Source organism: Enterobacter sp. Taxon_8 (genome assembly GCF_058354585.1).
Window position 1 is genome coordinate 2,177,940 of the sequence record NZ_CM177989.1, and the last position, 113,631, is coordinate 2,291,570.

The window sequence follows — 113,631 nt, forward strand, 5'->3', positions numbered from 1 at the left end:
AGTTTTGAAACCCTGATACTGGATCCACGCGCGCTCTGCCTGTTCTTCAATGGTTTCAACCACTTCCGGCAGTAAACCCAGCAGGTTAAAGCTGCTGCGCTCTTCCATACTGAAGGCGCTGCCTTTGTTGAGCAGGGGGAATTCGAGTAAAACCGGTCCTGCGTATGGGATGTATAAGGAACGATGTTTTTTCAGTTTGTTGTCCATGTCACTCACTCTTTTTATGAAGATCCGTCCCTGACACTGCTGTTTGTCATCTTTCTGGCCTGTGCGATGGGATGCGGTCCGACGGTATTATAAAGGAGCTAAATATTAATTACCGCAACACATAAACAAAAACACCACCGGGATTACCGATGGTGTTCTGGATCTCAGTCTGAAACTTACTTGCCGGCGTGGCGTTTTCTGCCGGTGGCGTGCGTGACCTGCGTTTCGTGGTCGCCTTCAATCACCACTTTACGCTGATTCGAAAGCTTGTAGTTCAGTCCCAGAATATGGCGTGCCTGACGGTTTGATTTCATGTTAACTCCTCAATCCTGTTGATAGTTTTAAGGACCAGTTTGCTTACGCAAACGAAATGTAACCCCTTAGGTTGCAGATCCAGCTTAGCAGGTTTTTACAAGGGTGCGTTTTGCCCACTGACGACGTAGTTAATGGTCTGCTGGTAGATGTCACTGAGGATGTCATTATCTGTGGATTCCACCCACCTGGTCAGTTCCATCAAAATGTCATCTTCAGTCACAGCACCGTGCTCGGCGTGAAGACCCTGCGCAATCGCGTTAACGAGTTCAGGTTGTGCTGCTGCGGTATTAGCCGGGTAATAAGTAAACATGCTGCCTCCGTGTCGTTTTCTGTTTAATGGTACGGCTCGCAAAAAATTTAATTCATAAACAGAATGGCAAATATTTTCCCGGTTGTGGTTCAGATTCATCTTAGAAATAAAAATGACATAAGTGCATGCTTTTATGCGCTTTTGAAATGTGGGGGTTAATCGAAGTGCTGTTGAGAGGATATTATAACGGTGCTCCTGCTATCACGAAAATATAGCAGGAGCAGAATTTAAATTACCACTTCATTTCGCCAGTATTCACCTTAGCGCTTAATTCCAGCGAGCTCTCTTCGACCAGGTTTGGATATTGTTTTTTCAGGGTGCTGATGACGCCCGCAGAATCTTTATGTGCCGATAACGCCTGTTCAAAATGCTGCAGATAGTCGCGGGTAAAATCAATCGCCCCTGTCCCGGCTGGCGGGGTACCCAGATAGTGACCCGGAATCACGCGCTCGGGTTTGTGCGCCGCCATGTTCACCAGCGTTTCCTGCCACTGCTTGCGGCTTTCCGCCGTCTGGGTGTCTGCCGTCCAGACGTGAATACCCCAGGCTACCCCGGTGCCGCCGAGGATCGTTTTCGCTGACGGGATCCACACATAGGCCGCGTAGCTGTCAGGCTGTTCTATGTCGATCTTCTCACCGTCAACCATAAACGTGGTGGAGGCGAGCACCTGCGGGACGACCAGCTCGGTCGGTGCGCCGTCTTTCATCTGTGGACCCCAGAAGGCGAGCTTGGCGTCTTTGGTGGCCTTGATGTGGTCAACCACGTGCTGCGTGGCCACCACTTTGGCGTTCGGGAAGGCTTTGACCAGCGGCTGCAGGCCAAAATAGAAGTCCGGATCGCCGGAGGTGATCACAATCTTATTCAGGGTTTTACCGCTGCGGCGAATTTTCTCTACCAGCGCTTCGCCATCCTTCACGCTGAACTGCGCGTCAAACAGTACGGCTTCTTTCGGGCCGGAAACCAGCGTGGAGGAGACAGCGAAAATGCCTTTCTCCTGCGGATTATAGGTGTCAATGGTCAACGGCGCGGCAAAAACAGCGGGTGTGAAAAGGGTGGAAAGCAGGGCAAGGTGAGTGAATTTCATGCTGTTGTCTCTGTTGTTCAGGAATGTCTTTATTGTACGGATATTTGCATTTGCCAGAATTCCTGAAACAAGACATGCTTAGTTTCATAAATCGAGCAAATGGAGCTTATATGGATCGCGTTATTGCCGCTCAGGTTTACAACCGGATATGCGAGCTGGGGAGTTTGAGCGCTGCAGCCCGCGCGCTGGGTATTTCCCGCCCGATGGTCAGCCGATACCTTGAACAGATGGAGAAATGGGCGGGCACGCGGCTGGTAAACCGCTCCACGCGCAAGCTGACGCTGACCGCGGCTGGCGAAAAGGTGTTGCAAAAAACGCGGACGCTCTCGCAGATCTCACAGGAAATTGAAGGCCAGTCGGAAAAAGATCTGCCGTCCGGCACCCTGCGGGTGGCCTGCGCGCACTTTACCGCAATGCATCTGATTGCGCCGGTGCTGCCCGGTCTGCTCTCGCGCTACCCGCAGCTGCGCATTGAGCTGGACGTGAACAACCACCCGATAAGCCTGGTGGGAGAGCGCATTGATGTCGCCGTACGTATTACCGATAACCCTGAACCCGGCATGATTGCCCGCCGGCTGGGGGAGTGCCGCTCGGTGCTCTGCGCCTCGCCGGCGTATCTGGCACAGCACGGTACCCCCGTCAGCCCTGAAGAATTAGCGCAGCACAACTGTCTGCACTACAGCTTTTTTGCCGGGCAGTCCTGGCACTTCCTGACGCCAGAAGGGGAAAGCCTGAGCGTGGCCGTCAGCGGCAACCTGAGCGCCAGCATCTCTTCACTGTTGATGGACGCGGCGATCAAGCACTGCGGTATTGCCATGCTGCCGGAGCGCGAGGCGCGTGCCGCGCTGGATCAGGGATTGCTGGTACCGATACTGGAGGCGCTGGAGCCGAAACCGCTTGCCATCCATGGCATTTATCAGTCACGGGAATATCAGCCTGCCGCGCTGCGCGTGTTTCTCGACGAACTGGCCCGCTACCTGGCTTAAGAGTAGGGTTTACGGGTGATTATTTTGCCTTTAGCCAGGGAGAGGACGTGCTCCAGAAAATAATATCCGCCCCGAGATAATTTTCCGCGAACCGATCAAATTCTGCTTTGGTGAAGGGCTTGCCGGTCTCAGGATTTTTATAGGTCAGGGTCGGTTCCTGAACCGCCATGGCGATGAGCGGCAGCGTCTGTTTATTTTTATGGAAGAAGGGATAGGCATTCTTCATGTGTGCCTTGCGGTTGGGAACAATGTCCGGCCCACCCAGACCGACATTGTTGGCGCTGGCATACGTAAACAGACGGCCCATGTAGTTGTGGTCATTATCCCACTCGCACGGCCAGAAGTTCACGTATTGCACCACGTGTGATTTCTTAAAAGCCTTTCGCGCAAAGGCCAGATTTTCCATTTCTCCAGCGAAATAGCTGTCGCAGGTAAACCCGGCGGGCGGATTTTTTTCGTCGAGATCGATGGCGGTTTCGGGCAGGTTTACGCCATACACCTCGCCATCAAAGCGTTTCGCGATGGCGGCCAGCAAAGCCTGGTAGCGCTGGCGCACGGCGGGATCCCACTGACGCGCCACCCATCCGGAACCGACAGGCTTGCCTTCTCCGGGGTTATCGAACTGCGGCGCAATCCCCCCACCGTATTGCTTATCGTGCATCAGATAGTCCGGCACGTAGCGGGCGTCCGCCTCAAAGAAACGATCCTGGATTTGAATAAAGAGTTTTTTTCCGGCGGCTTTAACGCGTGCCAGATCCTGTTCTATCCGCGAGAAGTCATAGTTGTCTTTGCCGGGCTCCAGCAAGCGCCAGTTGTAAACGATCTGCACCCCGCCGACATCGCTTCGCGCAACGAGCGGAAACACCGCGTCGAGCTCGCCGGAGCTGGTATAGATAAAATTCTCCGGCGTTTTCGCCAGTGAAGACAGCGATACCGCCAGTGTGGTCAGGGCAACGGCCATGCTGATTTTTAGCGCCATATCATTATCCTTTTTGTCGGTTCAGCAGGTGAAAGTCCTGGAATTGTCTGTGTTCCAGAGTGGGTCAGATGCGTAGTCTATACTTAACCCTTTGTAAGCCAAAAGGAGAGCAAGAATGACTATTCATAAGCACGGTTCGGCACACTGGTCTGGCGACATTAAGCGCGGTAAAGGGACGGTTTCCACCGAGAGCGGCGTTCTCAATCAACAGCCTTACGGTTTCAATACCCGCTTTGAGGGCGAAAAGGGGACCAACCCCGAAGAGCTGATTGGCGCGGCACATGCGGCCTGTTTTTCGATGGCGCTGTCGCTGATGCTCGGTGAAGCGGGCTATACCGCTGACTCTATTGATACCACGGCGGACGTCTCTCTGGATAAAACCGACGGCGGCTTTGCCATCACAAAGGTTGCCCTGAAAAGCAAGGTCACCGTTCCAGGCATCGCCCCCCAGCAGTTCGATGGCATTATTCAGAAAGCAAAAGCGGGCTGTCCGGTATCGCAGCTCCTGAAGGCTGAGATTACGCTGGACTATAAGCTTAATTAAACCGCAGCCGGGTTTGCGCCCGGCTATCCCTTCAGCGCGGCGGGAAACACCTCCGCCAGCCACGCAATAAACACCTTAAGACGGTGCGTCAGATGCCGGTTCTGAGGGTAAACCACATGAAACGGATAGGCGGCAGGGCGCCAGTCGCTCAGAATCGCCGTCAGCGTTCCCGCCCGTAAATACGCGTTTGCCGAATACTCAAAGGTCTGAACGATCCCCAGCCCCGCCGCGGCAGCCGCCAGATGGGCATTACTTTCATTTACGCCGAGATAATGCGGAACGTTGATTTCCAGCGTCTCGCCGTTCTCTCTGAAGCGAAACGGAAATGCCCGCCCGGTGACGGGCGAGAGGTAGCTAATGAGCTTGTGGCCGTTGCACAGCTCCTGCGGATAGGCCGGAACGCCATGGTTTTTCAGGTAACCCGGCGTCGCGCAGGTGACCATTTCGGCGTTGCCAATATGGCGGGCGATGAGGGTAGAGTCGTTCAGCGGCCCGCCGCGGATGACGCAGTCTACGTTACCGCTGATGAGATCCACCGGACGATCGGCTACCCCAAGGTCGATGCGGATCTCCGGGTAGCGCCGCATAAAATCCGGCAGCAGGGGGATAAGCACGTCGCGGGCGGTGGATCCGCCTATATCAACCCGCAGATGCCCTTTTGGCGTCGCGCGGGAAATGCGAAACGCGGTGTCGATGTCTTCGATATCTATCAAGACCCTGAGCGCTTTTTCATAGTATTCCATCCCTTCAGGCGTCGCGACCACCCGTCGAGTGGTGCGGTGCAGAAGGCGTATATCCAGGTGCGCCTCAAGCGATTTGACCAGCTTGCTCAGGGTGGCGATCGGCATATTCAGCGAGTCCGCCGCGCGGGTAAAGCTTCCGGATTCCACGACCCGCGTAAAGGCGCGCATCGCCATGAGCTGGTCCATGATGACCTCTTATTATTTCTGTATGTGAATAGTCATTTTCATTTTTGCCGGTTTTTCACTAATCCTGCAAGGGCTAAAGTTTGTCCAACGCAAACCCAACAAAAGGTAAATGACATGAACACGACTCTCTCAGGAAAAATCGCACTGGTCACCGGCGGCAGCACCGGCATTGGTCTTGCCACGGCGCAGGAGCTGGCGGCGCAGGGCGCGAAGGTGTATATCACCGGACGCCGTCAGGCCGAGCTTGAAGCGGCGGTCGCAGAAATTGCTTCAACGGCAGTGGGCATTCGCGCGGACGTGTCAAAACTGGCGGATCTGGACGAGGTCTATGCCCGGATAGCCAAAGAAGAAGGCCGCCTCGATATTCTGTTCGCCAATGCGGGTGGCGGGGATATGCTGCCGCTGGGCGCGATCACCGAAGAGCAGTTTGACCGGATTTTTGGCACCAACGTCCGCGGGGTGCTGTTTACGGTGCAGAAGGCGTTGCCTCTGCTCTCCGCCGGATCGTCGATTATTCTGACCGGCTCGACGGTCTCCATTAAGGGGACGGCAAACTTTAGCGTCTACAGCGCCAGTAAGGCCGCCGTGCGCAACTTTGCCCGCTCCTGGGCGCTGGATTTGCAGGGCCGTGGGATCCGCGTCAACGTGGTCAGCCCGGGCCCGATCAAAACCCCTGGCCTCGGCGATCTGGTGCCGGAAGAGCACCGCCAGGGGCTGTACGACGCGCTGGCCGCGCAGGTACCGCTGGGGCGTTTAGGCGCGCCCGGTGAGGTGGGGAAAGCGGTGGCGTTTCTGGCCTCCGACGCGGCCAGCTTTATTAACGCCACCGAGCTGTTCGTGGACGGCGGGATGGCGCAAATTTAACCCAGACTTCGCCAGCAGCGGACGTCACGGCCCTCGCGAGAGGGCTGTAACGGCTGAGGACGCTCGCACCCCTGCGCGGCCATCGGGCATCGGTCGCGGAAAAAACAGCCTTCGGGCAGATGACGGTTGCCGGGAAGCTCCGTTTTGCGTAAGGCCAGCGTCTCATCCAGCGGTTCACCGGTGCGGGGAACCGAATCGAGTAGCAGACGGGTGTAAGGATGGCGCGGCTCCCCAAGCACCTGTGCGGCGCTGCCCAGCTCCACAATCTGCCCAAGGTACATCACCGCCACGCGGTCGCTCATGTGCCTGACCACCGAGACGTTATGCGAGATCAACACGTAGGTCAGATTACGCTGCTGCTGCAGGGCCACCAACAGGTTGAGGATCTGCGCCTGCACGGAGATGTCCAGGGCGCTGGTGGGTTCATCAAGCACGATGATATCCGGATCGGACGAGAGCGCCCGTGCGATGGCGATGCGCTGGCGCTGCCCGCCGGAGAAGGCGTGCGGAAGCCGGTCGAGATACTCCGGGCGAATGCCCACCTGCAGCGCCAGGTTTTCAGCCAGCTGGCGGCGGTCGCGCTCGCTGCTGCGCTTTTGTACCCAAACCGGCTCGGTGATGATGCGCCAGACCGGCAGGCGCGGGTCGAGCGAGGAGAGCGGATCCTGAAACACCATCTGCATGCCGCCCGCATGGTGCGCCCGCTGGCAGGCGCCGGTGCTGGGCTTAAGCATGCCCATCAGCAGCTGGGCCAGCGTGCTTTTCCCGCAGCCGGATTCCCCGACGATACCCAGCGTTTCTCCCCGACGGATCTCAAGGTCGAGCCCGTTAAGCGCATGGACCTTTTCCGTCACGCGGCCCAGCCAGTTTTTACGCGCTGCAAAATTGACGTGCACGCTATCCAGTTCCAGCAGTACATCAGACATGGGCTTTCTCCCGTTGTGGATACCAGCAGGCGGCCTGTTGGCCCTCTGCGCCATGGGGCTGCAGGCGCGGCGTTTCGCTGCATTTCGCCCCGGCGGCAAAGCAGCGCTCGCGGAACGCGCAACCCTGCGGAAGCTGGATGAGGTTGGGGACCGTGCCGGGGATGGCGGGAAGCGGGGCGCGCGGCTGGCCGTTTTCCGGCGCGCACTGCAGCAGTCCAATGGAATAGGGATGCACAGGCTGGTGGATCAGCGTTTGCGTGGCACCGCTCTCGATCACGCTGCCCGCATACATCACGTACATTCTGTCGCAGAGCTGGGACACCACGGCCATATCGTGGCTGATAAACAGCACCGAGGTGCCGCTGGCCCGTGCCTTGTGCTTCAGCAGGCGCAGCACCTGCAGCTGGACGGTGACGTCCAGCGCGGTGGTCGGTTCGTCGGCAATAATCAGCTCCGGCTCGCAGGAGAAGGCAAGGGCGATCATCACCCGCTGGCGCATCCCGCCGGACAGCTCAAACGGATAGCGCGCCATGACCGCTTTCGCATCCGGGATTTGCATCTCTTCCAGCAGGGTAATCGCCTTCTGCTGCGCCTCATGCCGGGAAAGCGGCTGATGCTGGCGGATCACCTCGACCATCTGTTTGCCAATTCGCCGCGTCGGGTTGAGGGCGGTCATGGGCTCCTGAAAAATCATCGCCACCTTTGCGCCGCGCCACTGGCGAAGCTGTTTCTCGGATGCCGTCAGGACATTTTCGCCGAGTAATTTCACCTGACCATGATGAATGCGGTAGCTGCCTTCCGGCAGCAGACGCATGGCGAGCATGGCGGTCACCGATTTACCCGAACCGGATTCGCCCACCACGCCGACAATTTCACCCCTGCCGATCTCCAGCGAGACGTGGTTCAGCGCGTGAACCTCGCCGCGAAAAATCGGGAAGCTCAGATGCAGGTCTTCAATCTTGAGTACCGGATCGGTCATCACTGTTTTCCTCCCGATTTCGGATCCAGCAGATCGCGGATACCGTCGCCAAACAGGTTAAAGCCCACGGCGGTTATCAAAATCGCCGCACCGGGAAACGCGCAGTACCACCACTGGTCCAGAACGTAGTTACGGCCGACGGCCACCATCGCGCCCCATTCGGCGGTCGGCTGCTGCGCCCCCAGGCCAATAAACCCCAGCGTGGCGGCCATCAGGATGGCGCTGCCGATGTCCAGCGACGCCTGCACGATCAGCGGCGGCAGGGCGTTACGCAGGATATGCCAGCGGATCAAATGCCAGCGGGAGGCGCCAAAGGTGCGGGCGGCCTGCACGTAGGTAAACTGGCGCACCACCAGGGTTTGGCCGCGCGCCAGGCGGACGTAGAACGGAATGCGGACTATCGCAATTGCCAGCATGGCGTTAAACAGGCTCGGCCCCAGCGCGGCGGCCAGCGCCATGGTCAACACCAGGGAAGGAATGGAGAGCATAATGTCCATCACCCGCATGATGACGGCGTCGCCGCGCCCGCCCAGCACGCCGGACAGACAGCCCAGCAGCGAGCCGATGCCGCCCGCAATCATCACCACCGCCAGCCCGGCGGTAATGGACTGCTGGCTGCCCGCCAACACGCGGCTGAACAGATCGCGGCCCACCTCGTCGGTGCCAAACCAGTGCTGTGCAGAAGGCGCCTGCAGGCGGGCGGTCAGATCCAGCGCGTTCGGGTCGTGCGGCACTATCCACGGCGCGGCCACCATAATGAAAAGCATCACCAGCATAATGACGCCGCCAACGATCGTGAGCGGGCTTTGACGCAGCATCCAGAACAGCTTTGCCCAGCTGATGCGTTGTCTGGCGGTTTTAACCGGGACGGGCGTTTCCTGCGTTAACATCATTCGGCACCTCCGCGCCCGATTCGCGGGTCAATCCACAGGTAAAGCAGATCGACCACCAGATTAACCAGCACGTAGGCCAGCGAAACCACGACGGCAAAGCCCATCACGGCAGGGAAATCGAGCGCCTGAATGGACGTCACCACCCAGGCGCCCATGCCCGGCCAGGCAAAGACGGTTTCGGTCAGCACGGCGCCGTACAGCAGATCCCCCAGCGCCAGCCCGAGCACGGTAATCGACGGGATCATCGCATTCGGCAGGGCGTAGCGCAGGACGATATACCAGCCGGGCAGGCCGCTGGCGCGGGCCGTACGAATGTAGTCCTCGCTAAGCTGCTCCAGCATCGCCGAACGGACCTGGCGTGCGACGATGCCCAGGTGGACAAATGCCAGCGTCAGCGAGGGTAAAATCAGGTGCTGCAGCGCATTGAAAAAGACCTCGCCGTTGCCCTCAAGGAGCGCGTCCAGCAGATAAAAGCCGGTGACGTGCGTCGGCGGGTCGAGCCAGTCGTCCAGCCTCCCGCCGCCCGGCAGGATTTGCAGGTGCCCGTAGAACAGCACGATGACGCCCAGCCCAAGCCAGAAGGCCGGGGTGGAGATGCCAGTCATCGCCATTAAACGCACCAGGTGATCCAGCCAGCGGTTGCGGTAGACCGCCGACAAAATCCCCAGCGGCACGCCGATGACCAGCGCCAGCAGCAGAGAACAAAAGGCCAGCTCCAGCGTGGCGGGGAAAAAGGCCTTCAGGTCTTCCGCAACCGGACGACCGGTACGGATGGAGGTGCCTAAATCACCGTGGGCCAGGGCGTCCACGTAGAGGCCAAACTGAACGTACAGGGGCTGGTCCAGCCCTAACTGCTGGCGGATGTTCTGCACGATTTCGTCGCTGGCGCGATCGCCGGCCAGCAGACGGGCAGGATCGCCGGGGATCAGGTGCGAAATAATAAAGGTGATAATACAGACACCGGCCACCACCAGGATTAGCCCCCAGCAGCGCTGGCGCACTATGCTCCAGAACGTCATACGCTTTCCCCCGGCGAAACGGTTACTTGCTCATGGTGGCGATGTTGAACACCTGCTCGAGCATCGGATTAAAGGTGAAGCCTTTGACCTCTTTGTTCATCGCCAGCTGGTAGTTCTTCTGGAACAGATAAACGTACGCCGCTTCGTCGATGACCACCTTTTGCGCCTGCTGATAATCTTTGGTGCGTTCCGCCTGGTCGGTGGTTTTCAGCGCGGCCTGCAGCAGGGAATCGACCTCTTTGTTCTCATAGAACGAGCGGTTGCCCGGCAGCCCTTTTTTATCCGATTCGAACCAGTAGTTCATGAACATATACGGGTCGGCAAAGTCCGGGCTCCAGTTGCCGATGGCGATGTCGTAATCGCCTTTGCCGACGCGGTCGCGCATGGTGGCGTTGGCCAGTTTCTCCAGCTTGACGTTAATGCCGATCTTGCCAAGGCTGGCCTGGGTTGAGAGGGCGATAGGCTCCCAGTTTGGATCGTTGTCCGAGTAGAGGAAGGTCAGGCTGGCGGGCTTGTCTTTGACCTTCTCCAGGGCTGCTTTAGCTTTGGCCTCGTCGAGGCTGTACTGCATAGCCGCGGCGTCAAAACCCCACATGCCTTCCGGGATCGGGCCGCGCATTTGCTTGCCGTTGCCGCTCAGAATGCCTTTCACCATCCCCTGATAGTCCGTCGCCCAGGAGACCGCGCGGCGTAAATCCACCTGATTGAGCGGCGCTTTGCTGTTGTTGAGGTAGAGGTAGGTCACGCGCAGGGACGGGTATTCGGCGACGGCGACTTTGCCTTCCTGCTTCAGGGCCGCCAGCTGATCGACCGGCAGGGAGTCGGCAATGTCCAGATCGCCGCGGGAAAGCTGCAGACGGCGCGACGCGCTCTCACCGATAATTTTTACCGAGACGCGCTTAAAGTGCGGCTTTTCACCCTGCCAGTGGGGGTTAGGGACCAGGATCAGCTGCTGGCCTTTCTGCCAGCTTTTCAGCATAAACGGCCCGGAACCGGCGGTGTTTTGCGCCAGAAAACCGCGCGCATCGTCTGCGGCATTGGCCTTCAGCACCGCCGGGTTAATGATGGACGCCCCGTCGTTTGCCAGGGTGTAGAGGAAAGGCGCGAACGGCTGGCTGAGGGTGAACTTCACCGTATGGTCATCAACGGCATCAATTTTCAGATCTTTCGGGAAGGCTTCAGACGGCCCCTGGCTGAGCTTCAGCAGGCGCTCAAAGGAGAGTTTGACCGCCTCGGCGGTAACCGGCGTGCCGTCGGAGAATTTGGCGTTATCCGCCAGGGTGAAGGTCCACTCTTTCTGGTCGTCGGAAGCTTTCCAGCCCGTCGACAGATCGCCTTCTACCTCGGTAGAGCCTGGCTTGTACTTGACCAGACGCTGGTAGGACGGATAGGTGACGGTCCAGTCGTTGTTATCAATGGTGATGGCCGGATCGAGCGTTTGCGGGTCGGCGGCTTTACCGATGACCAGCATGTCTTTCGGGACGGCAGCCAGCGCCAGCGGTGCGCTCAGGGCCAGCGTGGCGGCAATGATGGTCGTGAGAAGCGATGTTTTCATGGCAGTGCTCCAGGTTCAAAGAGAGGTGTGCGTCAGGGGAAAACAGGCAAAACGGTCGTCAAGCAGCGGGTAGCTGGCGGCGTTCGGCAGTTCGAAGTGCCACCATTCGCTGCTGATACCCACAAAACCGCCGCCAAACATGATGGCGTTCAGCAGCAGACGGTTACGCTGGGCGTGCGGCGGCACGGAGGGGTGATACGGATGCGAGCGGTCGTGCATTTCGTCAAAACCGGCGCCCATATCCAGCACGGCGTTATGTTCGTCCATCAGGGTGACGTCGATGGCCGTGCCGCGGCTGTGGTTGGAGCCAATCGCTACGTCGACCACGTATTCCGGGTTCGGGCAGGCCTCCCACAGCTGAGCCTGCGCCTGCTGCGGCCGATAGGCGTCGTAGACCACCAGCTTCAGCCCGGCCAGCGTGGCAATGCTGATGGCTTTTGCCAGCGCGGTAGCGGCATCGGTATGCAGCAGGCACAGCGCCTCCTGATAGATAGGGCGGCCGGTGATGTTGTCGGCGGTGGCGTACTTCAGATCGACATGCAGCGTGGGGAACGTCTTCGCCACATCAATCAGTTCACTCTCTACGGGCATAGCTCCGCTCCTTTAGCGTTCGAATTGACCAAACTCTTGTTGTAATTGTCGGTTTACTGCCAGGCGCGCCGGGAGCGCTTCACCCAGCGCTTCCACCACGCCCGACAGCAGCAGGTTGAACAGGCAGCTCACGGGGGCAAGTGAATCCCAGAAATGACCGGTATCGGTTTTCACCTGCAGCAAATCCATCGGGTAATCCCGCGCCCACGGGCACCAGATGTCGGTGATTAAGGCCAGCGGAATGCCTTTCTCGCTGGCGACGCGGCAGTACTGACGGGCCATCGCAGAGTAGGTGCGCGTGTCAGTCAGCACGACGTACGGATGCGAAAACCCCGAGTTGAGGGATTCCACCCAGCTGCCGGAAGCGCCCTCCGAATAGCTCACCCGCGGGCGGAGGTACTCGAGGTGGCTGAAGAAGGCGTTGGCAATCCCGCGCGTGGACTGGATCCCCAGCACAAAGACCGCGTCCGCGTGGGCCAGATGGTGCACCACCTGACGAAAAGCGTCCGTTTGCGCCAGCTGGTACACCTGCGTGATGGCATCCACTTCCAGCGACAGGGCGTGCTGAAGGCGGCTGGAAAGAGGGCGCTGCTGCTGCCAGGAGTCGAGCCGCTCGTTCATGCCCCAGGGCTGATACGGATCGCGCAGGCTTTTTTTGGCATCTTCCAGGTTGCGGTACCCCAGCTTGCGCAGGAAGCGTCCGACGGTAATTCCGCTGGTCCCGCTCGCCTGACCCACACTTTCCGCCGTTTCAAACGGGATTTGCGCGGCGTGCGCCAGCAGCCAGCTTCCGACCCGCTTTTCGCTGGGCGTGAGCTGGCTGAACGTCGCTTCGATACGGCTCAGCATCTCAGGTTTCGTCGTCATACCGCCTCGCTGTTAACAGGCTGTCAATGGTCGAATTTGTGTTACCCGGTTAACAATGCATGACGCGTGCCATATTCACAGGCGGGCGAAAAACCGCTGAGCAGTAAACTTCATGCAATATTTAGTTAACCAATGATCAACATTTGTGCAGCGTAGTTCACTTTTGGTGCACTGGCTGAGCGGGCAGGTATGAATTTGGTGAATACGTCAGTCCGTTCACATTTTTGATAAGATAGATGTACTGTGAATATAAAAGGGATCCCGGCATGGCAAATCTGCCCTGGCGAGTCAGCGTGCGCCTGATCGCGCTTGCAAAGAAAACAGGAATGGTCGTGGGGATCGTACTGGTCGTCCTGCTGGCGGTGCGGGTCTATCTCTCGCAGCAGGGACCGGAACTGCACCTGTGGCACACCTGGCGGGCCAATGAGATGTCCGCGCGCGAGATGGACAACACCGACTTAGCCGGGTATCAGGCCCGGGAAAAGGCGATTTTCACCGATCTGGATAACGCGGTGACGGCGAAAACAGCGGGCGAGGAACAAACCCCGTTAAACCGCTACTACCGCCAGAGCCTGGTGTGGCCCGGTCAGTTTGCCCCCGATGCCAACCGCTCCTTTGTGCTGATGCCGGCCGGAAAGCCACGCGGCGCGGTGGTGTTGCTGCATGGACTGACGGATTCTCCTTACAGCGTCAGGCGTCTTGCCGTGAACTATCAGCAGCACGGCTTTGTGGCCGTCGTCCCGCGTCTACCCGGACACGGCACCGCGCCCGGTGCGCTGACGGACGTTGACTGGGAAATGTGGCTGGCGGCGACGCGTCTTGCGGTGCGGGAAGCCACGCGCCTGGCGGGTGAAGCTGTGCCTTTGCATCTGGTGGGCTACTCAAACGGCGGGGCGCTGGCGATGAAATATACCCTTGATGCGCTTGACACCTCTGCGCTGCGTAAACCCCAGCAGGTGATCCTGCTCTCACCGATGATCGGCGTGACGGCCTTTGCGCGCTTTGCCGGTTTCGCCGGGTTACCGGCGCTGCTGCCGGCGTTTGCTAAAGCAGCCTGGCTGAATATTGCGCCGGAATATAATCCGTATAAATACAATTCTTTCCCGGTTAACGCCGCTCGCCAGTCTTGGCTGCTGACGAAGGCCCTGCAGGAGCAGATTGGCCGTGAGGCGCGGGAAAACAGGCTGGCGAATTTGCCGCCGGTGCTGGCGTTCCAGTCGGTCATGGATTCTACGGTCAGCACCCGCGCGGTGGTGACCGGCCTGTTTGACCAGCTTCCGGCAAACGGCAGCGAACTGGTGGTGTTTGACATCAATCAGGCAGCCAGCTTCCGTCCGCTGTTCAAACCGTCGTCGTGGACGGCATCCTTGGCGCTGCTGCCGGTTGCGCAAAGGCGTTACAGTGTCACTGTTATCACCAATGCCGGCGAGCACAGTTTCTCGACGGTGGCGAAAATCACTCCAGCAGGCAGCACGCAGGAGAAGGTCGTGCCGCTTGCGCAGTCCTGGCCGCAGGATGTCTATTCCCTGTCGCACGTTGCGGTGCCGTTCCCGCCGGATGACGATCTTTATGGTCGTGAACCTGCAGTGAAAAACCGCTACGGCATCAGCCTCGGGACGATTGCGCTCTGGGGAGAAACGTCCGTGTTGAGCGTCGGAAAAGAGGCGCTGATGCGGGTCACCTCGAACCCGTTCTACGACTATATGCAGGAGAGGATCGACAGCCGAATTGGCAACGGGGAAAAGTAACGTTCCCCTGTGGTGTGAATATGTTAGGTCGCATTGATTAAGTATGTTAAATAGTAGCTTCAAGGCACCTCACTTTCTCATCGGAACCCATTTTTGTGCTGACGACTCTGATTTACCGAAGCCAGTTGAATTTATCCCGCCCCTCCACCGAGCTGCGGGAACTGGTGGAGCGCGCCCGGATCCGCAATGCCAGTCTGAATATCACCGGGGTTCTGCTCGCAAAAGGCAGCGACGTGCTGCAAATACTCGAAGGGTCGGAAGAGAGCGTGCTCAAGCTGTTCCATAAAATCCGTGACGACAAGCGGCACAGTGGAGTGGTTGAGCTGATGCGGGACTATGGCCCGCGCAGGCGCTTCGAAAACGTCGGTATGCTGCTGTTCGATCTGCAGACGCAGTCACCGAAAGAGGTGCTGCAGTCGGTTCTGAATTACAGCAAGCTGGAAAGCTATCTCACATCCGATGACCGGGTGTTCAAATTTATTCAGACGTTTATCACAGGCAAACGTCCGGCCCTGTCGGGTGCACGCTACGTACCTGAAAAATGGACGCTTTCACCCGAGGCGTTGCCCTTTGGCGAACACCTGGGGCTGATGGCCAACCAAACCTGTCAGTTTGCGCTCCAGCCCATCGTTGAGCCCTCGGAAGGGAAGATCAGTTCGCTTGAAGCCCTCATTCGCGGCAACGAAGGCGGCAGCCCGGAGCATTTCTTCAGCGCCCTTGACCCGGACAAAATCTACGAAGTCGATCTCCAGACGAAAGCGTATGCCTTTGCTCTCGCGGAAAAGCTGGGCATTGGCAGCCATAAGATTGCGGTAAACCTGCTGCCGATGTCGCTGGTGAATGTCCCCAACGCCGTGGAATTTTTGGTCAGCGAGATAAAAAAACATGGCCTTCAGCCGGAGCAGGTGGTCATTGAAGTGACGGAAAACGAGATGATCTCCGGCTTCAACCAGTTTAATAGCGCCATCAAGCAGCTTCGCGGCGAGGGGATTGGCCTGGCGATCGATGATTTTGGTTCGGGCTATGCCGGGCTTTCGCTGCTGACCCGCTTCCAGCCGGACAAGATTAAAATCGACCGCGAAATTGTCAGCAACATCCACCTGAGCGGCCCGAAGCAGGCGATCGTGCGCTCCATCATCAGCTGTTGCTCCGATCTGGAAATCACCCTGGTGGCTGAAGGTATTGAGAAAATAGAAGAGTGGTGCTGGCTTGAATCCGCCGGTATCCGTCGTTTCCAGGGCTTCCTGTTTGCCCGGCCGCAGCTAAATGGCGTTGGTGATATTCACTGGCCTCATCTGGTGCGTTAAGCCAATTTTCCCTCCCGTTGTTTCCCCTTTGCCCGGCCTGTGCTTAAATAGCTAAAACGGTTTAACATAGTTTAGCTAAGAGGATCACATGAAGAAAATCTGGGTACTTGGCGATGCGGTAGTGGATTTACTGCCAGATGGAGAAGGCAGATTGCTGCAGTGTCCCGGCGGCGCACCGGCAAACGTTGCGGTCGGTATTGCCCGGCTCGGCGGCCAGAGCGCCTTTATCGGCAGGGTTGGCGACGATCCTTTCGGGCGCTTTATGGCGAAAACGCTCGCTGACGAGCGGGTTGACGTGACGTGGATGCGCCTTGACCCGGCGCACCGCACCTCAACGGTAGTGGTCGATCTCGACGACCACGGCGAGCGCTCGTTTACGTTCATGGTGCGCCCGAGCGCCGATCTGTTTCTGGAACCCGCCGATCTGCCACCGTTTAGCGCCGGAGAGTGGCTGCACGTCTGCTCCATCGCGCTAAGCTCCGAGCCGAGCCGTACTGCGACATTTGAGGCAATGGCCGCCATCCGTGAAGCGGGCGGTTACGTCAGCTTCGACCCCAATATTCGCCCGGACCTCTGGCCGGATGAGAACGCACTGCATGGCTGCCTGGAGCAGGCCCTGCAAAGCGCCGACGTGGTGAAACTTTCGGTAGAAGAGCTGGCCTTTTTCACCGGCAGCGCGGAGGTCAACGTCGGTCTGGAAGTGCTGATGCAGCGCTGCCCGGCGCGTCTGGTGCTGGTCACTCAGGGTAAAGAGGGCGTCATCGCCTGGCATGACGGCTCCGTGGAGCACTATCCGGCAACGCCTGTGGAGTGTGTCGATACCACCGGCGCGGGCGATGCCTTCGTGGCGGGACTGCTCTACGGGCTGGCTGCCGGGCAGGACCTGACGCCGGTCATCGCCTTAGCCCAGCGCTGCGGCGCATTAGCCACCACGGCCAAAGGGGCGATGACCGCCTTGCCGTGGCAGCACGAACTGTAATTCCTCCCTTCACAGGCCGCCATCCGGCGGCCTGAATTGTCGCCTCGATCACACTTACTAAAACGGTTTAGCAAAAAAGATTGCCGATCCAAAATTCACAGGTTTAGTATCAGCAACCTAAACCGGTTTAGCAATTTAGCACGTTTAATGACTTCTTTTAGGGATGCGACAAAATGTATAAAAAACGCAGACTTGCCGTGATGATAGGCATGCTGGCCGGAAGTACCTCTGTTTTTGCCCAAACGGATATGACAAGTATCGAAGCGCGTCTTGCCGCGATGGAGCAGCGCCTCCAGGCGGCGGAAACGCGTGCGCAGGTGGCTGAAAAACGCGCCGCCGATGCGGAACAAAAAACGCAGCAGCTGGTTGCCGCTCAGCAGCAGACGCAAACGACAACTCAGGCGGTGGCGCAGCGCACCACCGCGCTGGAGAAGAAGGCGGATCAGACCGGCGGGTTTGAGTTCCACGGCTACGCCCGCTCGGGCCTGCTGATGAATGATGCCGCCTCCAGCAGCAAAAGCGGCCCTTATCTGACCCCAGCCGGAGAAACCGGCGGCGCGGTGGGGCGTCTGGGTAACGAAGCCGACACCTACGTCGAGCTGAACCTGGAGCACAAGCAAACCCTGGATAACGGGGCGACCACGCGCTTCAAGGCGATGCTGGCCGACGGTCAGAGAACCTATAACGACTGGTCAGCCGATACCAGCGATCTCAATATTCGTCAGGCCTTCGCGGAGCTGGGCAACCTGCCTGATTTTACCGGCGCGCTGAAGGGGAGTACCTTCTGGGCGGGTAAACGCTTCGACCGGGACAACTTTGACATTCACTGGCTGGACTCCGACGTGGTGTTCCTGGCCGGTACCGGCGGCGGCGTCTACGACGTGAAATGGAACGATTCGCTGCGCAGTAACTTCTCCATTTACGGCCGCAACTTCGGCAGCGTGGAGCAGACCGACAACAACGTTCAAAACTATATTCTCAGCATGAACCACTTCGCCGGCCCGTTCCAGCTGATGGTGAGCGGCCTGCGGGCGAAGGATAACGACGACCGTAAAGACACTAACGGCGATCTGATTAAAACGGATGCCGCCAATCACGGCGTTCATGCCCTGGTAGGCTTGCATAATGATAGCTTCTACGGCCTGCGCGAAGGGACTGCCAAAACGGCGCTTCTGTACGGTCACGGTCTGGGGGCGGAAGTCAAAAGCATCGGCTCCGACGGCGCGTTGCTGTCTGAGGCGGATACCTGGCGCTTCGCAAGTTACGGTGTCACGCCTGTGGGCGGCGGCTGGAGCATTGCGCCCGCCGTTCTGGCGCAGAGCAGTAAAGATCGCTACGTCAAGGGCGATAGCTATGAGTGGGTAACGCTCAACACCCGCCTGATTAAAGAGGTCACCCAGAATTTCGCGCTGGCGTTTGAGGGAAGCTATCAGTACATGGATTTAAATCCGGAAGGCTATAAGGACCGCAACGCCGTCAACGGCAGTTTCTACAAGCTGACCTTTGCGCCAACCTTAAAAGCGAGCAAAATCGGCGATTTCTTCAGCCGTCCTGAGCTGCGCCTGTTTGCCACCTGGATGGACTGGAGCAGCAAACTGGATCATTACGCCAGCGATGATGCGTTTGGCAGCAGCGGCTTCAACGCCGGCGGGGAATGGAACTTTGGGGTCCAGATGGAAACCTGGTTTTAACCCATCACGCTCCCGCCTGGCGGGAGCGTCTCGTACATCATAAAAAGAAGTCAGGCAGAGGTATCTATGGATTTTAATCAAATCGCCCGCGAGCTTATTCCGCTGCTCGGTGGCAAGGAAAATATCGCCAGCGCGGCGCACTGCGCAACGCGTCTTCGTCTGGTGCTGGTCGATGACGCGCTGGCGGATCAGCAGGCCATCGGCAAGGTCGATGGCGTAAAAGGCTGCTTCCGTAACGCCGGGCAGATGCAGGTGATTTTTGGCACGGGCGTGGTCAACAAGGTTTACGCCGCGTTTATTCAGGCGGCCGGGATAAGTGAGTCCAGCAAGTCGGAAGCCGCGGATCTGGCGGCGCGCAAGCTGAACCCGTTCCAGCGCATTGCCCGTCTGCTCTCCAACATCTTTGTGCCAATCATCCCCGCGATTGTGGCGTCCGGCCTGCTGATGGGCCTGCTCGGCATGGTGAAAACCTACGGCTGGGTCAACGCGGATAATGCCATCTACATCATGCTGGACATGTGCAGCTCCGCGGCGTTCATCATCCTGCCTATTCTGATTGGCTTCACCGCCGCGCGCGAATTTGGCGGTAACCCGTACCTCGGCGCGACGCTGGGCGGCATTCTGACCCACCCGGCGCTGACCAACGCCTGGGGCGTGGCGTCGGGCTTCCACACCATGAACTTCTTCGGCCTTGAGATTGCGATGATTGGCTATCAGGGCACGGTATTCCCGGTGCTGCTGGCCGTCTGGTTTATGAGCATCGTCGAGAAAAACCTGCGCCGCGCGATCCCGGATGCGTTAGACCTGATCCTGACCCCGTTCCTCACCGTCGTCATCTCCGGCTTTATCGCCTTGCTGATTATCGGCCCGGCGGGGCGCGCTCTGGGGGACGGTATCTCCTTTATTCTGAGCACGCTGATCGCCCACGCGGGCTGGCTCGCCGGACTGCTGTTCGGCGGGCTTTACTCGGTAATTGTGATCACCGGTATTCACCACAGCTTCCACGCGATCGAAGCAGGGCTGCTGGGTAATCCGTCGATTGGCGTTAACTTCCTGCTGCCGATCTGGGCCATGGCGAACGTGGCGCAGGGCGGCGCCTGTCTGGCGGTGTGGTTCAAAACCAAAGATGCCAAAATCAAAGCCATTACCTTACCGTCGGCGTTCTCTGCGATGCTGGGCATCACCGAAGCGGCCATTTTTGGTATTAACCTGCGCTTCGTTAAGCCGTTTATCGCCGCGCTGATCGGCGGCGCGGTGGGCGGTGCCTGGGTGGTCTCCGTACATGTATACATGACTGCCGTCGGGCTGACCGCCATCCCGGGCATGGCCATCGTGCAGGCCAGCTCGCTGCTGAACTATATTATCGGCATGGTGATTGCCTTCGGCGTGGCGTTTACCGTCTCGCTGCTGCTGAAATATAAAACGGATTCTGAATAATGACGTTACCTTCCCGCTGGCCTGCGATCCTGCAGGCCGTTATGAAAGGTCAGCCGCGGGCGCTGGCGGATAGCCACTATCCGCAGTGGCATCCCGCGCCGGTGACGGGGCTGATGAACGACCCGAACGGGTTTATCTGGTTTGCCGGCCGCTACCACCTGTTCTATCAGTGGAACCCGCTGGACTGCGAGCATCGCTTCAAGTGCTGGGGGCACTGGAGCTCTGCGGACCTCGTGCACTGGCGGCATGAGCCGCTGGCGCTGATGCCCGACGAAGAGTATGACCGCAACGGCTGCTACTCCGGCAGCGCCGTGGACAACCAGGGCGTTTTGACACTGTGCTACACCGGCAACGTCAAGTTCGATGACGGCAGCCGCACCGCCTGGCAGTGCCTGGCCGTGGAGCAGCCGGACGGAACGTTTACGAAGCTGGGGCCGGTGCTGGCGCTGCCGGAAGGCTACACCGGACACGTGCGCGACCCGAAGGTGTGGCAGCACGAAGGGGAGTGGTACATGGTGCTCGGCGCGCAGGATGTGCAAAAGCGCGGCAAGGTGCTGCTCTTTAAGTCAGCCGATTTGCACGCCTGGACTTCCTGCGGGGAGATCGCCGGTCACGGGGTTAACGGCCTGACGGACGCGGGCTATATGTGGGAGTGTCCGGACCTGTTTGACCTCGACGGAACGCATGTTCTGATCTGCTGCCCGCAGGGGCTTGCGCGCGAGCCGCATCGCTACCTCAATACCTATCCGGCTACCTGGATGAGCGGGGCGTTTGATTACGCCAGCGCCACATTCGATCACGGCGAGCTTCACGAGCTGGACGCGGGCTTTGAGTTTTACGCCCCGCAAACCACGCTGGCGGAAGACGGTCGCCGCATTCTGATCGGCTGGATGGGCGTACCGGACGGGGAAGAGATGCTTCAGCCAACCCGGGCGCACGGCTGGATGCACCAGATGACCTGCCCGCGCGAATTACGGTACCGCGACGGCAGGCTCTGGCAGATCCCGGCGCGCGAGCTGGCGGCGCTGCGTGAAGATGAGCAGCGCTGGCAGGGGCGCGCCAGCGACGCGCCCGAACTGGACGCGACGCGTCTGGAGTTTGAGCTGGGCGCCGCGCACGTGAGCGTCGATTTTGCCGGCGCGCTGCGTCTTATGGTCGATGAGCAGGGCGTGCGTCTGGAACGCGCGAGCCTGAAAACCGGTGAAACGCTGACCCGCTACTGGCAGGGCGACGTCACTCATTTACGCGTTCTCTGCGACCGCTCCAGCGTCGAAATCTTCATTAACCACGGCGAAGGGGTGATGAGCAGCCGCTATTTTCCTGCCCATCCGGCCCGGGTGCGATTCGAAGGTGCGTCCGATATCACATTACGCTACTGGTCGCTGCGCGCCTGCATGATAGAATGAGGGTTTTGGCAGCCGGATCTAAGTCGTTGTGAGAAAAACAAAACGCGTCACCATTAAAGACATCGCGGAGCTGGCGGGCGTGTCAAAAGCCACCGCCAGCCTGGTCCTGAACGGGCGCAGCAAAGAGCTTCGCGTGGCGGAAGAGACGCGCGAGCGCGTGCTGGCGATTGCAAAAGAGCACCACTATCAGCCCAGCATTCACGCCCGGTCACTGCGCGATAACCGCAGCCACACCGTTGGTCTGGTGGTCCCGGAGATCACCAACTACGGTTTTGCCGTCTTTTCTCACGAGCTGGAAACGCTGTGCCGCGAGGCGGGCGTTCAGCTGCTGATCTCCTGCAGCGATGAAAATCCGGGGCAGGAGACGGTAGTGGTGAACAACATGGTGGCGCGTCAGGTGGACGGGCTGATTGTGGCCTCCAGCATGCTCAACGACGCGGACTACCATAAGCTCAGCGAGCAGCTGCCGGTGGTACTGTTTGACCGCCACATCAACGACAGCGCGCTGCCGCTGGTGATCACCGATTCCATTACCCCGACGACCGAACTGGTGGCCGACATTGCGCGCCAGCATCCTGATGAGTTCTACTTTCTCGGCGGCCAGCCCCGCTTATCCCCGACGCGCGACCGTCTGGAAGGGTTTAAGCAAGGGCTGCGTGAGGCCGGCGTGGAGCTGCGCCCCGAGTGGATCATTCACGGCAACTATCACCCGAGCTCGGGATACGAGATGTTTGCTGAACTCTGCGCCCGCCTGGGGCGTCCGCCAAAAGCGCTCTTCGCCGCCGCCTGCGGGCTGCTGGAAGGGGTGCTGCGCTATATGGGCCAGCATAACCTGCTGCAAAGCGATATCAGGTTAGCCAGTTTTGACGATCACTATCTCTACGATTCGCTGACGATCCCGGTGGATACCATCCGCCAGGATAACCGACAGCTGGCGTGGCACTGCTTTGATTTGATTAGCAAACTGATCGAGGGGGAGACCCCGGAACCGTTGCAACGCAAGCTATCTGCCACCCTGCAGCGGCGCTATAAGTCATCGAAATAGCCCGACTGGATACTTCAATAACTTTAATTAATTTAAGTTTTGGAAGCGCCGATAACCATAAGGAATAATTCTCCTTGAGGTATTGGTTTATGTCGTTGAAAAAGTCGTCCCTGATTGTCCTGTTCTCGCTGCTTTTCTTCTTTGTTGTCAGCACCGTCACCAGCGTTGGCCTCATCATTAAAAGTAATAATTCGCTGGATAACGTCAACAAAGAGATCCAGGTTGTGTTGTCCATTATTGACCCCATCAACCACAGCCGTACGCTACGCGTGAGGGTGATGGAGTATGTGAAGATGGTGGAAGCGGGTAATACTGCCGACGAGGCTGCCAAGCTTACCGCCGTGAAAGAGGCGCTGACCAAAGCGGACCACGCCTTTGCGGCATTTATGGCGTCGCCGCGTCTGCCGGATGAAGCGCCGCTGGTGACTGCCTATCAGGACGGCTGGCAAAACTACCGCAACCAGGGGCTGGCGCCGCTGATCGATGCCGCCGAGGCGCACGATGTCGCCAAATTTAACGCGCTGATCCCGGAAGTCTCCCGCCTTGACCGCCAGTACGAGATCGTTCTCGACCAGGTGCTTTCCGTCCACCAGAAATACGCCAAAAGCCTGAACGAAGATGCGAGAAGTAACTTCGTCTCTGGCCTGGCGATTGTTGCCGCTATCGCCAGCCTGTTTGTGGTGGTGATTATCGCCGTCAGCCTGCTGATGAAGCGCTTTGTCTTTGCGCCGATCAACCTGGCGCGCGAACACTGCAGCCAGATTGCGGCAGGCAAGCTGGACATTCCGGTGCCGGTGAAGGGGAGCGCACATAACGAAATCGATCATCTTATGAGCTCGATGGAGCAGATGCGTCAGGCGCTGCTGGCGACAATCGCCCAGGTGCGCGATGCGAGCCATACCGTAACGCACGCAGCGCAGGAGATTGCCTCCGGGAATATCGACCTGGCGTCACGTACCGAACAGCAGGCTTCCGCGTTGACCCAGACGGCAGCGAGCATGGAAGAGCTGAGCGCGACGGTGGCGAACAATACCGACAACGTCTATCAGGCCGGTAAACTGGTGCAGGACGCGGTGAAAAATGCCCATACCGGTGAAGCGGTGACCCGTGAAGTGATCGACACGATGAACACCATCGCGGCGAACTCGAAGCGCATCGAAGACATTACCAGCGTGATTAACAGCATCGCTTTCCAGACCAATATTCTGGCGCTGAACGCGGCGGTTGAAGCGGCGCGCGCCGGTACCCAGGGACGCGGCTTTGCGGTCGTGGCCAGCGAAGTGCGCACCCTCGCGCAGAAAAGCGCGGTGGCGGCCAAGGATATCGAAAGCCTGATCGCGCAATCGGTATCCAGCGTGAAAAACGGTGCGGAGCTGGTGAGCCGCTCGGGCGAGGTGATTGACTCGATCATTACGTCGGTGAATAAAGTGAATACGCTGATGGAGCAGATCTCCGTCGCCTCCGAAGAGCAGAGCCGCGGGATCGGCCAGGTCGGGCAGGCGGTGACCGAGATGGATGGCGTGACCCAGCAGAACGCCGCGCTGGTGCAGCAGTCCGCCGCCGCAGCGGCCTCGCTGGAAGAGCAGGCGCAGCAGCTTTCACGGAGTATTTCGAGTTTTAGGTTGCCGGTGCAGGCTTGATTGAATGAGGGGAGGCTCCTGAGGGGGCCTTTTATCAACTTAGTGTGTGAAACTTTCTAAGTTGCTTCCCCATGAGGTCAGCTTGTAGACCTAATAGAACTGTTTTAATACCACTTATTGTATTTCACATAAATAAAAGAAATAGCAAGCACCCAAACGAAGCTGAGTAAAGCAGCATGCCCTGGTACAAACCGTACAAATAGATATATCCCAATCACAATAAGCAATGCAGGGACCAGATAAAAAAACGACTTCAAAAGCCATAAGATTGCTTGCTTCATTTCCGGAGTATCTCGTACAAAGCGTCACCAATAACTTGCTCGTTATTATCCCCAGAGTTTACCTGGTAGATAATTTCAGACATTTGCGGTTCGATTAAGAAATATAACATCTCAATATTTTCTTTATAAAGCGCCTGGTAGTACTGAGGATCCTGAAATTTGAGTCGATTAGCTGCAGATGCAGCTACCTGAGCCTTTGAGTAAAGCGTGGCACCATTAACAAACCATGTCGAGAATGAGTTAACAAGCCTGATGTGATTTTGCTTGAAATCCCTGCTGTTGATAATCAGATTCGCAAGTGTAAAGGAGAGGGCTAACTTGCTGGCTTTAGCCGATGCATGTTCGGCGGCTTTTCCCAATAAGTTATGGATATTTGCAATCAGGTCCTTGCTTTTTTGTTCGCCCAGTCTATTGAGAGTTTTCCTAAAATAGATTTCAACCATGTCTAAAGTGACATCTTTTCGGTTGTAAATTTCACCTAAGGCAAGGACCAAGCGTTTGTCTTCACGCCAGGTATCACGGCAAGCGTTACGATAATATTCGTCTGGCATCAGGCATGCACCGTAGCTAACCAGCCGCTGTGTGCCCTGTTTCACCTTTTCCAGGGTTGCCATATGGTCTTCATGCATGTCTCGAAGTGAGTTTGTTAGTGCAATAGCTAACTGTTTATTCGACTGCATTTTCAGTTGCAAATAGTTTTGTGCCATTTTATATAACCTTGCAGTATCATTATCTTATTATCATTGATCATGATTGAGAAAGGAGCAACAACGGAAATGGGAAAGCGCAAGAGTGCTTTGGTTTATGTCCTGACCGTCATTATATTTTTGCTTATTATTCCTGAGATCATTCTGCGTGTATGCACGTCCGAGCAACTTGGTCGTATCAGCGACTTCACCAGTTTAGGTGGCTTGTTAAATCCACTATTGTCCTTGCTCATCTTCCTCGCTCTGGTGTCGATCATACTGGCCGCCATCGCTATCGCATTCGTTAAGCGAATTATTCGCAAAAAATGATGGTCTGAAGGTGACTCATAGCGAGCGCCAGCCCTAACCGCTATGAGTCCAGTTTCCGCAGCACAAAAAATTTTATATTCACCCCAGCAATATTTCTCTTCCTCATCCGTCTACCTCATCACAAGCCATAATCAGTTACTGTAAACGAGGTAAACACCATGAGAGATTTTGAACTGCACGGCAGGGGTCACGGGCGCGGATTCGGTCGCCACCGTATGGGTAAGGGCTTAATCATCGGCGCGGTGATTTTCATCGTGCTCGGCCTGCTGGTGATGTCCCTGTGGAACGCCTTACTCCCGGCCATCCTCGGCGTGAAGGCCATCGGATTCTGGCAGGCGCTGGGCATTCTGGTGCTGAGCCGCATTCTGTTTGGCGGGTTAGGTTTCCGCCCCGGAATGTTTGGCGCGCACCGCCGGATGCACGAGCGCTGGATGAACATGACTCCCGAACAGCGCGAGGCGTTTATTCAGCAGCGTCGTGAAGGGTTTGGTCGTCACGGTCGCGGGCACTGCGGCTGGCACGGCCATCGTGACGATAAGCGCGATGACGCCACGCCGAAAGCGCCGGACGCAGAGTGAGCGAGATGAAAGCCGGGGAGGCGGGCGGATCCATGCTGATGTCGGCGCTCAATGCCTGCCGCGCCCGGCTGACAGCCTTCATTCGCGGACGGACCTCCGTGCGCGATGATGCCGACGACATTTTGCAGGAAGTGACGTATCAGCTGATGAAAGTGGAGCAGCCGGTCGAAAACGTCGCCGCCTGGCTGTTCCGCGCGGCGCGTAACGAGATGACCGACCGGGCGCGTAAAAAGCGTGAGGTATCGCTCTCCGGCTATTTTACGGGCGATGACGACGACGGTTTTCCGGAAGACGAGCTGGCCGAAACCCTGTTCGGCGTACCGCACACGCCGGAAGAGGAGTTCCTCAAGACGCTGCTGTGGCAAGAGCTGGGGCAGGCGCTGTCTGAACTTCCTCCGCCGCAGCGCGAGGCGTTTGAAAAGACCGAGCTCCACGGTTACAGCATTAAAATGCTGGCAGAGGAGACCGGCGCCAGCGAACAGGCGCTGTTATCCCGCAAGCACAAGGCGGTGCTGTTTCTGCGCACGCGGCTGCGGGACGTCTATGACGCGCTGACGGGCGAATAGCGGCGACAGACAAAACCTTACACTTCCGGCACTTGTAGATTCATCACTATCGTTTATGATCGGGGCGTCTCGTCACTCTGGAATGTTATGCGCAACCGTCAGCTCCTCGGAAAATGGCTTTTGATTATCACCTGTCTCGCGATGGCGCTTTGCCTCGTGCAGCGCGCGGTGATGCTCAACCATTTTTTACAGGGACTGGATCCGCAGATTTCACTGAGTGCAGATGCCCCAACGCAAACCAGCACCGAGCAGTCCGGGCCATCGCCCTGTCAGCTAGGCGCGCACTCGCTTCTCTGCGCCCAGCCGCTGTTTTTCGACGGCGCGCTGCCGGCCATTATTATCTTCTTCGCGCTGCTGCAGCTGTTTACGCAAGGGCGGGCAATGGCTCCTGCGCAACAGCCCGTTCAGGCTCCGCCTCCCCGAATACACCTGAAAAACTGCGTTTTCCGTGAATGAAAAACATCGTCACCACACGATAATTTTTCACTGTTCACGGAGTACAACATGGTTAACCTCTTCAGGGGATTCGTCTTCCTGTGGCTGTCCTGCATCGGCATTGCCCATGCGGCAGACACCGGCTGGCTGGTCTCCCCACAAAACGATCACGCCCGCATCCGCTTTCAGGCGGAGAGGGAACAAACGCATGTTAAAGGCCTGCTCACCGTTGAGCTAAAGCCCGGCTGGAAAACCTACTGGCGATCGCCGGGCGAGGGCGGCGTGGCGCCGAAAATTAGCTGGCCGGAAGGCGTAACGGACAGCTGGTCCTGGCCGGTGCCGTCGCGCTTCGATATCTCCGGCATGACCACGCAGGGCTATCACGATAAGGTGACGATCCCGATTACGCTCGACGGAGCGAAGGGCGACACGCTCGACGGGACGCTAACGCTCTCTACGTGCAGCAACGTCTGCCTGCTGACGGACTACCTGCTGCACCTCGATTTTACCCAGCCGGTGGATGAGGGCTTCCGCAGCGCCTTCGAGCAAGCGATGCGCGCCGTGCCGGGCACGTCTGGCGTATCCACGGATCTCTCCGCCTGGCTCTCTGGCGACAAGCTGGTGATTACCGGCACCACGGACGGGAAGTGGGACAATCCGGGGATCTACTTTGATCCGCTGGAGGGCGATATTCTGCCCGGCGAGCCGGTTATTAAACATGACGGCACTGCGCTTCGGGTGACGGTACCCGTGACCGACGAATGGGGAGACAAACCCGCCTCGCTGGCAGGCAAAAGGCTGTCGTTTGTGCTGACCAACGGCGATCGGGCGCAGCAAACCACCATGACCGTTGGGACAACGCCCGAAGAGACCTCCGCGCCGGGCGGGACGGGAAAAATGGTGCTCTTTGCGCTGCTGGGCGGGCTGATCCTGAACCTGATGCCCTGCGTGCTGCCGGTGATGGGCATGAAGCTTAACAGCATCCTTCAGGCGGGATCGGACAGGCGTACCATCCGGCTACGCTTCTTCGCCACCAGCGCCGGGATCCTCACCTCCTTTATGCTGCTGGCCGGGATGGTCACCGCGCTGAAGCTGGCCGGAGCGTCGCTGGGGTGGGGCATTCAGTTCCAGAACCCGTGGTTTATCGGCCTGATGGTTGCCGTGACCTTCCTGTTTGCGCTGAACCTGTTTGGGACGTTTGAGATGCTTCTCCCTTCTTCTGCCGCCGGACGACTGGCGACGGCAGGAGGATCGGGGATCGGCGGCAGCTTCTGCGAAGGAATGTTCGCCACGCTGCTGGCGACGCCGTGCTCCGCGCCGTTCCTCGGTACGGCGGTTGCCTTTGCCCTTGGCGCGCCGCTGCACGCCCTGTGGCTGATCTTCCTGATGCTCGGCGTGGGCATGAGTCTGCCGTGGCTGTTCGTTGCCCTGGTGCCGAAAACGGCCATGCTGCTGCCAAAACCCGGCCGCTGGATGAACACGCTCAAAACGATCCTGGGCCTGATGATGCTGGCCTCCAGCCTCTGGCTGGCGACGCTGTTGAGCGTGCATCTGGGCGAGGCGGTCAGCCAGATCGTGATGCTGGGGCTGACTGCCGTCGCGCTGGTGCTGTTTGCGCTAAAGGGGCAAAAATCTTCGCCGCTGTTCTGGCTGGTGGTCATCGCGCTGTCGGCGTTCGGCGGGTATCAGGTGCGCGGTCTGCTTAACGCGGCGCCTGACGCTCCGGCACAAAACGTTGCGCAGACTATCCCGTGGCAGCCGCTCAGTGAAAAGGCTATCGAGAACGCGCTGGCGCAGGGGAAACGGGTGTTTGTGGATATTTCCGCGGACTGGTGCGTGACCTGCAAAGTTAACGAGCATCGGGTGCTCAGCCAGCCGGACGTGATTGCCGCGCTGCGCCAGCCGGACGTGGTGGCCCTGCGCGGAGACTGGAGCCAGCCGTCCGCGTTTATCGCGGATTTTCTGGCGAAGCGAAACCGCTACGCCATTCCGTTTAACGCGGTGTATGGCCCCGGCCAGCCTGATGGCGAGATCCTCTCGCCGCTGCTGGACAAGCGCACCCTGGCCACCACCCTGAACAACGCAAAAGGCTAACTGTGTCATGAAAAAACTCTTTATTACGCTGCTGCTCCTGCTGGCCCCGCTTCAGGTATTCGCCGCGCAGCCGCTGACGCCGGACCAGGAGCAGCGTGCGCAAAAGATGATCGCTGATTTCCTGTTTAACGATCCGAACTCCCCGCGCATCGGTGCGAAAAACCCAAAGCTCACCCTGGTGGTGTTTACCGACTACAACTGCCCGTACTGTAAAAAATTCGATCCGTACCTGGAGAAGATTGTCGAAAAACATCCGGACGTGGCGGTGGTCTTTAAGTTTTTACCTTTCCGCTCGGAAAGTTCGCTGACCGCCGCACGAGACGCGTTAACCGTCTGGCGTGCGCATCCTGAGCAGTTTATGAAGCTGAACCACACCCTGATGGCGAAAAAGGGGTACCACGATGACGCCAGCATTCAGGAGGCGCAAAAGCGGGCGGGCGTGAGCGTGACGACGCCGGATGAGGAGAGTTTTCTGACGATCAGGCGAAGCCTCATTGTGGCGGAAAAAATGGGGATCCAGGGCACGCCCGCCACGCTTATCGGCGAGGGGCTGCTTCCCGGCTGGGTGCCGTTCGAACAGTTCGACGAAATGGTCAGTGAAGCACTGAAAAACCGCTAACCTGAAGGGGGCGAAATGCCCCCGATAAACCGGAGAGGGAAATGAAAAAATTACTGTTACTTTCGGCGCTGGCGACGTCAGGGCTGGTACAGGCGGCTGAAGCCATACCGGACGTGGTGAAGCAGTTCAGCGAGAAGCAGCAGATCAAAATCATCAAGAAGCTGGATGCGCCGGGCGGAGCGCCAGCCTGGCTCGGGCAGTATCAGGATATGGGCGTGACGCTCTTTCTCACGCCGGACGGCAAGCACGTGATCTCAGGTTATCTTTATGATGACAAAGGGAAGAACCTCAGCGAGGGCTACTTCCAGAAAGAGATCTACGCCCCAATGGGACGCGAGATGTGGAAGAACCTCAGCGCGGCGCATCCCCTGAAGGAAGGGGCGGATAGTGCCCCGCGTAAGGTCTTTGTCTTTGCCGATCCGTTCTGTCCGTACTGCAAGCAGTTCTGGTCCGAAGCGCAGCCGTGGGTGAAGGCCGGCAAGGTTCAGCTTAACACGCTGCTGGTGGCGTTTCTCAACCCCAACAGCGGACGTAACGCCTCAGCGATTCTGAATGCGAAAGATCCGGTTTCGGCCTGGCGCGAATACGAGCTTTCCGGTGGGAAAAAATTGCCAAAACCTGAAGGGGACGCTTCCCGCGAAACGGTAGCGATCCTGCAAAAACATCAGGCGCTGATGGACAGCCTGGGCGCAAACGCCACGCCGGCCATTTACTATCTGAATGCGGAAAACGAGCTGCAGCAGGTGGTGGGTATGCCGGATGCCCAGCAGCTTGAGGCGATGTTCGGGCCGAAGCCGTAAAAGACCAGGCAGAAACGGGGCGTTTCTGCCTGGTGGCATTTAGCTACCCCAGCGTCCGCGGAGGTAGTTTACCGCCTGCTGCGTCTGCGGCTGGTTCAGGTAATCTTCCCGGAACAGGATGGTGCCGTTGACGTTGGGCAGCGAATCGTTGAGATCGAGCTGCTTTTTCAGCTCCGGCACGCCGCCCTGAACCGTCCAGTCCGGCTCTTTTCTCGACGGCTCGCCCACCTTGTAGAACGCAATGCCGATATACAGGCGAGTGTGGGTCGGCTTCACCACGTCGGCCCACCATCTGGTCAGCACGTCATAGCGCGCGGCATCACGGGAGAAGGGCCAGTAAATCTGCGGTGCGATGTAGTCCAGCAGGCCCTGCTGCACCCACTGACGCGTATCGGCGTAGGATTCATCATAGGCCGCGGCGCCGCGGGTGTCGGAGCCTGCCGGGTCAAAGGAGCGGTTACGCCACACGCCCGCCGGGCTGACGCCAAACTCCACGTTGGGCTTTGTCTGCTTGATCGCGCGGGAGACCTGGACAATCAGCTGCTGCGTATTGTGTCTACGCCAGTCGGCTTTTGAGGCAAACCCCTGGCCGTACTGCCGCCAGCTCTGCGCGTCATTGAGCGCGGATCCCGGCGATTCGGCATAGAAGTAATCATCAAACTGCACGCCGTCTACCGGGTAGTTCGCCACCACTTCGGTCACCACTTTGGTTATCCAGTCGCGCACCTCCGGAATGCCCGGGTCGAGCACAAAGCGGTCACCCGAGATGCGGACCCATTCCGGGTGCTGGACATAAACGCTGGACGGCGTCTGGTATGACGTCCGGTTCAGGGCGGCGATGGTGGACGGTTTGGTGTTGGTCGATACGCGATAGGGGTTAAACCAGGCATGGACCTTCATGCCGCGCCTGTGCGCTTCATCAAGCATAAACTGCAGCGGATCGTATCCCGGATACTCACCGATGTTGCCGGTCAGCATATCTGACCACGGTAAAATTTTAGATGACCAGAGCGCCGTGCTGTCCGGCTTCACCTGGAAAAATACCGTGTTGATGCCGAGCTGCTTAAGGTTGTCGAGCTTTGCGATCAGCGCCTGCTTTTGCATCGCGATGCGCTGGTCCGCGCTGCGGCCATTCACCGAGGCCACCGGCGGCCAGTCGAGACGCGAGACGGTCGCCAGCCAGATCCCGCGCATCGGCTCGTTTGCCTGCGGCGTCGGTTTGTTGACGGTGGGAAGAGGGGTAACCAGTGATTTGGGTGGTTTTGAGGAGCAGCTCACAAGTAAAAGCGCGCAGGCAGCCAGCGCACCGATCCGTTTTACGTGTCGCGTCATTTGCGTATTAGCTCTTGATAATCCGACTGTTGGCCCAGGGATTAAAGGCGGGCGCCGCCTGCTCTGTATTTCCCTCATCATCGAGAGAGTCCAGATACAGGGCTTCCACTTCCGCGCGCGCCCATGGGGTACGGCGCAGAAATTTCAGGCTCGATTTAACGCTGGGGTCTTTTCTGAAACAGTTAATTTTGATGCGGTCGCCCAACTCGCTCCAGCCATATTTCGCCACCAGGGCGTTGACCATCATCTCCAGCGTTACGCCATGCAAAGGATCTTTGGAAATATGTGCAGTCATAGGCGTCCGGATGTCTCGATTTTTAGGGGATTGGGGTAAACGCTGAAAGGGTACAAGAAAGCAGGGGAAGCGGCAATTTTCCTTTTCCCCTCGCTCACTTTATGACGGACTCCGTGCGCTGATTTTCACCGATAATTTTTCCCGAGCTGTTTTCAATCGTAAACCGAATCGACACGTCGTCCTGGCCCACGGGCGTGGCCGTAAGCGTTTTAACCATCGTTCCCGAATCTGCTGCGATCGTCATCGCCGTCGTGCCTTTTGCCAGCACCTTGTCGCGCTGGGTGATGCGCCAGGTCAGACGGCATTCGCGGCACGGTTTCCAGGTGTCGTTGATGGCCCACAGACGCAAGGTCGCCGCCGCCCCGGATTGCCACTGCGCCGTGACGGGTTCAATGGACGGCAAAACAGGCTGGTAGGCGCGTTTTAAGGCGTAAAACCCGGCTTTAGGCTTACGCAGGTAGTCCACCACGCCCCAGTTGATGGAGGGCCAGGTTTCTACAAACATGAAGTGGAACAGGGCCGTCACCGGCTGGTAGCGCTGACGACGGTAGCTCTCTGCCGCCGTGGCCACCAGCTGCGACTGGTACGCCTGAGTATTGCGGATCATCGCCTGAATGTTGTCCCCACGCGAAATACCGGCAAACTTAAAGGTCTGGAAGGGCTGAAAATTATGGTATTTCCAGACGGTCCAGCCGGGATCGTCAGCGGCGGTCGTTTTTGGCCAGAGCGACGCCGCCGGGATGATGGTTTTTAGCGTCGATAAGCGGGGAAGCGCCTGCGCGCCGAACTCGGTGATGATCCCCGTTTTGGCCGGAGCAAGCAGGTCGCGTACGGTACCAAAGTACCAGCCCGCCCAGTAATGCTCCTCAACGGCGGAAAAGCGATGCACGATGCGCGAAGTATCTTCGGCAAGCGTATCCGCTACCTTTTGCGTGAGTTCGCGGTTGAGGTTTTTATTCCAGTCCGGGAAGCGTTTTTCCATCCAGGGCGAGTTCCACGGCGGTTCGTTATGCCCGCCCCAGACGATAATGGCGGGGGAGTTACCGAACTGTTCGATCATCTCCCGCGTCTGTCGAACCGCATTTTCCGTGAAAGCCGCACTGTTGTTGTAGCCCCACTGCAGCGGAACATCCTGCCAGATCATCATCCCCATCTCATCGGCCACGTCATACAGCGCGCGTCCGGCAACATGTCCGTGCACGCGTATGGCATTGGCGTTCATGGCTTCCACCAGACGAAGATCGCGACGGTATTTTTCTCGCGTCATGGTGCTGAGCCAGGGGGAGCCGATGTAATTGCTGCCCTTAATGAAAAGGCGTTTGTCGTTAATGAGCCAGCCCTTATTGTCGGGCTGCTCGACGATCTTGCGCAGCCCGGTGCGGGTGACCGCCGTATCCATCAGGCCGTTTTCATCGCGCAATGCCACGCGAATGGTATACAGGTGCGGTTTCCCCGTACCGACGGGCCACCACAGTTTTGCCTTCGGCATGGGCAGCGTCAGCTGCACGGAATGGGCGCCGCTTTCGAGGGTAACCGGAAAGTCAGCCTGGAAGCGCTTGCCGCTGAAATTGGCGGGCGTGGCGGTGAGACGCACAGTCGCCGGGCCCTGACCGAGCGCGCGATAGCGAATATCTGCTTTCAGCGCGGGGTGCGTCAGCCCCTGTGACCAGTCTGGCCGCAGGATGGTCTCATCCAGGGTAGCGCCCCGGCTAAGATGCAGCCTCACCGGTGCCCAGATGCCGCCCGAGTTGGCGTCCTGTCCTTGCGGCGACCAGGCCCCGCCGGGACGCGTGTCATGCTGGTTAAGGATCCCCTTCATAACCGTTTTATGCAGCGGCCAGACCTTATTGGGATCTTCGTAAGGGCTGTCCACCCTGACCACCAGTCGGTTGTGACGTTGTAACGCCTGGCTGGCATCCAGCGAAAAGCGCTGAAAATAGCCCTCATGCTGGCCGAGCGGCTGGCCGTTCAGGGTGACCTCGGCCAGGTAATCGACGCCGTCAAAAACCAGGGTGCTCATTACGTCGGGCGGCTGCACGGGCAGGGAAAAGGCGTGCTTGTACCACAGCGCGCCCTGATGATCGTACCCGGCGCTGTACCAGTTGGCGGGGACCTGAAGCGGGCGCCAGCCTGATGCGGCAGGATGCGCGCTATCATTGGCGTCCTGAACCTGCCATTCTCCGGCCAGAGACCAGCTGACCGGCGCACAGTTCGCCACCGTATGGGTGGTCAACAGGGCAACGAGCAGCGCGCAGTTGCGAGCAATCATGCGTTTACCCCGCGCGCGTTGAGCCACGCCATCAGGCGCAGCGATTCCTTCTGAAGCTGCTGGTTTAGCGTCGTAAGCTGTTGCCCCTCCAGCGTGTGCGCCTCGCTCTCCAGCGCCTGCAGCTGACGGGCGAGTCGCCCGAAATCCAGAGTGACGGCTTCTCCCCGTAGCTTGTGGGCCGCGCGGCGCAGCGCTTCACGATCGTCGCTGTCGATAGCCAGGGTGATGGCCTTCATGGCCTCCTCCAGCCCTTCGCCAAACAGGGCCAGCAGCTCCTGAACCAGAGCAGGGTCGTCAGCACACTGCTTCAGCAGGCGTGCTTCATCCGGGAAGTTGGAAGGGGCATCGTGGCGCGGAAGCACGCGAGCAATCTCTTCTGCGAGACGCTCCTGGCTGATGGGTTTGGCAATGTAGCCGTCGAAACCCATCTGAAGACAGCGCTCTTTATCCCCCTGCATGGCGTGTGCCGTCATGGCGACGGTGGGCTGAGCCGGTCCGGGCCGGGCGCGTTCTTCTTCACGCAGCAGGCGAATGGCGGTCTCACCGTCCATCTCTGGCATCTGAAGATCGATCAGCAAAACGTCCCACACGCCCGCGCGCCAGCGTTCCAGCAGCGCGACGCCATTATCGACGATCTGACAGATGTGGCCGAGCCGCTCGAGCAGGCGCGCGGCGACCTTCTGGTTGACCAGATTATCTTCCGCAAGCAGGACCCTGAGCCCCGCAGTGTCCGGCGCGACGGTGGGCGCGGGCGCGCTTTCACTCACCGTCTTCGGCGCACGTTCAAACGCCGCGGCAATCGCCTGATGCAATTCATTCTGGGCGATAGGTTTATGCAGGTAGTTCTGGATACCGATCCGCTTCAGCATATTGATATCAAAATGTCGGCTCATGGAGCTCAGCATGATGATGTGGCTCTCAGCAACCTGCGGTAGCACCGAAAGTTCGAGGGCTAGCGACACGCCGTCCATATCCGGCATCTGCGCGTCCAGCAGGATCAGCGGCCATGCCGTTCCCGCTTTAACCCGGTTGATGGCCTCGCTGGCGTTGTTGACGCAGGTGGGTTTCAGCCCCATCTGGCTAAGCATGGCGGCCAATAGCCGCAGGTTGGTCGCGTTATCATCAACCACCAGCACGGGCTCCCCGTTAAAGCTATGGCTATGCCGGCGTTCCTCCGGGCCAGGCGCCTGGGTTGCAAGCGGCAGCGCGAAGGAAAATTCGCTGCCTTTCCCCGGCTCGCTGGACACCGTTAATTCGCCGCCCATCGCCGCGACCAGTCGCGCAGAGATGGTTAGCCCGAGCCCCGTACCGCCATAGCGTCGGGTGGTTGAGTTATCCGCCTGGCTGAAGGCTTCAAAAATGGCTTTCTGCTTATCTGAAGGTATGCCAATGCCGCTGTCGCGCACGCGAAAACGCCAGTGTTCCGCGCTATCGCCGGGTTCAACAATGAGGATCACTTCTCCCTTATGGGTAAATTTCAGCGCGTTGCCCAGCAGATTGGTCAGGACCTGGCGCAGTCGCGCGCCGTCGACCAGCAGCACGTCGGGGACGTCGGGCGCAATATCGACCAGCAGCTCGATGCCTTTTTCGCTGGCCCCCGGCATGTGCGGGCGAATAAGCGACTGAATAAAGGGGCGGACCGGGACGGGCTCCGCCTCCAGCTCCACTTTGCCAGCTTCGATTCGGGAAAAGTCGAGAATATCGTTGATGATGTGCAGCAAAGACTGGGCAGAACTCATCACCAGCGTCAGGTAATCGCGCTGATCGGCGCTGAGCGCCGTATCCAGGCACAGTTGGGTCATGCCAATAATGCCGTTCATTGGCGTGCGAATTTCATGGCTCATATTCGCCAGGAACGCGCTTTTTGCCTCGTTGGCTTTTTGTGCCTCAATGGCCGATGCGAACGCCTGAATTTCAGCCTCCTTGCGGCGCGTAATATCCTGCAGCGTGCCAATCACGCGCTCGGCGTTTCCCTCAATAGAGAGCGTGACCACCTGGCCGGAGAGCAGCATCCAGCGCAGTCCTTCGGTAGGGTGATGCACGCGAATTTCACATTCAAAGACCGGGCGATGATCCTGCTTCGAAGCCTGTAGAGCCTTGCGCAGCGCTGCGCGATCGTCCTCGTGAACCTGGTTAAGTAAAAAACGCACCGGATATCGCCACTGGGTGCGCGACTGGCCCAGCATGGCAAGCAGGGTATCGTTGACCTGGAGCGTGTCGCCGGAAACCTGCCAGTCCCAGATCCCGATATGGATGGATTCCGCCGTCAGCAGAAAATCGTCATGCAGCTGGTGCCGCGCCCGCTGCGCTTCATCCAGCTCGGTAATATCGCTGTGCAGGCTGACAATGCCGCCGTCCGCAAGCCGCTGATGCTGGACGAAGATGCGCCGCTGGCCCGCCTGCCGCACTTCGCAATGTTTATCCTGCCGACAGTTGCGCACGATCGACTCGCGCAGCGTCTGGCGCAGGCCAGGGTCGACGTTGTAAACGGCGTCGATAAAGCGTTCCGCCAGCGACTCCAGCGTTGTGCCCGCCTTCAGCCACGGGGTGATGACCGGATAAAAGAGGGCCACGTTGTGATTCCAGGCCTGCAGGCGTTCCTCGCGGTCATAAATCATGACGGCCGCCGGCAGCGCGTTAAGATCGTACGTGAATGCGCTCATCGTGATCCTCCTACGCGCGGTAGTGCAGTTCTGCCTGCCGGCGCAGGTATTCCAGCCCGGGCGCGATCGCCATGGCCCAGGCCGTCAGGATCTCATCGTCGCACTGCGGATCGCGCAGGCTCACGGTGTTCAACATCGCTTCGCGCCACAGGGCGAAAAAACGCGGGGGGAGGTGGAGACCGTCGTCGCTTTGCTCCCGCGCCAGGCGCTCGAGAAAATCAGGCACGATTAACGCGCCGTCTACCGCAAGCATGGCGAAGAAACTCTTAAACAGAGTCTGCTGACCCTCGCTATCCGGCAGGCGAGAAAAATGCTGCTCCGTCTCGGGCGACATATGAACGAAGGCGTCATAGAACGTCTGGAAAAACGCCGTTTTATCATTATCCGGAAAGACGCGGTTCAGGCTGGATTCAAACAGATCGCGGTAAAATTTCACGGCGTCCTCCTTACGGCGTTTTCGCCAGGTAGACAGTGCCCGACGGGCGTATATTCATCTGCCACACGGCGCGTAAAGTAGCTCTCTTTTTTGGCCCGGCGGGCGTCAAACAGGGGGCCCGCGTTGTGCTTAAAGAACAGGGCTTCCAGCACCGTGGCATTGGTGGAAAGGGTGAGCGCAGCGTTGGTATCGCCCGTGGCTTCCTGGCGGCCTTCGTACCAGCCTTTTTGCGGATCGTTAAGATGCTTTGTCACCGCCATCAGCACGTCGGTGTAAGGGGTGTCCCACAGGGCCCACAGGGCAAAGACCGCTTTGGTCGATACCTGCGCGAAACGGGTGTAGTCCCGACCATCGTCACCGACAGAGTTCCAGGCATAGCCATTTCCCCAGACCGTATCCTGGATATGCCAGGGCGCCTGCGGAAGCGAGAAATCTGCCCTGGCCGTCAGGATCTTATCGGTCTCCCAGCGGCTCTTCTGGCTCAGCCAGACGTTTTCGGCCTGCTTGCGCATGTGCTTTTGCCGATCGGCCGCAACGCCTTCGGGCTCCCAGCCAAACTCCAGGCCCGGCAGCATATAGGGAAGGGTGGTAATCAGAGAGGGCTGCCACGTGGTGCGCGGATCCCGGGCATCGACGGCCAGACGCCGCTGGGCGATGATGACGTGGTTCGCCGGGGGCGTAAACGCTTTCTCCGGGGAAAATCCCCACAGCTGAAACGCCGTTGCGGCATATTCGCTCTCGCCCAGGCGCAGCTCCTCGCGCACGACCGGCTGACCGTTTTGCAGGGAAGAGGACCACAGTTCGCCTTCACGATCGATGACCGGACAGAAATTCCACCGCAGAATGATTTTATCCAGGTATTCGCTGTACTGCGGTTCCCGCTCTGCGGTGAGGCGCAGGGCGAGCATCAGACGCGCCATATCGCGTGCGGACCAGCCATTTTTAACGGGCTTGCCGCTAAAGTCGATCGGCGTCGCCGTCTGGCTGGAATAGAGTCGACCCGGCGTCCGGGCCTCGGTCAGCATCAGGCGGTTAAGGGTGCCCATCAGCCGCGTCAGGCGAGCGTCATATTCGGCGTCGTCAATCAGCCCCAGCTCTTTGGCCGCCAGCAGGGCGATAAGCGTATCGCCCATTTGCCAGAGCGTGACGCGGGGCTGTTTGTCGCTCCCGTTGACCAACCCCGTTTGCGGCTGGGTATTATTGACGAAATAGCGCCAGGCGATCGCCGCCCACGTCCGCTCTTCCGGCGTCAGGGCGGCAATACGCGCGCTCGAGTGCCAGCCGCCACTGATGAGCCAGCGCCAGCCTGCTCCCTGATGTCCAAACAGCGCAAAGACGATCGCGCCTGCAAGGAGTAATCCCGCAAGCCCTCTGGCTAAGGTTTTAAGCATTGCGCAGTCACCGGAGGCAGTTTAACGGGCTCGTCCGCGCTGCATGACGCGCACTGGCAGGCCTGGCAGGCGGGTTTGGTGCGCTGCGTGACGCCGGTCCGGTCGCACCAGCTTTTTACGGCCGGTGTGCTGGTAAGGAACGGGCGGCTGCGCAGCGCGTTGTTCTCTTCAAACTGATCGAGCAGCTTTTGATCCCACAGAGACGGGGCAAAATCCTTGCTCTTCGGATTGTCGGTGTTGAAGGCCAGCAGTTTTCCCTCTTTTTTGAACAACAGGGCCTCCAGCATGATGCCGTTGTTGTTCGCGGTGAACTCTTTGATCGGGCCGTCGCCGTTTTCATACAGCCCTTCGTAGTAGCCTTTTCCCTCTTCGTTGGCATTCTCAATGGTATTCAGCAGGCGGTCGGTATAAGGGGAGTTCCACAGCACCCACATGCCCAGCGCCGCCTTCAGCGAAATCGCGGCAGCGTTAGGGACGAACTGTCCCTTATCGGTAATGGTGTTCCAGTTGTATCCGTCGCTGAAGACGGTGTCATAGACGAAGTAAGGGGCCTTATCGAGCTGGTGCTCGGAGCGCGCGGTGAGGACGCCGGTAATGGTATAGCGGTTCTCCTGAGCCTGATAAACGCGGTCGGCAAAGTTTTTCATCCACGTCAGGGAGTAGTCGCGCGGGGCGTTATCCCGGTCGGTCGGTTTGTCAAAGCCGAACTCCAGCCCGTAAAGCAGGTAAGATTCTGTCACCACGTAGTTATGCTGCGACGTGTTGCGTGGATCGCGCGTATCGTACGGGACCAGCACGCAGTAGATCTCGGCAAGCTCGTAAGGCTGCGGACGGCTGGCTTTACAGGTATTAAACCCCCACAGCTGGAACCCAGCCGCGCCGTACTCTTCATAGCCCAGCCGCCCTTCCTGAACGTACTTCGGCTGGCCGTTCTCCAGATAGGCCCCGTACAGCGTGCCGCAGGGGTCGATCGCGTGGCTAAAATCCCAGCCCAGCACCACGTTATCAATGCTGTTGCCGTATTCCGGATAACGCTCTTTGATGATTTTCAGCCAGACCAGCATTCGCCCGATATCCAGCGCCGAGAAGCCAATTTCGCCGGGCTTGTTGGTGTAGTCCACTTTCTGGCCGCTGATGGTGTTATAGGCCTTGTTGGGGAGCTCGTTGCGGAACAGTACCAGGGTGTTTAACGTGGCGAGGAATTTCAGCATCCGGCGGTCAAATTCCGCTTTATCAACGATCCCGAGCTCGCGCGCCGCCGTCAGGGCGGCCAGATAGGAGGCGCTGTCCCACATGGTGGTGGAGGGATATTTGTTGACCGCATTCACCAGGCCCGTCGTGGGCTGATAGTTGGTGACGAAATACTGCCAGGCGTTTTTCGCGATGGTCATCTCCCGGGCGGTCAGCTCGCCGCTGCGCGGGGAGTAACCTGATGCAGGGAGCTCGGTGTCCGCACGCACGGTCGATAAGGCCAGCCAGTAGATCGTTATTCCCGTGAGCAGGTGGAAAAGGATCGGGGATCGTGGCTTCATGGCGTTGCTCCTGCTGAGGGGGAAGTGTAGAGGCAGGCCAGACAGAGCATCTGGCCATGCGCGATGTAAGACAGACTTTCCAGCACAATGGCATTGGTATCGGCGTCTACGACGGCATTGACGCTGTTGTTGAGATTTAACCCGCGCTGCCAGCCTTTACCCGGCACCTGAAGGGCCAGAACCTGCTGGCGCAGCGCTTCGCTCCAGCTGTTGCGGAAAAGGGCATACCAGGCAAACGCGGTGCGGGTGGAGGTAATCGCCACTTTCTCCGGCACCTCGTCGCGCAGGTTACGCGCCTGTACCGGCTGCCTGTCCGGCAGATCGTTAACGTAATCCGGCGCGGGTTCGGCATAATCCGTGCTGATCGGCGGTTTTGGCGCGCGCAGGCCGTGGCGCCGCTGCTGGATCTGCATAATTCGCCACGCAATTTCAGCGCTCTGCGCATCAAAGCCCAGCTCAAGACCGGTTAACAGGTAGGGGAGACTAATCAGCGAAGTTTGCTTGCCCCAAGGCGTACGTAGCCCTTCATCGGGCACCATTACGCCATCCAGATCGATCATCTTTTGCCCTTCAGGCGGGTTGGTCACCGCGAGTCCTGCCGCGCTGTCAATCAGGCGCAGCGTATGGCTGGCATAGAGACGGTAGCCAAAGCTGTCTCGCTGTTCATCATCGGTCAGCGTCCAGTGATGGAGCGGCACGGCTGCCTGACTTTGAGCGCTATTTTCAATCAGAGCGCCGGTGTTCCAGAGGCTAAACAGATCGTGGATAGCCGCCGCGTGCTGGGGATAGCGCCACAGCAGGGTCTGTAATGCCGTCAGCAGCCGGCTCAGACCGATTGCGGAGGCGTCAGGCTTGCCCAGGATCTTGAGCGTGTCCGCATGGTAATAGGCGGCGGGGAGACCTTTGTCATTGAGCGGCAGTTGCCCCAGCGTGAACACGGCGGTGCTGACTCTCTCGTCAAACTCATCGGCGGAAATAATATTGAGCTGCTCTGCGGCAGCGGTCGCAAACAGGTAGCTTCCCACGCTCCAGAGGCTCAGCCAGGGTTCACCGTCGCTGGCGTTCGCCAGCCCGTTTGGCTGGGTATTATTCACGTAGTATTGCCAGGCGACCCGCGCCCAGATGGCTTCGTCATAGGTCAGCGCCCGTTTTGTGGGCAGCGGCGGAAAGTCTTTACTGAGCGCGATGCCGCCGCTGCTTTCCACGCGCGTGGGCATCTGTTTCTCCACCCAGACCACAATGGCAAAGCCGATCAGGAAGCCGAGCAAAATGGTGAGGTAGCTGCGCGCGGGCAGCAGGGCATCACGTATCCTCATTGGGTGACCTCGTCCTCTTCAGCGGGCGTCCACATGGCTGCGAAAATCAGCGGCAGCATGGCGGCGATGTTCACCCCTCCCCAGAAAATATTGATGACATAGCCGGAGGGGTCATCCACCTGTCCACGCGCCACCTGGATACCGCCCCAGATAAGCCCTGCGAGGGTCAGCACCACGATGGCAATTTGCGGCTTCACCAGGTAGAGAAAACGGCCCGTCTGCCGCTCTTTTGGCGTGACGTGAAATTTGATCTGTTCGCCCCGCAGCACCGTATTGAGCGCGCGCAGGTTCATGGAAAAAAAGGAGAGGTATGAGGCCCTGCCGTCCCAGGCCGAGATCCCCCAGGTGCCGAACATAAAGGCCAGCTCGGAGAAAATAAAAAACGGGAGAAAATGCAGATAGAACGGCGTCGACCAGGCGGACACCGGCGGAATGCCGGTGAACAGATAGATAATGGGTGAAATCAAAAACACCGTGTTCCATACGCAGGCCATGTATGACCAGAAGGTGGTGGCATACATCAGCGTCTGGGGCAGAGAGAGCCTGAAGCGGCGACGGCTGAAGATGTTGTCATGAAACAAAATATCCAGCGAGCCGGCGGCGTACTTAAAGCGCTGGATCATCCAGGTGAGCATATCCTGCGGAGAGAGCATCTTCGACTCAACCCGCGGATGCATAACCGAGCGCCAGCGTCGTGCGGCGTCACCGTGCAGCAGCACCGAGGTGTAAATATCTTCCGAGACGTGGAATTTGTAGGGGGTTAGCTCGGTGTCAAACGCCACGTGCGGACGCATTGCATTCTGCAGCGCGTCCCGGGTCTCCTCATCGCGAATGTCGCGCGTATGACGATGGATCTCCTCTTCGACGGACCAGACGTAGCTTCTCAGCGCGGCCTGCATGACCGCCTCGCGACGGTGAATGGACGCCGCGCCACAGCAGAAAGCCGCGTTCGCCCAGTTGCGCCGCCGCAGGATCACGTCATAGAACATGCGCGGATCGTTAAAAAACGGGTCGCGGCCTATCGTGACCGGGCCAACACACTTTTGAATCAGCCAGCCCAGACCGTAGCCCACTTTTCCGGCTTTTCGCTGGCCCCAGCGCGACAGGTTTTCTCCTTCCGGAAGATCGAAGAACCACTGCGGCGTCTGTACCCAGGCCACGTCCGGATCGCGAAAATAACCCAGCGTATGGCTGAGCAGGGTGGGAAATACCCGGGTATCGGCGTCGCAGATAACAATGAAATCGCCGTCGGTTTGCTCAAGGCCGTTGCGCAGGTTGCCGGCCTTAAAGCCGATGTTGGTCTGGCGAGTGATATAGTTAACGCCTTCCTCTTCACAGACGGCTTTCATCTCCGGGCGGCGGCCGTCATCAAGCACGTGGATGCGGTAGTCAATCGGGAACGGGTACGCCATCTTCAGGGCATCGCGAATGGACAGCCTGACCAGCTCGGTGTCTTCCGAGTAGGTGGCAATGAACAAATCCACTTTTACAGGACGGGGTTCAACGGCCTCCTCAGGCGACAGACATTCGTTAATTTCGCCGGGCGGCGGACTCTGAGGAGGATCCTGTTCTTTCCACAAATTGATGGTAAACAGCACGGTCCCTATCCAGGCCAGGGTTTCGGCGAGAACCAGCGGAATGGCATACCATAATGCGTCAGTATTCAGGGAGGCGGTCCAGCGCCAGTAAATATAATTTGCACCAAGAATAAGCGCCGCGACCGCTAATACCTGCCAGGTCATCATTACCCAGCGCGGTGTTGTTAACGGTTCCGGAGGACGACGATGTTCAAAACGGGAAAAATAAAAATCCATAGTTCCGGCGTTCCTGATTCCGTGAAAATGCAGACCCATTCTGCTGCGCAGACAGTTGCCCAAAAGCGAAAGAAAATAGCGATTAAACAAGATTTAAGATAAGTGTAGAACGCCGAATAAAAGTGTCCAGCCACGTTTTTATTAATATTTAGCGGTGGTTAATTCAGCTTAAATTCTGCTTAATATCTTTCATCTGCTGACGATAAATTGCGGTTACTATTCCTTTAGGCTATCTACTTTATTTAGACCTTAATTTTCGTTTTCAGGCAAAGGACACCCTATGAGCCATGTTGCGCCGTCGGTAGCGCAAGAAGATGACGCTAAATCAACAGCATGGCAGTATGTCGTTGCAGGTACCAGGGACCTGAGAATCGACTTTATGCGCGGCATTGCCCTCGTCATGATGGTCGTGGCGCATACGGAGGTGATGTCGGTATTTAATATATTCTCCTGGGAGCGTTTTGGGTTAACAACCGGTGCAGAAGGTTTTGTTATTCTCTCGGGGTTTATGCTGGGCATGCTGAACCGCGCGCGTTTGCAAAAAGTGGTTTTGCTCACGGTTTCCTGGGGGCTTTATCTCAGGGCGTGGAAAATATATCGTGTAAATATCATTATCATAGTGTCCTTTATTCTCCTGGCCTATATCCCGCATATTAACGTTTTCGAGGTCACCCATTTTACCGACCGTTTTTCGGGTGAAAGCTGGTCGCTTTATCCGGTTACGCCGCAAATTAAAGAGACCTGGTTCAACATTATCCTCTATTTGCAGATCGGCCCCCATCAGACGCAAATTCTGGGGCTGTATATCTTTTTGCTGCTACTCAGCCCGCTATTTTTAGGGATGCTGCAAAAAGGAAAAGTGTGGTGGCTGCTGGGGCTGTCGCTGCTGGTGTACGGCCTGTGGCAGCGGTGGCCGCTTCGGCTGACGCCGTCGGAATTCGAATTTGCCTTCCCGCTGCTCGCCTGGCAGTTCATCTTTGTGCTGGGCATGGCCAGCGGCTGGTATAAAGCCGAACTGCTCTCTTTCGCCCGGACGCCGCCGGGGAAAGGGGTGGTAGTGGCGCTGGTCATGGTGTCGCTGGTGCTGGGATTTGTAGCCCAGAACCATACCAACCCGTTTATGCCGCCCGCGCTGCTGATGCACGTCATCCCGCCTGACAGCTTCAATTCGTTTTATCACACCTGGGCGGCGAAGAACGGGCTGGGCCCGGTGAGAGTGTTAAACGATATCGCCCTGATGGTCACCGTCTACCTGGTGCTGACGTATTGCTGGACGCCGCTCAATCGCCTGCTGGGATGGTTCCTGATCCCGCTCGGCCAGCACTCGCTTTATACCTTTATTTTGCATGTGTACGTGGTGCTGCTGGTGAGCCAGTTCATCACCTTCGACTTATGGCGTCACGCCTGGATAGAGAACACGTTAGTGCATGCGGCGGCACTGGGTATTTTGTGGCTGATGGCAAAATACGACGTCGGCGCACGCTGGATACCTAACTAAGGATGGCGGTTATGCGCGAAAAATGGCTTCTGGCGGGCGTGCTGCTCGCCGCGATACCCGCCGCGGAGGCGGCGCAAAGCAGTGAAAATGAATCCCTGCGCGATAAGAACGGTGAACCCGTTCAGGCAGGCGTCTTTACCAGCCGCTGGGGGCGCCTGTTCTCGGGTAACGACAAGAAATTCTCAGGTGCGCTGAGCTTTAGCTCGGGACTGAAAGAGCAGTGGATGAGCATTCCGAACAGTTCAGACACCGCCACGGAAAAGAAAAAGTTTAACCAGACGCTAAATCTGAGCCTTCAGTATTCCCCCTACAGCTTCTGGTTTGCCAACATTACGTCCCGACTGCCGGTCAGAGACACCAGCCGCTACACCGCCGATTTTCGCTACAGCTTCGGCTACGATGACTGGCACGCCAACACGGTGAGCCTGGTTTACAGCAACTACGGCGATAACCACTTCTGGACGTCGGGCAGCCGGAGACACACCTATTTCGAACAGGGCGCCTTCACGCTGGCCTATAAGTTTTCGCTACCGAAACCGGTTGAAAACACGCTCCTGATTAATAAAGGGGACTCCATCATTTGCCAGGTCGGGTACAGCTGGGTTCCGCGATACTACGATCTCAGCAGCGATGACATTCGCAAAAATAAAAACGTCATGCTCGGCGGCTGCGGCTACACCTTCAAACAACATTTCTTCGTTCGCGCGACGGCATTCTGGTTCCCGGACAGCAGCCAGCAGCAGCCCTGGAACGGCGATTACAGCTACAGCTTCGGTTATGCCGGCTATACGCCGGGTTCGTTCTCCATCCAGTACGCGAACTATGCGGGGACGCGCTATCCGGGGCACGGAAACGGGAATGCAAAATTCAGAGAAGGGACCGTGAGCCTCATCTGGTTCTTACCGCTATAGGAGGGATACATGTCGGCGCTGCACGTGTTAATCGTTGAAGATTCGCTGATTTATCGTCGGTTACTCTCCAGAATGCTCACCCTGTGGGGGTATATCGTGAGCGAGGCGGAAAATGGCGTCGCCGCGCTGGAAATACTGTCCAGCCAGCCGATCAGCATGGTGATAAGCGACTGGGACATGCCGGAAATGGACGGTCTCACGCTGTGTCAGACCATCCGCAACCGTCAGTTTGGCCACTATGTGTATATCATTCTTTTGACGGCCCGCGAGAATGCAGGGGATTTAACGCAGGGCTTTGATGCCGGGGCGGACGACTTTTTAAGCAAGCCGGTCGAGCAGGATGAACTGCGGGCGCGGCTCCACGCCGGGGTCCGTATTTTGACCCTGGAGGCGACCCTCGCGGCGCACAACAAGCGCCTGAGTGAAGCGTTGCATCAGATTGAACAGGATCTTGAACTCGCGGCGCGCGTTCAGCACTCGGTGCTGCCATCGCACCGCTTACGCTTTGGGAACTACTTTTCCGACTGGCTTTTCTTGCCGTCTGCGTGGGTCTCGGGGGATGTGTTCAATATTTTTCCGCTGGATTCTCACGTTGGGTTCTATTGCGTGGATGTGTCCGGTCACGGCGTGGGGGCCGCGATGATGTCCCTCGCGGTGGCGCGCCAGTTCTTACATGGTCGGGTGGTAGACCGTTTTTTGTTTACCGATCGGGGCGGCATTCAGTCGCCTGCGGAGGTGATCAGGATCCTGAACAGCCGCTTTTGCAGTGAAGAGAGCGACATCACCAGCTATTTCACCATTATCTACGGGGTAATCGACCCCGAGAGCGGACGAGGGGTGTTGTGTCAGGCCGGGCATCCTACTCCCGTCATTGTGAACGCAGACAGCGCCGTCACGTCCGTGGGCAACGGCGGCCCGCCGGTCGGGCTGATGCCTGACCTCAGCTGGGAAGACGTCGCGTTTACCCTCAATCCGGGGGATCGCTTATGCTTATTCAGTGACGGTATTACGGAGTGTGAGAACGTCAGCGGCGAGCAGTTTGGCCCGCAGCGTCTCGAACGCTGGCTTCATGACCATGCCCGACTTCCGGTTGACCAGCTCCTGCCGCGGTTCGGTGACCACCTGACCGGCTGGCGCAACGCAAATCGTGATGAACCGACCGCCTTAACCGATGACGTTTCACTGCTCGTGATCGAGCGTCAGGGAGAACAGAATGATTATTAACACCGAACGACTACCGCACGCCAATATTCTCACGCCCGCGGTCCGGCGGCTGGATGCCTCCGTTGCCGCGAGCTTTAAAGCGTCCGTGACGGAGGAAATTGGCGACGATCGCAAGGCCTTGATTGTTGACTTCAGCAAAGTGGATTTCATCGACAGCAGCGGGCTGGGAATGCTGGTGTCCTTGTTTAAGCTGATGAACGGGAAAGGCGACATGGCGCTGTGCTCCCTGAACCCCGGGATAATGAATATGTTCACCCTGACCCGCATGGATCGCATATTCCGTATCTATCCGGACAAAAGCAGCGCGCTTGCGCAGCTGGGGCAGTAGATGCAGACGCCGGTGCAGGCAGAATTTCCGGCGGTGCTCGGTTCCCTGACGCCGCTGGCCGGCTGGCTGGAAGAGCGGCTGAGGGCGCTTCCCGTAGATGACGAGTGGCGTTTCGCGCTCGATCTTGCCGTCTGTGAGGTGGCGACGAATATCATCCGCCACGCGCTGCATGAGGATGCCTCGCGCGCATTCAGCGTACGGTTCGACATCCGCGACAGCGATGTCTGCATTGTTTTTACCGACGCGGGTGACGCGTTCCCGCTGGAGCGGCTTGAGGCCGCCAGGCGAGACCGTTTTTGTGAAATCTCGCCGCTGCTGGAGAGCGGCAGGGGGCTGATGCTCATTTTGCTGAGCGTCGATCGTTTCACTGTGGAACGCGTGACGGGTGAAAACATCGCCACGCTTGAAAAGAAAATCAGCGTATGACCCGCGGGCCATACGCGCGGTGTTTTTATTTCGCGTTGCCAGCAAACAGCTCCGGCGCCCACGGACGCGGATCCACCTCCATAAACGGCGCGCGCTCGAAGCGATCCTTCAGCGCCCACGGCACCGTGCAGTCGAAGATGGTCTTGCAGGAGATGCCGTTGCCGCGAATCGAGGTGCTGTAATCCGGCGACTGGGACGGATCCAGCTGGTGGCCGCGGATCCCCGGAATATTGGTGATGCTGACATCGCCCTGCATGCGGGTGGTCATCGCCCACAGGATGTCGTCACTGTCGAAAATATCCACGTCTTCGTCGACCAGAATAATGTTTTTCAGCTCCGAATAGGTGGCTAAGGCAATCAGCGCCGCCTGGCCCTGACGTCCTTCGTCTGACGGCTGGCGTTTTTTCACCTGCAGTATCCCGAGGAACTTGCCGCCGCCCGCGGTATGGGCATAGACGTTTTGCAGGAAACCCGGAATCGCCTCCTCAACGGCATTGCGGATGCTGGCCTCCGTCGGCAATCCGGCCAGCGTGGTATGTTCTTCCCCCGGTCCCACCAGCGTTTGCAGGATCGCGTGGTTTCGCATGGTCACGGCTTTCACTTTAATCACCGGCAGGGAGGGGTTCGCCTCGCCGCAGTAGCCCGGGAACTCCGGCATCGCGTGGCCGGTGTTGGTGTGCTGATCCTCTCTCACGCGCACGCCCGGCAGCAGTTCACCTTCGATGATGATTTCCGCCCGCGCGATGGCTTTCTCTTTGACCGCCACGCCCTGTACCAGCTCGACCGGCTGCTGGCGCAGCGCCCCGGCGACGCCCAGCTCGTTGTAGCCAAACGGCGTGGTAGGGGCCTCAAAGCACGCGCCGATATAGATGGCGGGGTCGAGACCCATGTTGATCGTCACCGGCAGTGGTTTTCCGGCATCTTCCGCCTTTTTGCGGAACACTTCGATGTGGCGCCCGGCGGCAAGGAACATGGAAAGCTCGTCGCGCTCCTGCACGCAGAGGCGGTGAATGGTGACATCCGTCAGCGAGCTGTCTTCCGGATCGCTTGCCAGCACCAGTCCCAGACAGAAGAACGGACCCGCATCAATCGGCGTGTTGGTCGGGGCCGGAAGCAGCTTGCGCAGATCGAAGTCAGGATCGTCAGCATAGAAGACCTGCTCCTGACAGGGAGCCTGCGCGGCCGGAACGACAACCGGCGCAACCGGCTTTTTCACCGCCTGGCCGACGTGCTTTGCCAGTTCAGAAGGCTCGCAGCCTAACAGCAGCGCCGCGCGCTCGCGGCTGGCATGCATGCCCACCAGGATGCGGGAGTGCGGAAAGCCCTTAATGCTGTTGAACATCATCGCCGGGCCCGTGCGGGTTGGGCGTTTGACCGTGCCGCCTGCGCCGATATGGCGATAGACGCCCGCCAGTTCGGCGTTGGGGTCGACCGGACGATCGGTTTCAATATACTGCCCGTCGTGGCGCTGCAGTAAGGCGATGGCGCTGCGGAGATCGTTAACCTTGTGTTCCATATTTTCCTCCCTCGGTTGAATCCCTCCATTTTTATGGCAATGACCAATAGCATCAATTGCATCATTACTGTTAAATTGATAAGTAAATCTATATCAATACAGGGAGACGTCTCGTGCAGTTTCGTCAGATGCGCCACTTCATCGTCGTGGCCGAAGAGCTCCACATGCACCGGGCCGCCGAGCGTCTGAACATGGCGCAGCCGGCGCTGAGCCAGCAGATAAAGGCGCTGGAAGAACGTTTAGGCGTCACGCTTTTCAGCCGGGCGAACCGCCGCTTAACCCTGACGCCCGCGGGCGAAGCGTTTCTGGTAAAGGCCAGGCTCGCCATCTCGCTGACCGAACAGGCGGTGCTGGACGCCAGACAAACGGCACGGGGCGAGCAGGGCGTGTTAAATCTCGGGTGCGTGTCGAGCGCGATGTTTGACGGCAGGCTGCCCGCCGCGCTTCGCCAGATGCACAGCCGCTGGCCGGCCATTACCATGTCCCTGATGACGGGAAACGTGCAGACGCTCTACGCCGCCGTGCAGAGCAACCAGCTGGATGTGGCCATCATCCGCGCGCCGCTGCCGTCGCTGCCGGACGATCTGCAAAGCCGCCCGTTTGCCTCGGAGAAAACGGTGCTGGCGCTGTATCGTCAGCATCCGCTGGCCGGATCCGCCGCGCTGACGCTTTCGTCGGTGAAAGACGAAAAATGGATCTCCCTGCGCGATCCGGAGGGAATGGGGCTGGAGCAGTACTTCTATGACGCCTGCAGCGGAGCGGGCTTTCAGCCGGACGTCGTGCAGAATGCGACCGACGTGCCCACGGTGATAAGCCTGGTTTCGGCGGGGTTTGGGCTGGCGCTGCTCCCCTCGTCGGCAAAGGTGGTGAGCGTCGAAAATGTCGTCTACGTGGACATACTCGACCGGCTGCGGGAGAGTGAACTCACCCTGGTTTGCCACCGGATTATTCGCTCAGAGGTGCTTAAAAAGTTTCTGGTTACGCTCGATCACACCTGACGTCCGGCGGCCCGCAGCAGCTGTTCGCGCAGCCAGGCATTCGCCGGATCCTGGCTGTTTTTCGGATGCCAGTACATGTTGATGGTAATCGGCTGGAGCGGCAGAGGTGGTGCAAAGAGATCCAGCGTGCTGGCAAACTGATTCAGCATCCGTTCCGGCAGGGTGCACACCAGGTCCGTACCGGCAATAAGTGCTGGCGCCACGGCATAGCTCTGGGTGGACATGGCGACGTGTCGCTGGTAGCCCAGCCCGGCGAGGGTTTGGTCAACAAAGCCGCTAAACGGATCCCCCGCCGACGACACCACCAGATGGGAAAGCGCGCAGTAGCTATCCAGATCTAACGGACCCGTTCCGCGCGGATGGCCTTTACGCTGGGCGGTGGCAAACGCGTCGTCGAGGAGTTTGCGCCTCACCCATCCGTCATGGGCTCCTGCGCTCACGCCAATGTAGATATCCACATCCCCGTTTTCCAGCTGCTGCGGCAGGTCAGCTATCTCCGGCAGGGCGAAGCGCAGGCGGATACCGGGGGCATCGGTTCTAATCTGGTTAAGTAGCCCGGTGCCGAGCATCAGCGCCGGATTCTCATGCAGCGCGATAACAAAGGTCCGGCTGCTGGTTTGCGCATCAAACGCGGTGGGCGCAAACATCGCGCTGATGCCGCGCAGCACGCTTGCCACCTGCGGCCTGAGCGCTTCCGCTCGCGGCGTGGGCAATACCCCGCGTCCATGCGGGGAGGGAATAAACAGCGGTTCGCCAAACAGCGTGCGCAGACGCGCCAGACGGGCGGACAGCGCGGGCTGGCTGATGCCCAGCCGCGCGGCCGCATGGGTGATATTCCTGTCCTGAAGCAGGGCGTCCAGGGTCAGGATCAGGTCTATGTCCATATCAGAGATGGGCGTCATCTTATTTCGCGCTGCTGGCGTCACGGTTGGTATAGGTCACAGGGACCCAGGCATAGCCCCCTTTCTCGCCTTTCGTCACATAGCCGATGCCCGGGAAAGGCAGGTGCGGGGCGGCAACCAGGTCCTTGTTTTTCACAAAGTCAGCGAACGCATGCTCGCGAACGGTTGCCGCTTTGTTCTGATCTTCATCGTAGGTGATGGTCACCGCAGGCTGCGGGAACTGAACCGCCGCGGCATGAATGATGTCGCCGACAAAGGTGATCTTCTCGCCTTTGCTCGTCAGCGTGTAGAAGGCTGAGCCCGGCGTGTGGCCGGGATGAACCGTGCCGGTCAGCCCCGGTAGAATCTCCGATGTGCCGCTAAACGGCACCACTTTTCCCGCATCCAGATAGGGTTTTAAGGTCTTCTGCGCGACGTCAAAGTAGTTCTTGCCGTAGCCGGTTTTCTTCTGATTGTCGTCGTTAAAGAAAAAGTCGATATCTGGTTTGCCAACGAAAACGCGCGCGTTGTTGAACACCACCTTGCCATCCTTCACCAGACCACCGGCATGATCGGAGTGGGCGTGGGTCAGCAGGACTTCAGTGATGTCCTCGGGTTTTATCCCCTGCGTGGCGAGGCTTTCAACCAGACGTCCGCCGGTATCAGGGCCAAAGAGCTGGCCCGAGCCTGTATCCACCAGGATTTTATGTCCGGGTATCGCAATCAGAAAAGCGTTGATGGAGACCTCAGCCGGGTTGGTCTGAAAGTTTTTCGCGAGCAGCGCATCAATGTTTTGCGGCGTTGTCCGGCGCAGCAGCTTGTGCAGATCCTGCGCGACGGTCCCGTCGGTAAACGAGGTGACCAGAACGTCGCCGACCTGCACGCTGTAACCGCCCGCCGGTTGTTTAACGACGTGCTGGGGCGTCTCCGCCGAGGCCTGGAGCGCAGGGTAAAAAAGCAGTGAACTGGAAATCAGCGTGGAAAGAGCAAGTTTTTTCACGGTAAGCATACGAGTCTCCTTTGAAAGTGCTCATCTTACTGCTCCGTAAAATTATAAGAACCTGCCCAGAAATGATAGGACCTATAAACGGGATGGATAGGAAACCGAAGGGCCGGGAAGGCGCGCGATAGCTTTCCCGGCCCGTAGACATTATTTTTTCAGCGGTACGTTCCAGCTGTCCGGCGTGGCTTTGGACCATGAGCCATAAGCGGCATTAGGCAGCACAATCCAGTCGTTGCCGAAGCGTTCGGCGCTGGCTTCAACCAACTCACGCTGCTGCTCGCTCGGCTTTTTGTTTTTAAACTGCACGGCGAAGTCCGGCAGGCTGTCGCCGAACAGCATCACGATCTGCTGCTTTTTGAGGATGCTCTGGCGGCGCTCTTCCTTGCTGACCGTGTCCAGAAGCACGCTTTCATCGGACACCTGCGGAAGTCCCAGGGCTTTTAACGTCCTGAGCGTATCGGCTTTATTTTCCTGCATACGGTCCGAGACATAATAGATACGGACCTTGCTTTGATTCACGTGGTCAAGAAACGCTTTCGCGCCGGGAATTAAGCCGGGTTTTCCCTGTTTTTCCCAGTCGCTCCAGGTGTCCCATTTCGTATAGTCGTGACACTGCTCCGCGTCGCGCACCAGCAGAGGGGTGTTATCCAGCACCGTTTCGTCGAGGTCCATCACCACGGCGTAGTTTTCGGGCGTTTTCAGATCCTTTAACTTTTCGTTAAAACGCTCGGTGGCAAACCGATAGGTTTGCAGCTGAAGGGCCATAATCTCTGCCGATTTCTGCTGATAGCGCAGCGCCATTTCGTACGCTTTCGGTTCGCACAGGTCGCGCCCGGCAGCCGTCGCGGTTGCCGCTGCACTCATAACAGGTAATGCCAGCAGTAATGCCTTAGCCATTGAATTCACGCTTTTTTCCTCAACACCCTGGTTAAAATCCCGAAAGCGTAATGAAATTCAGTGACAGAAATATGACCGCGATGTGGCAATGTGTTTCCGCTAGACCAGCATGTAATACCAGAAGAGGGCAACCTCGTCTTTTTCCGGTAAAGCGTTGTAGAGATAACGGTCGTATCCGCCCAGGGTAAATCCGTAGTTACGGTAAAACAGACAGGCAGAGACGTTCACATTTTGTGTTTCAAGCCGTAATCCCGGCGCGTTTACGCTGCGGGCCCACACGTGCGCGGCGGCCATTAATTTTTGCGCGGCGCCGGTTCTGCGTCTGGTACGCTCAACAGCAATATAATCCACTGAAATAAATTTATTCCAGCCGACTGACGCGGTAATAAATCCGGCTAATTCACCATCATCCGTTTCCGCCACAAGAAATATGGCGTCCGGATTAACGCAATGGTTTTCAAGCGTTTGAATGTCAAGTTCGTAGGTTTTTATCCACGGCTCGGCGACGGCTTCGATATGCAAATCACAATGGATAAACGGCTCCCGGGCAATGTGGCTAATGGTGAAAGAAAAGTCACAGCATTCAAGGCGCGCGAAGTCGGTATTGAGTCCTTTTCGAATCTGCATAGTATTCCCGTTAGTGAGTTATTTCATAAAGAATAGACGAAGCGGTTAAATCCGCTGAGCTCACGCACTTTTAATCCTGAACTAAGCTTGTACTTCGTTCCGCGTAAAATGTGGGTCATTCGAGGACAATGAATGGAATTCAGGACATTTCAAAAGCAGTGGGGTGCTGAGTTTATTTCCGATGACGTTGTACGTTTTCGCGTCTGGGCAGAAGGACAGAAAGAACTTACGCTACGTCTTGCCGCCACCGACGTGCCGATGACGGCAACCGGCGACGGCTGGTTTCAGGCTGACGTCCCCGGCGTCAGGCACGGTGCAGAATATCAGTTTGTTCTTCAGGACGGCATGGCGGTGCCCGATCCCGCCTCGCGGGCGCAAAAGGGCGACGTTATCGGTCCCTCGGTGGTGATCGATCCCCGACTTTACCAGCCGGTCAACCGCTACTGGGCAGGGCGGCCGTGGGAAGAGACGGTCATTTACGAACTGCACATCGGCACCTTTACCCCGGAGGGCACCTTCCGGGCGGCCATCGATAAGCTGCCGTATCTGGCAGAACTCGGGATTACCCAGCTTGAAGTGATGCCCGTCTCCCAGTTTGGCGGTTCCCGCGGCTGGGGATATGACGGCGTGCTGCTGTATGCCCCGCACTCAGCGTACGGCACGCCGGAGGATTTCCACGCGTTTATCGACGCCGCGCACGGGCTGGGGCTTTCCGTGGTGCTGGATATCGTGCTCAACCACTTTGGGCCCGAAGGAAACTATCTGCCTCTGCTGTCGCCCGCGTTTTTTGATGCACAGCGGATGACGCCGTGGGGTAACGGCATCGCCTACGAGCGCGAGCCGGTGAGGCAGTACATCACCGATGCGCCGCTTTACTGGCTGACGGAGTATCGTCTGGACGGCCTACGCTTTGATGCCATCGACCAGATTAAGGACGGCTCGGACACCCATGTTCTCGAGGAGATTGCCACCCGGATCCGCGAGACCATTCCGCACCGTCACGTTCACCTGACCACGGAAGACAGCCGCAACGTGATTTTCCTGCATCCGCGCGATGAACAGGGCAACGCGCCGCTGTTTACCGGCGAGTGGAACGATGATTTTCACAACGCTGCCCACGTGTTTGCCACCGGCGAGACCCACGCGTATTACCAGGATTTTGCCTTTGAGCCGGAGAAAAAGTTCGCCCGGGCGCTGGCGGAAGGATTTGTCTACCAGGGCGAGGTGTCTCTGCAAACCGGAGAATCTCGCGGTGTGGAGTGCCGCACGCAGCCGCCGCAGTTCTTCGTCGATTTTATTCAAAACCACGATCAGACAGGCAATCGCGCCCAGGGCGAGCGGCTTATCTACCTCGCGGGTGCCGACAAGACGCGGGTGCTGCTTGCCGCGCTGCTGCTCTCCCCGCATATCCCGCTGCTGTTTATGGGCGAGGAGTTCGGTGAAACGCATCCGTTTCTGTTCTTCACCGACTTTCACGGCGATCTGGCTAAGGCGGTACGGGAAGGGCGCGCGAAAGAGTTTACCGGTCACGCCGGACACGATGAAGCCGTTCCGGACCCGAATGACGTGAACACCTTTGTTCGCTCAAAGCTCGACTGGCATAAGATTGCCACCGACGAGGGCAAAACGTGGCTGCGCTACACGCGCAATCTGTTGACGCTGCGCCATCGCCATATCGTTCCGCTTCTGCATCCGCGCGGTGCCGTTGAGGGCCATGTGCTCAAGACCGCGCCCGGCATGGTGGCGGTGTGCTGGCGCTTCCCGTCGGGGACGCTCTCGCTGGCGCTTAATATCGGCATTAAGCCCGTCGCGCTGCCCGATCTCGCGGGTGAGACGCGCTTTGCCTGGCCGGAAGTCACTGACGTTTTACCGCCGAACGGTATTGTCGTTCGCTTTGCTGATGGAGAAGCATCGTTATGATCCCTTCCGCCACGTACCGAATTCAGTTCCGTAACGGCATGACCTTCGACCGCGTTGTGGCGCTGGTGCCGTATATGAAGGACCTCGGCATCAGCCACCTTTACGCGTCGCCCGTATTCACTGCCACGACGGGGTCTACCCACGGCTATGACGTGACCAACCCGAATGAAATCGACCCCGCGATTGGCGGACGAGAAGGCTTTGACCGCATGGCCGCGGCGCTTAAGCAGGCCGGCATGGGGCTGATTCTGGACATTGTCCCGAACCATATGTCCACCTCGCTGGAAAACCTCTGGTGGCGGGACGTGATTGAATACGGCCAGCAGAGCCGCTATTTCCGCTATTTTGATATCGACGGGTCACGACCGCTTACGCTGCCGTTTCTTGGCGACACCTTTGAGGCGGAGCTGGAGAAGGGAGCTATCACCCTAAAACGTGACCCTGTCACGAAAAAGGCCGCGCTGGTGTACTACGACGCCGAGTATCCGCTCAACCCGGGTACGTACAGCGAAGAGAAGAGCATTGCCGAACTGCACAACGCGCAAAGCTGGCGGCTTATGTCCTGGCGGGAGGCGCCGAAGCAGCTCTCATGGCGGCGCTTCTTTGAGATAACCGGGCTGGTCGGCGTTCGGGTTGAGGATGATGCGGTCTTCGACGACACGCACCGGCTGATCCTTGAGCTGGTCCACGAGGGCGTGGTGGACGGCCTGCGCATTGACCATGTCGACGGTCTGGCGGATCCGCTGGGCTATCTGCAGCGCCTGCGTCAGGCCGCCGGGCCCGACTGTTACATCACGGTCGAAAAAATTCTCGCAAAAGGTGAGCAGCTCCCCGCAGACTGGCCGGTATCCGGCACCACCGGCTACGAGTTTATTGCCTCGCTGGCGGAAGTGCTGGTCGACGACGATAACCTCTCGCGCCTGGAGACAATCCACGACGAGACGCTGGGCGTGACGGTCGATCGCCACGCGGAGCTGCGCGATGCCAAAGGCCTGATGACCGATCGCAATTTCGAGGGTGAATTCACCACGCTGCTAAACCTTGCTGAGGATCTGGCCCGCCGCAATGAGGTTGCGCTGCCGCGCGAGGATATCCGCCACGCGCTGCGCGAGTTGCTTATTGCGTTTCCGGTCTACCGCACCTACGGCACTCGCGAGGGGTTAACCCCGCCGGACGTGGCGCTGCTTAATCGCGTGGTCGCCAGCGTGGAGACGTCTGAAGCCGCGCTCAGCCTGATCGTGCGCATTCTTACCGGCGATCTGCCGGAAGATTGCCGCGAGAGCGCCGCGCTGTTCAGGACCCGCTTCCAGCAGCTGACCGGGCCGCTGATGGCGAAGTCCGTTGAAGACACGCTCTTCTTTCGCCACAACCTCGAGCTTGCGCTCAACGAAGTGGGCGCCGACCCGACGCCGCGCGCGTTTTCATTATCCCGCTTCCACCAGGAGATGCGCATTCGTCTGGCCCGTCAGCCCGATGCGCTGCTGGGCACCTCCACGCACGATACCAAGCGCGGGGAGGATGCCCGCGCGCGCCTTTACACCCTGACGGAAGCCCCGGAACGCTGGGGGGAAAATCTGGCCCGCTGGCGGCAGATGAACCAGACCCAGGTGCGTTTTCTCAATGACGGTACCGCGCCGAACGCCGCCGATACGTGGATGATCTACCAGGCGCTGGCGGGCGTCTGGCCCGCCATGCTGTCACCGGACGACGCCGACGGGCTGAAATTACTGGAAGAACGCTTCCTTGGCTTCCTCGAGAAAGCGCTGCGCGAGGCGAAACAGCGCACCGACTGGATCGACAGTAACGAGAGCTATGAGAGCGTGGTGCTGAGCTACGCGCGGCACCTGCTTTCGCCGGACAACGCCCCGTTCCTGCATGATTTCAGCGAGGCGATGCAGCCCTTTATCCGCGCCGGGTTAATGAACAGCCTCAGCCAGACGGTGATTAAGCTGACGGCGCCCGGCGTGCCGGATATCTATCAGGGCAGCGAGGCGCTTAACTTTAGCCTCGTCGACCCGGATAACCGACGCGAGCCGGACTTTCCGGCCCTGGTGCAGAGCCTCAGCGCGGCGGATGCCGGGGTGTTTGACAACCCGGCATGCTGGCGGGACGGCAGGGTGAAGCAGTTTGTTACCGCCACGCTGCTGCGGCTTCGACCGCACTACGACGCGCTTTTCCGCTACGGCGACTGGCTGCCGCTTAAGGTCAGCGGCGAGCGCGAAGATAACCTGATTGTCTACGCGCGCGTTAAGGACGACGAGGCGCTGATTGTTGCCGTGCCGCGTCTGGTTTTTGATGTCACCGATAATCATCAGCTGTGGGTCAATACCACGGTGGCGATACCCGAGGAGCTGACGGGGAAACGCTATCGGGATCTGTTCAGCGGTGAGAGCCGCATTCTGCAAGAGACGCTGGATTTAACGTCAGAAAAGGGATGTGTACTGGTTCTGCTTACCTGCGAATAATCGTGGAGAACGAAAATGGCAAAGGATACAACGTTTGAAATTCGGGCCGGTCATGGCCAGCAGTTGGGTGCGAATTATGACGGGAAAGGGGTCAACTTCGCGCTGTTCTCCGCTCACGCTGAACGGGTGGAGCTCTGTCTGTTTGACCCGTCCGGGAAAACGGAAATCGCCCGGCTGGAGCTGCCGGAGTATACCCATGAGGTCTGGCACGGCTATGTGCCCGATCTGAAGCCGGGTGCGCTGTACGGCTATCGCGTCTACGGCCCCTACGACCCGGAAAATGGTCATCGCTTTAACCCGCATAAGCTGCTTATCGACCCTTACGCTCGCGAACTGATGGGTGACATCGACTGGAACGACGCCCATTTCGGCTATGAGCTGGGGCATGACGAGCTGGATTTGAGCTTTGATACCCGCGACAGCGCGCCGTTTACGCCGAAATGCAGGGTCATCGACCCGAATGCCTTTGACTGGCAGGACAACAGCCGGCCGAACGTGCCCTGGCCGCATACCGTTGTCTATGAGAGCCACGTGAAAGGGTTTACCCAGATGAACCCGGCCATTCCGCCCGAGCTGCGGGGCACGTTTGAGGGGATGGGGCACAAAGCCTCGGTCGACTATATCAAAAGCCTCGGCATTACCTCGGTGGAGCTGCTGCCGGTTCACTGGTTTCCGGACGATCAGCACCTGCTCGACCGCGGCCTGAAGAACTTCTGGGGCTATAACACGCTGGGCTTTTTTGCCCCTGCGTCACGCTACTACGGCCCGGCGGGGATCCAGGGCTTTCGCGATATGGTGCGCGCATATCATGACGCGGGCATCGAGGTCATTCTGGACGTGGTGTACAACCACACGGCGGAAGGGAACGAGCTTGGACCGACGCTCTCGTTTAAGGGGATTGATAACTACAGCTATTACCGCACGCTCCCGGACCAGCACCGGTACTACATCAACGACACCGGGACGGGAAACACGGTCAACACCTCGCACCCGCGCGTGCTGCAGATGGTGATGGATTCCCTGCGCTACTGGGCGGAATCGATGCACATCGACGGTTTTCGCTTCGACCTCGGGACGATCCTGGGCCGCGAGCCCGAAGGGTTTGACCCGCGCGGCGGTTTCTTCGACGCCGTGACTCAGGATCCGGTGTTATCCCGACTGAAGCTGATTGGTGAACCCTGGGATATCGGCCCCGGCGGGTATCAGGTCGGCGGTTTCCCGCCGGGCTGGGGTGAGTGGAACGACAAATACCGCGACACCGTTCGCGAGTACTGGAAGGGGGACAACGTCTCCACGGACTTTGCCGCGCGCCTGCTCGGTTCCGGCGATCTGTACGATCTGCGCGGACGTCGTCCGTGGGCCAGCGTCAATTTTATCACCGCCCACGACGGCTTTACGCTGAATGACCTGGTGTCGTACAACGAGAAGCACAACGCCGACAACGGCGAGGACAATAACGACGGGCATAACGATAACCGCTCGTACAACTACGGCGAGGAAGGGCCAACCGAGAACCCGGATATTATTGCTACCCGCGAACGGCAGAAACGTAATTTCCTGACCACGCTGCTGTTCTCCCACGGCACGCCGATGCTGCTGGCGGGGGACGAGTTTGGCCGCACGCAGAAGGGCAACAACAATGGGTACTGCCAGGACAGTGAGATCTCATGGATCGACTGGAAGGGGCTCTCCGAAAACGACGCTGCGCTGCGCGAGTTTACCCGTCGTCTCATTACCTTGCGCGCGCAACAGCCACTGCTGCGCCGTGAAAGCTGGCGCGACGGGCTGGAGATCCGCTGGTTCAATGCCGGGGGCGGCCCACAGCAGGCCGAGCAGTGGGATGAAGGCTCAACCCTCGGGGTCTCCATCAGCAGGCCGGATCTCAGGCAGGAGGACGGTATCTGGCACGACGTGCTGATGCTGTTCAATCCTTTTGAAGGCACCGTGCCGTTCCAGATCCCGCAGTTTGGCGAAGGGGGATGGGTGCTGGAGCTGTCTACGGCGGATGATGCTGCCACCGGGACAGCGATCACCGAAACCGTAGAGTATGCGCTGGCCGGACGGAGCATTACGCTGTTCCGACGTCCTTAATTACAGTGACGCCGCCGCCCGTGCGGCGGTGTCATACAGGGAGGAGATCGTGCGTAACAGCTGCGCGGTCTCGCCAATCGACTTCCCGGCAATGCCGCTCTCCGCGTGGATCGCAATCAGGCACGCTTCCCGCACGTCCCGGTATTTCATGCACAGCGCTTTCCCTTCCTCGGTGGTAGAGAAAAAGAGCTCTTTACCCGCTTTCTGGCTCGTCACGTAGCCTGCTTTGACCAGTTTTTTCAGGGCATAGGTCACCACGTGGGTATCTTCCACGTTGAGGACGAAGCAGATATCGGCCAGCTTTTTCTTGCGGTCGCGGTGGTTCACGTGATGCAGCAGCGAAACGTCAAAGGCGCCCATATCGGGCTCGCCGGCAGCCGTCATGCAGCGCACCATCCATTTGTTAAACGCGTTGCTGGTCATGATCAGCGCATATTCCAGCTCTGATAACTCCGCGCAGCGCTCGGATACCAGATGGCGGGAAGAGACGATCCGGCCATCGTTGATATCGTCGCGATCGGGTGAAGCACTCTTTTCTGAGGTCATAACGTTCCTTAGCCAGAAATGTAAACTCATCGATAAAATAAGAACATTTTATTGATAATTTGTTTACATGTTTTTGAGGTTCAGATATAGCTTTTTAGCGCAGGTTTTGCGAAGCCTGCCAACAAAACACAACATCGCTCGCCGCAAATTAAAAAAATAGCCGTCGGCGCGCAACGCTCACTTTCGATAGGGTAAACGTTATGGACGGTACTACGCTGCTTCCGCTGATCGGGATACCGATCGTGGTTATTGGTTTTGCACTGCGCTTCAACCCGCTGCTGGTAGTCGTGGTGGCGGGGCTGGCGACGGGTCTGCTGGTCGGCATGGATTTCGGGATGCTGCTGGAGACCTTTGGCGAGAAGTTCGTCAATAGCCGATCGCTGGCCACCTTCATCCTGATCCTGCCCGTGATTGGTCTGCTGGAATATTACGGGCTTAAGGAGCGCGCCCAGGCCTGGGTGGCGAAGATCGCCAGCGCCACCTCGGCGCGTATTCTGATGCTTTACTTTGTCGCCCGTGAAGGCACCGCCGCGCTGGGACTGATGTCGCTGGGCGGACATGCGCAGACGGTGCGCCCGCTGCTGGCGCCGATGGCCGAAGGGGCGGCGCTGAACGAATACGGCGAACTGCCGCAGCACATCCGCGACAAAATCAAAGCCCACGCCGCCGCGTGCGACAACATCGCGGTCTTCTTTGGGGAAGATATCTTTATTGCCTTCGGGGCGGTGCTGCTGATCGACGCGTTCCTGAAAGAGAACGGTATTCCGGGCATTGAACCGCTGCATATCGGCCTGTGGGCTATTCCTACCGCCATTGCGGCATTGGTTATTCATATGACGCGCCTGCTGCGCCTCGATGCAAGCATCCGTCGCGACGTGATGGCCTGGCGTGCAGAGCAGGGTACGCAGGAGGCTGCGCAATGATGACGCTTATCACCATTAACCGCGTGTACTACCTGATTGGCTTTGTCGTGATGCTGCTGGTTGTGATGACCCTGCGCGATCGCGCTAATCCGAAGCGTTTTACCACCGCGCTGTTCTGGTTCTTGTTTGGCGGGATCTTTCTGTTTGGCGATCTGATGGTTCAGGAGCTGGGGAAATCGCTGGCGTACCGGATAATCGGCGGCGGCGTTATCGTTATCGCGCTGCTGGCGGGTTTTGGCCTCGTCGGGAAAGGGCACTATAAAATGTCGACCGAGGAGGAGCGCGTCGCGTCGTCAAACCGGCTTAAAAACTGGCTGTTCCTGCCCGCGCTGATGATCCCGGTGGTGACGGTGCTGGGCACGTTATTCCTGAAGGGCGTTTCGATCGGCGGCGTGTTTCTGCTCGATCAGAAACAGCTCACCCTGGCGGCGCTGTGCGTGGCCTGCGTCGCGGCGATCCTCACCGGCTGGTGGCTGACCAAAGGCACGCCGCTGCATGCCGTTCGTCAGTCTCGTCGTCTTGTCGATACCATCGGCTGGGCGGTGATCCTGCCGCAGATGCTGGCCATGCTCGGCGGCGTGTTCGTGGTGGCCAACACGGGCGACTCGGTACAGAAGGTGGTGAGCCTGTTTGTAAACCCGGATAGCCGCTTCATGCTGGTGGTCATTTACTGCGTGGGTATGGCGCTGTTTACCATGATCATGGGTAATGCCTTTGCGGCCTTCCCGGTGTTAAGTGCCGGTATCGCCTTGCCGTTTCTCATCAACGTGCATCACGGCAACCCGGCGCCGCTGCTGGCGATTGGCATGTACGCGGGCTATTGCGGCACGCTGATGACGCCGATGGCCGCGAACTTCAATATCGTTCCCGCCGCGCTGCTGGAGCTGAAGGACAAATATCAGGTGATCAAGATCCAGATCCCGACCGCGTTAACCCTGCTGGTGGTGAACGTGTTGTTAATGTATTTCCTCGTGTTTCGCTAAGGAGCTGTCATGGAATTAACGCAACATCAGGCCGACGCGTTTGCCCGCATGCCTTTGACCTATTTGCGCCAGGAATACCCGAACCACATCATGCACCTGCTGAATGATGATGGTGACGTTCTGCCGCCGCGCGAGCTGCATCCCATTTTCTACGGTTGTTTTGACTGGCACTCGGCGGTGCACGGCTACTGGCTGCTGCTGCGCTGCGTGCGGCTCTATCCAGAATTACCTTGCCGGGACGCGATCGTCGCGCTTTTTGACGAGCACATAACCGAAGAGAACATGGCGAAGGAGCTGGCCTATTTCACCGCGCCGTTCCGCGCCTCGTTTGAGCGGCCGTATGGCTACGGCTGGCTGCTTGCGCTGGCCCAGGAGCTGAAACAGTCGTCGCTGCCGCAGGCCGCGGGCTGGTATCAGATGCTGGAGCCGTTAACTCAGGACATTCGCAACCGGCTGGTGGATTACCTCGGCAAGCTCACCTATCCGATCCGCGTCGGGACGCACTACAACACCGCGTTTGCCCTCGCGCTGGCGCTCGATTACGGTCGCGCAGTGGGAGACAAGGCGCTTGAACAGGCGATTGTGGCAGCGGCGGAGCGGTTTTATCTCGCCGACACGCGCTATCCGGCTCATTATGAGCCCGGCGGAGACGAGTATATTTCCGGCGCGCTGACGGAGGCGCTGCTGATGAGCAAAGTGTCTGAAGACTTCCCGGCCTGGTTTGACGCGTTTCTCCCGGAGGTGGGTGCCGTTACGGCGCTGATGAACCCTGCGGAAGTGAGCGATCGCACCGACCCGAAAATTGCCCATCTCGACGGATTAAACCTCAGCCGCGCCTGGTGCATGAAGCATATTGCTAAAGCGCTTCCCGCAAACCATCCGGCGCAGCAGGCGCTGCGCGAGGCGGTGACGAAACATCTGGCCGCAAGCGTTGAGCATGTGGTCGGCAGCCACTACAGCGGCGGGCACTGGCTGGCGAGCTTTGCGCTGCTGGCGCTGGAGTAAATAAACGCGCTGCGCCGTGAGGCGCAGCCTGTTAAGCCGATGCCCGAACCGCAGGGCGCAGCCTGCTCAGGCTAAATAAGACCGATCCCGTTGAGGCAATCACCGCAATCCACAGCGCCAGATGCACGGCCCGTTCATCAAGCGTTTGATGATCTGACCCTGTCGTCACAGCCATCAGCACCCCCACCGCGGCAGCGCCGAGACACTGGCCGAATGTCCTGACGATAGAAAGCACGCCAGAGGCATAGCTGGCATATTCCCGCGCCACGTTAGAGAGCATTTCCCGGTTATTGGGACTCTGGAAGCAGCCAAACCCAATCCCACAAACCAGGCTGCGCAGGCAGATATTCCATACGGAAGGATTTGCCGGCAACGTCGCCAGCAGGACCAGTCCACCAACAAACACGATCAGCCCGAGGGTCGAGATCAGCGGCGCGGAAATGGTATCCGCCCAGCGACCCGCGTGCGGCGCGATCAGCACGATGCCAATCGGCCACGGGGTGAACAGCAGCGCGGAAACTACAGGGCTGTAGCCATATACGCTCTGAAACAGGAACGGCAGCGCGACAAACGTGATCCCCTGGCTCACAAACGAGGCCAGCGAGGTCAGCGCGGCGAGGGTGAAGCGCCCGTTTCTGAACATCACCGGCGGCAGTAACGGATGTTGCGCACGCCGGATCCGCCAGGTAAAGGCGAAGGCGCTTACCAGCGCGAGAACGCCCCAGAAGATGGCCTGCGCGCTAATCTGTTGCGCCACGTGCTGAAGGCTGTCGGCCAGCATGATCGCGGAACCTAGCAGGACGGCGGAGAGAACAGCGCCCGGCGCGTCAAATGGAGTTCGGTCCACGGCCGATTCCCGCGGCAAGGCCCGCCATGCCAGCAGCAGGGCGATGCTGCCCGGAATGAGGTTAATGGCGAACAGCCATTGCCAGCTCAGGGCGTCCAGTATTGTTCCTCCGAGCACAGGAGCAATCGCCGTGCTGGAGGCGATAAGCAGGGCGTGCAGCCCCAGAATGCGGCCAAGCAGTTGGCGAGGAAAAACCGAACGCAGGATCGCCGGGGCGATACTCAGGGTCGCCGCCCCGCCGATGCCCTGCAGGATCCGCATCCCGGTTAACATTTCCGGCGTTGTTGCCAGCGCGCAGCCGAGCGAGGTGAGCGTAAAGGCGGCAAGCCCGGTCAGAAAGATCGGGCGATAGCCCACGCGCGCCGCCAGCGCCGCGAAGATGGCCAACGTCATCGCCGCTGACAGCAGATAGCCGTTGGCGAACCAGACCGCAACGTTCGCGGGGACCTGCATCGCCCTTGCCATAGAGGGGAGCGCGATGTTGATCATGGTGCCGTCAAAGACGCCCATCAGCGTGGTGGTCATAACGGCGGCCAGGACCCGGGCGCGTTCATGCCCGGGTAAACCTTCATCGCCGGGCTGGTTTGAAAAGAGCGTCATCGTCGTTACTCCGAAAAAGAATCGTGATGACGAAACTATAATCATGCGGTATATAGGGCGGAAGACGCAGCATTTGCACTTAATCATTGCGCGTAACGCCATATCTGAGGAGCAATCGTGTCCGATCCTGATTTTAACCTTCTGGTTGCGCTCGACGTTTTGCTGGCAGAAGCCAGCGTGGCGGGCGCGGCGCGACGTTTGAACCTGAGCACCTCCGCCATGAGCCGTACCCTCAGCAGGCTCCGGGAGGTGACCGGCGATCCTATTCTTGTACGGGCCGGTCGTCATATGGTGCTGACGACCTGGGCCGAAGCTACCCGGGACCGCGCCAGAAGCGCCGTCTACGAGGCAAGGGCGGTTCTGCAGCCCTCCACCGACACGCTGAAGGTGGAAAATCTCGAACGGTTGTTCACCATCCGGGCCAACGACGGTTTTGTGGTGGCATTTGGGCCACTACTTATTGCGGCGGTGGCGGAGGTGGCGCCCGACGTCTGTATTCGTTTTTCGCCGAAACCTGAAAAAACGTCGCGCTATTTGCGCGAGGGGCTTGTCGATCTGGAGATTGGCGTGCAGAACAATATGGGGCCTGAAATACGGCTGCAAAGGCTCTTTCAGGATCGGTTTGTTGGCGCGGTGCGCAAGGGGCATCCGCTGTCATTACGGCATGATGTCAGCCTTGACGATTATATCGCCTGGGGCCATGTGGTGGCCTCTCCGAACGGATCGTTGCATGGGTCTGTCGATGACGCGCTGGCAGAACGGGGGATGAAACGCAAGATCGCCAGCGTGGTGCCCGGCTTTCCGACGGCGTTATCCGTGGCGCTGGCCTCCGATCTGATTGCCATGGTGCCTGCGTTGTACCTGCTCAATCAGGCGATGACCGAGCGCGTACACGTCTTTGAACTGCCCTTTAAGACCAGGACCATTACGGTGTCACAGATGTGGCACCCGCGCATGGAGCAGGACCCGGCGCACCGGTGGCTCAGAGAGAAAGTGCTGGAGGTGTGCCGTTCCGTGCGCTGAGCGCTCAGGCAACCTTTCCCGGCACGGTGAGGATGAAGCGCGTCGACACCGCATCCGATTCCACGCGGACTTTTCCGTTGTGCGCCGTGACGATGGACTTCACGATGGCAAGCCCAATTCCGCTGCCTTCGCCTTTACGCTGCCTGGACGGATCGACGCGATAAAAACGGTCAAACAGCTTCGACAGATGCGCCTGCGGGATCGGCGTACCGGGGTTTTCTGTTACCAGCTCAACGTTGTTATCCTGTGTTCTGATGGAGACCGTTACCGTTTTCCCTTCCGGCGTATAGCGCAGGGCGTTGGAGAGCAGATTATTGATTGCTCTTCTGAACATCTGCGGATCGCCTTCTATCAGGCAGGGCATCCCGTTAAATTTCAGAGCGATGTGGCGTTCTTCCGCCCAGGCTTCGAAGAAATCAAACACCTTCATGACCTCGGCGCTTAAATCAAACATCACTCGATCCGGGATGAGCTGATTATTATCGGCCTGTGCCAGGAACAGCATGTCGCTGACCATGCGGGTCATCCGGTTGTACTCTTCAAGGCTGGAGTACAACACATCCTCCAGCTCCTTTTGAGAACGGTTCTGGCTCAGCGCGATTTCCGTTTGCGTCACCAGGTTGGTGATGGGGGTTCTGATTTCGTGAGCGATGTCGGCGGAAAAGTTAGCCTGACGGGTAAAAACATCTTCAATCTTTTCGATCATCTGGTTGAAGGAGATGACCAGCTGCTCCAGCTCAACGGGGACGCGGGACGGCTCCAGCCGCGCGTCAAGATTTTCGGAGGTGATGTTTTTAATGGCGTTACTGACGTTACGCAGGGGCAAATGTCCCTGGCGCACGGCGATGCGGATGACAAGAATAATCAGCAGGCTGATAACGGCGGCAATCGCCAGAAGGTTTTTTTTCAGCGCCTCAAGGTAGTGCAGATGAAAATTAATGGAGAGCCCGATCAGCATTACGTAGCCCTGCGTTTTGCCCTGCAGCGTCGCCGTGCCTGAGGAGGCGATAATCCGGTACGTTTCCATTTTCATGTCGGACCCGCCGTGCATGGGGGCGGCCGGGCCTTCAACCGTCCAGAGAAACACATCCTGCGCGCGGCGGTGTTCGCTAAAGTTCGCCGTGTTCATCGCCGGGCGCAGTGCCGCTCCTTGCGCCGAGCTGAACAGGGTATTGCCCTGCGGATCCAGAAGCAGGACGGCCACGTTGCGGTAGCTGGCGATCGACTCTTTGATCTTGCTGATTTTCTTTTGGTCAGGATCGGCCGGTGACTGCAGGATGCGGTGCATCGCGGTGCTGATTTGCTGCAGGTCGCTGATATCCTGCTCGGCGAAGTGCTTCTCGACGGAATGCAGCATAAACCAGGTAAAGGCGAAAAAGGCCAGTATCGTGGAGAGGCTGATAAAAAAGGTCAGCCGCAGCGCAAGCGAGAACGGGCGTCGGAGGGGCTTAACGCGCATCCGGCACCTCCAGCATATAGCCCACGCCGCGCACCGTCTGGATCAGCTTCGGTTCAAAGTCATTATCGATCTTTGCGCGCAGCCGCTTTACCGCAACGTCAATCGCGTTTGTGTCGCTGTCAAAATTCATGTCCCATACCTGGGAGGCAATCAGGGAGCGGGGCAATACTTCCCCCTGATGGCGCATGAAAAACTCCAGCAGGCTGAACTCTTTGCTGGTTAACAGGATGCGACTTCCGGCACGGCTGACCTTTCTCGACACAAGATCAACCGCCAGGTCAGCCACCTGAAGCTGGCTTTCGGCGATCACCGTATTTCCGCGCCTCAACAGCGTCCTGACCCGGGCGAGCAGCTCGGCAAAGGCGAAAGGCTTAATCAGATAGTCATCCGCGCCCAGCTCAAGCCCCTTAACCCGGTGTTCAATCGTACCGAGAGCCGTCAGAAGTAGTATGGGCATCCCTTTGCCGGCAGAGCGGAGCATGCGGACAATGTCCCAGCCGTTCACATCGGGCAGCATGATATCCAGAATCAGCAGATCGTATTCAGCGGTCATGGCGAGATGGTAGCCGTTGAGGCCATTAACAGCGTGGTCCACGACAAACCCCGCTTCAGTGAGCCCCTTGCTGAGGTACTCACCGGTTTTCATTTCATCTTCAACGATCAGTATTTTCATCTTGCTCCCCTGACTGGCTGCTGATGACATTCTATGGAGCCCGCAACCGTTCACAATGACTTACGTTAAAAATGACAACATTGTCATTATCCCGTCACCCGTCAAACAGGAAGCGTTCAGTAGAGTAGCCCTAAAAATACTCTGGACTTCATTTGAACCGCTATGTTCCTGTTAAAACGACTCAGCATCAGTACGGTATTTATCCTGGCGGGCTGCGTCTCGCTGGCCCCCGAATACCAGCGCCCGGCATCACCGGTACCCCAGCAGTTTTCACTTTCGCGCAACGGCCTGACGTCCGCGATGGTGGGGTATCAGGACACCGGGTGGCGCAACTTTTTCGTCGACCCGCAGGTAGCCGGGCTGATTACGGAAGCGCTGAACAATAATCGCGATGTAAAAATGGCCGCTCTGAAGGTTGAAGAGGCACGGGCGCAGTTCAGCGTGACGGATGCGGATCGTTATCCGCAGCTGAATGCCTCCTCGGGTATCACCTACAGCGGTGGGTTGAAAAGTGACAAACCGACCTCTCAACAGTACGACGCGGGTTTTGAGCTTAGCTATGAACTCGACTTCTTCGGCAAGCTGAAGAACATGAGCGAGGCCGGCCGACAAAGCTATTTCGCCAGCGAAGAGGCCCGTCGCGCGGTGCATATCCTGCTCGTCTCTAACGTTTCACAGAGTTATTTCAACCAGCAGCTGGCGTTTAAACAGCTGCGTATCGCGCGGGAAACGCTGAAAAATTACCGGCAGTCTTATGCGTTCGTTGAGCAACAGCTGGTGACGGGCAGTACGAACGTGCTGGCGCTGGAACAGGCCCGGGGACAGATCGAAAGCACGCAGGCAGAGATTGCCAAAAGAGAGGGAGAGCTGGCGCAGGCCAATAATGCCCTGCAGCTGGTCCTCGGCACGTATCGCGCGCTCCCGGGCGAGAGCGGCATGAACGCCAGCGACGTTGCGCCGGTAAAACTGCCGCCTCATCTCTCCTCAGCGATACTGCTGCAGCGCCCGGACATTTTGGAAGCGGAGTATCAGCTTAAAGCGGCCGATGCGAATATCGGCGCCGCGCGTGCCGCCTTTTTCCCGTCAATATCATTAACCAGCGGGCTTTCAACTGGCAGTACGGAATTATCCAGCCTGTTTACCGCGGGCAGCGGGATGTGGAATTTTATCCCTAAAATAGACATACCCATTTTTAATGCGGGCAGGAATAAGGCAAACCTGAAGCTGGCCGAAATTCGCCAGCAGCAGTCGGTCGTGAATTACGAACAAAAAATACAGGCTGCATTCAAACAGGTTGCCGACGCGCTCGCGCTGCGGGACAGCATCAACCAGCAGCTTGCTGCGCAGCAGCGGTACCTTAATTCACTCCGCATCACTCTTCAACGTGCAGGCGGGTTATATTCCAGCGGTGCAGTCAGCTATATCGAAGTCCTGGACGCGGAACGTTCTCTGTTCGCTACACAGCAAAATATTCTCGACCTTATTTATGCCCGACAGGTTAATGAAATTAATCTCTTCACCGCGCTGGGCGGCGGTTGGGTCGAATAACCTCATTTAATTAAACAGGAAAATAAGCATGCGCAATTCTCTTAAGGCTCTTGTATTTGGTGCAATTATTATGTTTTCAGCCAGTCTCCAGGCTGAGGTTCATCAGCACGAGGGGATGAATTCTACCAGCGAAGCGACCTCAGAGCAGCTCATCACCGCGACCGGCATCGTGAAGGACATTGATCTGACGAACAAAAAAGTGACGATTTCTCATGAAGCGATCCCGGCGATTGGCTGGCCCGCGATGACCATGCGTTTCACCTTTATTCAGGCTGACGAGAGTATCAATGCATTGAAAGTCGGCAGTCATGTTGATTTTTCATTTGTTCAGCAGGGCAATATCTCTTTACTGAAGAGCATTAAATAGCGAGAAACGGCATGGCCTCATTCAAAATAAAATATGCTGCCATGATAGTCAGCAGCCTTATTGCGGGAGGGCTGATATCGGTGACGGCTTTGCAGGCGTTTCATTCATCTGAAAAAACAGAAAATAGCGTCTCTGAAAGAAGGGTACTTTTCTGGTATGACCCGATGAAACCAGACGTGAAATTCGATAAGCCCGGTAAATCACCATTTATGGATATGGATTTGGTACCGAAATATGCGGATGAAAACGAGAATAAAAGCAGTGGCGGTATCCGTATCGATCCGACGCAGGTTCAGAATCTGGGGTTAAAAACGCAAAAGGTGACGCGCGGAACGCTGAATTATGCCCAGACGATCCCGGCCAACGTTAGCTATAACGACTATCAGTTTGTCATTGTGCAGGCGCGCGCGGAAGGCTTCGTGGAGAACGTGTACCCGCTGACGACGGGCGATAAGGTAAAGAAAGGCACGCCGCTGATTGATATCACCATTCCGGACTGGGTAGAGGCGCAGAGCGAGTTTCTGCTGTTATCCGGCACCGGCGGAACGCCGACGCAAATCAAAGGGGTTCTGGAACGGCTTCGGCTGGCGGGTATGCCGGATGAGGATATTCAGAGGCTGCGTGCGACCCGCACGATCCAGACCCGGTTTACCATCAGGGCGCCGATCGACGGGGTGATTACGGCATTTGACCTGCGCACCGGGATGAATATTTCGAAAGAAAAGGTGGTGGCACAAATTCAGGGGATGGATCCGGTCTGGATCGGTGCGGCGGTCCCTGAGTCCATTGCTTATCTGCTGAAAGATACCTCGCAGTTTGCTGTTTCGATACCGGCCTGGCCGGATAAATCCTTCCCGGTTGAAAAATGGAGTCTTCTGCCGAGCGTGGATCAAACCACCCGTACGCTGCAGGTGCGCCTGCAGGTCTCCAACAAGGATGAGCTGCTGAAACCGGGCATGAATGCCTACCTGAAGCTGAATACCCAAAGTCAGGAAATGCTGCTGATTCCGTCTCAGGCCGTTATTGATACCGGCAAAGAGCAGCGCGTTATTACCGTTGATACGAACGGGAATTTTATACCGAAAAGGATCCGCGTTCTGCATGAATCTCAGCAGCAGTCCGGCATTGGTAGCGGACTGGAGGAGGGGGAGTCGGTGGTGGTCAGCGGTCTGTTCCTGATTGACTCGGAGGCCAATATTACCGGTGCGTTGGACCGCATGCGCCACGCTGAAACAACTGAAGACGCGCATTCTGGCCATTAAGGAGACGATGATGATTGAATGGATTATCCGACGGTCAGTGGCCAATCGTTTCCTGGTCATGATGGGGGCGCTGTTCCTCAGCGTCTGGGGCACATGGACGATTATTAACACGCCTGTCGATGCCTTACCCGATCTGTCTGACGTGCAGGTGATTATCAAAACCCGCTATCCCAGCCAGGCCCCGCAGATTGTTGAAAACCAGGTGACCTATCCACTCACCACCACCATGCTGTCGGTTCCCGGCGCAAAGACAGTGCGCGGTTTTTCGCAGTTTGGTGATTCGTATGTGTACGTCATTTTTGAAGATGGCACCGATTTGTACTGGGCCCGTTCGCGCGTGCTGGAGTACCTGAACCAGGTTCAGAGCAAACTCCCTGCCGGCGTGAGCTCGGAAATCGGCCCGGACGCCACGGGCGTAGGCTGGATATTTGAGTATGCGCTGGTGGACCGCAGCGGAAAACACGATCTCGCCGAGCTGCGATCATTGCAGGACTGGTTCCTGAAGTTTGAGCTAAAAACTATCCCGAACGTGGCCGAGGTGGCCTCCGTCGGCGGCGTGGTGAAGCAGTATCAGATTCAGGTTGACCCGTTAAAGCTGGCGCAGTTCGGCGTCAGCCTGCCTGAGGTTAAGCAGGCCCTTGAATCGTCTAATCAGGAAACGGGGGGATCGTCCGTAGAACTCGCGGAAGCGGAATATATGGTCCGGGCCAGCGGCTATCTGCAGACCATCGATGATTTCAATCACATCGTCCTGAAAACCGGTGAGAACGGCGTGCCGATTTACCTGCATGATGTTGCCCGCGTACAAACGGGGCCGGAAATGCGCCGTGGTATTGCCGAGCTGAACGGGCAGGGTGAAGTGGCGGGCGGAGTGGTGATCCTGCGTTCGGGTAAAAACGCGCGCGAGGTCATAACGGCGGTGAAAGACAAGCTGGAAACGCTGAAGGCCAGCCTGCCGGAAGGCGTTGAGATTGTGACTACTTACGATCGCAGCCAGCTTATCGACCGGGCCATTGATAACCTGAGCGGCAAGCTTCTCGAAGAGTTTATCGTGGTGGCCATCGTCTGCGCGCTGTTCCTCTGGCACATTCGCTCAGCGCTGGTGGCGATTATCTCTCTGCCGCTTGGCCTGTGTATTGCCTTCATCGTTATGCATTTCCAGGGGCTGAACGCCAATATCATGTCTCTGGGAGGCATTGCCATTGCCGTCGGCGCGATGGTGGATGCCGCCATCGTGATGATTGAAAATGCGCATAAACGGCTGGAAGAGTGGGACCACCGCCACCCGGGGGAGCCGATTGATAACGCCACTCGCTGGAAGGTGATCACCAACGCCTCTGTAGAGGTTGGCCCCGCGCTGTTTATCAGCCTGCTGATCATCACCTTGTCGTTCATTCCCATCTTTACCCTCGAGGGGCAGGAAGGGCGGCTGTTTGGTCCGCTGGCCTTCACCAAAACGTACTCTATGGCAGGGGCGGCCGCGCTGGCCATCATCGTGATCCCCATTCTGATGGGATTCTGGATCCGGGGTAAAATCCCCGCAGAGACCCGTAATCCTCTGAACAGACTGTTGATTAACGCCTATCATCCGCTTCTGATTCGGGTGCTCCACTGGCCTAAAACCACCCTGCTGGTTGCGACCTTATCCATCTTCACGGTGATCTGGCCCCTGAGCCAGGTGGGTGGCGAGTTCCTGCCAAAGATAAATGAAGGTGACCTGCTGTATATGCCGTCGACGTTGCCCGGCGTCTCACCGGCAGAAGCGGCGGCATTGTTACAGACCACGGACAAGTTAATAAAAACCGTCCCTGAAGTGGCCTCTGTCTTCGGCAAGACCGGTAAAGCCGAAACGGCCACGGACTCCGCACCGCTTGAAATGGTGGAAACCACCATTCAGCTTAAGCCGGAGAATGAGTGGCGACCCGGAATGACGATTGACAAGATCGTTGACGAACTCGATAAGACCGTTCGTTTGCCTGGCCTGGCGAATCTCTGGGTTCCGCCCATCCGCAACCGCATCGATATGCTTTCAACCGGGATTAAAAGCCCCATTGGCATCAAGGTGTCAGGTACCGTTCTGGCTGATATCGACGCCACGGCGCAGAGTATTGAAGCGGTAGCTAAAACGGTGCCGGGCGTGGTGTCAGCCCTGGCTGAACGTCTGGAAGGCGGGCGCTACATTAACGTTGATATCAACCGCGAAAAAGCCTCCCGCTACGGGATGACGGTGGGCGACGTGCAGCTGTTCGTCTCCTCGGCCATCGGCGGCGCGACGGTGGGAGAAACGGTGGAAGGCGTCGCCCGCTACCCGATTAATATTCGTTATCCTCAGGACTACCGGAACAGCCCGAACGCGTTGAAGCAGATGCCGATCCTGACGCCGATGAAACAGCAGATCACGCTGGGTGATGTGGCGGATATCAACGTGGTTTCCGGCCCCACGATGCTAAAAACGGAGAATGCCCGACCTGCAAGCTGGATTTATATTGATGCCCGTGGCAGGGATATGGTGTCCGTAGTGAACGACATTAAAACGGCCATCAGTCAGAACGTAAAGCTGAGACCGGGTACCAGCGTGTCATTCTCCGGACAGTTCGAACTGCTCGAGCACGCCAACAAGAAACTGAAGCTAATGGTACCGATGACGGTGATGATCATCTTCATTCTGCTGTATCTGGCATTCCGTCGCGTGGATGAAGCGTTGCTGATCCTGATGAGCCTGCCGTTCGCCCTGGTCGGGGGGATATGGTTCCTGTACTGGCAGGGCTTCCATATGTCTGTGGCAACCGGCACCGGCTTTATCGCTCTGGCCGGGGTGGCGGCAGAATTTGGGGTGGTAATGCTGATGTATTTGCGTCATGCCGTTGAAGCGCATCCGACGTTATCCTATCGGGAAACCTTCACCGTACAGGGACTTGATGACGCCCTTTATCATGGCGCCGTGCTGCGCGTGCGGCCAAAGGCGATGACCGTTGCGGTGATTATTGCCGGTCTGCTGCCCATTTTGTGGGGAACCGGTGCCGGATCAGAAGTCATGAGCCGGATAGCGGCGCCAATGATTGGCGGCATGATCACGGCTCCGCTGCTATCGCTGTTTATTATCCCTGCGGCGTATAAGTTGATTTGGTTGCGCAGGCTTAAAAAACCATAAAAAAACCGCCGTTAGCGGCGGGTTTTTGCGTGATGAATGCTTAGCGCGCCTTGCTGATCAGTTTGCGCCAGGCTCTGTTATGCAGAGTAAATAGCAGCATCTTATAGAAAGCGGTAGAGAAGATGCAGCTGCCGCTAAGCCCCAGCATGACGGTACTCACCATCGCAGCGGCCAGACTGACGCCCGGAGCAGCGCTACCGCTCAGCGCGGCCAGCAGATAGGCTGCCGTTAATACCAGACTTATCACCGCCAGCGTAAGATGTAACCGCACGGCGCGCATGCTTCCTTTGCCAATCATAAACATCGTCACGCCGTTGATGCCTGCGAACAGTAGGGCGATCAGCACAATCCACACGAATACGCGTTCGGCTGGCTGGCCGAGTGCGGCGAATACGCCATAGCCCAACCACAGCTGAGGAATCGCGAAGCTAACAATTACCCCGAGAGTACTGATTGCCGCCGGAATACCCATGGTGTGTAGACCCACAGGTTTGCCCATTTCTTCAGCCAACTGAGTCTTTAGCAGTTGCAGCTGTGTCGGGGAGGTATTGCTTATGCTGGTAGCCACCTCGTTACAGTGTTGCAGGCGACGGGTTAAAACTTTAAACATTTGAATACTCAGCGTTCAGTTAGGTAAAAATGATTGCAGCACACCAACCACATAGCGTCCTGACTGGACGGTATTTTGCGGATTGCGGATAGTCCCAGTGAGTGAGCTCCCCACAAAGGCCGATGCGTTGTTGACCGCACTCATCAGCTCGCGCTGCAGTGATTTTTGTAACGATTCGCTTGGGAAACGTTTCGGATAAACACCTGCGCGGATCGCGGCCTTTACCCCGGCACTGGAGATACCTGGATTCTGCGCTTTAATGATCTCTTCCGTGATGCGCTTACGCTCGGCACGGCTCAGGCTCTGGAACCAGGCGGTAACTTTACTTGAAGACGCCGCTTTCATCAGCTTGTACGTTTCTAAAGTACCTTTTAGCGCGGTTCCTGCCGCAGCAAGCGAAATAACATCCAGAACTGTCGTGGTAGCAACGTACCAGTCCTGGCTGTCAAGCCATGCAACGTCGGAACCATGGTCGTTATGGATAGCCAGCAGACGGCCCGCGCCAATCATGCATTGCGCTCCCGTAGCCAGCGTACCGGACAGGCTAATCGCCGCAATCACACCAGACCCGCCAGCGGTAAACGGTACTGCCGCACCGGCACCAAACGCCATGACAAGCGTAACAATCATCGCGCCACAGGCAAAACCGGTCGAGGTAATTTCCGTAGCAAGTGACGGAGTAGTTAGCGTCGCAACCACAGCTTTTTCTGCACTGATTTCCTTAGCATCTGGAATTTTACTGATGACTACATGGCTGACGGTGCTCTGATTCACATCAGCAATGCGTCGAGACGGGCGAACCAGCCAGCGTTGCTTGCCATCATCAAAAATGATGCCGACATTGTAAAAATTACGCGAGCAGTCGAGCTGCGCGGCCAGCTTTTTAAAATCGATATCTGCACCGGCCTGTAGGCCAAGGCTTCGCGAGAGATCATATGAGGGAAGGGTGCTGTCAGGCGACTGCTGACCGGGTAAGTTCATCGAGGAAGCTCCTTCATTCCGTGAGGACTATTAATTAGCAGGGTAATTTATTGAAAAAATTTATGATTCGAACATTAAGACTTAGATAATAGCAGCGTTAACTCGGTGATCAAATGATATTGCTTGACTTAAATGTAAACGATACCAGGGTGTATTAAAGCTTAGCGTCAGACTTTCTCAGCACCGTAATATCCCTCTTAGGTGATTGACCGAACATCCGCGTATATTTCCGACTGAAATGGGATAAGCTTTCGTAACCCGGTCCCGCGTCTTGAGTGGAACGCCAGATGGGTAATGTGAGTTTTTCTCACAAAAGGTTTGTAATCGACGGTGGATTTTATCGAGAAGGGAGGACACCAACGTCCTGATTTCTGCATGAAAGCACCATGGAGAATAGAACCATGAATGCAATTTAACATAATATACATTATGCGCACCAATATGAAATAAGGGGAAATCTGGCGTTTTGTGGTCATCGTTATCGTTAGCCTGGATGCCGATGGACTATTAAAGCGTCTTAGCTGACCATCGTATGTGCATCCAGCTTTTGCTCAACATCTCAACCAAAGGCCGTGTTGAATACGCTCATCTGCCGCATCAGAACTTTGAACTGAACTTACGCATTTCACATTCCTTAAAACGCAGATAGCACGCCAGCTTGACGGTACTGTTCTTTCCAGCCTTATTATTTACCGTTTTGTCCTGTTGATATAAGCCTGCAAACCCTCCGCAAGATAATCAAACACCGTTTTACAGGTCTGGCTATGGCGTAAATCCTCATGCATCACCAGCCATGTGTCGAGATGAAATGCAAAGAAATCAGGCATTACCCTCTGTAACGGCGGAGAAAAATCGGCCAGTTGTACCTGGCACATACCGATACCTACTCCTGCACGAATGAGGTTTAATTGTGCAATATCACTGTCGCTCCGCACGGTAAACAATTCACGGCTTAGCTGTGGATATTGTTTAAGTGCCTGTAAAATAAAGGGAGTCGTATTATCGAAACCCACGAGCGTATGGGTGAATAACTCATCAATACTTTCCGGAGCACCACATCGTGACAGATAGGCTGGCGCGGCATGCAGACCTATTTCAACCCTGCCCATCCTACGTGCAATCAGTTGCTCCTGCACCGGCGTGGCCATGCGTACGACAATATCCGCTTCCCGGTTCAGTAAATCCTGAACGCGATTAGACAGAACCAGTTCAATAACTATCTGCGGGTATTCTTCCTTTATTTGTGCGATCACTGGAGGCAGAACCTCCGTGCCGATGATTTCACTAGCGGCGACGCGCACAATGCCTCGTAATCCGGTTGCGCCGGAACTGAAACTGGCTGCCGACCGCTCAATCATCATGGCCGTATTTTCCATCGCCTGCGCATGGCCCTTCAGCTCAACGGCTGCATCCGTGGCCTGTAATCCTGTCTGCGAACGGGTAAATAAAACAAGGCCCAGGGCTGACTCCAACGCCGCAATATGGCGTCCGGCGGTTGGCTGAGTAATGGCAAGCCTGCGTGCGGCCCCTGACAAAGACCCTTCCCTCATCACGGCCAGAAAGGTGCGATACCATTCCCACGGGATATTTAGCTTCATACAAAAATGAATACCTGCTGGCTGATATTATGCAATTACATTTAGCCCGTGTCGTCATTATGATGTCAAGCAGATATCCAATAAGGGTCAAACGATGAAAAACACAAATAAGGTACTGATACTGGGCGCAACGGGTGGGATCGGTGGCGAAATAGCCCGCAAATTGATCCGTGACGAATGGGATGTGCATGCATTGCGCCGCAGCGCTCCGAAAACTGACGATCGCAACAAAAGCATTTCGTGGATAAGCGGTGATGCGCAGAATGCAGAACAGGTTGAGGCAGCGGCGTCCGAATGCAGCGTTATTGTCCATGCCGTAAACCCGCCGGGTTATCGAAACTGGGAACAGCTGGTTTTGCCCATGTTGCATAACACCATAAATGCAGCGGAGCGAAACGGTGCGTTAATCGTTCTGCCGGGCACGATTTATAACTACGGCCCGGATGCTTTTCCCCTCTTACGCGAGGATTCTCCTCAGAATCCGTTTACCCGAAAAGGCGCTATACGGGTGCAAATGGAGCAGGAACTCGCAGACTATGCGCAGCGTGGCGGAAAGGTACTGATTTTACGTGCAGGTGACTTTTTTGGTCCCCATGCCGGCAATAACTGGTTTTCGCAGGGATTGGTCAAACCGGGGCAACCACCGAAGATAATTCAAAACCCAGGGAAAACCGGCGCAGGCCACCAGTGGGCTTATCTGCCGGATGTCGCCGAAACGCTCGTTGCACTGCTGTCGCGTCGGGAGGAACTCGAACCGTTTGCCAGTTTCCATATGCGCGGGCATTGGGATCCTGACGGGACAGCGATGACTACCGCCATAAAGCACGTCGCGGAGCGTGCCGGTATTCAGGCGAAGGTGAAATCGTTTCCCTGGTGGCTTATCTCGGCGATAAGCCCCTTTAATACCACACTTCATGAAATGCAGGAGATGCGTTATCTCTGGGAGCAGTCAATAGAAATGGATAATTCAAAACTGATTTCCTTTTTGGGCCATGAGCCCCAGACCCCTCTTATTGAAGCTGTACATTCCACATTAGCGGGCCTGGGCTGCATTTAACATAACCTGTACGTTTAGAAAGGGTTGAACGAGGTCTGATATACTTCAGCTTTTGAAAACGCAGCCCTAAGCAAATGGAAATTGAATTAAATAAAAGTGTTAAAGAGAGAATTTTCCACGCAGTCATTTTTGAAGTGATGGCCAACATTATTATCGCGCTGTCTCTTGCCTGGCTGATGAACGTGTCGATACTCCAGTCGGGCTCGTTGTCCGTGATATCCGCCCTTACCGCAACGGTCTGGAATTTTATTTTTAATAAACTCTTCGACTCGCTGCAGAAAAAATACCGCTTTCAACGGACGTTTCTCATTCGAGCGATCCATGCGGTAGGTTTTGAAACGGGACTCATCATCACCCTAATTCCTGTCGCGATGGTTATGCTGAATCTTACAGTGACTGAGGCATTTTTTGTTGAGATCGGTCTTGTACTGTTTTTCCTGCCGTACACGTTACTGTTTAACTGGATTTACGACTACCTGCGCTGGACATTTGTTGGGCGGAAACGGTCTGCTATGTAGAGAGATACCTGTCACATTGACACGCCTTTTATCGTATTCGACTCCTCTCACCTTCTATACTCTTCATTTCTCTATCTCTTTTGAGGAGTCGATAATGTTCGATCATGTGAAATTCGGCGTCAGCGATTATGAAAAAAGTAAAACTTTCTTCCTCGAGGCGCTTCGCCCGCTTGGGGTAAAAATCATCGATGAAGGCGCGCCGGAGTATGGTGTTGAAATGAGCTCCGGGGACGTTTCACTTTGCCTTTTCCATACAAATGACAAACCCGCGCCCCTGCATCTGGCGTTTGTGGCTAATACGCGTCAGCAGGTTGATGATTTTTTCCATGCCGCGCTGCGCGCTGGCGGACGTGATAACGGCGGGCCGGGATTGCGTTCGTACGGTGAAAATTATTATGCCGCTTTTGTCATCTCACCTGATGGACATAACATCGAGGCCGTGTGCCATACGCCGGAGAGCGAGTAGCTCAACGGGTCTTTCAGAACCCGTAAAACGATTTACTCATGCGGTTTTCTGCACGATACTGCACGAAAAGCTGTATTCCTGGCCAGTGATGTCGTAAAGTCTCGTCTGTAAATGTGCATTTTCATGCAACAACACTGACAGAGGTATTTATGACACAACAGTTGATTTTAATTGCCGGTCCCTATCGCAGCGGTACCGATGGCGTTCAGGCACGAATCGATGAGAATCTGGCGCGTCTCGAAAGCGCAGCATTAGCCGTTTACCAGCGTGGCCACATTCCGGTCATTGGTGAATGGCTTGCGTTGCCGCTGGCAAAAGCCGCAGGCTCAATAGCGGTGGGTGATGAAATCAGCGAAGCGATGCTGTACCCCGTTGCTCACCGGCTCATCGCAAAATGTGATGCGATTTATCGTATTGCCGGTGCGTCTAAAGGTGCCGATATGGATATTGAAGTAGCCCGAAAATATGGTCTCAGCGTTTATACCGCGCTTGAGAACATTCCAGAAGCTTAATCCGGGACGCCAGCCAGCCCGTGGTCAAAGGCTGGCTGTCAGAGGGGGTCACGATCTGAGGTCAGCACGACGGATACGCCCTTTTCCGATACCGCGCGGACCCAGTCCTTATCTGTACCGTCTTCAACGACGATGGTATTTACCGAAGACACATCGCCAATCACAAACGAAGACGCGGTGTTGATCTTTTCCGGAGAAGCCAGAACAACCGTCTCCGCGGCTCTGCCGGAAAATGCACGTTTGATGCATGCCTCTTCGAAATCACCGGTTGTCAGCCCCGCGTCAGGATGAATGCCGGTCACGCCCATAAAGAACAGGTCCGCATGTATATTCGCTATGCCTTCGATGGCCGCAGCGCCGACCGCAACAATTGAATGTTTATACAAGCGTCCGCCGATCAAAATCACCTCAATGGAAGGATGATCAACGAGCCCCAGAGCAATGCTCGGGCTGTGCGTCACCACGGTGATGCGCAAGTCAGGAGGGAAAAACGTAATCAGCTCGGAGGTTGTCGTGCCACCGTCGACAATCACCACCTGGCCTGATGAAATTAGCTGTGCCCCTTTTCGGGCCACCCTTTTTTTCGCATCCATCTTCACGGATTGCCGTTCGGCAAACGGAGCAATAGCGGAAGATGACGGCAGCGCGCCACCGTGAACACGCTGCAAACGCCCTTCTGCCGCCAGCTCGCGCAGATCGCGCCGGATGGTATCTTCTGAGACGTCAAAGAGAATGCTGAGCGCTTTTGACTGTACCTGACCTTCGGCACCCAGCTTCTCAAGGATCAATTGTTTTCGCTGACTGGTGAGCATCGTGAATTCCTGATATTGCATGTTTCATCCTGAACATGCATGATAATGCTGTTTATGATCATTACTCTACGTAAGGAGGGACATTCGTGCAATCAAAACGTGCAGATGTGCGCATCATCGACAGTGAAACCCTGTCAGACAACTGGTACATCCTCAAAAAATACACCTTTGACCTGCAGCGGCGTGATGGTGAATGGCAGCGGCAGCATCGGGAAGTCTATGACCGTGGCAACGGCGCGACGATTCTACTCTATAACCGTGAGAAAAAGACGGTGATCCTGACGCGCCAGTTCCGCTTCCCTGTCTTTATCAACGGCCATGAAGACGATTTAATTGAGGCAGCAGCAGGATTGCTGGACAACATGGATCCCGAAAGCCGCATTAAAGCAGAAGCGGAAGAAGAGACCGGATTTCACGTTTCGCGCGTGCAGAAAATCTTTGAAGCCTATATGAGCCCAGGCTCCGTCACGGAGAAACTCTACTTTTATCTTGCCGAGTACCAACCACATGACAGAACCAGCGCAGGCGGCGGGATCAAGGCTGAAGGAGAAGATATCGACGTGCTGGAAATGACGCTTGAAGAGGCTTTACGCAGCATTGAAACGGGCAAGATTGTCGACGGTAAAACCATCATGCTGCTTTATCATGTTGCCCTTAAAGGTATTCTGTAACCTACTGGTTTACATCCTGATTTAAAGGCGTATGTAGACGGTACGCTGGTACGTTACGCGTAAGAAAAGGGAAAACCTCCTAAATTTTGCAGCCTACTATATTTAGTGAACGATTTCGCAATTCGATAAAATCATCAACAATTCCCTGAGTCATCTGCATTTACCATTCAAAATGCCAAACGTTCACAAGGCTGCCCGCTGAGGTAGCCTGTCTTATCTGTTATCTGGATTAAAATGCGACTCGCTACGGATAACGAAGCATATTATACTTGCTCCTCCATTCGAACAGGAGGCAGCATCTCACGTGAAGGATACATATTACAACGACATAACGATCAATACGCTAATTCAGAGTGAGCTTGACGCGTTTTTTGAGGATTTCAAAGGGATCGTCTTTGCCTACGCTATTATGAACAAGAAAGATCCTTCACAGATGAGGATAATCAATAATAGCCCTGAGTGGTTTAATATCTACCTTGAAAGAAAATACCAGTTCATTGACCCTGTCATTATTAGGGCTTTGCGCTGTGTTGAAGATTTTTTCTGGGAAAGTGATGTCGTGCTGTCGGATGGTTACAACCTGACACGCATTTTCGACGAAAGTGTCCAGTATGATATTTACCAGGGACAGACGTTTCCTCTGCATGACTATCTGAATAATCTTGTTGTCTTATCCGTCATCAGTCCTAAGCATTCTGGCATTGACATAGATAAGTATCGGCCGCAATTTCTACGCTTCCTTGTCCAGTTACATCAGAAGACACTCAATCTGTATAGCCAGCATCAGCAGAAAAAGAATGTTTTCTTGTCGCCACGTGAGCGCCAAATCCTTAAATGGGTCAGTGCCGGGAAAACGTACGCAGAAATTGCTGTTATTTTGTCTATTGCCGAGCGCACCGTTAAATTCCATATGGGCAATATAATGAAAAAACTCGGTGTGAATAATGCCAGACACGCAATAAAACTTGGAACGGAACTCCGGTTACTGGAGGAGTAAGCCTCAGCCACTGGTTATAAATGGTGTAGATGCTCGAGCATTTCGCGAAGCCAGTGACTGGATTTATCTTTGCTAATAATGTCTTCAATAATGCCTATACTGGCAGGCATGTAAATATAGTAAATAACCTCCCCTTTTTCAGAAACACCGCGCTGAATAACCTCAACTTTCCAGTTAGCATGGCGAAATATGGCATACATACCACGGCTGGCTACTGCGTACATCCCATGATATTTATTCTTAATGCAATAAATAATCATTGCAAGAAACAATGCTTTACTGGCGGGCACGCCCTGAAGGCTTGCGGAGTCTCGTGTTTCTTTATCTAAAAATAAACGACTCACTTCACAGCAGGGAACATCTGCTGGAAAAACAATGGGATTATCGAAATAGTTGTGAAAGATCTCGCTTATCATTGTCGGCTGCGTTGCGTTAATAAATCGCGCGCCGCATAGCAGCTGCCCATCATACATACCCAGTAAGTATGTCGTGTTATGGGAATCAAATTGATCCTTTTCCATACCTTCGACGCATTCCACCTTCCAGTCGAGTCGGTCCCGAAAAGTTTTTCTCCTGAGTCTGTAGAGTTCGCGCGCTAATGCTGGTGGTAAATCATCGTAGTCGTGTAAAAAAAATTCAATGACAGAATTCATTCTCATGTTCCTGATAATAACACCTGAAACTAGTTTCACCTGTCTCTTAGGACAGCTTTCATTGTGCCGCATATTCCCTATACTTAAAAAGTACCTGACCACGAAGTTCTCGCAAAACTAAGCGGTCAGGAGGTCAAAGACCTATGAAACACCAGGGATATACCCATCGATTATTATCTAATATTTAAAGTTTCGGGTACAGAACATAAGAAGCACTTTGCCGATAAAATATTAAAAAACAATAATCATAAAATTATTACAATAAAAACATTGCCCCTTAATCCTTTAAGGGGTAATATTTCCGTTTTCTTATTTTTTTCCTCTCTTTTGTTTCACAGAAACTGCGGAATTCATCTGCCCTGAACCTCTCCCGTACCGCTTTGAAGGCGCCTGCCTGTGCTATTCTTGCAGAAGCATGCCAAACGGAGAATTGATGATGACCGACTGGAACCCTTCTCTTTACCTGCAATTTGGCGCAGAAAGAACGCGTCCAGCTGCAGAACTGCTCGCCAGAATTCCTCTGGATGAGATCGCTACCATCGCTGATCTGGGCTGTGGACCAGGAAACAGCACGGCGCTGTTGAAGCATCGCTGGCCTTCTGCTCACATTACCGGGGTCGATAACTCCCCTGCCATGCTTGAGGAAGCGCGCGCAGCCTTACCTGACTGCCACTTTATTGAGGCCGATATCCGTCAGTACAAGCCTGGCCAGCCGCTGGGCCTGATTTATGCCAACGCGTCGCTGCAATGGGTTCCGGACCACTACGATCTCCTGCCGCATCTTGTCTCCCTGCTTAAGCTAAATGGCGTACTGGCGATCCAGATGCCTGACAACTGGCTGGAACCGACCCATGTGGCGATGCGTGAAGTGGCGCTTGAGCAAGACTACCCAGACCGTGGCCGCGAGCCTCTGCCAGGCGTACATGCTTATTACGATATTCTGTCGGAGGCTGGCTGTGACGTGGATATCTGGCGGACGACCTATTATCACAAAATGAGCTCTCATCAGGCCATTATTGACTGGGTAAGCGCCACCGGCCTGCGGCCCTGGCTCCAGGAACTGAATGAAAGCGAGCAGAAACGTTTCCTGAAACGCTACCATGAACTGCTGGAAGAGCAGTATCCGCTCCAGGAAAACGGGCAGATACTGCTGGCTTTCCCCCGGTTGTTTATCGTGGCTCAACGCCAGCCCTGAACGGGCTATGACCGAGCTTCTTTGAGCAACTGCTGGATAACCTTTTCCTGTTGCTCATAGTCACCCTCGCCAAAGGCGGTATAGCGCAGCTGCCCTTTGGCATCAAAAAAGTAATGCGCTGGCCAGTACTGGTTGCCGAAAGCATTCCAGATTTTATAGTTGTTATCCGTGACCACCCGATACGGCAGTTGCCATTTATTCACCGCATTTTTAACCGACGAAAGCGGTTTTTCCCAGGGGTATTCCGGGGTGTGAACTCCGATCACCACCAGACCCTGCGGTTGGTACTTAGTGGCCCACTCCCGCACATGGGGGAGCGTATGCTGGCAATTAATGCAGTCCCACGTCCAGAAATCAATAAGTACAACCTTCCCGCGTAACGATTCAGACGTGACAGGGTCACCGTTCACCCACCCTGTTCCACCGCTGAGCGAAGGCAGCTGACTGCTGGGCTCTGTAATCACTATCGGCTCAAGCTTCACTGGCGTGGCTGTGGGTTTCGTCAGATTTAACAGCGCGGTTTCAAGACGGTCCGAGACGCCGTTTGCCCCTTTAAGCAGCGAAGTCATCCCCGTCGCGTTAAATGCGACGGTCGCTAACATCACAACGCCTGCACCCTGTCGCAGCTTTTCCATTAGCGCCGATTTTGCCCTTAAAGGTGCCATCAGCGTGCGGCCTCCAATGACGAGTAATCCCAGCATCATTGCGCATCCGCTGCCATAGGCGGCCAGCAGAGCGCCGGTGGTAATAGCGGAATGCCCCGCAATGTTAATGCCGAAAATCGCACCCAGAATGGGACCGGCGCAGGGAGACCAGAGCAGTCCTACAGCAAGCCCGGCCAGAAAAGCCGATGCCATTCCGCGCGTTTGCCCGCTTCGGCTGTTGAGAACATTGCCCGCGCTGACGGCCGGTCCCGCAATACGCTGGGCGAAAGACGGAAAAATTAAGGCTAGCGCGGCAGTGGCCAGAATGACGAGCGCGATCCAGCGCCCGACGATGGTTGCCTCTGCGATCCACTCGCTGGCGACGGTGACGGCCATCGCCACCAGGGTAAACATCACGATCATCCCCGCCAGCAGGGCCAGAATATGCCGACGCTGGCCCTGGAAACCGGCGAACAAAAGTGGAATAACCGGGAGCGTACATGGGCTGAGCAGGCTTATCATCCCACCCAGAAAAGCGATAACTAGAAACATAGATACCTCACAATACAAGTCCTGCGACGCTGCAGTGAGGCTATTTCAGCGTGCGGATGTGTTCAGGATATGTGTAAATGCGAGGGTTTTGTCTGGCTCTGTATCGCCCAGGCAGGGAGATACAAAGCCGTACAATTTTACTCACGGCGCGGTAGCGTAATGGAGACGTCCAGCCCGCCCCCGTTACGGTTCGCCAGCCTGAGCTTTCCTTCCAGCTGAGCGGTGAGCTGCGCGGCGATCGCCAGTCCGAGTCCTGTCCCGCCAGTCTCGCGGTTGCGCGAGGTTTCAACCCGATAAAACGGCTGTAAAACTGCCTCAAGCTCGGCTTCGGGGATCCCCGGTCCGTCGTCCACAATGTGAATAATGACCTCGCTGTCTGATGAATCGTCTACTGAAATCGCAGCATGCTCGCCGAATTTGAGGGCGTTATCCAGCAGATTGGTCATCACCCGGCGAAGCGCCTGCGGCCGCGTGACGATGGGCAAGCGGGCTTCGCCTGCCTGAAAGTGCACGTTTTTACCAATGTCCTGGTAATCGCAGGCGATGCTGTTGATCCAGGCGTTCAGCTCCAGCTTAAGCGACGTCTCCTCCAGTGATTCCGATGACCGAGCATACGCAATGCCCTCCCGCACCAGACGAGACATGTTATCAAGATCGTTCAGGAGTTTGTCGCGAAGTTCAGGCTCTCCGGCCATTTCGACGCGGAGCTTCATGCGGGTAATGGGCGTCTGGAGATCGTGAGAAATCGAGGCCAGGATCTGCGCGCGTTCCCGGAGATAAGACTGAATGCGCGCCTGCATGGCGTTGAAGGCATGCGCTGCCCGCTGCACCTCAAGCGGCCCTTTTTCCGTCATTGGCGTGCTGGCCGCCGGATCCAGCGCATCCACCGCGCGGGTAAAGTGTGAAAAAGGCCGCACGACCTGCCGCACGGCTATCCAGGAGCAGACAGCCAGAACCAGCAGCTGCAGGATGAGAACGACCGGTAGCCAGCTGGCGACGGGCGGCATGCGCGGGATCAGGTCAATGGTCAACGGTGCGCCATCGCGTAACGTAAGATGGGCCTGAATATGCGAAATGGCGCCGGGAACCGCGGTAAAGCTAAGCGGGTAATGCGCGGCAAGCGTCGCTTTTAAGGTTCGGATAGCATCTTGCGAACGCTTATCCGTCGGCGCTGCGCCAGGTTCCCCTGTGCCCAGAATATAACGATAGTTACCCCGTTCAAGCCGCGGCAGCCAGGCGGCACGTTCGCTCGCCGGTAAGCGGTCTAATATGGCGACGCTGGTTGCGACATCGTTTTCCAGATTACCGAGCATCACCGTGCGTGCGCTGTGCATGCGTTCAACCATGACCAGCGTCAGGCTCAGGGCGTTAGCCAGCAGCAGACCGGCCAGCACGACGAGCAGCAAACGGGCCAGCAGCGAGCGTGGCCAGAGCCTCATTCGTTAACCTCTTTGATGGTCACCGGCATCGTAAAGACGTAGCCTTCACTGCGCACGGTTTTGATATAAGCGGGCATGCGGGCATCTTCGTTGAGACGCTGGCGAACCCGGCTAACCAGCAGGTCGATTGAGCGTTCAAACAGCTCGGCGTCTCGCCCCTGCGTCAGGTTGAGCAGCTGGTCACGGGTCAGCACGCGCTGCGGATGGTCAAGGAAAACGCGCAGCAGCCGATACTCCGCGCCGCTGAGCGCCACAATTACCCCTTCCGGATCGATTAAGTGGCGAGCGACGGTATCGAGCTGCCATTCACCAAACATCACTAGCCGCCCTGCTTCCGTCACTTGTAGATTGGGCGGCATCGTGCGAAAACGCCGTAAAATCGCTTTGATACGCGCCAGCAGCTCGCGGGCGACAAATGGTTTCACCACGTAGTCATCCGCGCCCATCTCCAGACCCAGGATCCTGTCCGTCTCCTCGTTGCGCGCCGTCAGCATCAGGATGGGGAGATCTTTATGTTTCCCGACGCGCAGCTCTCGACACAGCGTAAGGCCGTCATCGCCGGGCATCATGACATCCAGCACAACCAGGTCGATATGCTGTTTATCCAGCACGACGCGCATCTCTTTGCCGTTGGCCGCGCCCGTCGCGCGATAACCAGACTTAGCGAGGTAATCGACAATCAGTTCACGAATATCCCTGTCGTCATCGACGACAAGGATATGATCAATATGCTCCACCGAAATCTCCAGACCGAAGGGTAACGTACTGAAAATAGCACATTTCAGAGTTTGTCAGCGTCAACAACGGCCTTAACAAAATCCTGCGGATCTTCCTGAGGCGGGTTGTGCCCTACGGTGGCCCCAAAAGTGCGGTGCTCGTACTTACCGGTAAATTTACCCGCATAGGCCTGCGGTGCAGGATGCGGCGCGCCGTTGTTCCCACCTTCGATGGTGATCGTTGGAACGGTGATATTCGGCAGCGTGGCCAGTTTCTGCTCGTAGCTGTCGTATTTGCGCTCACCTTTTTCCAGCCCTAAGCGCCAGCGATAGTTGCTGAGCGTCACGGCGACGTGGTCCGGATTGTCGAGGGATTTGGCGCTGGCGTTAAAGACAGCATCGCTAAATTTCCAGTCAGGCGATGCCTGAGACCAGATTAAACGGGCGAAGTCATGCGTGTTTTTCGCATAGCCTTCAGCACCGCGCGCGGTGGCGAAGTAGAACTGATACCACCACTGCTGCTCCGCTTTTGGCGGCAACGGCTGTTTGCCAATCTGCTGGCTGCTGATGAGATACCCGCTCACTGAAACAAGTGACTTAACGCGCTCGGGCCACAGCGCCGCAACGATATCTGCCGTTCGGGCACCCCAGTCATATCCTGCAAATACCGCCTGCTTAATATTCAGGGCGTCCATCAGGTTCACAATATCTTTCGCCATGGCTGAAGGCTGGCCGTTGCGCGGCGTTTTGGCTGACAGGAAGCGCGTGGTGCCGTAGCCGCGCAGAGAAGGCACAATCACCCGATAGCCTTTTGCCGCCAGTGCGGGTGCAACCTCGGCGTAGCTGTGAATATCATAGGGCCAGCCGTGCAGTAAAATAACCGGCTGACCGTCTTTCGGGCCGAGGTCGACATAACCGACGTTCAGATCGCCGGCGTTAATTTGCTGCGGATGATCAAAGGCGGCCGCGACATTCGTGCCGGTGACTTCGGCCTGACAGGACATCACGGTGCCAAGAGAAATGGTCAGTGCAAGGGTCGAGTATGCGAGTTTGCTAAACATGTTGGTATCTCCGGTTGATTACAATTCACGGGGATATAACAACACTGCAGTGTATAGCGGATATGTGCGAAAGCGGGTTTATTGCAAGCCTGTGTATGTATCCGGGACCTTGATACAGTGTGATACAAACACAGGTGCTGGAGTCTTAGAGGGAGAGACGATAGCGGACGTAATCGTCAGCCTCACCGTATTTGTCATAGAGTTTACGCGCCGGGTTGTTCTCCCGGGTGACCCAGTACAGTTTTGACCACCCTTCGCGCTTGCCTTCCTCAATCAGGGCGTCAATGAGCGCTTTACCTGCTCCCGCCCCGCGTTCATCGGCATCAACAAACAGATCTTCCAGGTAGCAGATGGGCGCGGTAGACCAGGTTCCTTCATGCAGAATACACATCGCGAAACCGATGACCTTTTGGTCCTTCTCTACCACCCGGCAGAACATCGGTGAATGCGCTGAGAGCGCCCTTTCCCACGTCGCTGCGGTGACGGATTCCTCGAGGTAGCAATCATAAAAATGGGTATAGCCATCCCACAGCGGTCGCCATTGGGAATAATCGTTTTCGCATAGAGGTCTTACCGTGACGGCCATGTGTTCCTCACATTACAAGTCGATCGCCATTTCAAAACAGCGTAAATCAGCCCCCGCCATACGCGAATGATGATAGTTTTCGCGCAGCGTGACAAACCCCAGCTTCTGATAAAACGACTGGGCATTAGGCGTTGCATCCAGCCTCAGACGGGTTATCCCCCGGCTACGGGCTTCATTTTTGAGCGCCTCGATAATCCGGGTCGCCATGCCTTTACCGAATGCCGCGGGCAAGGTGAATATCGCCTCCAGACAGTGGGTATCCAGATCCAGATAGCCGGTCGCCGCAACGTCGCCCTTTTCATCTTCCACCACGTAAAAAGGGTATTCAATGACCATCTGCCGATAGCGTTCGGGCATGAGATCCGGCGTCCAGCGCGCAATGACGTCGGCATCGTAACTGGTTTTACAGCCGTGACGAATCGCCTGGTTGCGAATGTTCCAGAGTGTTTCGGCTTCCTGCGGCGTGGCTTTTCGTAATGTCATAACCTCCCCCTTTAACGGCTTTTTAGCCGCATTTCCCGTGCCAATCTGGCAAGACGCTGAGTACGACAATAGAGCGTAAATAGAACAAAGCCGCTGCCGTTCATCACCACCCGACAAAGTAACAGCGCGAAAGATGCAATGACGTGTGGCCAGAGGCTTCCATCATGAGAAAGCATGACATGTAGAACCTGAACGAGGGTCGTTATCAGCAGGATGATGAACAACGCCATAAAGCCCGACAATCCCGACGTCTTTCCACGAGCCAGTAGTACGCTTGTCACAATGAGCGCGCCTGTCATCGTCAATGATGGTAAGAAAAAGCTCAATGCATGATGTAAAGGTGACAAACCCTGCAACGTGCTGAGAAAAGGCAAAAGGTTTAGCGCAAACGCCACTAAAAACAGAGGTAACAGCATAGCTACCGGGTAAGGATTTTGACGCGGAAGCTCGCTGAGGGGTCGCGAAAAATACCGTTCCAGCTCGGGAGTGGAATTATCCAGAAGGCGGGCATCACGATGAGCAATAGCCTCCTCTATATCTTTACCATGTTGCAGGAGATCCTGGAAAACCCGTCCGGTTAACAAACTCAAAAACTTCATCAGAATACCGCCAGTGACTGAATGGTACCGATAATGTATTTACCGGTCCGTGGTAAGTTACTGGGCGCTGCAATAACGCCGCTCACCGCACTTCCTGCCAATGCTGCGGCACTTGTTACCACTTGCCCAAGTTGTCGAGTGAGTTCTACCTGAACCGGCCCGGTTGGAAAGCGTTTCGGATAAAGACCCGCGCGGATAAGAGCCTTGATTTCTTTGTTGCTTATACCGGGGTTTTGCGCGCGAATTATCAATTCGGTCAAACGAGCACGATCCTGACGAGGATAGCTTTTTAACCATTCAGTGGCTTTCAAGGAAGATATGGATTTCATTGCACGCCAGGTGGTAACGGCTTCTTTTAATGCCCCACCTGCACTTGCTAACGAAATTACATCCAGTGATGTGGAGGTGGCGACGTACCATTCTTGCGTATCGAGCCATGCAACATTTCCGCCACCGTTTTCAACCAGATCATAAATTCGATAAAGACCGTTAACACATTGTAATCCGGTAGCGAGAGTACCAGCGTAGCCGATAGCCACTAAAACACCACTGCCTCCTGCGGTAAGAGGTGTTGCTGCCGTGCCTGCAAGCATTACACCTCCAGTAATGATCATCGCGCCACAGGATAGTACAGTCGACGCAAGCTCAGTACCCATGGATGTCGATGTCACAGCGTCAGTCAATGATTTACCTACGCTGGAGGTGGATGGCTGCGAGTTCGCTTTCGTTACAATTACGTGGGTTACAATACCACTTTGGCCATTAGGATGACGCTGACCAGAGCGAACCAGGTAGCGTTGAGTACCATCAGAATAAATGATACCGGCCTGAGCAAATTCGCGATTACAGTCCATGGCGGAACCCAGTGCTTTGAAATCGAAATCTGCAGCCCCTAAACCTGCCATTCGCGCATAATCATAACCGGGGAGATTGGTCTCAGGATTCATTCCAGGCAAAACCATACATTATTCCTTATGTGGGTAGGTAAGTTAGCCCAACTAATCTGATGGTAGTCGAACGCTCAGCAGAGCAAAATTTTGGTAGTAAATACGTTACAACGCAACTAAACAGAACGTCATATAGATGAAAATACCAGAACGCAAACAAAAGCATAACGCCTAAAAAGGGAGATCAGCGCATGACGATACCGACGCTCACGACAGAACGCTTACTGCTGAAACCGCTGGTAGCGGAAGATGCCGTCCAGATACAAAAGCTATATCCGCGCTGGGAGATTGTCCGTTATATGGTCTCCTCCGTGCCCTGGCCCTACCCGGATAACGGCGCGGAAAACTATGTCAACAACGTGGCGCTGCCGGATATGGCAAAAGGGATTGCCTGGTTCTGGAGCATCCGGCGACGCGATATGCCGGATGAATTGATGGGCATTATTTGCCTGTACGACGTCGAGGACAACAACCGCGGGTTCTGGCTCGCGCCGGAATTTCAGGGGCACGGATATATGCGCGAAGCCAGTATTGCCGCGACGGATTACTGGTTCAATACGCTAAACAAACCCGTATTGCGCGCACCGAAAGCCGCCGCCAACAGCCGCTCCCGGCGTATTTCAGACAGTAGCGGCATGCGGCTTATCAGGACGGAAAAGAAAGCCTACGTCAGCGGGATGCTGGACTCCGAGCTGTGGGAAATCACCCGCGAAGAGTGGAACGCCCGTCAGGTCAGCTGATAATGTTTATCCGGCATCAGCCTTTCCGGGATGTTCTCTTCATCGTTCATCTGCAGCAGATCGCGTTCCATCATATTGCAGATGGCGTCCAGCGGCAGGTCGTTATCTTCGGTGCCAAACGGATCTTCCAGTTCTTCCGCAAGGGTGTCCAGCGAGATAAAGGTGTAGGAGATCAGCGCCGAAACGAAGGGCGTCATGTAGTGCAGGTCCACAACCAGCGCGAACGGCAGCATGATGCAGAACAGATATACCGTGCGGTGCAAAATCAGCGTATAGGCAAACGGTACCGGCGTGGTTGCAATGCGCTCGCAGCCGGAAAGAACGATAGACATGTCGTTCAGACGATTGTTCAGGCTATGGAACAGAATGTCTGAGAGTTGCCCGTTTCGCCGCCGCACGGCCAGCCACTCCCCCATGATCAGTAAAATACGGTTCGCCGGTGAGTTGGCGCTCATCACGTGACGTAAATTATCCGCAGCAAGATAGCGAGAGAGTTGCTCGGCGTTCAGCTCCCGGCGCAGGGTCATGCGCAGGCAGTTGGCAAAAGCAATCTGCAGGCGGACAAATTCGCCCAGGTGCTTATCGTCAGGCAAGGTGTTTTTTACCTCGCGAAACAGCGAGCGTGCCGCTATCATCAGCTGCCCCCAGAGCAGCCTCGCCTCGACGTAGCGTGAATAACAGGCGTTGTTTCTGAAACCCAGAAAGATAGCGATCGCCACGCCGAGAATGCTGAATGGCGCCACGGTAAATTTGATCCCCAGCGAGGTATACCACGGCAGCATAAGGATAACGGCGATAGAAAGCAGGAAGTTGAGCAGCAATCGGGTATAGATCTTGGGAAGTACCGAACCGTGCCAGACAAAAATCAGTTGTAGCCAGTGCTGTTTAGGACGAACGATCATAGTGAGTTTCAGGAAAGAAAAGAGCGAGGCTATTAAACGTGATCCCCGTCACCGTTGCAAGCATGTTAACGGAACATTGCATTTTCTCCCCTGAGTAACGAAAACCGCACGGTGGTGCATGTGTTTTTTTAAAAACAAAGACAATAGTATGTTGTAACTATATAATGTCGTATTCAAACCCGGCCGAAGCCGGGTGAATCTATTAACAAAGCGGTTTAGCCGCGGCGCGCATGCCCTTAAGCAGAATGGCATCCAGATCCAGCGTCACCTGGTCGACAAGACCGTTCACCTGCGTCAGATCCTGTTCCCAGTGCTCACTCACGCTGAGCACCGACTGCACCAGTTCACGGGTGCTCAGCTGCCGATCGCGGTGCTGCGCCCACAGCTGCTGATAACGTTCCAGCCAGCATGCATCATCCTGCACCGGATAGTTCTCCCCGTTACGCTCCGCGCGATAAAAAGCGATCAGTGCGGCCAGAGCATACGTCAGGCGTGCTGGTAATTGCCCCGTAGCCTTCTGCCCTGCCAGCAGCTGCGGCAGGATGCGGGTGCGGTATTTGGTCATGCCGTTAAGCGCGATGGAGAGCAGCTGGTGTCGGATGTAGGGGTTGCGAAAACGCCCAGTTACCGCACTGGCGAAAGTTTCCAGCTCGTCACGCGGCAGATCGAGGACCGGAATAATCTCCTGATAAATCGCTTTTTCGACGAACGCGCAGACCTCGGCATCATTCATCGCCTCGCCTACCGTATCCAGCCCGGCCAGGAACGCGACCGGTACCAGCGCCGTGTGCGCGCCGTTCAGGATGGCGACTTTGCGCTCTTTGTAAGGCCTGATGTCATCGACAATCAGCACGTTTAACGGGTACTTATCCAGACGAAGCTCGTGCGCAAGGGATGCTGGCCCCTGGATAACGAACAGATAGAAATGTTCAGCCGTGTCCAGGAACCGATCGTGATAACCCAGCTCAGCTTCAAGCGCAGCCGCTTCATCGCGCGGGTAACCGGTCACGATACGGTCTACCAGCGTCGAGCAGAAGCAGTTGGCATCGTTTAGCCACCGGATAAAGGCCGCAGGCAGCGCCCATTCCTGCGCATAGCGCAGAACGAGTTCACGTAAGGCATCTCCGTTGTAGTCAATCAGTTCGCACGGGATGATGATCCAGCCTTTATCCGGCGCGCCGTTAAAGTGGCTGAAGCGCTCAAACAGTAGTCGCGTCAGCTTCGCCGGATAGCTCACTGCAGGGGCATCGTCGAATTTGTCACCTGCGTGGTAGCTAATACCCGCTTCGGTGGTATTCGAGAAAACAAACCGCATATCCGGATTGCGAGCCAGTTTCAGAAACGCGTCATAGTCTTCGTAGACGCTGATTTCACGGTTAACGGAGCGGATAAGACGGCTCTCGCTCACCGCTTCCCCCTGCCCGTTCAGGCCACGAACGATAGTGGTATAGAGACCATCCTGAGTGCTCAGCGACGGTGGAAAATCGCTCTGAATAGGACGGACGATAACCACGCCGGCATTAAGATCGGTATGTTCATTTAGCAGGTCAATTTGCCAGTCGACAAACGCACGCAGGAAGTTGCCTTCACCAAACTGAATGATGCGTTCTGGGTATTGAGCACCGGGAAAATCACGACGGTTGAGCGTGTTCACAAGGGGTTCCTTTTATGATTAGTCATACAGCCTGATAGGATTGGTACGATAACTTATCAAAACTTAACGACCAGAAACCCTGTTTTGATCAATACGTCGCGTAGTTGTGCAGAATATTTACAGGAACTTATAAAACACGGACGTGGCCGTCATGGCACCGTCCGGCATCAGCGCGTAGCGCGGGATCTCACCAACCTTTTGCCAGCCGGCACGCTGGTAGAAGGTTTCGGCCCCGCTGCCGGTGGAGGTATCAAGCACCAGAACCGAAATATCTTTGGCCCGGGCCTCAGCTTCCAGCGCTTCCATCAATGCCATCGCGGCCCCTTTCCGGCGCGCTTTCTCATGAACCAGCAGCTTTGCCACATCGGCCCGATGCGGCTGGTTTTCCGGCTGGTCTGTGATCAGCTGCACCGTTCCGATGATGCCGTCCTGCGCATCGACGCAGACAAGCACCAGCCGCTCGCCTCGCGCTACGCTTTCGGCAATACCGCGCCAGAAAATACGGGCCTTATCCAGGCTATAAGGGAGCATAAAGCTGACGGATGCCCCGCCGTTCACACAGTTTTCGAGGATCCCGGCCAGCACATCAATATGGGTAAGAATTTCGTCTCGGGTGAGGTTTTTGATTTGCAGTGAGGTATTCATTGTTTTTCCTTACGTTGAATACCATCACTGTGCATTTAACATCTTCTTAACGCAAACGGATCGAACATAGGCTTTTGTTATGTCACCGGGCGCGCTGGCGCTGCTGTTTCATGGCATACATCTTTTCATCGGCATCTTTTAACCACTGCTGCAGATCGTTGCCGTTATGATCGAATTCGCTAAGCCCCCATGAGAAATGAAGCGACCAGGGATGCAGCTTGCGGGCGTTATAGTGTTCCACCTGCTCAGCGAGATACTGCATGGCAATCCAGGCCCCCTGCTCATCCGTATCCGCAAACAGCACGGCGAACTCGTCCCCGCCAAAACGCACCAGTAGATCTGCTTCACGGAAAGAGCTGCGCATCAGTTGCGCCATGGCTTTCAGCGCCTTATCTCCCTCTTCATGGCCGTAGCGATCGTTAATCTCCTTAAAACGATCCAAATCCAACCAGCCAAGCGTCAGCGGCTCAGCCCGGCGCCGGGCAACGGAAAGCGTGAAACGTACAAGCTGATTAAAGCCCCGACGGTTGAATAACCCGGTTAATTCATCCGTGGTCGCCGCACTGATGGCAGCAAATTCATCTTCCGCCAGCGCGCCCAGGTCCCCCAGCACGGCGAGGTCGGACGCTGAAAACTCACGGGGAGCGTAATCAATCAGGCACAGCGAGCCCACGCTCGCGCCGTCACGCAGGCGCAGCGGGAAGCCCGCGTAAAACCGCACGCGCGGCTCACCGGCCACCAGCGGATTATCCGCAAAGCGATCGTCCTGAAGCATGTCCCCCACCACCAGCGGCGCTTCGGTGAGGATCGTATGTCCACAGAATGAGATGTTACGCGGAACGGCGCTCGGTGCCTGACCATCAGCCGACTTGACGATCAGCGAATGCTCATCGATAAGATTGACCATCGCCAGCGGCACCTGGAAAAAGCGTTTTGCCAGACGCGTTAAGCGGTCAAACGCCGGGGAACTGTCAATCTCAAGCAAACCAGACTCGCGCAGCGAGTTGAGACGTTCCGTTTCATTTTCAGGGGTTGCAGGTGCTTTCATAATGTCTCCTGACGTAAAGCGTTACTAAAAGCGTAGCTTAAACAGAGACATTGTCAGTGTTCTGACGTCCTGTTAAGCCGCTTACTATTCACGTCAATGCCTTATGACGATTAACGCAGCTATGTTTCACTCCCGGAAGGCGTAGCAATTTGCTCGTCCGCCACCCGGGCGCTGGTACGGTTTCGACCCGCTTTTTTTGAACGATAGAGATGATCGTCCGCCTCGGCCATGAGCTTGTTGAAGACCTCGGTCAACTGCCATGACTCTGCCTTTCCACTTCCGAGGCCAATACTGACCGTCAGATAGAGGGTCTGGTTGCGCCATGTAAAAGGATGGCTGGCCACGGTGGACCGGATACGTTCAGCCAGTTCAAAACCGTGCTGCGCGTCGCCTGAATTAACTACCACCGCGAACTCTTCCCCGCCCATGCGCGCCACCATGCCGTCTTCACCGACAACCTGCTGAACCTGTCGGGCAAACGACGCCAGCACGCGGTCTCCGCACTCGTGGCCGTAGTTATCATTAATGCTTTTGAAATAATCAATATCCAACAGCATGACGGTCAGAAAACGTGTATGCCGGTAGGTTTCTTCCTGCTTTAACGCCTCATAAAGCCCGGAACGCGAATAGACGTGCGTTAAGAAGTCATAATCCGCCCTGAGCGAAACCTGACGGATCAGGGAGTTAATCGCCGCCATGCTGACGGAGACCATCACCGGACAGATCGCCATCGTGGCGATCCCCAGCCGGGCTGAAAACATCATTGGCGTCGTAAACGGCGTCGCCACGGCAATATTAATAATCGAATTGGCGACCAAAATGATTTCAGTGGCGCCCGTGATAAACGTCAGCAGGCAGGTCGCAGGCAGCGAGTAGCGAACCGCACACCAGATAAGTGCAGGCAGAGGAAACGAGAGGCTCCCCGCTCCGCCAATCACCACCGAAGCGACCACCGAGACGATCAGCGCAATCACAGGCAGCAACTGCTCCAGACGTAACCTGAGCTCACGCCCGGGCATGCGTAACGTGAGCATACAAGGCACAACAAGCACGCCGGTTGAGAACTGCTCGCTAAACCAGTCGGCAAACAGCGGCCAGAAGGTGTGACTGTCAATCCCAACCGACCCCACCGCGCCGAGCAAGGCACAAAGCAGCGCGGCAATCAGGCAGTAGTTAAACAGGCGTAATGCGTTAAGCGGATCCGGGGTTTTCTTCATTAGCCGCTTGTCGCGCTGAATCAGCACGGCGACGGCAACGATAAAGATCATGTTAGACAGGTTGATCACCGCTGAAGCGATACCCCAGTTGGTCGTCACCGCGTCGTACAACAGCATCGCGACATAACATACCGCATAGTAGTGCACGCGATTCAGGTAAACATAGCGGGCGAAGATCCCTGCCATGACGCCATTCAGCGGCCAGAACAGAGAGAGTGCCTCAACGAGCCGTAACTCCGCGCCCACAAAATAGAATAAGGTGGTGAGGATAAAGATCGTCGATGCATTTCGCAGCGGCGTGTCAACCTGGAACGGCCTGAAGGCAGTAAGAGCAGAACGCATTAAATATCATTCCATATGAAAGCTTACGGCAATTATTGCGGTCGTCAGCACGATTGGGACTAACATAGGATGCATCTATAACACAAATAACACAGGAGCATAACTCGTCAAATTTAGGCGTTCATTTGCAACACCAGCCAGTGGTGAATGACGCCGACAATATAATTTTGCTGCTGCGCAGTGAGCGTCACACCCTGTGGAATGTTATGCCATTTTGCCAGACAGCCCCGACAACAGGTGGCCGTGGCATGCTGGGCGATAAACACCGGGTGTCCGCGCATGGGCGTCTGCTTGCCGTCGTTTGCAGGGTATGCAGGCGCAAGGCGCTTTTCGACAAAATCCGCGGCATGCTGGTCAATGGTTTCGGGGCCTTTGTCCCAGCAGTACTGTCGTTCCTTAACGCCTAAGCGAAAGCGCGAGCGAAATGTCGATCGCGCCAGGCGGGAAAAAAGAGGATCAAGATCGGACATCAGTATACGGAACGTCCCAGACGCTGGGTCAGTTTTTCCAGAACCGCGACACCGGCAAGCGAATTTCCCGTTTCATCCAGTTCCGGGCTCCAGACTGCAATCGCCATTTCGTGCGGCACAATCGCCACGACTCCGCCGCCAACGCCCGATTTAGCTGGCAATCCAACGCGCCAGGCAAACTCACCGGCGTTTTGATACATCCCGCTGGTGGCCATCAGCGCGTTAACCTGACGAGCCTGCAGAGGTGAAACCACTTCCTGATCGAGATGCGGCGCATGACCCTGATGCGCAAGGAACAGGAACGTCTGAGCCAGCTCAACGCAGCTCATTTTCAGGGCGCAGTAATGGAAGTAGTTTTGCAGGACGGTCGCCACGTCGTTGTGGAAATTACCGAAGGATTTCATCAGCCACGCGATAGCCGCGTTACGGGCGGAGTGTTCAAACTCCGAGCGCGCTACCAGCGCATCATAGGCAATATCGTCAACGCCCGAGAGCTGACGAACAATCTCAAGCATTCGCTGGCGCGGAGCGCTGAGGCGGCTTTGCAGCATATCGCAGACCACCAGCGCCCCGGCATTGATGAAGGGGTTTCGCGGTTTCCCCTGTTCAATTTCGAGCTGAAGCAGCGAGTTAAAAGGCTGGCCGGAAGGATCTTTACCCACGCGCTGCCAAATCTCTTCTTCTTCGTACTGGCGCATCGCTGCAACCAGACTCAGCACTTTCGAAATGGACTGAATGGAAAAACGTTCAGTGGCATCGCCTGCCTGGAATCGCTGTCCGTCGATAGTACAGATAGCGATGCCCAGCTTATTCCCGCTTACCGAGGCAAGGGCCGGAATATAGTCGGCAACCTTCCCCTTTCCAATTAAAGGACGAACCTGCGCCAGAATCTCGTCCAACATCTCATTATGGATGACCGCAGCCACACTTTGCTCCTTGCCCTCAGGCTAAAACGGGCTGCGAGTATAACAGAGGCTTATGTATTACGTCAGGCGCTAAGACGAAAACGCGAAACGGCCTGCAATAAAAGATCGGATTGCTTTTGCAGCCGCTCTGAGGCATCCGAGGCGTCAGAGACCAGCAAATCCGTCTGACGGGAGACCTGATTCAGCGCCTGAAGCTGACGCGTCATCTGGTGAATACTCTCTCCCTGACTGAGCGTGGCGGTGGAGATCTCATTAAGCAAACTACTTAGATTGCCCACCAGCCCGGAGACCTGCTGGAGATTCTCTTCCATCAGAGTGACGGCGCGGGAACCGTCTTCAATGCCCTGCAGCGAGCGGTTGATCAGCTCCTGTATGGTCTGCGTCGAGTGGCTGCTCTTTCTGGCCAAAAGACCGACCTCCCGGGCGACGACGGCAAACCCGCGCCCCTGGTTTCCTGCATGGGCAGCTTCGATGGCGGCATTGAGCGCCAGGATGTTGGTCTGAAACGCCACGCTGTCGATCATCGCCACGATCCCGCGCATCTCTGACGATCGCTCGACGATCGCCTGCATGGACGCGTTTACGGTTAACATCATCTGGTCGCCACCCACGGCGGCCTGGCGCGCCTCATCGGCCCGCGAGCTGGCGAGTCTGGCATACCCGGTATTGCCTTCAACGTGGCTTTCCAGCGCCGCGATATGCGCCGTCACATCCTCAAGCTCTTTCGCCTGACGCGCTGACTGCTGATACAGTTTCTGGTTACCCTCCGCGAGGGAGCCGATGTTTTCCACCATCGTGGCGGTGGCATGGCTGACCTGCGTCACCAGCTGCTGCAGGCCGTGCTGCATCGTGGCAATACTGTCGCTGAGCTGCCCTATCTCCCGGTTGAAGCGCATGACGTTGGGCGGCGTGCCGGAGAGATCCCCTGCTGCCAGCCGGTTGATATGCGCGATGAGTCGACGAAGCGGCGTAATCACCCATCTCGACATGCCGAACCACACGATAACCGCGATGGCGAGCAACAGCACAGGCGCAAACAGGAACAACGTTTGCAGGCCGGATAGCTGCGCCATGAGGCTCTGGCGCCCCTGCATGGCCTGCTTCTCGCTTGCCTGCTGATAGCGCGCATAGTTGTCATTAAAATCAGACTGAAACGCCTGAGCAGGTACGGCAAAAAAAGCGTCGATAGTGTTGGTTTTGACCAGACCTTCAGCCTGCTCTTCGATCGCGCCGTAGAAAAGTTGATAGCTGTTCACCAGCGCGTCGTCTTTCGGCGGATTCAGCGCCAGCCAGGCCTTCCATGCCTGCTGAGAAATCTCCAGCGCCTTTTGCGCATCATCCATCAGGCTATGCCAGCTCCCGTCGGATCCGGTCTCTTTATCCTGCATAAACCAGACGCCGGACCGGTTAAGCAGGTCGCTTGCCGCCAGCAGGGAAACACGGGCCTGATCCAGCTTGCTCTGCTGCTGCCATGCCAGAAGGTTTTGCTGCTCGTTGCGCTGGGCGTCGTTCAGGGAAGCGTTAAGCAGGAATGAGGAGGAGAGCTGCAGCGCGGAGAAAAGGCCAATAATACAAAAGATCCCTGTCAACAGGCCAAAGTGACGGGGAGTGAGACGCTGCGCAATACGGCGAAAAATTTGCGTTAGATTCATAATTAGCTTCATTTACAAGGCGTTAGACGCGATGGAGTCTACGAAATGAAAATGACAGAACCATTGCAGATAAATGACAACGGCCCTCGCGATGAGGGCCGAAATCGAGGATTACACGCGATCCTTCCATACCGTCTGCGCGTTACAGAACTCGTGCAACCCAAAGTGGGAAAGCTCGCGTCCAAAGCCGCTTTTCTTCACGCCACCGAAGGCCACGCGCGCATCGCTGGCGCTATAGCCGTTGATAAACACGCCGCCGCACTCCAGCTCGCGCGAGAATTTATCCGCAAGCTCTGCGTCAGCGGTGAAGACCGTCGCAGACAGGCCAAAGTCGCTGTCGTTGGCAAGCGTCAGGGCGTGATCCGCGTCTTTCGCGACCGTAATGGCCGCGACCGGCCCAAACAGCTCCTGGCGGAACGCCGTCATCGACGGGGTAACGTTCGCCAGCACGGTTGGCGCGTAATAGTTCCCCTCACCGCCGATCTTCTCTCCGCCCAGCAGCAGCGTTGCCCCTTCTGCAAGCGTCGCCTGCACCTGCTGATGCAGTTCATCGCGCAGGTCAAACCGCGCCATCGGGCCCAGGTAGTTCTCTTCTTCTTCCGGCGCGCCCATCTTTAACGCAGCAACTGCATCGACAAAGCGCTGTGTAAAGTTCTTCGCAATACCCTCTTCCACAATAAAGCGTTTGGCCGCCGCGCACACCTGCCCGGTATTCTGATAGCGACCCGCCACCGCCGCCTTCACGGCAAGATCCAGGTCGGCATCGTTGAGGACGATGAACGGGTCTGAGCCACCCAGCTCAAGCACGCATTTTTTCAGCGCGGCCCCCGCCTGAGCACCAATGGCTGCCCCGGCACGCACGCTGCCGGTGACGGTCACCGCCGCAATACGACGATCGTTAATCGCCTGGCTGACGCCGTCATTGGTGGCGTTCACCCAGCCGAACACGCCTTCAGGGAAACCCGCATCCGCAAAGATCTGCGCGATAAGATCCGCAGAGCCGAGCACGTTGGGGGCGTGTTTGAGCAGATAGCTGTTACCGGCCAGCAGAATTGGCACCGCGCCGCGCAGCACCTGCCAGAGCGGGAAGTTCCACGGCATCACCGCGAGAATCGGCCCCAGAGGACGGTATTCAATGACCGCGTTCTGGTTTTCCACCAGCGTAGGCTCCGCACGCAGCATCGCCGGGCCGTGCTCGGCATACCAGTCGCACAGACCCGCGGATTTTGCCACTTCCGCCCGCGCCTGCAGGATAGGTTTGCCCATTTCACGGGAGATCGTCTGCGCCATCTCTTCCGCGCGGTGTCGCAACGCTGCGCCGAGATCGCGCAGCTTTTGCGCCCGGTGGGCAACGCTTTCTCGACGCCACTGGCGATAGCCCGCGTCGGACTGAGAAATTGCGCGGTCAACCTGTTCCGGCGTTGCCCAAGGCCAGGTTGAGAGGGTTTCACCCGTGGCCGGGTTGACAGAGAAGGCATGTGTAGCAGATGAATAAGTCATGTTGTTCTCCACGTGTTTCGTTTGATTAATTGTGGCTCACTCTGCTATTTCTTAAAAATGAATAATACTAACCACCTTATTCACGAAACGAGAACATTATGGATTTAACCCAGCTTGAAATGTTTAACGCCGTCGCACTGACGGGCAGTATCACCCAGGCGGCGCAGAAGGTGCATCGCGTGCCGTCTAACCTGACCACCCGCATTCGCCAGCTGGAAGCCGATCTTGGCGTTGAGCTGTTTATTCGTGAGAACCAGCGTTTGCGTTTATCCCCGGCCGGGCATAACTTCCTGCGCTACAGCAAGCAAATCCTCGCCCTGGTGGATGAAGCGCGCATGGTTGTAGCGGGAGATGAGCCGCAGGGGTTATTTGCCCTCGGCGCGCTGGAAAGTACCGCCGCGGTGCGCATTCCTGAAACGCTGGCGCAGTTTAACCAGCGCTATCCGCGCATCCAGTTTGCCCTTTCTACCGGGCCATCCGGGACGATGATCGATGGCGTACTGGAGGGAACCCTCAGCGCCGCCTTCGTCGACGGGCCGCTGTCGCACCCGGAGCTGGAAGGCATGCCGGTTTATCGGGAGGAGATGATGCTGGTCACGCCTGCCGGGCACGCGGAGGTCGCACGCGCCGCGCAGGTTAGCGGCAGCGACGTTTACGCTTTTCGCGCCAACTGCTCGTACCGTCGACACCTGGAGAGCTGGTTTCATGCTGACCGCGCCGCGCCCGGCCGCATTCATGAGATGGAGTCCTATCACGGCATGCTCGCCTGCGTTATCGCGGGCGCAGGCATCGCGCTGATGCCGCGCTCAATGCTGGAGAGTATGCCCGGGCATCATCAGATTGAAGCCTGGCCGCTGGCGCAAAACTGGCGGTGGCTCACGACCTGGCTGGTGTGGCGACGCGGGGCGATGACCCGCCAGCTGGAGGCCTTTATAGCGCTGCTAAACGAACGTCTTCAACCAGCGCCTTCTCCATAAACAGGCTGAGCGGGTCGTCAACGTACGGGGCAAACGCCGGGCGTAAATCGTATCCGCACTGTTCATAAAGACGCACCGCGGCGCGCTGTTTAATACCGGTCTCCAGCCGTACCGTGTGGCAATGACGGCTCAGGGCCTCATCTTCCAGGGCGGCCAGCAGCGTCTCGCCGAGATGCTGCCCGCGATGGGCCGGATCGATATAGACCCGCTTCATCTCGCCCGTTCCGTCGCCGTTGAGAACAATAGCGCCACAGCCAACGGCCTGAAGCTGCTGGTCGCGAATGATCATCAGGATCAGCGAAGCTTCCGGCAGCGAAGCCAGATCGAGCAGATGATTACTTTCAGCGGGATAGAGTTCGCTCTGATAGAGGTCAAGCGCCGCGATCAGACTGAGGATGTCCGGGTGACGTGCAGATTCAGAGGTAATGGAATACATGGCAGGCTCCTTGCTTTTTTATGAGGCTAAATTTCAACATAGCGCAGGCCTGCCAGGGTGCTTCATAGTATTAACTTATCGCTCCGCCCTGTTAGCGCAAAAAGACACGCCCTTTCAGATACAGGGTGGCCTGACCGCCGATCAGCACGCGGTCGCCCTTCAGCTCGCAGCGCAGATCTCCGCCACGGTGTGACACCTGGCGGGCATTGAGCGACGTTTTGCCCAGCTTTTCGCTCCAGTAAGGGATCAGCATGCTGTGGGCAGATCCGGTGACCGGGTCTTCCGGCACCCCTTCGCCCGGGCAGAAGAAGCGGCTGACGAAGTCATATTCTTCTCCCGGCGCCGTCACGCAGACCATTTTATCCAGCGGAAGCAGCGCCCCAATATCCGGCGTTAACGCTTCCACCTGCTGCTGGCTCTCCAGCACCACCAGGTAATCACGTCCGACGCGCACCTCTTTTGCCTCTGTGATGCCCAGCGCGCTAAACAGCAGCGCAGGTGGGTTCTCGACAACCTCCGTTGACCACGCCGGGAAATTCAGCGTCAGCCAGTCGCCGCTGCGTTTCACCGTCAGCTCGCCCACGAAGCGGGTGGTGAAGGTGATTTCAGTATGCGGATAGTCGAGGTATTCGAAAATAACGTGCGATGCGGCAAGCGTGGCATGGCCGCAGAGGTTAATTTCATCCAGCGTGGTGAACCAGCGCAGCTCAAACCCGCCGTCGGTGCGCACGAAAAAGGCGGTTTCAGACTGGTTATGCTGCTGCGCCATTTTGAGCAGCGTCTCGTCCGGCAGCCACTCTTCCAGAGGACATACCGCTGCCGCGTTGCCGCCAAAGGTTTTGTCGCTGAAGGCATCCACCAGATAAAAATCAATTTCCTGCATTGTCTCTTCCTCTCTTGTTATGGGTATTTAGCGCAGAAAAACTGTGCCTTTCAGATAAAGTGAAGCCTGTCCGCTCATCAGCACGCGCGAGCCTTTCAGCTCACAGCGCACGTCGCCGCCGCGCGCGGAAACCTGACGGGCAAGCATGGCTGTTTTCCCCAACTGTTCACCCCAGTACGGGATCAGCATCGTGTGCGCGGAGCCGGTGACCGGGTCTTCCGGAACGGAAACGCCGGGGGAGAAAAAGCGGCTGACAAAATCGTATTCCCCCTCGCCGCGCGCCGTCACGCTCACCTTATGCTCGCCCGGCGTCATCGCCGAAAAGTGTGGCGCAAGCGCCTCGACCTGCTGGCGATTTTCCAGCACGATCAGCCAGGCGCGCCCCTTACGGGCTTCAACGTAGCGGCTGATACCCAGCGCCGAGAGCATCTCCGGCGGAGGTGTCTCTTGATGGGTTGGACATGCCGGGAAGTCCAGCGTCATCCATTCCCCCTCCCGGGTTACCGTCAAGCGGCCAGAGGCGGTGTCAAAGTGGATCCGCGAGTCGGGGTAATCCAGTTCATTAAACAGAACGTACGCAGCGGCAAGGGTGGCGTGGCCGCAGAGATTGACCTCTGTAAGCGTGGTAAACCAGCGTAGCTCAATGCCCCCTTTAGTGCAGACGAAAAAAGCCGTTTCCGACTGATTATGCTGCTGCGCCATCTTCAGCAAGGTCTCATCGGGCAACCATTCCTTGAGCGGACAAACGGCAGCCGGGTTGCCGCCGAACGTGATATTGCTGAACGCATCGACCAGATAAAAATCAATCTCCTGCATTGTCTTACCGCCTGTTTTTATTGTGTTGTTCTTTTATATTCAATGAAAACAGCGTTCCCGGCTACCGCTTTCACAAGGCAAATTTTGAGATCTGCATCACATAATGGTTGAGTTTTCGCCGTTCAACGTTTTAAGATCGTCTCCTCTTCTTTTCAGCAACGAATCTCCGACATCCCTATGACAACGAACACAGTTTCCCGCAGGGTTGCGTGGCTACGCGTGGTCACGCTGGCCATTGCCGCGTTCATTTTTAACACCACAGAATTTGTGCCGGTTGGGCTGTTGTCTGACATCGCTGAAAGTTTTCAGATGGAAACGGCTCAGGTGGGCATTATGTTGACCATCTACGCCTGGGTAGTGGCGCTGATGTCCTTGCCGTTTATGCTGCTGACCAGCCAGATGGAGCGACGCAGGCTGTTGATCGGCCTGTTTGTCTTGTTTATTGCAAGCCACGTACTGTCGTTTATGGCGTGGAATTTTACGGTGCTGGTCATTAGCCGCATCGGCATTGCCTTTGCCCATGCGGTGTTCTGGTCGATCACCGCCTCGCTGGCTATTCGACTCGCACCGGCGGGTAAACGCGCCCAGGCGCTGAGCCTGATTGCCACCGGTACCGCACTGGCGATGGTGCTGGGTCTGCCGATTGGCCGCATCGTGGGGCAATACTTCGGCTGGCGTACCACCTTCTTCGCTATCGGCATGGGCGCGCTGGTGACGCTGGTGTGTCTGATTAAACTTCTGCCCGCGCTGCCGAGCGAACATTCCGGCTCGCTGAAAAGCCTGCCGCTGCTGATGCGTCGCCCTGCGCTGCTGAGCATCTACCTGCTGACCGCCATCATCGTGACGGCACACTACACGGCGTACAGCTACATTGAACCGTTTGTGCAGGTGGTGGCGGGCTTTAGCGCCAACTTTGCCACCGTATTACTGCTGATCCTCGGCGGCGCGGGCATTATTGGCAGCGTGCTGTTCGGCAAGCTGGGTAACCGGCACGCCTCGACGCTGGTGAGCTGCGCTATTGGTCTGCTGCTGGCCTGCCTGCTGTTGCTGCTACCTGCCGCGGGCAGCGAAAGCCATCTGGCAATCCTCAGCCTGTTCTGGGGCGTGGCAATCATGATTATTGGCCTCGGCATGCAGGTGAAGGTCCTGGCCCTGGCACCGGATGCAACGGATGTCGCCATGTCGCTGTTCTCGGGGATTTTCAATCTCGGCATTGGCGCGGGTGCGCTGGTGGGAAATCAGGTCATACTGCACGTGTCGATGTCGGCGATTGGCTATCTGGGTGCCATTCCGGCACTGGTGGCGCTGATCTTGTCAGTGCTCATCTTCCGTAAGTGGCCGGTGGCGCTGGAGGAACAGGGGCAGCACGGGTAAGGTTTATTTATGCCGGGCAGCGCTGCGCCTACCCGGCAATCACATCAATGATAGGTCTTAATAATCTCCAGCACGCCGTTAATAATAAACTGCACGCCCATACAGACCAGTAAGAAGCCCATCAGACGAGAAATCGCCTCGATACCGCCCTTGCCCACCCAGCGCATAATGGCGCCGGAGCTGCGCAGCGACGCCCACACGATAACCCCGATAATCGCAAAAATCAGCGGCGGTGCCACCGTCAGGACCCAGTCCGGGAAGGTTGCGCTGTCGCGCACCGTCGACGCGGAGCTGATGATCATCGCGATGGTACCCGGCCCCGCCGTACTGGGCATGGCAATCGGCACAAAGGCGATATTCGCACTCGGTTCGGTTTCCAGCTCTTCCGATTTGCTGGTCGCTTCCGGCGACTCATGCGCTTTTTGCGCCGGGAACAACATGCGGAAACCAATGAAGGCCACAATCAGCCCACCGGCGATACGCAGGCCAGGGATGGAAATCCCGAAGGTATTCATCACCACCTGTCCGGCGTAATAAGCCACCATCATGATGGCAAACACATACACCGAGGCCATCATCGACTGATGGTTGCGCTCGGCGCTGTTCATGTTCCCTGCCAGCCCGAGGAACAGCGCTACCGTCGTTAACGGGTTAGCCAACGGCAGCAAGACCACCAGCCCAAGGCTGATTGCTTTTATTAAATCCAACATAGTGCGTTGTCGTCCTTATCCATATTTAACACAGCAATTATAGGGGGAAAGTGTGACATTCAGCCATGGGCGCAACGTAACGATTATTTTCCTTCTGAAAAGATAACAGGAAGTTATCTCTATGATTTGAAACACCTTAAAAAAAGTTCATGAAACGTTTTAGCAATTCGTGGCATCGGCTGGTTCATTCAGTTGACTTATACTTGCCTGAGCAATAATATCTGCCGTGACTAACTACTTGCCAGGGCAACCATTGTGAAAAGCACCAGTGATATCTTTAACGACGTTGTTCCGCTGGGTCGTCTTATTCATATGGTCAATCAGAAAAAAGATCGCCTGCTCAATGACTACCTGTCACCGCTGGATATCACCGCAACACAGTTCAAAGTGCTGTGTTCCATTCGCTGCGAAGTGTGTATCACTCCGGTTGAGCTCAAAAAGGTGCTCTCTGTCGATCTGGGTGCGTTAACCCGCATGCTCGATCGTCTCGTCTGCAAAGGATGGATAGAACGAAGCCCTAACCCGAATGACAAACGCGGCGTACTGGTGAAGCTAACCAGCGATGGCGCGGCCATGTGCGAGAAATGTCATCAATTAGTAGGACAAACACTGCATCAGGAACTAACAAAAAACTTAACGGCAGATGAAGTGGCAACCCTTGAGCTTCTGCTGAAGAAAATCCTGCCGTAAACAGAAAAAAGAGGTATGACGATGTCCAGACGCAATACTGACGCTATCACCATTCATAGCATTTTGGACTGGATCGAGGATAACCTGGAATCGCCGCTCTCCCTTGAAAAAGTGTCAGAGCGTTCGGGTTACTCCAAATGGCACCTGCAACGGATGTTCAAAAAAGAGACCGGCCATTCATTAGGTCAATATATTCGCAGCCGCAAGCTGACGGAAATTGCCCAGAAACTGAAAGAAAGCAACGAGCCGATCCTTTATCTGGCGGAGCGTTACGGCTTTGAATCGCAGCAAACCCTGACGCGTACTTTCAAAAACTATTTTGACGTGCCGCCTCATAAGTACCGAATCACCAGCGTGCCGGGCGAATCCCGATACCTGTATCCGTTAAAACACTGTAGTTAATTATCGCCTGTAACAGACGTAACCGAGGAAATCATGAAAGCTATCGCCTCCGCCGCCCTCGCCTTGCTGGTGCTGTTCTCCAGCCAGACCTTCGCGGAGCAAACCCCTCGTGCAACGCAGCAAAATAATCCTGATTCGATGATTTTGCCGTCAGCACATGACCAGTCGCCTTATGATTTCAACCACATGGGTGCTGGTAGCGACAAATCCGACGAATTAGGCGTGCCTTACTATAATCAGCACGGCCTCTGATTCGTTTTTGCCCCGCAGACGCGGGGCTTTTTTTATGCCTTTTCGCTTACCCGCGTCGTCCGACGCACCCGCAGACCAAACACGTTAATATACAGCCCGGCCATGATCAGCACGGCGCCAAACAGCTGCAGCGCGCTCAGCGTTTCATCCAGCAATATCGCCGCACTGGCAAGTCCTACCACCGGCACCAGCAGGGATAACGGCGCGACGCGCCAGGTTTCATAACGCCCCAGCAGCGATCCCCAGATCCCGTAGCCCACAATGGTGGCGACAAAGGCCAGATAGACAAGAGAAAGGATCGTGGTCATATCAATGTCGACAAGGCTGTTCAGCATCACCGCCGGACCGTCCAGAATGCACGACGCCAGCAGAAACGGGATAACCGGGATCAGCGCACTCCAGACCACCAGCGACATCACCGCCGGGCGCGCCTCGTGCTGCATGATCAGCTTGTTGAAGATATTCCCGCAGGCCCAGCTCAGCCCCGCCGCCAGCGTCAGCATAAACCCGAGCAGCGCCACATGCTGACCATTCAGGCTGGCCTCGATCAGCACCAGCACGCCGAACACCGCCAGGGTGATCCCCGCCAGCTGTTTGCCCTGCAGGCGCTCGCCAAACACAAACGCGCCGAGAATAATGGTAAAGAACGCCTGTGCCTGTAACACCAGCGAGGCAAGACCCGCCGGCATACCGAACTTGATGGCGCAAAAGAGAAACGCGAACTGGCCAAAGCTAATGGTCAGACCGTAGCCCAGCAGCAGTTTAAAGGGGATCTTTGGACGCGCCACAAAGAAGATGGCCGGAAAAGCGACCAGCATAAAGCGTAAACCGGCCAGCATCAGCGGCGGCATGTTGTGCAGCCCCAGCTTAATGACCACAAAATTAAGCCCCCATACTACGACCACCAGCAAAGCCAGCAGCCCGTCTTTACGCGTCATACCCTGCCCCTGAATTATTAATAATTTGTTAACACTTCAAGGTAACAGAAAAAAGCACGCTGCGAGAAGATCATTAATTCTGGCAGGCAGCTGAAGCACTTAGGGATAAATCAGGCGCTATACAAGCCCCTTATGTCATGGTAATCCTGTTAACACACATCTAATAAAAGCATAAGCAACTGTCGGGCAGGAATATGAAACCATCTCTCAGGCGCTCAACCGCAGCGCTGCTGACATCGTCATTGTTGTTAACCATCGGTAGAGGGGCAACGCTGCCGTTCATGACCATTTATCTCACGCGCGTCTACAGCATGAGCGTTGAGAATATTGGTTATGCCCTGACCGTGGCGCTGACCATTGGCGTGGTATTCAGCCTGGGATTTGGCATTCTGGCCGATAAGTTTGATAAAAAACGCTACATGCTGATCGCGATCGTGGCGTTTATCGCCGGCTTTGTGGCGATCCCGCTGGTCAATAACGTCACGCTGGTGGTGCTGTTCTTTGCGCTGATCAACTGCGCCTACTCCGTCTTTTCGACGGTGCTGAAAGCCTGGTTCTCCGACGTGCTCACCTCCAGCCAGAAGGCGCGGGTCTTCTCGCTTAACTACAGCTTCCTGAACATTGGCTGGACGGTCGGCCCGCCGATTGGCACCCTGCTGGTGATGTACAGCCTGCAGCTGCCGTTCTGGCTGGCGGCCTTCTGTGCCGCCCTGCCGCTGGGCTTTATCCATTTCTTTGTACAGAAAAGCGTGGCGTTAGATACCGCAGAGGAGAAGACGCCGTGGCAGCCGTCGGTATTGCTGAAAGACCGCGCGCTGTTCTGGTACACGCTCTCTGGCCTGCTGGCGTCGTACGTGGGCGGGTCGTTCGCGAGCTGTATTTCGCAATACGTTCTGGCCGCGCATGCGGACAGTGATTTCGCCGAAAAGGTGGTCGCCGTGGTGCTGCCCGTCAACGCCGCCGTGGTGGTGACGCTGCAATATGCGCTGGGCCGCAAGATCTCAGCCAGCAATATTCGCCCGCTGATGACCCTCGCCACCCTGTTTTTTATCCTGGGGCTGGGCGGCTTTATGCTCTCCGGGGAAAACCTGGTTTACTGGGGCATCGCTGCCGCCATTTTCACGCTGGGGGAGATTATCTATGCACCGGGTGAATACATGCTGATCGACAACATTGCCCCACCGGGAATGAAGGCGAGCTATTTCTCCGCCCAGGCGCTGGGCTGGCTCGGCGCGGCGGCAAACCCGATGATCACCGGTATTATCCTGACCAATCTGCCGCACTGGTCCTTGTTTGCGATCATGATGGTCGCCATCGTCATGGCCTGGCTGATGATTCTGCGTGGGATGAGCGTGAAGGCCTGGTGCGAGTCACCCAAAGCGGCGTAGCGAATGCAGGCCGGGTAAGGCAAAGCCGCCACCCGGCAATAAAGCATCAGTGGTGCAACATCTCCTCCACCACCTGCTCTTTGTACATCTCATTCGGGTAATAGGTCGGCCAGTTATCCATCTCTTTCAGCAGTGCCTCGTGGGAGGTATTGCCCATGAAAATGTGGAAGTGCGAAGAGGCTTTCGGCCCGATGGTGTGGTCGCTGAACTGCACGAACTTCGGCGCCTTGCTAGCGGCGTCCTTACACTCAAACAGATAGCGAACGCCTTTCTTACCTGACGCGTAGGTCAGAATTTTGTAGCCGCTGTAATCATACTGACAGCGGCTGACCGCTTTGCCCTGATGGAATTCCATCACGTTATTTTCGATGCCGATGGCATCCACGTCCGTCGCATAACCCGTACGGTAGTAGGCTTTGACCTCATCAAAGGATTTGCTTTTATCCTTCTGCGCTTTCTGCTTAAAGACCGGATCCAGCGAACCATCGAGCAGGAACGGATAGACCGACTGCCAGGTCCCGTCCCAGTCAGACAATGCTCTGTCCTTCACGTCCTTATCCTCAAACACGCCGTTCGCCGCCTTCTGTTCCGCTTCGGTCATCTGATGGCCGTGCGAATGAGCAAACAGCTGGCCGCTGACCAGCAGCGCCCCCAGAGTCATGGCAAATTTTCCAATATATTCAGCCAAGATAACATCCTCATTCCGTTTTATAAGAATGAGGATGTTATAATATAACATTTCAGATCGCAACCAGGCCGCGAACGCCCTCCTGCTCCATGTTTTCACCCCGCCCGCGCTGAATAATCGTGCCGCGCGACATCAGCAGATAGCTGTCGGCCAGCTCGGCGGCAAAGTCGTAAAACTGCTCCACCAGCAGGATCGCCATGTCGCCTCTGCTTGCCAGAGTACGGATCACGTGGCCGATCTCTTTAATAACGGAAGGCTGTATGCCTTCGGTCGGTTCATCCAGGATCAGCAGCTGCGGACGGCTCGCCAGCGCGCGACCAATCGCCAGCTGCTGCTGTTGCCCGCCGGAGAGATCGCCCCCGCGACGATGCTTCATCTCTTTGAGCACCGGGAACAGCTGCCAGATCTCCTCCGGCACCTGCTTCGCCTCGCGTGCTGAAAATCGCGACAGCCCCATCAGGAGATTCTCCTCTACGCTCAGGCGCGGGAAAATCTCGCGACCCTGCGGGACATACGCCACGCCAGACTGCACCCGCTGGTGCGGTTTGCTATGGGTGATCGTTTTTCCCTGCCAGATGACCTCCCCGGTTTTGGCCGGGATCAGCCCCATCAGACACTTCAGCAGCGTGGTTTTCCCTACGCCGTTGCGCCCCAGCAGGCAGGTGACTTCGCCGGTAACGGCCTCAAAGCTGACGCCGCGCAGGATATGGCTGCCGCCGTAATATTGATTCAGTTCATTAACCTGTAACATCATCGCTCCTTAACGTCCCAGATAGACCTCAATCACCTGCTCGTTGGCCTGCACCTCGCGAAGTGAACCTTCCGCCAGCACGCGCCCCTGATGCAACACCGTCACGCGATCGGCGATGGTTTCGACAAAGCCCATATCGTGCTCAACAACCATCAGGGAATGCTTGCCTGCCAGCGTTTTGAACAGCTCTGCGGTGTATTCCGTTTCCGCGTCGGTCATCCCG

111 protein-coding genes and 1 pseudogene (2 of these 112 running past the window's edge) are annotated in these 113,631 nt (G+C 56.7%); 49 read left to right on the top strand and 63 right to left on the bottom strand.

The window, feature by feature from the left end; all coding sequences use genetic code 11:
• The 4 genes from AC4IBF_RS10280 to AC4IBF_RS10295 form a co-directional block, all read right to left on the bottom strand.
• Positions 1–207 carry the beginning of an NAD-dependent malic enzyme gene (locus tag AC4IBF_RS10280; protein ID WP_023335794.1) on the bottom strand. Its footprint begins 1,491 nt before the window's first position, so the window shows 207 of its 1,698 coding nt (coding positions 1–207); its start codon is at positions 205–207; the stop codon falls past the left edge of the window.
• A gap of 176 nt (positions 208–383) precedes the next feature.
• Positions 384–521, bottom strand: a complete 138-nt coding sequence (gene sra, locus AC4IBF_RS10285; RefSeq protein ID WP_008501714.1) for a stationary-phase-induced ribosome-associated protein — start codon at positions 519–521, stop codon at positions 384–386.
• Positions 522–616: 95 nt separating this feature from the next.
• Positions 617–832 (bottom strand): biofilm-dependent modulation protein, encoded by a 216-nt coding sequence (bdm, locus tag AC4IBF_RS10290; protein WP_008501713.1) that lies wholly within the window; start codon positions 830–832, stop codon positions 617–619.
• Between the two features lie 232 nt (positions 833–1,064).
• A complete protein-coding gene (locus AC4IBF_RS10295) occupies positions 1,065–1,916 on the bottom strand; it encodes a Vmh family MBL fold metallo-hydrolase (protein WP_133294476.1) in 852 nt (283 codons plus the stop codon).
• A 110-nt stretch (positions 1,917–2,026) separates the two neighbouring features.
• Between AC4IBF_RS10295 and AC4IBF_RS10300 the strand changes: the two genes are divergently transcribed.
• Entirely contained in the window at positions 2,027–2,902 is an 876-nt protein-coding gene (locus AC4IBF_RS10300; RefSeq protein ID WP_136194911.1) for a LysR family transcriptional regulator, read from the top strand.
• Positions 2,903–2,921: 19 nt separating this feature from the next.
• On the opposite strand, the gene AC4IBF_RS10305 is transcribed toward AC4IBF_RS10300, so the two are convergent.
• Positions 2,922–3,881 carry a hypothetical protein gene (locus AC4IBF_RS10305; protein WP_136194910.1) on the bottom strand — a complete coding sequence of 320 codons (960 nt, stop codon included), beginning with the start codon at positions 3,879–3,881 and terminating at the stop codon, positions 2,922–2,924.
• A 115-nt stretch (positions 3,882–3,996) separates the two neighbouring features.
• Between AC4IBF_RS10305 and AC4IBF_RS10310 the strand changes: the two genes are divergently transcribed.
• Complete coding sequence (locus AC4IBF_RS10310; RefSeq protein WP_023311893.1) at positions 3,997–4,425, top strand: OsmC family protein; 429 nt, start codon at positions 3,997–3,999, stop codon at positions 4,423–4,425.
• A gap of 23 nt (positions 4,426–4,448) precedes the next feature.
• Here the strand turns inward: AC4IBF_RS10310 and AC4IBF_RS10315 are convergent, their stop codons facing one another.
• A complete protein-coding gene (locus AC4IBF_RS10315; RefSeq protein WP_133294473.1) occupies positions 4,449–5,354 on the bottom strand; it encodes a LysR family transcriptional regulator in 906 nt (301 codons plus the stop codon).
• A 114-nt stretch (positions 5,355–5,468) separates the two neighbouring features.
• Between AC4IBF_RS10315 and AC4IBF_RS10320 the strand changes: the two genes are divergently transcribed.
• Positions 5,469–6,218, top strand: a complete 750-nt coding sequence (locus AC4IBF_RS10320) for an SDR family NAD(P)-dependent oxidoreductase (protein ID WP_136194908.1) — start codon at positions 5,469–5,471, stop codon at positions 6,216–6,218.
• On the opposite strand, the gene AC4IBF_RS10325 is transcribed toward AC4IBF_RS10320, so the two are convergent.
• From AC4IBF_RS10325 to AC4IBF_RS10355, 7 genes are read right to left on the bottom strand one after another with little or no spacing between them, the layout of a single operon-like run.
• A complete protein-coding gene (locus AC4IBF_RS10325; protein ID WP_348942739.1) occupies positions 6,215–7,144 on the bottom strand; it encodes an ABC transporter ATP-binding protein in 930 nt (309 codons plus the stop codon). The two genes, AC4IBF_RS10320 and AC4IBF_RS10325, sit on opposite strands and share 4 nt — an antisense overlap.
• Complete coding sequence (locus tag AC4IBF_RS10330) at positions 7,137–8,123, bottom strand: ABC transporter ATP-binding protein (RefSeq protein ID WP_325848173.1); 987 nt, start codon at positions 8,121–8,123, stop codon at positions 7,137–7,139. Before AC4IBF_RS10330 ends, AC4IBF_RS10325 begins: the two co-directional genes overlap by 8 nt.
• Positions 8,123–9,016, bottom strand: coding sequence for a D,D-dipeptide ABC transporter permease (gene ddpC, locus AC4IBF_RS10335; protein WP_288461228.1), 894 nt, complete (start codon positions 9,014–9,016; stop codon positions 8,123–8,125). The genes AC4IBF_RS10330 and ddpC overlap by 1 nt, the downstream gene beginning before the upstream one ends.
• Positions 9,013–10,035, bottom strand: a complete 1,023-nt coding sequence (locus AC4IBF_RS10340; protein ID WP_491463293.1) for an ABC transporter permease — start codon at positions 10,033–10,035, stop codon at positions 9,013–9,015. Before AC4IBF_RS10340 ends, ddpC begins: the two co-directional genes overlap by 4 nt.
• A 22-nt stretch (positions 10,036–10,057) precedes the next feature.
• Complete coding sequence (locus AC4IBF_RS10345; RefSeq protein WP_136194904.1) at positions 10,058–11,590, bottom strand: ABC transporter substrate-binding protein; 1,533 nt, start codon at positions 11,588–11,590, stop codon at positions 10,058–10,060.
• Positions 11,591–11,605: 15 nt separating this feature from the next.
• Complete coding sequence (ddpX, locus tag AC4IBF_RS10350) at positions 11,606–12,181, bottom strand: D-alanyl-D-alanine dipeptidase (protein ID WP_115875142.1); 576 nt, start codon at positions 12,179–12,181, stop codon at positions 11,606–11,608.
• 12 nt (positions 12,182–12,193) lie between these two features.
• Positions 12,194–13,048: a MurR/RpiR family transcriptional regulator gene (locus tag AC4IBF_RS10355; protein WP_115875140.1), complete on the bottom strand. Its 855-nt coding sequence runs from the start codon at positions 13,046–13,048 to the stop codon at positions 12,194–12,196.
• A gap of 266 nt (positions 13,049–13,314) precedes the next feature.
• Between AC4IBF_RS10355 and AC4IBF_RS10360 the strand changes: the two genes are divergently transcribed.
• From AC4IBF_RS10360 to AC4IBF_RS10395, 8 genes are all read left to right on the top strand, one after another.
• Complete coding sequence (locus tag AC4IBF_RS10360; protein WP_491463294.1) at positions 13,315–14,796, top strand: alpha/beta hydrolase; 1,482 nt, start codon at positions 13,315–13,317, stop codon at positions 14,794–14,796.
• Positions 14,797–14,891: 95 nt separating this feature from the next.
• On the top strand, positions 14,892–16,103 hold the full coding sequence (locus tag AC4IBF_RS10365) for a diguanylate phosphodiesterase (RefSeq protein ID WP_491463295.1): 1,212 nt from the start codon (positions 14,892–14,894) through the stop codon (positions 16,101–16,103).
• Between the two features lie 88 nt (positions 16,104–16,191).
• On the top strand, positions 16,192–17,082 hold the full coding sequence (gene cscK / locus AC4IBF_RS10370; RefSeq protein WP_491463296.1) for a fructokinase: 891 nt from the start codon (positions 16,192–16,194) through the stop codon (positions 17,080–17,082).
• 173 nt (positions 17,083–17,255) lie between these two features.
• Entirely contained in the window at positions 17,256–18,773 is a 1,518-nt protein-coding gene (locus AC4IBF_RS10375) for a carbohydrate porin (RefSeq protein WP_491463297.1), read from the top strand.
• A gap of 66 nt (positions 18,774–18,839) precedes the next feature.
• Entirely contained in the window at positions 18,840–20,210 is a 1,371-nt protein-coding gene (locus AC4IBF_RS10380; protein ID WP_023619263.1) for a sucrose-specific PTS transporter subunit IIBC, read from the top strand.
• Entirely contained in the window at positions 20,210–21,616 is a 1,407-nt protein-coding gene (locus tag AC4IBF_RS10385; RefSeq protein ID WP_491463298.1) for a sucrose-6-phosphate hydrolase, read from the top strand. Before AC4IBF_RS10380 ends, AC4IBF_RS10385 begins: the two co-directional genes overlap by 1 nt.
• Before the next feature lie 28 nt (positions 21,617–21,644).
• Complete coding sequence (locus tag AC4IBF_RS10390; protein WP_136194898.1) at positions 21,645–22,661, top strand: LacI family DNA-binding transcriptional regulator; 1,017 nt, start codon at positions 21,645–21,647, stop codon at positions 22,659–22,661.
• 89 nt (positions 22,662–22,750) lie between these two features.
• Entirely contained in the window at positions 22,751–24,301 is a 1,551-nt protein-coding gene (locus tag AC4IBF_RS10395; RefSeq protein WP_491463299.1) for a methyl-accepting chemotaxis protein, read from the top strand.
• Positions 24,302–24,578: 277 nt separating this feature from the next.
• On the opposite strand, the gene AC4IBF_RS10400 is transcribed toward AC4IBF_RS10395, so the two are convergent.
• Positions 24,579–25,289 carry a hypothetical protein gene (locus AC4IBF_RS10400; RefSeq protein WP_168708004.1) on the bottom strand — a complete coding sequence of 237 codons (711 nt, stop codon included), beginning with the start codon at positions 25,287–25,289 and terminating at the stop codon, positions 24,579–24,581.
• A 69-nt stretch (positions 25,290–25,358) separates the two neighbouring features.
• On the opposite strand from AC4IBF_RS10400, the gene AC4IBF_RS10405 reads away from it, so the two are divergent.
• From AC4IBF_RS10405 to dsbG, 7 genes are all read left to right on the top strand, one after another.
• A complete protein-coding gene (locus tag AC4IBF_RS10405; protein ID WP_133294458.1) occupies positions 25,359–25,598 on the top strand; it encodes a hypothetical protein in 240 nt (79 codons plus the stop codon).
• A gap of 158 nt (positions 25,599–25,756) precedes the next feature.
• The gene (locus AC4IBF_RS10410; RefSeq protein WP_021240169.1) at positions 25,757–26,176 is read left to right on the top strand and encodes a hypothetical protein; all 420 of its coding nucleotides are present in this window, start codon (positions 25,757–25,759) and stop codon (positions 26,174–26,176) included.
• Positions 26,177–26,181: 5 nt separating this feature from the next.
• On the top strand, positions 26,182–26,742 hold the full coding sequence (locus AC4IBF_RS10415; protein WP_491463316.1) for an RNA polymerase sigma factor: 561 nt from the start codon (positions 26,182–26,184) through the stop codon (positions 26,740–26,742).
• An 87-nt stretch (positions 26,743–26,829) separates the two neighbouring features.
• Positions 26,830–27,198 carry a hypothetical protein gene (locus tag AC4IBF_RS10420; protein WP_133294457.1) on the top strand — a complete coding sequence of 123 codons (369 nt, stop codon included), beginning with the start codon at positions 26,830–26,832 and terminating at the stop codon, positions 27,196–27,198.
• 48 nt (positions 27,199–27,246) lie between these two features.
• Positions 27,247–29,271, top strand: a complete 2,025-nt coding sequence (locus tag AC4IBF_RS10425) for a protein-disulfide reductase DsbD family protein (protein ID WP_252092974.1) — start codon at positions 27,247–27,249, stop codon at positions 29,269–29,271.
• Positions 29,272–29,278: 7 nt separating this feature from the next.
• Positions 29,279–29,890, top strand: a complete 612-nt coding sequence (locus tag AC4IBF_RS10430; protein WP_048029937.1) for a DsbA family protein — start codon at positions 29,279–29,281, stop codon at positions 29,888–29,890.
• A gap of 41 nt (positions 29,891–29,931) precedes the next feature.
• On the top strand, positions 29,932–30,690 hold the full coding sequence (gene dsbG / locus AC4IBF_RS10435; RefSeq protein WP_491463300.1) for a thiol:disulfide interchange protein DsbG: 759 nt from the start codon (positions 29,932–29,934) through the stop codon (positions 30,688–30,690).
• Positions 30,691–30,729: 39 nt separating this feature from the next.
• On the opposite strand, the gene AC4IBF_RS10440 is transcribed toward dsbG, so the two are convergent.
• From AC4IBF_RS10440 to AC4IBF_RS10480, 9 genes are all read right to left on the bottom strand, one after another.
• Positions 30,730–32,022 (bottom strand): glycoside hydrolase family 10-like protein, encoded by a 1,293-nt coding sequence (locus tag AC4IBF_RS10440; protein WP_133294454.1) that lies wholly within the window; start codon positions 32,020–32,022, stop codon positions 30,730–30,732.
• A 7-nt stretch (positions 32,023–32,029) separates the two neighbouring features.
• The gene (locus AC4IBF_RS10445; protein WP_111963589.1) at positions 32,030–32,317 is read right to left on the bottom strand and encodes a VF530 family protein; all 288 of its coding nucleotides are present in this window, start codon (positions 32,315–32,317) and stop codon (positions 32,030–32,032) included.
• Between the two features lie 94 nt (positions 32,318–32,411).
• Positions 32,412–34,586 (bottom strand): glycoside hydrolase family 2 protein, encoded by a 2,175-nt coding sequence (locus tag AC4IBF_RS10450; RefSeq protein WP_491463301.1) that lies wholly within the window; start codon positions 34,584–34,586, stop codon positions 32,412–32,414.
• Positions 34,583–37,249: a hybrid sensor histidine kinase/response regulator gene (locus tag AC4IBF_RS10455; RefSeq protein ID WP_491463302.1), complete on the bottom strand. Its 2,667-nt coding sequence runs from the start codon at positions 37,247–37,249 to the stop codon at positions 34,583–34,585. The genes AC4IBF_RS10450 and AC4IBF_RS10455 overlap by 4 nt, the downstream gene beginning before the upstream one ends.
• Positions 37,250–37,259: 10 nt before the next feature.
• Positions 37,260–37,685, bottom strand: coding sequence for a globin family protein (locus AC4IBF_RS10460; RefSeq protein WP_008501676.1), 426 nt, complete (start codon positions 37,683–37,685; stop codon positions 37,260–37,262).
• Positions 37,682–39,076 carry a DUF3131 domain-containing protein gene (locus AC4IBF_RS10465; RefSeq protein WP_491463303.1) on the bottom strand — a complete coding sequence of 465 codons (1,395 nt, stop codon included), beginning with the start codon at positions 39,074–39,076 and terminating at the stop codon, positions 37,682–37,684. Before AC4IBF_RS10465 ends, AC4IBF_RS10460 begins: the two co-directional genes overlap by 4 nt.
• Positions 39,061–40,608 carry a DUF3131 domain-containing protein gene (locus AC4IBF_RS10470; RefSeq protein WP_491463304.1) on the bottom strand — a complete coding sequence of 516 codons (1,548 nt, stop codon included), beginning with the start codon at positions 40,606–40,608 and terminating at the stop codon, positions 39,061–39,063. Before AC4IBF_RS10470 ends, AC4IBF_RS10465 begins: the two co-directional genes overlap by 16 nt.
• A complete protein-coding gene (locus tag AC4IBF_RS10475) occupies positions 40,605–41,924 on the bottom strand; it encodes a DUF3131 domain-containing protein (RefSeq protein ID WP_133294449.1) in 1,320 nt (439 codons plus the stop codon). The genes AC4IBF_RS10470 and AC4IBF_RS10475 overlap by 4 nt, the downstream gene beginning before the upstream one ends.
• On the bottom strand, positions 41,921–43,738 hold the full coding sequence (locus tag AC4IBF_RS10480) for a glycosyltransferase family 2 protein (RefSeq protein WP_133294448.1): 1,818 nt from the start codon (positions 43,736–43,738) through the stop codon (positions 41,921–41,923). Before AC4IBF_RS10480 ends, AC4IBF_RS10475 begins: the two co-directional genes overlap by 4 nt.
• A 280-nt stretch (positions 43,739–44,018) precedes the next feature.
• Here AC4IBF_RS10480 and opgC point away from each other — a divergent pair, with 280 nt between their 5' ends.
• The 5 genes from opgC to AC4IBF_RS10505 are packed head-to-tail and all read left to right on the top strand — an operon-like array spanning position 44,019 to position 48,125.
• A complete protein-coding gene (opgC, locus tag AC4IBF_RS10485) occupies positions 44,019–45,236 on the top strand; it encodes an OpgC domain-containing protein (protein ID WP_133294447.1) in 1,218 nt (405 codons plus the stop codon).
• 11 nt (positions 45,237–45,247) lie between these two features.
• Complete coding sequence (locus tag AC4IBF_RS10490; RefSeq protein ID WP_115876070.1) at positions 45,248–46,147, top strand: hypothetical protein; 900 nt, start codon at positions 45,248–45,250, stop codon at positions 46,145–46,147.
• 9 nt (positions 46,148–46,156) lie between these two features.
• Positions 46,157–47,371, top strand: a complete 1,215-nt coding sequence (locus tag AC4IBF_RS10495) for a PP2C family protein-serine/threonine phosphatase (protein ID WP_133294446.1) — start codon at positions 46,157–46,159, stop codon at positions 47,369–47,371.
• The gene (locus AC4IBF_RS10500; RefSeq protein ID WP_133294445.1) at positions 47,361–47,699 is read left to right on the top strand and encodes an STAS domain-containing protein; all 339 of its coding nucleotides are present in this window, start codon (positions 47,361–47,363) and stop codon (positions 47,697–47,699) included. Before AC4IBF_RS10495 ends, AC4IBF_RS10500 begins: the two co-directional genes overlap by 11 nt.
• On the top strand, positions 47,700–48,125 hold the full coding sequence (locus AC4IBF_RS10505) for an ATP-binding protein (RefSeq protein WP_111963579.1): 426 nt from the start codon (positions 47,700–47,702) through the stop codon (positions 48,123–48,125).
• Between the two features lie 25 nt (positions 48,126–48,150).
• On the opposite strand, the gene AC4IBF_RS10510 is transcribed toward AC4IBF_RS10505, so the two are convergent.
• Positions 48,151–49,641 carry a UbiD family decarboxylase gene (locus AC4IBF_RS10510; protein WP_143345134.1) on the bottom strand — a complete coding sequence of 497 codons (1,491 nt, stop codon included), beginning with the start codon at positions 49,639–49,641 and terminating at the stop codon, positions 48,151–48,153.
• Positions 49,642–49,754: 113 nt separating this feature from the next.
• On the opposite strand from AC4IBF_RS10510, the gene AC4IBF_RS10515 reads away from it, so the two are divergent.
• Positions 49,755–50,639, top strand: coding sequence for a LysR substrate-binding domain-containing protein (locus AC4IBF_RS10515; protein ID WP_491463305.1), 885 nt, complete (start codon positions 49,755–49,757; stop codon positions 50,637–50,639).
• On the opposite strand, the gene AC4IBF_RS10520 is transcribed toward AC4IBF_RS10515, so the two are convergent.
• The 4 genes from AC4IBF_RS10520 to AC4IBF_RS10535 form a co-directional block, all read right to left on the bottom strand.
• Entirely contained in the window at positions 50,630–51,541 is a 912-nt protein-coding gene (locus AC4IBF_RS10520; RefSeq protein WP_133294442.1) for a LysR family transcriptional regulator, read from the bottom strand. The genes AC4IBF_RS10515 and AC4IBF_RS10520 overlap by 10 nt on opposite strands.
• Before the next feature lies 1 nt (position 51,542).
• A complete protein-coding gene (locus AC4IBF_RS10525; RefSeq protein WP_487165914.1) occupies positions 51,543–52,529 on the bottom strand; it encodes an MBL fold metallo-hydrolase in 987 nt (328 codons plus the stop codon).
• Positions 52,530–52,670: 141 nt separating this feature from the next.
• Positions 52,671–53,429, bottom strand: a complete 759-nt coding sequence (locus tag AC4IBF_RS10530; protein ID WP_491463306.1) for a 5'-nucleotidase, lipoprotein e(P4) family — start codon at positions 53,427–53,429, stop codon at positions 52,671–52,673.
• Positions 53,430–53,519: 90 nt separating this feature from the next.
• On the bottom strand, positions 53,520–54,047 hold the full coding sequence (locus AC4IBF_RS10535) for a GNAT family N-acetyltransferase (RefSeq protein ID WP_367896687.1): 528 nt from the start codon (positions 54,045–54,047) through the stop codon (positions 53,520–53,522).
• A gap of 132 nt (positions 54,048–54,179) precedes the next feature.
• On the opposite strand from AC4IBF_RS10535, the gene treZ reads away from it, so the two are divergent.
• The 3 genes from treZ to glgX are packed head-to-tail and all read left to right on the top strand — an operon-like array spanning position 54,180 to position 60,523.
• Positions 54,180–55,967, top strand: a complete 1,788-nt coding sequence (gene treZ, locus AC4IBF_RS10540; RefSeq protein WP_491463307.1) for a malto-oligosyltrehalose trehalohydrolase — start codon at positions 54,180–54,182, stop codon at positions 55,965–55,967.
• Positions 55,964–58,432: a malto-oligosyltrehalose synthase gene (gene treY / locus AC4IBF_RS10545; RefSeq protein WP_348942731.1), complete on the top strand. Its 2,469-nt coding sequence runs from the start codon at positions 55,964–55,966 to the stop codon at positions 58,430–58,432. Before treZ ends, treY begins: the two co-directional genes overlap by 4 nt.
• A 15-nt stretch (positions 58,433–58,447) precedes the next feature.
• Positions 58,448–60,523, top strand: a complete 2,076-nt coding sequence (glgX, locus tag AC4IBF_RS10550; RefSeq protein ID WP_136194882.1) for a glycogen debranching protein GlgX — start codon at positions 58,448–58,450, stop codon at positions 60,521–60,523.
• Here glgX and AC4IBF_RS10555 read toward each other — a convergent pair whose 3' ends face one another.
• Positions 60,524–61,069 carry a winged helix DNA-binding protein gene (locus AC4IBF_RS10555; protein ID WP_143345127.1) on the bottom strand — a complete coding sequence of 182 codons (546 nt, stop codon included), beginning with the start codon at positions 61,067–61,069 and terminating at the stop codon, positions 60,524–60,526.
• Between the two features lie 200 nt (positions 61,070–61,269).
• Here AC4IBF_RS10555 and AC4IBF_RS10560 point away from each other — a divergent pair, with 200 nt between their 5' ends.
• The 3 genes from AC4IBF_RS10560 to AC4IBF_RS10570 are packed head-to-tail and all read left to right on the top strand — an operon-like array spanning position 61,270 to position 63,980.
• The gene (locus tag AC4IBF_RS10560) at positions 61,270–61,992 is read left to right on the top strand and encodes a DUF969 domain-containing protein (protein WP_123922397.1); all 723 of its coding nucleotides are present in this window, start codon (positions 61,270–61,272) and stop codon (positions 61,990–61,992) included.
• Positions 61,989–62,975, top strand: coding sequence for a DUF979 domain-containing protein (locus AC4IBF_RS10565; protein WP_133294435.1), 987 nt, complete (start codon positions 61,989–61,991; stop codon positions 62,973–62,975). Before AC4IBF_RS10560 ends, AC4IBF_RS10565 begins: the two co-directional genes overlap by 4 nt.
• Before the next feature lie 9 nt (positions 62,976–62,984).
• Positions 62,985–63,980, top strand: a complete 996-nt coding sequence (locus AC4IBF_RS10570) for a DUF2891 domain-containing protein (RefSeq protein ID WP_143345126.1) — start codon at positions 62,985–62,987, stop codon at positions 63,978–63,980.
• Between the two features lie 31 nt (positions 63,981–64,011).
• On the opposite strand, the gene AC4IBF_RS10575 is transcribed toward AC4IBF_RS10570, so the two are convergent.
• Complete coding sequence (locus tag AC4IBF_RS10575; RefSeq protein ID WP_133294433.1) at positions 64,012–65,427, bottom strand: MFS transporter; 1,416 nt, start codon at positions 65,425–65,427, stop codon at positions 64,012–64,014.
• Between the two features lie 117 nt (positions 65,428–65,544).
• Here AC4IBF_RS10575 and AC4IBF_RS10580 point away from each other — a divergent pair, with 117 nt between their 5' ends.
• Positions 65,545–66,450, top strand: coding sequence for a LysR family transcriptional regulator (locus AC4IBF_RS10580; RefSeq protein ID WP_143345125.1), 906 nt, complete (start codon positions 65,545–65,547; stop codon positions 66,448–66,450).
• A gap of 4 nt (positions 66,451–66,454) precedes the next feature.
• On the opposite strand, the gene AC4IBF_RS10585 is transcribed toward AC4IBF_RS10580, so the two are convergent.
• On the bottom strand, positions 66,455–67,909 hold the full coding sequence (locus AC4IBF_RS10585) for a Cu(+)/Ag(+) sensor histidine kinase (protein WP_133294431.1): 1,455 nt from the start codon (positions 67,907–67,909) through the stop codon (positions 66,455–66,457).
• Entirely contained in the window at positions 67,899–68,582 is a 684-nt protein-coding gene (locus AC4IBF_RS10590) for a copper/silver response regulator transcription factor (RefSeq protein ID WP_133294430.1), read from the bottom strand. The genes AC4IBF_RS10585 and AC4IBF_RS10590 overlap by 11 nt, the downstream gene beginning before the upstream one ends.
• 162 nt (positions 68,583–68,744) lie before the next feature.
• Between AC4IBF_RS10590 and AC4IBF_RS10595 the strand changes: the two genes are divergently transcribed.
• From AC4IBF_RS10595 to silA, 4 genes are read left to right on the top strand one after another with little or no spacing between them, the layout of a single operon-like run.
• On the top strand, positions 68,745–70,130 hold the full coding sequence (locus AC4IBF_RS10595) for an efflux transporter outer membrane subunit (protein ID WP_143345124.1): 1,386 nt from the start codon (positions 68,745–68,747) through the stop codon (positions 70,128–70,130).
• A gap of 28 nt (positions 70,131–70,158) precedes the next feature.
• A complete protein-coding gene (gene cusF, locus AC4IBF_RS10600; RefSeq protein WP_143345123.1) occupies positions 70,159–70,497 on the top strand; it encodes a cation efflux system protein CusF in 339 nt (112 codons plus the stop codon).
• Between the two features lie 11 nt (positions 70,498–70,508).
• A complete protein-coding gene (locus AC4IBF_RS10605; RefSeq protein ID WP_325848160.1) occupies positions 70,509–71,759 on the top strand; it encodes an efflux RND transporter periplasmic adaptor subunit in 1,251 nt (416 codons plus the stop codon).
• A gap of 10 nt (positions 71,760–71,769) precedes the next feature.
• The gene (gene silA, locus AC4IBF_RS10610; protein ID WP_491463317.1) at positions 71,770–74,910 is read left to right on the top strand and encodes a Cu(+)/Ag(+) efflux RND transporter permease subunit SilA; all 3,141 of its coding nucleotides are present in this window, start codon (positions 71,770–71,772) and stop codon (positions 74,908–74,910) included.
• A 40-nt stretch (positions 74,911–74,950) separates the two neighbouring features.
• Here silA and AC4IBF_RS10615 read toward each other — a convergent pair whose 3' ends face one another.
• The 4 genes and pseudogenes from AC4IBF_RS10615 to AC4IBF_RS10630 form a co-directional block, all read right to left on the bottom strand.
• Positions 74,951–75,520 (bottom strand): hypothetical protein, encoded by a 570-nt coding sequence (locus tag AC4IBF_RS10615; RefSeq protein WP_133294426.1) that lies wholly within the window; start codon positions 75,518–75,520, stop codon positions 74,951–74,953.
• 15 nt (positions 75,521–75,535) lie between these two features.
• A complete protein-coding gene (gene ssp4 / locus AC4IBF_RS10620; RefSeq protein ID WP_133294425.1) occupies positions 75,536–76,501 on the bottom strand; it encodes an Ssp4 family T6SS effector in 966 nt (321 codons plus the stop codon).
• 154 nt (positions 76,502–76,655) lie between these two features.
• A pseudogene (locus AC4IBF_RS10625) lies at positions 76,656–76,760 on the bottom strand (AraC family transcriptional regulator); the annotation flags it as partial.
• 430 nt (positions 76,761–77,190) lie between these two features.
• Complete coding sequence (locus AC4IBF_RS10630; RefSeq protein ID WP_136194869.1) at positions 77,191–78,099, bottom strand: LysR family transcriptional regulator; 909 nt, start codon at positions 78,097–78,099, stop codon at positions 77,191–77,193.
• A 94-nt stretch (positions 78,100–78,193) separates the two neighbouring features.
• Between AC4IBF_RS10630 and AC4IBF_RS10635 the strand changes: the two genes are divergently transcribed.
• The 4 genes from AC4IBF_RS10635 (at position 78,194) to AC4IBF_RS10650 (ending at position 80,652) form a co-directional block, all read left to right on the top strand.
• Positions 78,194–79,156, top strand: coding sequence for an NAD-dependent epimerase/dehydratase family protein (locus AC4IBF_RS10635; protein WP_136194868.1), 963 nt, complete (start codon positions 78,194–78,196; stop codon positions 79,154–79,156).
• A 74-nt stretch (positions 79,157–79,230) separates the two neighbouring features.
• On the top strand, positions 79,231–79,674 hold the full coding sequence (locus AC4IBF_RS10640) for a PACE efflux transporter (protein ID WP_136194867.1): 444 nt from the start codon (positions 79,231–79,233) through the stop codon (positions 79,672–79,674).
• A 94-nt stretch (positions 79,675–79,768) separates the two neighbouring features.
• Entirely contained in the window at positions 79,769–80,140 is a 372-nt protein-coding gene (locus AC4IBF_RS10645; protein ID WP_127730896.1) for a VOC family protein, read from the top strand.
• A gap of 149 nt (positions 80,141–80,289) precedes the next feature.
• The gene (locus tag AC4IBF_RS10650; RefSeq protein ID WP_133294424.1) at positions 80,290–80,652 is read left to right on the top strand and encodes a TIR domain-containing protein; all 363 of its coding nucleotides are present in this window, start codon (positions 80,290–80,292) and stop codon (positions 80,650–80,652) included.
• Positions 80,653–80,690: 38 nt separating this feature from the next.
• Here the strand turns inward: AC4IBF_RS10650 and AC4IBF_RS10655 are convergent, their stop codons facing one another.
• A complete protein-coding gene (locus tag AC4IBF_RS10655) occupies positions 80,691–81,464 on the bottom strand; it encodes a DeoR/GlpR family DNA-binding transcription regulator (RefSeq protein WP_133295430.1) in 774 nt (257 codons plus the stop codon).
• Positions 81,465–81,550: 86 nt separating this feature from the next.
• Here AC4IBF_RS10655 and AC4IBF_RS10660 point away from each other — a divergent pair, with 86 nt between their 5' ends.
• Both AC4IBF_RS10660 and AC4IBF_RS10665 read left to right on the top strand, forming a co-directional pair.
• Positions 81,551–82,135 carry an NUDIX hydrolase gene (locus AC4IBF_RS10660; RefSeq protein WP_127730894.1) on the top strand — a complete coding sequence of 195 codons (585 nt, stop codon included), beginning with the start codon at positions 81,551–81,553 and terminating at the stop codon, positions 82,133–82,135.
• Positions 82,136–82,439: 304 nt separating this feature from the next.
• Positions 82,440–83,132, top strand: coding sequence for a helix-turn-helix transcriptional regulator (locus AC4IBF_RS10665; RefSeq protein WP_111964585.1), 693 nt, complete (start codon positions 82,440–82,442; stop codon positions 83,130–83,132).
• A 14-nt stretch (positions 83,133–83,146) separates the two neighbouring features.
• On the opposite strand, the gene AC4IBF_RS10670 is transcribed toward AC4IBF_RS10665, so the two are convergent.
• The gene (locus tag AC4IBF_RS10670) at positions 83,147–83,785 is read right to left on the bottom strand and encodes an acyl-homoserine-lactone synthase (RefSeq protein ID WP_127730890.1); all 639 of its coding nucleotides are present in this window, start codon (positions 83,783–83,785) and stop codon (positions 83,147–83,149) included.
• Between the two features lie 436 nt (positions 83,786–84,221).
• Here AC4IBF_RS10670 and tam point away from each other — a divergent pair, with 436 nt between their 5' ends.
• Entirely contained in the window at positions 84,222–84,980 is a 759-nt protein-coding gene (gene tam, locus AC4IBF_RS10675; protein ID WP_133295429.1) for a trans-aconitate 2-methyltransferase, read from the top strand.
• A 5-nt stretch (positions 84,981–84,985) separates the two neighbouring features.
• Here tam and AC4IBF_RS10680 read toward each other — a convergent pair whose 3' ends face one another.
• The 8 genes from AC4IBF_RS10680 to ssp4 (AC4IBF_RS10715) form a co-directional block, all read right to left on the bottom strand.
• Positions 84,986–86,176, bottom strand: coding sequence for a cytochrome c biogenesis protein/redoxin (locus AC4IBF_RS10680; RefSeq protein ID WP_136194866.1), 1,191 nt, complete (start codon positions 86,174–86,176; stop codon positions 84,986–84,988).
• Between the two features lie 137 nt (positions 86,177–86,313).
• Positions 86,314–87,615 carry an ATP-binding protein gene (locus tag AC4IBF_RS10685; RefSeq protein ID WP_136194865.1) on the bottom strand — a complete coding sequence of 434 codons (1,302 nt, stop codon included), beginning with the start codon at positions 87,613–87,615 and terminating at the stop codon, positions 86,314–86,316.
• Positions 87,612–88,352, bottom strand: a complete 741-nt coding sequence (locus AC4IBF_RS10690; protein WP_133294419.1) for a response regulator — start codon at positions 88,350–88,352, stop codon at positions 87,612–87,614. The genes AC4IBF_RS10685 and AC4IBF_RS10690 overlap by 4 nt, the downstream gene beginning before the upstream one ends.
• Before the next feature lie 44 nt (positions 88,353–88,396).
• Positions 88,397–89,392: an alpha/beta fold hydrolase gene (locus tag AC4IBF_RS10695; RefSeq protein ID WP_274243157.1), complete on the bottom strand. Its 996-nt coding sequence runs from the start codon at positions 89,390–89,392 to the stop codon at positions 88,397–88,399.
• A gap of 145 nt (positions 89,393–89,537) precedes the next feature.
• Positions 89,538–89,978 (bottom strand): GNAT family N-acetyltransferase, encoded by a 441-nt coding sequence (locus tag AC4IBF_RS10700; protein WP_115875061.1) that lies wholly within the window; start codon positions 89,976–89,978, stop codon positions 89,538–89,540.
• Between the two features lie 12 nt (positions 89,979–89,990).
• A complete protein-coding gene (locus AC4IBF_RS10705; protein WP_126303312.1) occupies positions 89,991–90,461 on the bottom strand; it encodes a GNAT family N-acetyltransferase in 471 nt (156 codons plus the stop codon).
• 11 nt (positions 90,462–90,472) lie between these two features.
• Complete coding sequence (locus tag AC4IBF_RS10710) at positions 90,473–91,060, bottom strand: hypothetical protein (RefSeq protein WP_143345115.1); 588 nt, start codon at positions 91,058–91,060, stop codon at positions 90,473–90,475.
• The gene (ssp4, locus tag AC4IBF_RS10715; protein ID WP_032674783.1) at positions 91,060–92,022 is read right to left on the bottom strand and encodes an Ssp4 family T6SS effector; all 963 of its coding nucleotides are present in this window, start codon (positions 92,020–92,022) and stop codon (positions 91,060–91,062) included. Before ssp4 (AC4IBF_RS10715) ends, AC4IBF_RS10710 begins: the two co-directional genes overlap by 1 nt.
• A gap of 176 nt (positions 92,023–92,198) precedes the next feature.
• Between ssp4 (AC4IBF_RS10715) and AC4IBF_RS10720 the strand changes: the two genes are divergently transcribed.
• Positions 92,199–92,747 (top strand): GNAT family N-acetyltransferase, encoded by a 549-nt coding sequence (locus tag AC4IBF_RS10720; protein ID WP_111964593.1) that lies wholly within the window; start codon positions 92,199–92,201, stop codon positions 92,745–92,747.
• On the opposite strand, the gene AC4IBF_RS10725 is transcribed toward AC4IBF_RS10720, so the two are convergent.
• From AC4IBF_RS10725 to sad, 9 genes are all read right to left on the bottom strand, one after another.
• Complete coding sequence (locus AC4IBF_RS10725) at positions 92,735–93,649, bottom strand: bestrophin family protein (protein ID WP_133294416.1); 915 nt, start codon at positions 93,647–93,649, stop codon at positions 92,735–92,737. The two genes, AC4IBF_RS10720 and AC4IBF_RS10725, sit on opposite strands and share 13 nt — an antisense overlap.
• A gap of 202 nt (positions 93,650–93,851) precedes the next feature.
• Complete coding sequence (locus tag AC4IBF_RS10730) at positions 93,852–95,303, bottom strand: tagaturonate reductase (protein ID WP_133294415.1); 1,452 nt, start codon at positions 95,301–95,303, stop codon at positions 93,852–93,854.
• A 117-nt stretch (positions 95,304–95,420) separates the two neighbouring features.
• The gene (locus AC4IBF_RS10735) at positions 95,421–95,948 is read right to left on the bottom strand and encodes a GNAT family N-acetyltransferase (protein ID WP_136194863.1); all 528 of its coding nucleotides are present in this window, start codon (positions 95,946–95,948) and stop codon (positions 95,421–95,423) included.
• Between the two features lie 82 nt (positions 95,949–96,030).
• Entirely contained in the window at positions 96,031–96,996 is a 966-nt protein-coding gene (locus AC4IBF_RS10740) for a sensor domain-containing diguanylate cyclase (RefSeq protein WP_115875055.1), read from the bottom strand.
• Positions 96,997–97,115: 119 nt separating this feature from the next.
• Entirely contained in the window at positions 97,116–98,555 is a 1,440-nt protein-coding gene (locus tag AC4IBF_RS10745; RefSeq protein WP_367897297.1) for a sensor domain-containing diguanylate cyclase, read from the bottom strand.
• A gap of 113 nt (positions 98,556–98,668) precedes the next feature.
• The gene (locus tag AC4IBF_RS10750) at positions 98,669–99,025 is read right to left on the bottom strand and encodes a DUF4186 domain-containing protein (protein ID WP_133294412.1); all 357 of its coding nucleotides are present in this window, start codon (positions 99,023–99,025) and stop codon (positions 98,669–98,671) included.
• Positions 99,025–99,927 carry a glutaminase B gene (gene glsB / locus AC4IBF_RS10755; RefSeq protein WP_461842312.1) on the bottom strand — a complete coding sequence of 301 codons (903 nt, stop codon included), beginning with the start codon at positions 99,925–99,927 and terminating at the stop codon, positions 99,025–99,027. Before glsB ends, AC4IBF_RS10750 begins: the two co-directional genes overlap by 1 nt.
• A gap of 86 nt (positions 99,928–100,013) precedes the next feature.
• Entirely contained in the window at positions 100,014–101,603 is a 1,590-nt protein-coding gene (locus tag AC4IBF_RS10760) for a methyl-accepting chemotaxis protein (RefSeq protein WP_491463308.1), read from the bottom strand.
• 111 nt (positions 101,604–101,714) lie between these two features.
• On the bottom strand, positions 101,715–103,103 hold the full coding sequence (gene sad, locus AC4IBF_RS10765; RefSeq protein WP_491463309.1) for a succinate-semialdehyde dehydrogenase: 1,389 nt from the start codon (positions 103,101–103,103) through the stop codon (positions 101,715–101,717).
• Positions 103,104–103,201: 98 nt separating this feature from the next.
• Here sad and ptrR point away from each other — a divergent pair, with 98 nt between their 5' ends.
• The gene (ptrR, locus tag AC4IBF_RS10770; RefSeq protein WP_143345111.1) at positions 103,202–104,080 is read left to right on the top strand and encodes a putrescine utilization regulator PtrR; all 879 of its coding nucleotides are present in this window, start codon (positions 103,202–103,204) and stop codon (positions 104,078–104,080) included.
• Here ptrR and AC4IBF_RS10775 read toward each other — a convergent pair.
• The 3 genes from AC4IBF_RS10775 to AC4IBF_RS10785 all read right to left on the bottom strand — a co-directional run bounded on the left by AC4IBF_RS10775 (position 104,034) and on the right by AC4IBF_RS10785 (position 106,215).
• A complete protein-coding gene (locus AC4IBF_RS10775) occupies positions 104,034–104,516 on the bottom strand; it encodes a GNAT family N-acetyltransferase (protein ID WP_491463310.1) in 483 nt (160 codons plus the stop codon). The genes ptrR and AC4IBF_RS10775 overlap by 47 nt on opposite strands.
• 91 nt (positions 104,517–104,607) lie before the next feature.
• Positions 104,608–105,399: a PhzF family phenazine biosynthesis protein gene (locus AC4IBF_RS10780; RefSeq protein WP_111964605.1), complete on the bottom strand. Its 792-nt coding sequence runs from the start codon at positions 105,397–105,399 to the stop codon at positions 104,608–104,610.
• Positions 105,400–105,426: 27 nt separating this feature from the next.
• Positions 105,427–106,215, bottom strand: a complete 789-nt coding sequence (locus AC4IBF_RS10785; protein ID WP_133294409.1) for a PhzF family phenazine biosynthesis protein — start codon at positions 106,213–106,215, stop codon at positions 105,427–105,429.
• A 177-nt stretch (positions 106,216–106,392) separates the two neighbouring features.
• Here AC4IBF_RS10785 and AC4IBF_RS10790 point away from each other — a divergent pair, with 177 nt between their 5' ends.
• Positions 106,393–107,589, top strand: a complete 1,197-nt coding sequence (locus tag AC4IBF_RS10790; protein ID WP_491463311.1) for a sugar transporter — start codon at positions 106,393–106,395, stop codon at positions 107,587–107,589.
• Between the two features lie 44 nt (positions 107,590–107,633).
• Here AC4IBF_RS10790 and AC4IBF_RS10795 read toward each other — a convergent pair whose 3' ends face one another.
• Positions 107,634–108,299 carry a MarC family NAAT transporter gene (locus tag AC4IBF_RS10795; RefSeq protein WP_023335699.1) on the bottom strand — a complete coding sequence of 222 codons (666 nt, stop codon included), beginning with the start codon at positions 108,297–108,299 and terminating at the stop codon, positions 107,634–107,636.
• A 255-nt stretch (positions 108,300–108,554) separates the two neighbouring features.
• Between AC4IBF_RS10795 and marR the strand changes: the two genes are divergently transcribed.
• Genes marR through marB form a run of 3 tightly spaced genes read left to right on the top strand, consistent with a single transcriptional unit; the run spans position 108,555 to position 109,643 of the window.
• Positions 108,555–108,989 carry a multiple antibiotic resistance transcriptional regulator MarR gene (marR, locus tag AC4IBF_RS10800; RefSeq protein WP_111964608.1) on the top strand — a complete coding sequence of 145 codons (435 nt, stop codon included), beginning with the start codon at positions 108,555–108,557 and terminating at the stop codon, positions 108,987–108,989.
• Positions 108,990–109,010: 21 nt separating this feature from the next.
• Complete coding sequence (marA, locus tag AC4IBF_RS10805; RefSeq protein WP_008502237.1) at positions 109,011–109,391, top strand: MDR efflux pump AcrAB transcriptional activator MarA; 381 nt, start codon at positions 109,011–109,013, stop codon at positions 109,389–109,391.
• A 33-nt stretch (positions 109,392–109,424) separates the two neighbouring features.
• Entirely contained in the window at positions 109,425–109,643 is a 219-nt protein-coding gene (gene marB, locus AC4IBF_RS10810) for a multiple antibiotic resistance protein MarB (RefSeq protein WP_111964609.1), read from the top strand.
• Between the two features lie 32 nt (positions 109,644–109,675).
• Here the strand turns inward: marB and eamA are convergent, their stop codons facing one another.
• Complete coding sequence (gene eamA, locus AC4IBF_RS10815) at positions 109,676–110,581, bottom strand: O-acetylserine/cysteine exporter (RefSeq protein WP_111964610.1); 906 nt, start codon at positions 110,579–110,581, stop codon at positions 109,676–109,678.
• Positions 110,582–110,775: 194 nt separating this feature from the next.
• Here eamA and ydeE point away from each other — a divergent pair, with 194 nt between their 5' ends.
• On the top strand, positions 110,776–111,969 hold the full coding sequence (gene ydeE / locus AC4IBF_RS10820; protein ID WP_136194857.1) for an efflux MFS transporter YdeE: 1,194 nt from the start codon (positions 110,776–110,778) through the stop codon (positions 111,967–111,969).
• A 46-nt stretch (positions 111,970–112,015) separates the two neighbouring features.
• Here the strand turns inward: ydeE and zinT are convergent, their stop codons facing one another.
• The 3 genes in view from zinT to urtD are tightly spaced (at most 52 nt apart) and all read right to left on the bottom strand, a layout consistent with a single transcriptional unit that may run on beyond the window.
• Positions 112,016–112,657 carry a metal-binding protein ZinT gene (zinT, locus tag AC4IBF_RS10825; RefSeq protein ID WP_143345108.1) on the bottom strand — a complete coding sequence of 214 codons (642 nt, stop codon included), beginning with the start codon at positions 112,655–112,657 and terminating at the stop codon, positions 112,016–112,018.
• Between the two features lie 52 nt (positions 112,658–112,709).
• Entirely contained in the window at positions 112,710–113,408 is a 699-nt protein-coding gene (urtE, locus tag AC4IBF_RS10830; protein WP_111964612.1) for an urea ABC transporter ATP-binding subunit UrtE, read from the bottom strand.
• A gap of 9 nt (positions 113,409–113,417) precedes the next feature.
• Positions 113,418–113,631: the 3' portion of an urea ABC transporter ATP-binding protein UrtD gene (urtD, locus tag AC4IBF_RS10835; RefSeq protein ID WP_252092923.1), read on the bottom strand. The gene runs 584 nt beyond the window's last position; the window shows 214 of its 798 coding nt (coding positions 585–798); its start codon lies beyond the right edge, outside the window — the gene reads right to left on this strand; its stop codon occupies positions 113,418–113,420.

Coding starts and splice junctions, on each gene's coding strand:
- AC4IBF_RS10750 (WP_133294412.1), bottom strand. CDS start 99,025: ATGTCCGATCTTGATCCTCTTTTTTCCCGCCTGGCGCGATCGACATTT.
- AC4IBF_RS10670 (WP_127730890.1), bottom strand. CDS start 83,785: ATGAATTCTGTCATTGAATTTTTTTTACACGACTACGATGATTTACCA.
- AC4IBF_RS10700 (WP_115875061.1), bottom strand. CDS start 89,978: ATGGCCGTCACGGTAAGACCTCTATGCGAAAACGATTATTCCCAATGG.
- AC4IBF_RS10640 (WP_136194867.1), top strand. CDS start 79,231: ATGGAAATTGAATTAAATAAAAGTGTTAAAGAGAGAATTTTCCACGCA.
- bdm (WP_008501713.1), bottom strand. CDS start 832: ATGTTTACTTATTACCCGGCTAATACCGCAGCAGCACAACCTGAACTC.
- AC4IBF_RS10535 (WP_367896687.1), bottom strand. CDS start 54,047: ATGCAGATTCGAAAAGGACTCAATACCGACTTCGCGCGCCTTGAATGC.
- AC4IBF_RS10645 (WP_127730896.1), top strand. CDS start 79,769: ATGTTCGATCATGTGAAATTCGGCGTCAGCGATTATGAAAAAAGTAAA.
- AC4IBF_RS10680 (WP_136194866.1), bottom strand. CDS start 86,176: ATGTTTCTAGTTATCGCTTTTCTGGGTGGGATGATAAGCCTGCTCAGC.
- AC4IBF_RS10495 (WP_133294446.1), top strand. CDS start 46,157: ATGTCGGCGCTGCACGTGTTAATCGTTGAAGATTCGCTGATTTATCGT.
- AC4IBF_RS10410 (WP_021240169.1), top strand. CDS start 25,757: ATGAGAGATTTTGAACTGCACGGCAGGGGTCACGGGCGCGGATTCGGT.
- AC4IBF_RS10465 (WP_491463303.1), bottom strand. CDS start 39,076: ATGCTTAAAACCTTAGCCAGAGGGCTTGCGGGATTACTCCTTGCAGGC.
- AC4IBF_RS10525 (WP_487165914.1), bottom strand. CDS start 52,529: ATGCTTACCGTGAAAAAACTTGCTCTTTCCACGCTGATTTCCAGTTCA.
- AC4IBF_RS10585 (WP_133294431.1), bottom strand. CDS start 67,909: ATGCGCGTTAAGCCCCTCCGACGCCCGTTCTCGCTTGCGCTGCGGCTG.
- AC4IBF_RS10790 (WP_491463311.1), top strand. CDS start 106,393: ATGACAACGAACACAGTTTCCCGCAGGGTTGCGTGGCTACGCGTGGTC.
- ssp4 (WP_133294425.1), bottom strand. CDS start 76,501: ATGAACTTACCCGGTCAGCAGTCGCCTGACAGCACCCTTCCCTCATAT.
- opgC (WP_133294447.1), top strand. CDS start 44,019: ATGAGCCATGTTGCGCCGTCGGTAGCGCAAGAAGATGACGCTAAATCA.
- AC4IBF_RS10340 (WP_491463293.1), bottom strand. CDS start 10,035: ATGACGTTCTGGAGCATAGTGCGCCAGCGCTGCTGGGGGCTAATCCTG.
- AC4IBF_RS10440 (WP_133294454.1), bottom strand. CDS start 32,022: ATGACGCGACACGTAAAACGGATCGGTGCGCTGGCTGCCTGCGCGCTT.
- AC4IBF_RS10760 (WP_491463308.1), bottom strand. CDS start 101,603: ATGAATCTAACGCAAATTTTTCGCCGTATTGCGCAGCGTCTCACTCCC.
- AC4IBF_RS10565 (WP_133294435.1), top strand. CDS start 61,989: ATGATGACGCTTATCACCATTAACCGCGTGTACTACCTGATTGGCTTT.
- AC4IBF_RS10555 (WP_143345127.1), bottom strand. CDS start 61,069: ATGACCTCAGAAAAGAGTGCTTCACCCGATCGCGACGATATCAACGAT.
- AC4IBF_RS10355 (WP_115875140.1), bottom strand. CDS start 13,048: ATGACGACGAAACCTGAGATGCTGAGCCGTATCGAAGCGACGTTCAGC.
- AC4IBF_RS10780 (WP_111964605.1), bottom strand. CDS start 105,399: ATGCAGGAAATTGATTTTTATCTGGTGGATGCCTTCAGCGACAAAACC.
- AC4IBF_RS10650 (WP_133294424.1), top strand. CDS start 80,290: ATGACACAACAGTTGATTTTAATTGCCGGTCCCTATCGCAGCGGTACC.
- AC4IBF_RS10605 (WP_325848160.1), top strand. CDS start 70,509: ATGGCCTCATTCAAAATAAAATATGCTGCCATGATAGTCAGCAGCCTT.
- tam (WP_133295429.1), top strand. CDS start 84,222: ATGACCGACTGGAACCCTTCTCTTTACCTGCAATTTGGCGCAGAAAGA.
- AC4IBF_RS10520 (WP_133294442.1), bottom strand. CDS start 51,541: ATGACGCCCATCTCTGATATGGACATAGACCTGATCCTGACCCTGGAC.
- glsB (WP_461842312.1), bottom strand. CDS start 99,927: ATGTTGGACGAGATTCTGGCGCAGGTTCGTCCTTTAATTGGAAAGGGG.
- AC4IBF_RS10385 (WP_491463298.1), top strand. CDS start 20,210: ATGACGTTACCTTCCCGCTGGCCTGCGATCCTGCAGGCCGTTATGAAA.
- AC4IBF_RS10400 (WP_168708004.1), bottom strand. CDS start 25,289: ATGGCACAAAACTATTTGCAACTGAAAATGCAGTCGAATAAACAGTTA.
- AC4IBF_RS10735 (WP_136194863.1), bottom strand. CDS start 95,948: ATGAATACCTCACTGCAAATCAAAAACCTCACCCGAGACGAAATTCTT.
- AC4IBF_RS10725 (WP_133294416.1), bottom strand. CDS start 93,649: ATGATCGTTCGTCCTAAACAGCACTGGCTACAACTGATTTTTGTCTGG.
- ddpC (WP_288461228.1), bottom strand. CDS start 9,016: ATGATGTTAACGCAGGAAACGCCCGTCCCGGTTAAAACCGCCAGACAA.
- AC4IBF_RS10450 (WP_491463301.1), bottom strand. CDS start 34,586: ATGATTGCTCGCAACTGCGCGCTGCTCGTTGCCCTGTTGACCACCCAT.
- AC4IBF_RS10655 (WP_133295430.1), bottom strand. CDS start 81,464: ATGCTCACCAGTCAGCGAAAACAATTGATCCTTGAGAAGCTGGGTGCC.
- AC4IBF_RS10775 (WP_491463310.1), bottom strand. CDS start 104,516: ATGTATTCCATTACCTCTGAATCTGCACGTCACCCGGACATCCTCAGT.
- ptrR (WP_143345111.1), top strand. CDS start 103,202: ATGGATTTAACCCAGCTTGAAATGTTTAACGCCGTCGCACTGACGGGC.
- AC4IBF_RS10510 (WP_143345134.1), bottom strand. CDS start 49,641: ATGGAACACAAGGTTAACGATCTCCGCAGCGCCATCGCCTTACTGCAG.
- AC4IBF_RS10570 (WP_143345126.1), top strand. CDS start 62,985: ATGGAATTAACGCAACATCAGGCCGACGCGTTTGCCCGCATGCCTTTG.
- AC4IBF_RS10360 (WP_491463294.1), top strand. CDS start 13,315: ATGGCAAATCTGCCCTGGCGAGTCAGCGTGCGCCTGATCGCGCTTGCA.
- AC4IBF_RS10295 (WP_133294476.1), bottom strand. CDS start 1,916: ATGAAATTCACTCACCTTGCCCTGCTTTCCACCCTTTTCACACCCGCT.
- AC4IBF_RS10705 (WP_126303312.1), bottom strand. CDS start 90,461: ATGACATTACGAAAAGCCACGCCGCAGGAAGCCGAAACACTCTGGAAC.
- ssp4 (WP_032674783.1), bottom strand. CDS start 92,022: ATGGTTTTGCCTGGAATGAATCCTGAGACCAATCTCCCCGGTTATGAT.
- dsbG (WP_491463300.1), top strand. CDS start 29,932: ATGAAAAAATTACTGTTACTTTCGGCGCTGGCGACGTCAGGGCTGGTA.
- AC4IBF_RS10310 (WP_023311893.1), top strand. CDS start 3,997: ATGACTATTCATAAGCACGGTTCGGCACACTGGTCTGGCGACATTAAG.
- AC4IBF_RS10415 (WP_491463316.1), top strand. CDS start 26,182: ATGAAAGCCGGGGAGGCGGGCGGATCCATGCTGATGTCGGCGCTCAAT.
- AC4IBF_RS10305 (WP_136194910.1), bottom strand. CDS start 3,881: ATGGCGCTAAAAATCAGCATGGCCGTTGCCCTGACCACACTGGCGGTA.
- AC4IBF_RS10590 (WP_133294430.1), bottom strand. CDS start 68,582: ATGAAAATACTGATCGTTGAAGATGAAATGAAAACCGGTGAGTACCTC.
- AC4IBF_RS10490 (WP_115876070.1), top strand. CDS start 45,248: ATGCGCGAAAAATGGCTTCTGGCGGGCGTGCTGCTCGCCGCGATACCC.
- AC4IBF_RS10325 (WP_348942739.1), bottom strand. CDS start 7,144: ATGTCTGATGTACTGCTGGAACTGGATAGCGTGCACGTCAATTTTGCA.
- AC4IBF_RS10740 (WP_115875055.1), bottom strand. CDS start 96,996: ATGAAAGCACCTGCAACCCCTGAAAATGAAACGGAACGTCTCAACTCG.
- AC4IBF_RS10445 (WP_111963589.1), bottom strand. CDS start 32,317: ATGACTGCACATATTTCCAAAGATCCTTTGCATGGCGTAACGCTGGAG.
- AC4IBF_RS10430 (WP_048029937.1), top strand. CDS start 29,279: ATGAAAAAACTCTTTATTACGCTGCTGCTCCTGCTGGCCCCGCTTCAG.
- AC4IBF_RS10695 (WP_274243157.1), bottom strand. CDS start 89,392: ATGTTTAGCAAACTCGCATACTCGACCCTTGCACTGACCATTTCTCTT.
- AC4IBF_RS10595 (WP_143345124.1), top strand. CDS start 68,745: ATGTTCCTGTTAAAACGACTCAGCATCAGTACGGTATTTATCCTGGCG.
- AC4IBF_RS10475 (WP_133294449.1), bottom strand. CDS start 41,924: ATGAGGATACGTGATGCCCTGCTGCCCGCGCGCAGCTACCTCACCATT.
- AC4IBF_RS10420 (WP_133294457.1), top strand. CDS start 26,830: ATGCGCAACCGTCAGCTCCTCGGAAAATGGCTTTTGATTATCACCTGT.
- marB (WP_111964609.1), top strand. CDS start 109,425: ATGAAAGCTATCGCCTCCGCCGCCCTCGCCTTGCTGGTGCTGTTCTCC.
- AC4IBF_RS10630 (WP_136194869.1), bottom strand. CDS start 78,099: ATGAAGCTAAATATCCCGTGGGAATGGTATCGCACCTTTCTGGCCGTG.
- marA (WP_008502237.1), top strand. CDS start 109,011: ATGTCCAGACGCAATACTGACGCTATCACCATTCATAGCATTTTGGAC.
- treY (WP_348942731.1), top strand. CDS start 55,964: ATGATCCCTTCCGCCACGTACCGAATTCAGTTCCGTAACGGCATGACC.
- sad (WP_491463309.1), bottom strand. CDS start 103,103: ATGACTTATTCATCTGCTACACATGCCTTCTCTGTCAACCCGGCCACG.
- AC4IBF_RS10615 (WP_133294426.1), bottom strand. CDS start 75,520: ATGTTTAAAGTTTTAACCCGTCGCCTGCAACACTGTAACGAGGTGGCT.
- AC4IBF_RS10795 (WP_023335699.1), bottom strand. CDS start 108,299: ATGTTGGATTTAATAAAAGCAATCAGCCTTGGGCTGGTGGTCTTGCTG.
- AC4IBF_RS10560 (WP_123922397.1), top strand. CDS start 61,270: ATGGACGGTACTACGCTGCTTCCGCTGATCGGGATACCGATCGTGGTT.
- urtE (WP_111964612.1), bottom strand. CDS start 113,408: ATGTTACAGGTTAATGAACTGAATCAATATTACGGCGGCAGCCATATC.
- ydeE (WP_136194857.1), top strand. CDS start 110,776: ATGAAACCATCTCTCAGGCGCTCAACCGCAGCGCTGCTGACATCGTCA.
- sra (WP_008501714.1), bottom strand. CDS start 521: ATGAAATCAAACCGTCAGGCACGCCATATTCTGGGACTGAACTACAAG.
- AC4IBF_RS10380 (WP_023619263.1), top strand. CDS start 18,840: ATGGATTTTAATCAAATCGCCCGCGAGCTTATTCCGCTGCTCGGTGGC.
- AC4IBF_RS10470 (WP_491463304.1), bottom strand. CDS start 40,608: ATGAAGCCACGATCCCCGATCCTTTTCCACCTGCTCACGGGAATAACG.
- AC4IBF_RS10745 (WP_367897297.1), bottom strand. CDS start 98,555: ATGCGTTCTGCTCTTACTGCCTTCAGGCCGTTCCAGGTTGACACGCCG.
- AC4IBF_RS10575 (WP_133294433.1), bottom strand. CDS start 65,427: ATGACGCTCTTTTCAAACCAGCCCGGCGATGAAGGTTTACCCGGGCAT.
- cscK (WP_491463296.1), top strand. CDS start 16,192: ATGAAGAAAATCTGGGTACTTGGCGATGCGGTAGTGGATTTACTGCCA.
- AC4IBF_RS10405 (WP_133294458.1), top strand. CDS start 25,359: ATGGGAAAGCGCAAGAGTGCTTTGGTTTATGTCCTGACCGTCATTATA.
- glgX (WP_136194882.1), top strand. CDS start 58,448: ATGGCAAAGGATACAACGTTTGAAATTCGGGCCGGTCATGGCCAGCAG.
- AC4IBF_RS10375 (WP_491463297.1), top strand. CDS start 17,256: ATGTATAAAAAACGCAGACTTGCCGTGATGATAGGCATGCTGGCCGGA.
- AC4IBF_RS10785 (WP_133294409.1), bottom strand. CDS start 106,215: ATGCAGGAGATTGATTTTTATCTGGTCGATGCGTTCAGCAATATCACG.
- ddpX (WP_115875142.1), bottom strand. CDS start 12,181: ATGCCCGTAGAGAGTGAACTGATTGATGTGGCGAAGACGTTCCCCACG.
- AC4IBF_RS10710 (WP_143345115.1), bottom strand. CDS start 91,060: ATGAAGTTTTTGAGTTTGTTAACCGGACGGGTTTTCCAGGATCTCCTG.
- AC4IBF_RS10505 (WP_111963579.1), top strand. CDS start 47,700: ATGCAGACGCCGGTGCAGGCAGAATTTCCGGCGGTGCTCGGTTCCCTG.
- AC4IBF_RS10345 (WP_136194904.1), bottom strand. CDS start 11,590: ATGAAAACATCGCTTCTCACGACCATCATTGCCGCCACGCTGGCCCTG.
- AC4IBF_RS10330 (WP_325848173.1), bottom strand. CDS start 8,123: ATGACCGATCCGGTACTCAAGATTGAAGACCTGCATCTGAGCTTCCCG.
- treZ (WP_491463307.1), top strand. CDS start 54,180: ATGGAATTCAGGACATTTCAAAAGCAGTGGGGTGCTGAGTTTATTTCC.
- cusF (WP_143345123.1), top strand. CDS start 70,159: ATGCGCAATTCTCTTAAGGCTCTTGTATTTGGTGCAATTATTATGTTT.
- AC4IBF_RS10500 (WP_133294445.1), top strand. CDS start 47,361: ATGATTATTAACACCGAACGACTACCGCACGCCAATATTCTCACGCCC.
- AC4IBF_RS10685 (WP_136194865.1), bottom strand. CDS start 87,615: ATGAGGCTCTGGCCACGCTCGCTGCTGGCCCGTTTGCTGCTCGTCGTG.
- AC4IBF_RS10395 (WP_491463299.1), top strand. CDS start 22,751: ATGTCGTTGAAAAAGTCGTCCCTGATTGTCCTGTTCTCGCTGCTTTTC.
- AC4IBF_RS10720 (WP_111964593.1), top strand. CDS start 92,199: ATGACGATACCGACGCTCACGACAGAACGCTTACTGCTGAAACCGCTG.
- AC4IBF_RS10480 (WP_133294448.1), bottom strand. CDS start 43,738: ATGGATTTTTATTTTTCCCGTTTTGAACATCGTCGTCCTCCGGAACCG.
- AC4IBF_RS10635 (WP_136194868.1), top strand. CDS start 78,194: ATGAAAAACACAAATAAGGTACTGATACTGGGCGCAACGGGTGGGATC.
- AC4IBF_RS10320 (WP_136194908.1), top strand. CDS start 5,469: ATGAACACGACTCTCTCAGGAAAAATCGCACTGGTCACCGGCGGCAGC.
- silA (WP_491463317.1), top strand. CDS start 71,770: ATGATTGAATGGATTATCCGACGGTCAGTGGCCAATCGTTTCCTGGTC.
- AC4IBF_RS10315 (WP_133294473.1), bottom strand. CDS start 5,354: ATGGACCAGCTCATGGCGATGCGCGCCTTTACGCGGGTCGTGGAATCC.
- eamA (WP_111964610.1), bottom strand. CDS start 110,581: ATGACGCGTAAAGACGGGCTGCTGGCTTTGCTGGTGGTCGTAGTATGG.
- AC4IBF_RS10300 (WP_136194911.1), top strand. CDS start 2,027: ATGGATCGCGTTATTGCCGCTCAGGTTTACAACCGGATATGCGAGCTG.
- AC4IBF_RS10425 (WP_252092974.1), top strand. CDS start 27,247: ATGGTTAACCTCTTCAGGGGATTCGTCTTCCTGTGGCTGTCCTGCATC.
- AC4IBF_RS10455 (WP_491463302.1), bottom strand. CDS start 37,249: ATGAGCGCATTCACGTACGATCTTAACGCGCTGCCGGCGGCCGTCATG.